At 71.0% G+C, this 115343-nt stretch carries 95 protein-coding genes, 2 tRNA genes and 1 riboswitch (1 of these 98 only partly in view); of the genes, 63 read left to right on the top strand and 34 right to left on the bottom strand.

Features of this window, described 5'->3' with window-relative positions; genetic code table 11:
- Positions 1-768: 768 nt before the first annotated feature.
- From ACFSL2_RS09535 to ACFSL2_RS09525, 3 genes are all read right to left on the bottom strand, one after another.
- On the bottom strand, positions 769-1143 hold the full coding sequence (locus ACFSL2_RS09535; protein ID WP_377197628.1) for a helix-turn-helix domain-containing protein: 375 nt from the start codon (positions 1141-1143) through the stop codon (positions 769-771).
- A gap of 106 nt (positions 1144-1249) precedes the next feature.
- On the bottom strand, positions 1250-2644 hold the full coding sequence (locus ACFSL2_RS09530; RefSeq protein ID WP_377197627.1) for a site-specific integrase: 1395 nt from the start codon (positions 2642-2644) through the stop codon (positions 1250-1252).
- Positions 2645-2835: 191 nt separating this feature from the next.
- Positions 2836-2906 (bottom strand) — tRNA-Gly (locus ACFSL2_RS09525).
- A 213-nt stretch (positions 2907-3119) separates the two neighbouring features.
- Between ACFSL2_RS09525 and ACFSL2_RS09520 the strand changes: the two genes are divergently transcribed.
- A tRNA-Pro gene (locus tag ACFSL2_RS09520) sits at positions 3120-3193 on the top strand.
- Positions 3194-3256: 63 nt separating this feature from the next.
- Here ACFSL2_RS09520 and ACFSL2_RS09515 read toward each other — a convergent pair.
- The 3 genes from ACFSL2_RS09515 to ACFSL2_RS09505 all read right to left on the bottom strand — a co-directional run bounded on the left by ACFSL2_RS09515 (position 3257) and on the right by ACFSL2_RS09505 (position 6160).
- On the bottom strand, positions 3257-4456 hold the full coding sequence (locus ACFSL2_RS09515) for an IS481 family transposase (RefSeq protein WP_377196447.1): 1200 nt from the start codon (positions 4454-4456) through the stop codon (positions 3257-3259).
- Positions 4457-4553: 97 nt separating this feature from the next.
- Positions 4554-5114 carry a zinc-dependent alcohol dehydrogenase gene (locus ACFSL2_RS09510; protein ID WP_377197626.1) on the bottom strand — a complete coding sequence of 187 codons (561 nt, stop codon included), beginning with the start codon at positions 5112-5114 and terminating at the stop codon, positions 4554-4556.
- Entirely contained in the window at positions 5111-6160 is a 1050-nt protein-coding gene (locus ACFSL2_RS09505) for a C-terminal binding protein (RefSeq protein WP_377197625.1), read from the bottom strand. Before ACFSL2_RS09505 ends, ACFSL2_RS09510 begins: the two co-directional genes overlap by 4 nt.
- A gap of 194 nt (positions 6161-6354) precedes the next feature.
- On the opposite strand from ACFSL2_RS09505, the gene ACFSL2_RS09500 reads away from it, so the two are divergent.
- The 7 genes from ACFSL2_RS09500 (at position 6355) to ACFSL2_RS09470 (ending at position 14627) form a co-directional block, all read left to right on the top strand.
- On the top strand, positions 6355-7731 hold the full coding sequence (locus ACFSL2_RS09500; protein WP_377197624.1) for an ABC transporter substrate-binding protein: 1377 nt from the start codon (positions 6355-6357) through the stop codon (positions 7729-7731).
- A complete protein-coding gene (locus tag ACFSL2_RS09495) occupies positions 7728-8690 on the top strand; it encodes a carbohydrate ABC transporter permease (protein ID WP_377197623.1) in 963 nt (320 codons plus the stop codon). The genes ACFSL2_RS09500 and ACFSL2_RS09495 overlap by 4 nt, the downstream gene beginning before the upstream one ends.
- Positions 8691-8757: 67 nt before the next feature.
- Entirely contained in the window at positions 8758-9585 is an 828-nt protein-coding gene (locus ACFSL2_RS09490; protein WP_377197622.1) for a carbohydrate ABC transporter permease, read from the top strand.
- 2 nt (positions 9586-9587) lie between these two features.
- A complete protein-coding gene (locus ACFSL2_RS09485; protein WP_377197621.1) occupies positions 9588-9914 on the top strand; it encodes an L-rhamnose mutarotase in 327 nt (108 codons plus the stop codon).
- Positions 9911-10759 (top strand): amidohydrolase family protein, encoded by an 849-nt coding sequence (locus tag ACFSL2_RS09480; RefSeq protein WP_377197620.1) that lies wholly within the window; start codon positions 9911-9913, stop codon positions 10757-10759. The genes ACFSL2_RS09485 and ACFSL2_RS09480 overlap by 4 nt, the downstream gene beginning before the upstream one ends.
- Positions 10756-11751 (top strand): aldo/keto reductase, encoded by a 996-nt coding sequence (locus ACFSL2_RS09475; RefSeq protein WP_377197619.1) that lies wholly within the window; start codon positions 10756-10758, stop codon positions 11749-11751. Before ACFSL2_RS09480 ends, ACFSL2_RS09475 begins: the two co-directional genes overlap by 4 nt.
- Positions 11752-11957: 206 nt before the next feature.
- Complete coding sequence (locus ACFSL2_RS09470; protein WP_377197618.1) at positions 11958-14627, top strand: right-handed parallel beta-helix repeat-containing protein; 2670 nt, start codon at positions 11958-11960, stop codon at positions 14625-14627.
- A 176-nt stretch (positions 14628-14803) separates the two neighbouring features.
- Here the strand turns inward: ACFSL2_RS09470 and ACFSL2_RS09465 are convergent, their stop codons facing one another.
- Positions 14804-14926: a hypothetical protein gene (locus ACFSL2_RS09465; protein WP_377197617.1), complete on the bottom strand. Its 123-nt coding sequence runs from the start codon at positions 14924-14926 to the stop codon at positions 14804-14806.
- Positions 14927-14935: 9 nt separating this feature from the next.
- Positions 14936-16105, bottom strand: coding sequence for a mandelate racemase/muconate lactonizing enzyme family protein (locus ACFSL2_RS09460; RefSeq protein WP_377197616.1), 1170 nt, complete (start codon positions 16103-16105; stop codon positions 14936-14938).
- Positions 16106-16217: 112 nt separating this feature from the next.
- On the opposite strand from ACFSL2_RS09460, the gene ACFSL2_RS09455 reads away from it, so the two are divergent.
- From ACFSL2_RS09455 to ACFSL2_RS09440, 4 genes are all read left to right on the top strand, one after another.
- Positions 16218-16994 carry a FadR/GntR family transcriptional regulator gene (locus ACFSL2_RS09455; protein ID WP_377197615.1) on the top strand — a complete coding sequence of 259 codons (777 nt, stop codon included), beginning with the start codon at positions 16218-16220 and terminating at the stop codon, positions 16992-16994.
- Between the two features lie 148 nt (positions 16995-17142).
- The gene (locus ACFSL2_RS09450) at positions 17143-19245 is read left to right on the top strand and encodes a right-handed parallel beta-helix repeat-containing protein (protein ID WP_377197614.1); all 2103 of its coding nucleotides are present in this window, start codon (positions 17143-17145) and stop codon (positions 19243-19245) included.
- A 110-nt stretch (positions 19246-19355) separates the two neighbouring features.
- Positions 19356-21470, top strand: coding sequence for a beta-galactosidase (locus tag ACFSL2_RS09445; RefSeq protein WP_377197613.1), 2115 nt, complete (start codon positions 19356-19358; stop codon positions 21468-21470).
- 116 nt (positions 21471-21586) lie between these two features.
- A complete protein-coding gene (locus ACFSL2_RS09440) occupies positions 21587-21862 on the top strand; it encodes a hypothetical protein (protein WP_377197612.1) in 276 nt (91 codons plus the stop codon).
- 1059 nt (positions 21863-22921) lie between these two features.
- Here the strand turns inward: ACFSL2_RS09440 and ACFSL2_RS09435 are convergent.
- The 3 genes from ACFSL2_RS09435 to ACFSL2_RS09425 all read right to left on the bottom strand — a co-directional run bounded on the left by ACFSL2_RS09435 (position 22922) and on the right by ACFSL2_RS09425 (position 25767).
- The gene (locus tag ACFSL2_RS09435) at positions 22922-23095 is read right to left on the bottom strand and encodes a hypothetical protein (protein ID WP_377197611.1); all 174 of its coding nucleotides are present in this window, start codon (positions 23093-23095) and stop codon (positions 22922-22924) included.
- A gap of 355 nt (positions 23096-23450) precedes the next feature.
- The gene (locus ACFSL2_RS09430; RefSeq protein ID WP_377197610.1) at positions 23451-24539 is read right to left on the bottom strand and encodes a Gfo/Idh/MocA family protein; all 1089 of its coding nucleotides are present in this window, start codon (positions 24537-24539) and stop codon (positions 23451-23453) included.
- A 61-nt stretch (positions 24540-24600) separates the two neighbouring features.
- On the bottom strand, positions 24601-25767 hold the full coding sequence (locus ACFSL2_RS09425; RefSeq protein ID WP_377197609.1) for a Gfo/Idh/MocA family protein: 1167 nt from the start codon (positions 25765-25767) through the stop codon (positions 24601-24603).
- A gap of 196 nt (positions 25768-25963) precedes the next feature.
- On the opposite strand from ACFSL2_RS09425, the gene ACFSL2_RS09420 reads away from it, so the two are divergent.
- From ACFSL2_RS09420 to ACFSL2_RS09410, 3 genes are all read left to right on the top strand, one after another.
- A complete protein-coding gene (locus tag ACFSL2_RS09420) occupies positions 25964-27019 on the top strand; it encodes a LacI family DNA-binding transcriptional regulator (protein WP_377197608.1) in 1056 nt (351 codons plus the stop codon).
- Between the two features lie 114 nt (positions 27020-27133).
- Positions 27134-28063, top strand: coding sequence for a sugar phosphate isomerase/epimerase family protein (locus ACFSL2_RS09415; RefSeq protein ID WP_377197607.1), 930 nt, complete (start codon positions 27134-27136; stop codon positions 28061-28063).
- A gap of 109 nt (positions 28064-28172) precedes the next feature.
- Complete coding sequence (locus ACFSL2_RS09410; protein WP_377197606.1) at positions 28173-29132, top strand: 3-hydroxyacyl-CoA dehydrogenase family protein; 960 nt, start codon at positions 28173-28175, stop codon at positions 29130-29132.
- Between the two features lie 67 nt (positions 29133-29199).
- Here the strand turns inward: ACFSL2_RS09410 and ACFSL2_RS09405 are convergent, their stop codons facing one another.
- The gene (locus ACFSL2_RS09405) at positions 29200-30603 is read right to left on the bottom strand and encodes a glycoside hydrolase family 5 protein (protein ID WP_377197605.1); all 1404 of its coding nucleotides are present in this window, start codon (positions 30601-30603) and stop codon (positions 29200-29202) included.
- Positions 30604-30912: 309 nt separating this feature from the next.
- On the opposite strand from ACFSL2_RS09405, the gene ACFSL2_RS09400 reads away from it, so the two are divergent.
- From ACFSL2_RS09400 to ACFSL2_RS09380, 5 genes are all read left to right on the top strand, one after another.
- Positions 30913-31836, top strand: coding sequence for a carbohydrate ABC transporter permease (locus tag ACFSL2_RS09400; RefSeq protein WP_377197604.1), 924 nt, complete (start codon positions 30913-30915; stop codon positions 31834-31836).
- Entirely contained in the window at positions 31829-32731 is a 903-nt protein-coding gene (locus ACFSL2_RS09395; protein WP_377197603.1) for a carbohydrate ABC transporter permease, read from the top strand. Before ACFSL2_RS09400 ends, ACFSL2_RS09395 begins: the two co-directional genes overlap by 8 nt.
- 21 nt (positions 32732-32752) lie before the next feature.
- A complete protein-coding gene (locus tag ACFSL2_RS09390; RefSeq protein ID WP_377197602.1) occupies positions 32753-34042 on the top strand; it encodes an ABC transporter substrate-binding protein in 1290 nt (429 codons plus the stop codon).
- Between the two features lie 168 nt (positions 34043-34210).
- A complete protein-coding gene (locus tag ACFSL2_RS09385) occupies positions 34211-34696 on the top strand; it encodes a hypothetical protein (protein ID WP_377197601.1) in 486 nt (161 codons plus the stop codon).
- Positions 34697-34706: 10 nt separating this feature from the next.
- Positions 34707-35156, top strand: coding sequence for a DUF421 domain-containing protein (locus ACFSL2_RS09380; RefSeq protein WP_377197600.1), 450 nt, complete (start codon positions 34707-34709; stop codon positions 35154-35156).
- A 4-nt stretch (positions 35157-35160) separates the two neighbouring features.
- On the opposite strand, the gene ACFSL2_RS09375 is transcribed toward ACFSL2_RS09380, so the two are convergent.
- Together ACFSL2_RS09375 and ACFSL2_RS09370 are read right to left on the bottom strand one after the other, a co-directional pair.
- Positions 35161-35607, bottom strand: coding sequence for a CHRD domain-containing protein (locus tag ACFSL2_RS09375; protein ID WP_377197599.1), 447 nt, complete (start codon positions 35605-35607; stop codon positions 35161-35163).
- Between the two features lie 149 nt (positions 35608-35756).
- Positions 35757-36227, bottom strand: a complete 471-nt coding sequence (locus ACFSL2_RS09370; RefSeq protein WP_377197598.1) for a DoxX family protein — start codon at positions 36225-36227, stop codon at positions 35757-35759.
- 176 nt (positions 36228-36403) lie between these two features.
- Here ACFSL2_RS09370 and ACFSL2_RS09365 point away from each other — a divergent pair, with 176 nt between their 5' ends.
- From ACFSL2_RS09365 to ACFSL2_RS09350, 4 genes are all read left to right on the top strand, one after another.
- Entirely contained in the window at positions 36404-38848 is a 2445-nt protein-coding gene (locus ACFSL2_RS09365) for a hypothetical protein (RefSeq protein WP_377197597.1), read from the top strand.
- Between the two features lie 150 nt (positions 38849-38998).
- Positions 38999-41158: a hypothetical protein gene (locus tag ACFSL2_RS09360; RefSeq protein ID WP_377197596.1), complete on the top strand. Its 2160-nt coding sequence runs from the start codon at positions 38999-39001 to the stop codon at positions 41156-41158.
- 53 nt (positions 41159-41211) lie between these two features.
- Positions 41212-41412 carry a hypothetical protein gene (locus ACFSL2_RS09355; protein ID WP_377197595.1) on the top strand — a complete coding sequence of 67 codons (201 nt, stop codon included), beginning with the start codon at positions 41212-41214 and terminating at the stop codon, positions 41410-41412.
- 150 nt (positions 41413-41562) lie between these two features.
- Entirely contained in the window at positions 41563-43650 is a 2088-nt protein-coding gene (locus ACFSL2_RS09350) for a hypothetical protein (RefSeq protein ID WP_377197594.1), read from the top strand.
- A 30-nt stretch (positions 43651-43680) separates the two neighbouring features.
- Here the strand turns inward: ACFSL2_RS09350 and ACFSL2_RS09345 are convergent, their stop codons facing one another.
- Positions 43681-44019, bottom strand: a complete 339-nt coding sequence (locus tag ACFSL2_RS09345; RefSeq protein WP_377197593.1) for a DUF192 domain-containing protein — start codon at positions 44017-44019, stop codon at positions 43681-43683.
- A gap of 270 nt (positions 44020-44289) precedes the next feature.
- On the opposite strand from ACFSL2_RS09345, the gene ACFSL2_RS09340 reads away from it, so the two are divergent.
- The 12 genes from ACFSL2_RS09340 to ACFSL2_RS09285 all read left to right on the top strand — a co-directional run bounded on the left by ACFSL2_RS09340 (position 44290) and on the right by ACFSL2_RS09285 (position 55687).
- Positions 44290-45093 (top strand): hypothetical protein, encoded by an 804-nt coding sequence (locus ACFSL2_RS09340; protein ID WP_377197592.1) that lies wholly within the window; start codon positions 44290-44292, stop codon positions 45091-45093.
- Positions 45090-45794 (top strand): Flp pilus assembly protein CpaB, encoded by a 705-nt coding sequence (gene cpaB, locus ACFSL2_RS09335; protein WP_377197591.1) that lies wholly within the window; start codon positions 45090-45092, stop codon positions 45792-45794. The genes ACFSL2_RS09340 and cpaB overlap by 4 nt, the downstream gene beginning before the upstream one ends.
- Positions 45795-45796: 2 nt before the next feature.
- A complete protein-coding gene (locus ACFSL2_RS09330; protein ID WP_377197590.1) occupies positions 45797-47455 on the top strand; it encodes a hypothetical protein in 1659 nt (552 codons plus the stop codon).
- Positions 47456-47458: 3 nt separating this feature from the next.
- Positions 47459-47815, top strand: a complete 357-nt coding sequence (locus ACFSL2_RS09325) for a TadE/TadG family type IV pilus assembly protein (protein WP_377197589.1) — start codon at positions 47459-47461, stop codon at positions 47813-47815.
- Positions 47816-47907: 92 nt separating this feature from the next.
- Positions 47908-49254: a CpaF family protein gene (locus ACFSL2_RS09320; protein ID WP_377197588.1), complete on the top strand. Its 1347-nt coding sequence runs from the start codon at positions 47908-47910 to the stop codon at positions 49252-49254.
- Positions 49254-50177, top strand: a complete 924-nt coding sequence (locus ACFSL2_RS09315; protein ID WP_377197587.1) for a type II secretion system F family protein — start codon at positions 49254-49256, stop codon at positions 50175-50177. The genes ACFSL2_RS09320 and ACFSL2_RS09315 overlap by 1 nt, the downstream gene beginning before the upstream one ends.
- 1 nt (position 50178) lies before the next feature.
- Positions 50179-51060, top strand: coding sequence for a type II secretion system F family protein (locus ACFSL2_RS09310; RefSeq protein ID WP_377197586.1), 882 nt, complete (start codon positions 50179-50181; stop codon positions 51058-51060).
- A complete protein-coding gene (locus ACFSL2_RS09305) occupies positions 51047-52315 on the top strand; it encodes a sensor histidine kinase (protein ID WP_377197585.1) in 1269 nt (422 codons plus the stop codon). Before ACFSL2_RS09310 ends, ACFSL2_RS09305 begins: the two co-directional genes overlap by 14 nt.
- Complete coding sequence (locus ACFSL2_RS09300; RefSeq protein ID WP_377197584.1) at positions 52315-52998, top strand: response regulator transcription factor; 684 nt, start codon at positions 52315-52317, stop codon at positions 52996-52998. The genes ACFSL2_RS09305 and ACFSL2_RS09300 overlap by 1 nt, the downstream gene beginning before the upstream one ends.
- A gap of 66 nt (positions 52999-53064) precedes the next feature.
- Positions 53065-53358 carry a hypothetical protein gene (locus tag ACFSL2_RS09295; RefSeq protein WP_377197583.1) on the top strand — a complete coding sequence of 98 codons (294 nt, stop codon included), beginning with the start codon at positions 53065-53067 and terminating at the stop codon, positions 53356-53358.
- 26 nt (positions 53359-53384) lie between these two features.
- Positions 53385-54932: an OmpA family protein gene (locus tag ACFSL2_RS09290; protein WP_377197582.1), complete on the top strand. Its 1548-nt coding sequence runs from the start codon at positions 53385-53387 to the stop codon at positions 54930-54932.
- Between the two features lie 2 nt (positions 54933-54934).
- Entirely contained in the window at positions 54935-55687 is a 753-nt protein-coding gene (locus tag ACFSL2_RS09285; protein WP_377197581.1) for a pilus assembly protein TadG-related protein, read from the top strand.
- Between the two features lie 76 nt (positions 55688-55763).
- Here the strand turns inward: ACFSL2_RS09285 and ACFSL2_RS09280 are convergent, their stop codons facing one another.
- A complete protein-coding gene (locus tag ACFSL2_RS09280) occupies positions 55764-57311 on the bottom strand; it encodes an RNA polymerase sigma factor (RefSeq protein WP_377197580.1) in 1548 nt (515 codons plus the stop codon).
- Positions 57312-57590: 279 nt separating this feature from the next.
- Entirely contained in the window at positions 57591-58724 is a 1134-nt protein-coding gene (locus ACFSL2_RS09275) for an alpha/beta fold hydrolase (protein ID WP_377197579.1), read from the bottom strand.
- A 90-nt stretch (positions 58725-58814) separates the two neighbouring features.
- On the opposite strand from ACFSL2_RS09275, the gene ACFSL2_RS09270 reads away from it, so the two are divergent.
- Together ACFSL2_RS09270 and ACFSL2_RS09265 are read left to right on the top strand one after the other, a co-directional pair.
- The gene (locus ACFSL2_RS09270; RefSeq protein WP_377197578.1) at positions 58815-59333 is read left to right on the top strand and encodes a MerR family transcriptional regulator; all 519 of its coding nucleotides are present in this window, start codon (positions 58815-58817) and stop codon (positions 59331-59333) included.
- A 1133-nt stretch (positions 59334-60466) separates the two neighbouring features.
- Positions 60467-60961, top strand: coding sequence for a YbaK/EbsC family protein (locus ACFSL2_RS09265; RefSeq protein ID WP_377197577.1), 495 nt, complete (start codon positions 60467-60469; stop codon positions 60959-60961).
- A 129-nt stretch (positions 60962-61090) separates the two neighbouring features.
- On the opposite strand, the gene ACFSL2_RS09260 is transcribed toward ACFSL2_RS09265, so the two are convergent.
- The gene (locus ACFSL2_RS09260) at positions 61091-61984 is read right to left on the bottom strand and encodes an SMP-30/gluconolactonase/LRE family protein (protein ID WP_377197576.1); all 894 of its coding nucleotides are present in this window, start codon (positions 61982-61984) and stop codon (positions 61091-61093) included.
- Positions 61985-62174: 190 nt separating this feature from the next.
- Between ACFSL2_RS09260 and ACFSL2_RS09255 the strand changes: the two genes are divergently transcribed.
- From ACFSL2_RS09255 to ACFSL2_RS09240, 4 genes are read left to right on the top strand one after another with little or no spacing between them, the layout of a single operon-like run.
- Positions 62175-63704, top strand: a complete 1530-nt coding sequence (locus tag ACFSL2_RS09255; RefSeq protein WP_377197575.1) for a GntP family permease — start codon at positions 62175-62177, stop codon at positions 63702-63704.
- A gap of 2 nt (positions 63705-63706) precedes the next feature.
- Complete coding sequence (locus ACFSL2_RS09250; RefSeq protein ID WP_377197574.1) at positions 63707-65020, top strand: four-carbon acid sugar kinase family protein; 1314 nt, start codon at positions 63707-63709, stop codon at positions 65018-65020.
- Positions 65021-65043: 23 nt separating this feature from the next.
- Positions 65044-66093 carry a 4-hydroxythreonine-4-phosphate dehydrogenase PdxA gene (gene pdxA / locus ACFSL2_RS09245; protein WP_377197573.1) on the top strand — a complete coding sequence of 350 codons (1050 nt, stop codon included), beginning with the start codon at positions 65044-65046 and terminating at the stop codon, positions 66091-66093.
- Between the two features lie 23 nt (positions 66094-66116).
- Entirely contained in the window at positions 66117-66902 is a 786-nt protein-coding gene (locus ACFSL2_RS09240) for a DeoR/GlpR family DNA-binding transcription regulator (protein WP_377197572.1), read from the top strand.
- An 89-nt stretch (positions 66903-66991) separates the two neighbouring features.
- Here the strand turns inward: ACFSL2_RS09240 and ACFSL2_RS09235 are convergent, their stop codons facing one another.
- The 4 genes from ACFSL2_RS09235 to ACFSL2_RS09220 all read right to left on the bottom strand — a co-directional run bounded on the left by ACFSL2_RS09235 (position 66992) and on the right by ACFSL2_RS09220 (position 71689).
- Positions 66992-67576 carry a cysteine hydrolase family protein gene (locus ACFSL2_RS09235; protein WP_377197571.1) on the bottom strand — a complete coding sequence of 195 codons (585 nt, stop codon included), beginning with the start codon at positions 67574-67576 and terminating at the stop codon, positions 66992-66994.
- On the bottom strand, positions 67573-68997 hold the full coding sequence (locus ACFSL2_RS09230; protein WP_377197570.1) for a purine-cytosine permease family protein: 1425 nt from the start codon (positions 68995-68997) through the stop codon (positions 67573-67575). The genes ACFSL2_RS09235 and ACFSL2_RS09230 overlap by 4 nt, the downstream gene beginning before the upstream one ends.
- A gap of 230 nt (positions 68998-69227) precedes the next feature.
- On the bottom strand, positions 69228-70031 hold the full coding sequence (locus tag ACFSL2_RS09225; protein WP_377197569.1) for a C40 family peptidase: 804 nt from the start codon (positions 70029-70031) through the stop codon (positions 69228-69230).
- A riboswitch (cyclic di-AMP (ydaO/yuaA leader) is annotated at positions 70031-70185 on the bottom strand. Its footprint overlaps the gene before it by 1 nt.
- A 154-nt stretch (positions 70186-70339) precedes the next feature.
- On the bottom strand, positions 70340-71689 hold the full coding sequence (locus ACFSL2_RS09220; RefSeq protein WP_377197568.1) for an FAD-binding oxidoreductase: 1350 nt from the start codon (positions 71687-71689) through the stop codon (positions 70340-70342).
- A gap of 225 nt (positions 71690-71914) precedes the next feature.
- Between ACFSL2_RS09220 and ACFSL2_RS09215 the strand changes: the two genes are divergently transcribed.
- From ACFSL2_RS09215 to menC, 8 genes are all read left to right on the top strand, one after another.
- On the top strand, positions 71915-73300 hold the full coding sequence (locus ACFSL2_RS09215; protein WP_377197567.1) for a serine hydrolase domain-containing protein: 1386 nt from the start codon (positions 71915-71917) through the stop codon (positions 73298-73300).
- 103 nt (positions 73301-73403) lie between these two features.
- Positions 73404-75020, top strand: coding sequence for an ABC transporter substrate-binding protein (locus tag ACFSL2_RS09210; protein WP_377197566.1), 1617 nt, complete (start codon positions 73404-73406; stop codon positions 75018-75020).
- Positions 75021-75033: 13 nt separating this feature from the next.
- Positions 75034-76071 (top strand): ABC transporter permease, encoded by a 1038-nt coding sequence (locus ACFSL2_RS09205; protein WP_377197565.1) that lies wholly within the window; start codon positions 75034-75036, stop codon positions 76069-76071.
- Positions 76071-78026 (top strand): dipeptide/oligopeptide/nickel ABC transporter permease/ATP-binding protein, encoded by a 1956-nt coding sequence (locus ACFSL2_RS09200; RefSeq protein ID WP_377197564.1) that lies wholly within the window; start codon positions 76071-76073, stop codon positions 78024-78026. Before ACFSL2_RS09205 ends, ACFSL2_RS09200 begins: the two co-directional genes overlap by 1 nt.
- Positions 78023-78862 (top strand): ABC transporter ATP-binding protein, encoded by an 840-nt coding sequence (locus tag ACFSL2_RS09195; protein ID WP_377197563.1) that lies wholly within the window; start codon positions 78023-78025, stop codon positions 78860-78862. The genes ACFSL2_RS09200 and ACFSL2_RS09195 overlap by 4 nt, the downstream gene beginning before the upstream one ends.
- Positions 78859-82398, top strand: a complete 3540-nt coding sequence (locus ACFSL2_RS09190) for a serine hydrolase (RefSeq protein WP_377197562.1) — start codon at positions 78859-78861, stop codon at positions 82396-82398. Before ACFSL2_RS09195 ends, ACFSL2_RS09190 begins: the two co-directional genes overlap by 4 nt.
- Positions 82395-83207 (top strand): GNAT family N-acetyltransferase, encoded by an 813-nt coding sequence (locus tag ACFSL2_RS09185; RefSeq protein WP_377197561.1) that lies wholly within the window; start codon positions 82395-82397, stop codon positions 83205-83207. The genes ACFSL2_RS09190 and ACFSL2_RS09185 overlap by 4 nt, the downstream gene beginning before the upstream one ends.
- A complete protein-coding gene (menC, locus tag ACFSL2_RS09180; RefSeq protein WP_377197560.1) occupies positions 83204-84343 on the top strand; it encodes an o-succinylbenzoate synthase in 1140 nt (379 codons plus the stop codon). The genes ACFSL2_RS09185 and menC overlap by 4 nt, the downstream gene beginning before the upstream one ends.
- A gap of 573 nt (positions 84344-84916) precedes the next feature.
- Here menC and ACFSL2_RS09175 read toward each other — a convergent pair.
- The 3 genes from ACFSL2_RS09175 to ACFSL2_RS09165 are packed head-to-tail and all read right to left on the bottom strand — an operon-like array spanning position 84917 to position 88635.
- Complete coding sequence (locus ACFSL2_RS09175; RefSeq protein ID WP_377197559.1) at positions 84917-86590, bottom strand: helix-turn-helix domain-containing protein; 1674 nt, start codon at positions 86588-86590, stop codon at positions 84917-84919.
- 45 nt (positions 86591-86635) lie between these two features.
- Positions 86636-87580, bottom strand: coding sequence for an ornithine cyclodeaminase family protein (locus tag ACFSL2_RS09170; RefSeq protein WP_377197558.1), 945 nt, complete (start codon positions 87578-87580; stop codon positions 86636-86638).
- Positions 87577-88635, bottom strand: a complete 1059-nt coding sequence (locus ACFSL2_RS09165) for a proline racemase family protein (RefSeq protein WP_377197557.1) — start codon at positions 88633-88635, stop codon at positions 87577-87579. Before ACFSL2_RS09165 ends, ACFSL2_RS09170 begins: the two co-directional genes overlap by 4 nt.
- A 149-nt stretch (positions 88636-88784) precedes the next feature.
- On the opposite strand from ACFSL2_RS09165, the gene ACFSL2_RS09160 reads away from it, so the two are divergent.
- The 4 genes from ACFSL2_RS09160 (at position 88785) to ACFSL2_RS09145 (ending at position 93830) form a co-directional block, all read left to right on the top strand.
- Positions 88785-89546: an SDR family NAD(P)-dependent oxidoreductase gene (locus tag ACFSL2_RS09160; RefSeq protein WP_377197556.1), complete on the top strand. Its 762-nt coding sequence runs from the start codon at positions 88785-88787 to the stop codon at positions 89544-89546.
- Positions 89547-90193: 647 nt separating this feature from the next.
- Positions 90194-91831, top strand: a complete 1638-nt coding sequence (locus tag ACFSL2_RS09155) for a serine hydrolase domain-containing protein (protein ID WP_377197555.1) — start codon at positions 90194-90196, stop codon at positions 91829-91831.
- Between the two features lie 2 nt (positions 91832-91833).
- On the top strand, positions 91834-93180 hold the full coding sequence (locus ACFSL2_RS09150) for a sensor histidine kinase (RefSeq protein ID WP_377197554.1): 1347 nt from the start codon (positions 91834-91836) through the stop codon (positions 93178-93180).
- Positions 93177-93830: a response regulator gene (locus tag ACFSL2_RS09145; RefSeq protein WP_377197553.1), complete on the top strand. Its 654-nt coding sequence runs from the start codon at positions 93177-93179 to the stop codon at positions 93828-93830. Before ACFSL2_RS09150 ends, ACFSL2_RS09145 begins: the two co-directional genes overlap by 4 nt.
- Here ACFSL2_RS09145 and ACFSL2_RS09140 read toward each other — a convergent pair.
- The 3 genes from ACFSL2_RS09140 to ACFSL2_RS09130 all read right to left on the bottom strand — a co-directional run bounded on the left by ACFSL2_RS09140 (position 93803) and on the right by ACFSL2_RS09130 (position 98239).
- A complete protein-coding gene (locus tag ACFSL2_RS09140) occupies positions 93803-95377 on the bottom strand; it encodes a flavin-containing monooxygenase (protein ID WP_377197552.1) in 1575 nt (524 codons plus the stop codon). The two genes, ACFSL2_RS09145 and ACFSL2_RS09140, sit on opposite strands and share 28 nt — an antisense overlap.
- Positions 95374-97809 carry a 7,8-didemethyl-8-hydroxy-5-deazariboflavin synthase CofG gene (gene cofG, locus ACFSL2_RS09135; RefSeq protein ID WP_377197551.1) on the bottom strand — a complete coding sequence of 812 codons (2436 nt, stop codon included), beginning with the start codon at positions 97807-97809 and terminating at the stop codon, positions 95374-95376. Before cofG ends, ACFSL2_RS09140 begins: the two co-directional genes overlap by 4 nt.
- 133 nt (positions 97810-97942) lie before the next feature.
- A complete protein-coding gene (locus ACFSL2_RS09130) occupies positions 97943-98239 on the bottom strand; it encodes an antibiotic biosynthesis monooxygenase family protein (protein WP_377197550.1) in 297 nt (98 codons plus the stop codon).
- A gap of 29 nt (positions 98240-98268) precedes the next feature.
- On the opposite strand from ACFSL2_RS09130, the gene ACFSL2_RS09125 reads away from it, so the two are divergent.
- Positions 98269-98661, top strand: a complete 393-nt coding sequence (locus tag ACFSL2_RS09125) for a MarR family winged helix-turn-helix transcriptional regulator (RefSeq protein ID WP_377197549.1) — start codon at positions 98269-98271, stop codon at positions 98659-98661.
- Positions 98662-98784: 123 nt separating this feature from the next.
- Positions 98785-100053, top strand: coding sequence for a cellulase family glycosylhydrolase (locus ACFSL2_RS09120; RefSeq protein ID WP_377197548.1), 1269 nt, complete (start codon positions 98785-98787; stop codon positions 100051-100053).
- A gap of 439 nt (positions 100054-100492) precedes the next feature.
- Here the strand turns inward: ACFSL2_RS09120 and ACFSL2_RS09115 are convergent, their stop codons facing one another.
- The 5 genes from ACFSL2_RS09115 to ACFSL2_RS09095 form a co-directional block, all read right to left on the bottom strand.
- Positions 100493-100927 carry a hypothetical protein gene (locus tag ACFSL2_RS09115; RefSeq protein ID WP_377197547.1) on the bottom strand — a complete coding sequence of 145 codons (435 nt, stop codon included), beginning with the start codon at positions 100925-100927 and terminating at the stop codon, positions 100493-100495.
- A gap of 92 nt (positions 100928-101019) precedes the next feature.
- The gene (locus tag ACFSL2_RS09110; RefSeq protein ID WP_377197546.1) at positions 101020-101733 is read right to left on the bottom strand and encodes an ABC transporter ATP-binding protein; all 714 of its coding nucleotides are present in this window, start codon (positions 101731-101733) and stop codon (positions 101020-101022) included.
- 1 nt (position 101734) lies between these two features.
- Positions 101735-103399 (bottom strand): branched-chain amino acid ABC transporter ATP-binding protein/permease, encoded by a 1665-nt coding sequence (locus tag ACFSL2_RS09105; protein WP_377197545.1) that lies wholly within the window; start codon positions 103397-103399, stop codon positions 101735-101737.
- Positions 103399-104274: a branched-chain amino acid ABC transporter permease gene (locus ACFSL2_RS09100; RefSeq protein ID WP_377197544.1), complete on the bottom strand. Its 876-nt coding sequence runs from the start codon at positions 104272-104274 to the stop codon at positions 103399-103401. Before ACFSL2_RS09100 ends, ACFSL2_RS09105 begins: the two co-directional genes overlap by 1 nt.
- Before the next feature lie 10 nt (positions 104275-104284).
- Positions 104285-105454 carry an ABC transporter substrate-binding protein gene (locus ACFSL2_RS09095; protein WP_377197543.1) on the bottom strand — a complete coding sequence of 390 codons (1170 nt, stop codon included), beginning with the start codon at positions 105452-105454 and terminating at the stop codon, positions 104285-104287.
- Between the two features lie 211 nt (positions 105455-105665).
- Between ACFSL2_RS09095 and ACFSL2_RS09090 the strand changes: the two genes are divergently transcribed.
- The 7 genes from ACFSL2_RS09090 to clpX all read left to right on the top strand — a co-directional run bounded on the left by ACFSL2_RS09090 (position 105666) and on the right by clpX (position 113494).
- The gene (locus ACFSL2_RS09090; protein WP_377197542.1) at positions 105666-106943 is read left to right on the top strand and encodes an ABC transporter substrate-binding protein; all 1278 of its coding nucleotides are present in this window, start codon (positions 105666-105668) and stop codon (positions 106941-106943) included.
- On the top strand, positions 106940-107860 hold the full coding sequence (locus tag ACFSL2_RS09085; RefSeq protein ID WP_377197541.1) for a carbohydrate ABC transporter permease: 921 nt from the start codon (positions 106940-106942) through the stop codon (positions 107858-107860). The genes ACFSL2_RS09090 and ACFSL2_RS09085 overlap by 4 nt, the downstream gene beginning before the upstream one ends.
- A complete protein-coding gene (locus ACFSL2_RS09080; protein WP_377197540.1) occupies positions 107857-108666 on the top strand; it encodes a carbohydrate ABC transporter permease in 810 nt (269 codons plus the stop codon). The genes ACFSL2_RS09085 and ACFSL2_RS09080 overlap by 4 nt, the downstream gene beginning before the upstream one ends.
- Before the next feature lie 222 nt (positions 108667-108888).
- On the top strand, positions 108889-110289 hold the full coding sequence (tig, locus tag ACFSL2_RS09075; protein ID WP_377197539.1) for a trigger factor: 1401 nt from the start codon (positions 108889-108891) through the stop codon (positions 110287-110289).
- 231 nt (positions 110290-110520) lie between these two features.
- Positions 110521-111156 (top strand): ATP-dependent Clp protease proteolytic subunit, encoded by a 636-nt coding sequence (locus ACFSL2_RS09070; RefSeq protein ID WP_377187652.1) that lies wholly within the window; start codon positions 110521-110523, stop codon positions 111154-111156.
- Between the two features lie 43 nt (positions 111157-111199).
- Complete coding sequence (locus tag ACFSL2_RS09065; RefSeq protein WP_377197538.1) at positions 111200-111919, top strand: ATP-dependent Clp protease proteolytic subunit; 720 nt, start codon at positions 111200-111202, stop codon at positions 111917-111919.
- 285 nt (positions 111920-112204) lie between these two features.
- Positions 112205-113494 carry an ATP-dependent Clp protease ATP-binding subunit ClpX gene (gene clpX / locus ACFSL2_RS09060; protein WP_377197537.1) on the top strand — a complete coding sequence of 430 codons (1290 nt, stop codon included), beginning with the start codon at positions 112205-112207 and terminating at the stop codon, positions 113492-113494.
- 105 nt (positions 113495-113599) lie between these two features.
- Here the strand turns inward: clpX and ACFSL2_RS09055 are convergent, their stop codons facing one another.
- On the bottom strand, positions 113600-115343 hold the 3' portion of the coding sequence (locus ACFSL2_RS09055; protein ID WP_377197536.1) for an AMP-dependent synthetase/ligase. The gene runs 89 nt beyond the window's last position; only the last 1744 of its 1833 coding nucleotides appear in the window; the start codon falls outside the window, past its right edge; the stop codon is at positions 113600-113602.

Genomic DNA, 115343 nt, shown 5'->3' with positions numbered 1-115343 from the left:
CTCAACGCATGGATGTGTGTGTGCATGCAGGTCGCCCGGTAGGGGCCGGCGGGTCGAGTCCGCTGAGCCAACCGCGGGGGCATGCCCATGCGCGAGCGCGCGCCGATTTCTACGTTCCGCCTCCGAGCAATGCTCACGAGTTGGGGGACATGCGTTCGTCCTGTTCACCGCCATGTCCCCCACCCGGGACCTGCCTGGAAAGGCTGCTTGGGGGACGTCAAGTGGTACCTCGACGGGTACAGGTGGCGTGCACAATCGCGAGCATGGGGCACACAGATGCAGGTGCATGTGGGCTAACTCGGACATGCGCGGTGGTGGCAAATTGCCACCACCGCGGGACCTGCGGGTTCGCTCCGACATGCCGCGCGGCCAGAGCTGGGAGGTCACCAGCCTCAGGGCTAATCCGGACAGCTGCGGTGGTGCCAATTTGGCACCACCGGGTGACCTGGGGTTCTACCGAACCACCGATGCGCCACTGGCCCGTCCGGGTCTGGAGAACAAACCGGACAACAATGGTTCTGCCAAATTGGCAGGACCATATGACCTGGGCAGGTGCTCGAAGCCATCGGAGTTACTGGGTCCAGGTGTCGATGTAGGCGTCGGTCACCGGCTACCGCGCCAGGACAACCGCCGCCCGATCCGAGCTCAGGAAAGCGATCCTGCGCCACGCTCTCGACAGATCCCGAGAAACAAACCGGACAAGTGCGGTCCCGCCGATTTGGCGGGACCGTACGACCTGGGCGAACGCCCCGGCGCCCACTGCTGGATCTACCCCGTGCAGGCCTCGATGTAGACCTCCACCGCAGACCGTCGCACCACGACCCGTCGGCCGATCCGAGTTCCGGTTAGCAGCCCACGCCGCACCAGCTCCCCGGCCGTCCACGACGAGACACCGAGATACGCACCGATGTCCTCATACGTCAGGTACGGGTCCTCAGGGTCGCCCGCTTGCTCGGCCCGGTACCGGTCCAGCACCGACCGCCGCACTCGCAGCCGGCCACTGATCCGCGCGCACGGCCCCACGCGTCCGCGGCGCACCAGCTCGCCGAACCACCAGCGAGACACTCCCAGCATCTCGGCGGCCTCGGCCGACGTGAGCAGGGGATCGTCAACAGCAAACGGCAGCACACCCTCGGTATCCATCTCTGACTCCTGTCCGGCAACGGTCATCGACAGGTAGGTGTGCACGAACCTCCAAGCGCCTGCCGTTGCCCGGCCCACAGAAACGGCCGGGCAGCGGCAGGAGCCCTCACCCGCTCAGCCCAGGGAACTCCACGACATTCGACGCTCGCCTCGCGGCCTGGATCTCGGCCATCCGCGCCGCCAGCCGCTCGTCGCCATCGTCGGTGGCGTGCTGGTAGACCATGGCAGCGGCGACCGTCGAGTGCCCAATGCGCCGTTGCAGCTCGGCCAGCGTCGCCCCGGCCTCTGCGGCGCGTGTCGCCGCCAGGTGCCGCAGGTCGTGCCAGCGGAGCTCAAGAGGCGCCCCAGCACGCCTCTTGGCGCGAGAGAACATCGACGAGCGGTTCCCGCCGCGCACCGGCCGCCCAGTGGCCGTCGCGAACACGAGCGCCCGCGGACCGGGCCCGGTGTAGCGCTCAAGGTGCGCGAGGAGCACGCGGGCAGCTTCGGGCGGCAGGTGCACCTTGCGCCGCCCGGCGTCGGACTTGGGTGGTCCGAACGCGACCGGCTTGCCTGGCACGTCCACGAGTGTCTGCCGCACGTTCAGACGCACGCCACCCTGTGGCGTCCGCTCGACGTGCTGGCGTTCGAGCGCGAACAGCTCGCCCGCGCGGAGCCCGGAGTGCGCCGCGACGACCACGGCCGCGCGGTACCGCTCCGACGGCCCGTCGAAGGCCGCCGCGATCGCGTCGACCACAGAGTCGCCGGGGACGACGCGTTCAGCGGGCCGGGTCTGGCCCGCACCGCGGATGCTGCACGGGTTCGCCTCGATGAGCCGGTCACGCACGGCGTCACCGCAGATGGTGCGCAGCAGGGCGTAGGCGTGCGCGGCTTGGGTGCGGCCGGTCACCGTCCCGGCATGCCGGGACTCGACCAACGCGGCAGCGGGCGAACCAGCAGACCGCCACGCATCCCACAGCGACCCCGGCATCCGCCCTGAGTCACCGACCGGTAGGCCCGTCGAACGGGCCCACGCCCGCACGTGCGCCGCGTCGCTCGGCCCGCCGCCGCGTGCCAGCCACGCCGCGGCAGACTCCGCCGTCGCCACCAGCAGCGCCGCGTACCACTCGCTCACCATGGTGTGCGACAGCGATCGCAGCGGGAGTGCGCCGAGATCGAGCTGCCGCGCACCGCCCGGGCTCGGCAGCGGCGTCAGGATCCAGCGCCGTAGCAGTCGCTCGTAGCCGTCGAGGGTGGAGGGCTTCAGGTCGCGGGTGGCGAGCCATCGCCGCGCATACTCGCGCAGCGGCACGTCGCCCGTCTCGGGCTCACGGTAGGTGCCCTGGTAGACGTCGCTGAGCACGCGGGCCAGGGCGGCGTTCGCCGCCTTCTCGGACTCGAACGTGCCGATCGGACGGCGCACGCCGTCGGGCCCGGTGTACCTGGCTTGCCAGCGGTTCGGGCCGCGCTGCCGGATGTTGCCGTAGGCGCGTCGGATGCTGCGGCGGGGACGCTTGGTCATGCTTCGAGGTGTGCGCGCGTTCCCAGAGGGAGCGCCCTGCGGATCGGGTGAAGCGGACATTGTGGCTCCGGCTCCTGGCCCAGTCCCGGGGGACTTAGGGCCATTTAGGGCCAGCCAGCGCCGCTTCCAGCCTTCCAGAATGCATGAAGCCCAGGTCAGAAACACTCTCTGACCTGGGCTTCCGCACTCTGAGCGGGCGACGGGAATCGAACCCGCGTAATTAGTTTGGAAGACTAAGGCTCTACCATTGAGCTACGCCCGCGCGACCGTGCCTTGAAGCACGGTGCGGGCCACACCTTAGCAAACCTTGCGCACCACGCGAGAGTCTCGGCCGTGTGGCGTGCACCGACGTCGGCCGCCTCGGCCACGTCGGGTGGGATGTGCCGGACGTGGCGGTGCAGATCCGTTACGATTTGTTCCACGCGAGCAGGACCCCTCGCGGGGAGTCACGGAGCAGGTCGTGTCCGTGATCCGACGGGCTGTGGCGCAGCTTGGTAGCGCATCTGCTTTGGGAGCAGAGGGTCGCTGGTTCGAATCCAGTCAGCCCGACGCTGTGATGTCGCAGGACATCGGAATGGCCTGAACCTACGAATCGTAGGTTCAGGCCATTCGTCATTTCCGGGTAGGGCCGGGTGGTCGGCCGGTGCCCTGGTAGATCCGGGTCGGGTCGAGTGTGAGGTCGCGGAGGATTTCACCGGTGGCTGCGTTGATGATCCGGATGTCGAGGTCCTGGACCAAGGCCAGGACGTAGGTTCGGGCGTAGGTCTTGCCGATCCCGATCCGGTAGAGCGTGCCGTTGTGGCGCAGGGTGATGGTTCCGGCGGTCGAGACGCGGTCGTGGCGGACGCGGTCGTGGGTATCGGTGGTGCGGTCGGTGTTCGGGGTCGCCTTCGGGCGGGCCTGGTAGGCGGTGGCCGGGGTCTGGCGGTGCGGCAGTGACCGGTGTGGGCGCCGGTGGTTGTACTCGTCGACGAAGGTGTCGATCAGTGTTTGCAGCTCTGTGGTCGTCGTCGGCTGGATCGGCTGGGCGCGGAGCCATTTCTTCATGGTCTGCTGGAAGCGTTCGACCTTGCCCTGGGTGGTGGGGTGGTTCGGGCGGCCGTTCTTCTGGACGATGTTCAGGCGGCGTAGCTCGTGCTGGAGGTGGTTGCGTCCACCGCGGCCGCCGGCGTAGCGGACGGTGTAGACCATGCCGTTGTCGGTCAGCACCGAAGCGGGGTGTCCGTGCTGCTCACAGGCCTTGCGGAACGTGTGCAGCACGACGGGTGCGGTGACGCGCTGGTGAGCGCTGGCGTGCAGCACGTAGCGGGAGTGGTCGTCCAGCCAGGTGATGATCTCGGCGTCGGTGCCGGGAGTGCCGTCGGGTCGGGTGAGCCGGTAGTGGGTGAAGTCGGACTGCCAGGTCTCGTTCGGCTGGTCGGCCTGGAATCGGAGGTAGGAGGACCGGGGGCGTTTCCTGGGTTCGGGGGTGATGGTGCCTTCGCGGGTCAGGATCCGGTGGACGGTGGCCCGGGAGACGGTGGTCTGGTGGTGGTGGGTCAGGTGCCACACGATCGTGTCGGCGCCGGCGTCCAGGCCCTGCTCGGTCAGACGCTTGCGTAGTCGCAGGATCTGTTCCACGACAGCAGGTGGGGTCGCGTTCGGTGTGGTGTGCGGGCGGCGAGACCGGGTCTCGAAGGCGGCGTCACCCTCGGCCGCGTAGCGGGCCATGAGTCGTGAGACCCAGCCCTGCGAGACGCCGTAGCGGCGGGCGGTCTCGGACTGCGACGAACCGGCCAGCACGGCCGTGATCACGAGCTTCCTGATGGACATGACCGGGGTGTACCGGCCGCGGGATGCCGATGTCTTGAGACACGCCTATTCCGATGACCCGAGACACCCCATTCCGATGTCCTGAGATCACACACAGTCAGCCCGACGCGTCTGGCCTGGTGAGCCTCTGGTTCGCCAGGCCAGAACGGACCCGAGATTTGAACTCCCCGACAGAAACCCGACACTTTGGTGTCCTGGAGGCCCACTCTGCGACATGGTCCGCAGAGCGTGACGGTCGCCTCCGATCGTTGCCCGCCGGGACGACGTGCAGTGCCGAGGCCGGCAGCGCCACGTAGTCGGCCAGGGAGCCGGGTGCGTCGATGCCGTACAGCTTGAGGTTGCGGCACACGTGCGTGCTGCCCGAGCGGCACGCCAAGCAGTGCCCGCAGGAGATGAGGGGCTCGGCCACCACCCGGTCACCCACGGCGAGCCCCGTGGTCCCGCCGTCGGCGACCACGCCCACGCTCTCGTGCCCCGGCACGATCCCTGCCTGCGCGCGCGGGTGGGTGCTGTGCAGGATCGACAGGTCCGTGCCGCAGATGCCCGTGTACTCGACCTCGACCAGCGCCCACCCGACGGGCACCTCAGGTACGGGGATCTGTTCGACCGTGATCGCGTCGGGTCTCTGCCACACCGCTGCCTGCATCGACGTCGTCATCGGGCCTCCTCCGTCACCACGTTCCGGGGCACCCGCCCGGCGATCGCCTCCACCGCGTTCTCGACGGTGCGGCGCTTGAGCTCGGTGTAGGACTCCTCCGTGTACCAGGCCAGGTGGGGCGTGAGCGTCACGTTCTCGAGCCGGGTCAGCGGATGCCCCACCGGTACGGGCTCCTCCTCGTGGACGTCGATCCCGGCCGCCCGCAGGCGGCCGTCGCCCAGTGCGGCGACGAGGGCGTCGGTGTCGACGACGCCGCCGCGGCTGGTGTTGACCAGGACCGCCGTGGGCTTCATCAGAGCCAGCTCCCGGCCCCCGACCAGGTGGTGGGTCGCCGCCGTCAACGGGGTGTGCAGCGACACGACGTCGGCCCGGCGCAGCACCTCGTCGAGGGGTGCCACGGGCACACCGTGCAGCTCGCTGTCGGCGTCGGGCGCGAGCACGTCGAACCCGAGCACCTCGTATCCCAGCCCGCGTGCCTTGAGCGCCGTCGCGTGTCCGATGCGACCCACGCCGACGACGCCGAACACCGATCCGCGGACCTGGCCTACCGGCCGCACCGCCTGAAGGTCGAACCGCCCCGCCCGGACACCGCGGTCCAGCCGGGCGACGCCCCGCGATGCGGTCAGCGCCAGCGTGATCGCGTGGTCGGAGACGGCCTCCGTGCCGTAGTCGGGCACGTTGCACACCGTGACGCCCCGCGCGGCGGCCGCGGCGACATCGACCGAGTCGACTCCCACCCCGTACCGGGAGACCACCTGGAGCCCAGGCAGGGCGTCCAGCACCGCAGCGCTGATCTCGGCGTACTGCACCACTAGGCCGGCGGCGCCGGCAGCCGCGGTGACGAGCTCCTCCGTCGTGCGCGCCTGCGCCAGCCGCAGCTCCACGCCGGCCTGCCGTGCGACGGCGATCTCCGCGTCGAAGGTGTCGTGGTCGCAGTCGGTGATCAGCACCACCGGCGCGCCCGGTGCCCCCGGCGCGAGCACCTCCACGCCTGTCGGCGTCTGCGGCAGCGCACTCGTGCGCGACACGGAGCCGGCTCGAGGCATGGGGTGATCCGCGTGCTCGACGCGGGGATGTTCAGTTCTGGGCACTGGTGCCTCCTGGGCGGTCGGGTGGCGCAGCGGTGCGCTACTTCCGAAGGGTAACGGGACTTGGAGCAAACGTCACATGTATGATCTACTGCAGCGAGGCGCCGCCAGTGCGGTGCTGAGTGTTTCTCCGAGGAAGAAGGAACAGAGCCATGACTACACCGCACACTCGCGAGCGGTTGACGAGGATCCCCACGAGGTCGGTCGCGCTGGTCACGGTGCTCGGCGCATCGATGCTCGCGCTGGCGGCCTGCACGCCGGGTGCTTCGACGGCCGAGGAGCCGGACTCGCAGTACGGGTTCCCGATCGTCGAGCAGAAGGCCGACGCTCCCATCACCGTCTGGGTCGACGCCTCCCGGCAGCCGGCCGCGGACGCTTTCAAGGCGGCCTATCCCGAGATCCCGATCACGGTGGAGACGTACGACGGCGGGGCTGACGGCTCGGGCTCGTTCCAGACCAAGGTCCAGGCCTTCGACCAGGCCGGGAGTGGTTGGCCCGACGTCGTGTTCTCGACGCAGAACAACGACGCGGCCTGGGCCAGTCAGGGGGACGAGCCCTTTGCTGCGCCGCTCAACAAGGGCTACTTCGAGCAGTCGTTCCTGGACGGGTTCACCGAGGGAGCTCTCACGCCGCTCACCGTGGACGACACGGTCTACGGCCTGCGCAACGACCTCGCACCGACCGTGACGTGGTACGACCAGCGCCTCATGGACGAGTTCGGCTACACGGTTCCCACGACGTGGGAGGAGTACCAGGAGTTGGGTGAGAGGGTCGCGGCCGAGCACCCCGGGTACATCATCGGTGGTGTTGGTGACGCGTTCGCCGAGGAGATCTACTTCTGGGGCGCCAAGGCTCCGGTGAACACCGTGGTGGACGCCAACACCCTCAGCTCCGACACGTCCGACCCGTACGCGCAGGACATGGCGGCGATCATCGACGACCTGCTCGATGCGGGCGTCCTCGCGCAGGAGAACGTCTTCAGCCCGGAGTTCGTGCAGAAGTACACCGGCAAGGTCCTGATGCTTCCCGGACCCGTCTGGTACTCGGGCGCGCTCTTCAGCAACCCGGACTCTCTCAATGCCAAGCCGGGCACGATCGCCGCGGGGCTGCCTCTCGCGTGGGAGGGCGAAGACGCGGTTGCCGGCAACGTCGGCGGCGGGACGTGGTTCATCTCGCAGCACTCCGCGAACCTGGAGGCCGCCAAGACGTTCCTCGAGTTCGTCACGAGCGACGAGCGCTACCAGGTGGACCTGGCGGCCGGGCTGCCGGCGTACGAGGCTGCGGCCGACAAGTGGCTCGCCAAGCAGGACGAGGCCGGCTTCTTCACCGGCGACTTCGCGGAGAACGTCTCGACCGCGTCGTCCCAGATCTGGGACGGCTGGGGTTACCCGCGATTCAGCCAGGAGGCGGTCTGGGCCAAGACGGTCACGCCGAAGCTGGCCGCCGGGGAGAGCCTCGTCGACCTCCTGCCGGAGTGGGAGACCGCCATCGAGAACGAGGCCCAGGTGAACGGGTACGCGATCAAGTGACCACGTCATCAGCCCAGCAATCGCTGACCGAGGCTGCCGCCGGCTCCTCTCGCGGGGAGCGGCGACGGCGCCCGACGAGCAAGCGGAGGACCGTCACCGGACGGTGGTCGCGGGTCAGCTACGTCTTCGTCTCCGGCTACACCCTGCTCGCTCTCGCGTTCGGAGTGCTGCCCACGCTGTACGCCGTGTTCATCGCGTTCCTGGACGGGGACGGGCGGTTCGCCGGGATCGCGAACTTCACGCGGGTGCTCGGCGACTTCAGATTCTGGCCCGCGGCCCTCCACGTGGGCGCTTTCCTGCTGGTCTGGCTGGTCGCCCTGCTGGTGCTCGTCACGGTCCTGGCGCTGCTGGTCCACGGCATCGGGCGGCGCTGGCTGAGCTCGAGCATCCGCTTCGTCTACTACATTCCGGGGGCGCTGGCCGGAGCGTCGTCGGTGGTGCTGTGGTTGTTCGTGCTCAACCCCTCCGTGAGCCCGGTAGCGGCCGTGCTGCGTGCCTTCGGGTTCGAGACGTTCGTCCAGACGGTCTCGCCGGCCAACTTGCCGGTTGTTTTCGCCATCATCGCGTTCTGGACAGGGGCCGGGGGCTGGATCGTCGTCATGTACGGCGCGCTCAACAGCATCCCGAACGAGGTGCTGGAGGCCGCGCGCATGGACGGAGCAGGTGTGGTGCGCACCGCATTGCATATCCAGCTGCCGATGTTGCGCAAGTGGATCTCGTACATGGCCGTCATGTCCCTGGCGACTGGTGCGCAGCTGTTCGTGGAGCCGCGGGTGCTCTCCCAGGCCAGCCACGCGGTGGTGCCTGCGGACTGGTCGCTGAATCAGCTCGCCTACCTGTACGCGTTCAAGCAGCAAGATCTCAACGGCTCGTCAGCCATCGCCGTCATCCTGCTCGTGGTGTCGCTCGGCTTGAGCACGTTCTTCGTCATCCGAGGAGGCCTCTTTGAGCGCGATTAGCACGAGCACGCGACCCCGCCACGATCTCAGTCCGAGAGACTGGCTCGGACGCGCGTTCGCCGTCGTCGTGACGGTCTTCTTCGTTCTCTTCTTCGTCGTGCCCATGGTGTGGCTGCTGATCGCCTCCGGGAAGTCGCCGTACGACCTGATCACCACAGGGCCATTCGCACCGGGAACCCTCGGGGACCTTGCCGCCAACTGGAATGCGCTGGTCCACTTTCAGGACGGCATCATCTTCCGCTGGCTCGGGAACTCCGCGTACTACTCGCTGTCCGCCCTTGTGATCACCCTGGTGACCACGATCCCGGCCGGCTACGCCCTCGCCCTCGGCGACTTCCGTGGACGGAAGGTGCTCCTGACGACGACCCTGGTCGTGATGCTGATCCCGAACACCGCGCTGGTGCTCCCGGTCTTCCTCGAGCTCTCCGCCGTCAGCCTGATCGGGACTCCTCTCGCCGCGATCCTGCCGTTCTCGTTCTTTCCGTTCGGGGTGTACCTGACGTACATCTACTTCTCCACGAGCGTCCCGCGCGACCTGCTCGACGCCGCGCGGATCGACGGCTGCGGGGAGGTCGCCGTGTTTCGCAGGATCGCGATGCCGCTGGCGCTCCCGGTGATCGCGCTGGTGGGGTTCTTCAGCTTCGTGGCCAACTGGAACAACTTCTTCCTGCCGTTCCTGACCGTGCCCGGACCGGCGGCACCCATACAGGTGGGCCTCACCGAGATGCTCAGCAACGTGCCGGCCTTCAACCCGACGTCTGTCGGGGTGACCACGATCGAGCTGCCGACGCTGGCGCTCGCGACCCTGGTCTCGGTCACCCCGGTGCTGGTGATCTTCCTGTTCTCCCAGCGGTTCCTCGTCGCAGGCCTGACGGCCGGCGGGACAAAGGAGTAGACGTGCAACGCTTCGCATTCGTGGTGGACATGGTGCCCGAGCGGCGAGAGGAGTACCTGCGGCTGCACGCCGCGGTCTGGCCGCAGGTCGAAGCGGCCCTGTCCGCCCACCACATCACCAACTACTCGATCTTCCAGATCGAGGACACCCTGTTCGGCTACTACGAGTACACGGGCGACGACCACGAGGCCGATATCGCACAGGTCGACGCCGACCCGGTGATGAAGGAGTGGCTCGCCCACACCGACCCGTGCCAGGTGCCCTTCGGGCGCGAGGCACGGCCCGACGACAGGTGGCGGCGGCTCGAGGAGGTCTGGCACCTCGCATGAGGCAGACCCTGGACGCCCACCTGCACGTGTGGGAGCGCGCGAAGCACCCGCAGCCCTGGATCGACCCCGAGACGATGGCGGGCATCGACAAGGACTTCCCCCCGGCGTCGGCGGTGGACGAGCTGGGCCGTAACGGTGTCGGTGGCTGCATCGTGGTCCAAGCCGTCAACGAGATCGAGGAGACGGCCGACCTCCTTGCCGACGCCCGTGAGCTGGACGCCGTGGCCGGCGTGGTCGGCTGGGTCGACCTCACCGGTGACGTGCCTGCGCAGGTCGCCACGCTGCGGGCGGGGCCCGGGGGCGACAAGCTCGTCGGGATCCGGCACGTCACGTTCGTCGAGGACGACCACCGCTGGCTCTCCCGCGACGACGTCGGGCGCGGACTCGACGCCCTGGGGGAGCTCGGGCTCACGTTCGACATCCTCGTGGGCCACCGTCAGCTGGTGCAGGCCGCCGACGTCGTGCGCGACCATCCCCGGACGGCGTTCGTCCTGGACCACCTGGGGAAGGTGCCCCTGCGGAGCACGGAGCTCATCGACTGGGCCCGAGACCTCGCCCTGGTCGCGGAGCTGCCGAACGTCGCTGCCAAGCTCTCGGGACTGGTGACGGAGGACGAGCCAGGCCGATGGACCGCCGCACGACTGCGCCCGGTCATCGACCACGCGCTGCGCGCGTTCGGTCCCGGCCGCCTGCTGTTCGGCTCGGACTGGCCGCTCGCGGAGCTCGAAGGGGGCTACGAGCCGTGGCTGCAGGCCTACCTCGAGCTCACCGACCACCTCTCGGCGACCGACAAAGCGGCCATCGACGGGCAGAACACCGCCCGGATCTACGGGCTCTCGCGATGACACCCCTGCCATCACGCCCGATCGGGGCCACGGGACTGCGGCTGACCGAGCTCGGGTTCGGGGCCGCGACGCTCGGCAACCTCGGCCGCGCCATGACGGACGAGGACGCGACGGCGACGGTCGACCGCGCGTGGGAACGGGGCATCCGGTACTTCGACACGGCGCCGCACTACGGTCTCGGGCTGTCGGAACGCCGGCTGGGAGCCGCGCTGAAGAGCCGTCCCCGTGCGGAGTTCGTCGTCTCGACGAAGGTAGGGCGGCGACTCGAGCCGAACCCCAGCCCGACCCCCCTGGACGACGACGGCTTCCTCGTCCCCGGCGACGTGCACCGCGTGTGGGACTTCAGCCGCGACGGCGTGCGGCGGTCGATCGACGCCTCGCTGGAGCGTCTCGGGCTGGACCACGTCGACATCGTCTACGCCCACGACCCGGACCAGCACGCGCCGGAGTCGGGCCGCCAGGCCCTCGAGGCCCTCGCCGGTCTGCGCGCGGAGGGAGTCGTGCGCGCGATCGGCGTGGGGACCAACGCTCCGCACAAGGTGCCGGGACTGTTCACGCCCGGGCTCGCCGACGTCGTGATGGTGGCGGGGCGGTACACGCTCCTCGAGCAGGGCGGGCTGCAGTCGGCGCTCGAGCCCGCTCGAGCCGGGGGCATCGCCGTGGTTGTCGCCGGCGTGTTCAACTCGGGTCTGCTCAGCAGGCCCTGGCCCCCCGACGACGCCAGGTACGAGTACGGGCCGGCGCCGGCAGACATGCTCGCGCGCGCGCGCCGGCTCGCCGAGGTGTGCGAACGGCACGGGACGACGTTGCCCGCCGCCGCCGTCGAGCTGCCGCTGCTGCACCCCGCCGTCGCGGCGGTGGCGCTCGGTGCGCGCGACGCCGCACAGCTCGACGCAAACCTCGACAGGCACGACAACGGTGTGCCGGCCGAGCTCTGGTCGGAGCTGATGGAGTCGGGCCTGCTGGACCCCGGAGCTGTAGTACTTCGCTGATGAGGCGTTGCCCCAGGCGCCAGTCCGGGCCGGCTGACACCGGTGTCGGGACAGGGGCTCGGGTGCTCGCCGCCATGTCCCCGTGCCCGCACCCTGACCGGCCGGGGCGTCACCGTGTGCAGCCACGACGGCCGGGCTCACTATTGTTATAACGTCATACGTATGGTTGGATCCGAAGGCTGATGTTCACTCATGAGGAGCGACAGATGACAACGACGTCACGACCAACTTCCCGGGCTGGCCGGCCCCGCAGCACAGCACGGACGCTGTCCGCGCTCGCTGCGGCCGCAGCCCTCGGTGCGACCGCCCTGGCCCCAGTGGCCAGCGCGGCGCCCCAGCCCACCGATCGGATGGTCTACGTGGTCCCGGACGAAGGGGCGCGAGGGGCGGCGTGCATCCAGCAGCGTCCGTGTTCCATCGAGCGGGCCCAGGAGCTCGTCCGGCGTGAGGCGGCGCAGGGGCAACGGGACATCACGGTCGAGCTCGCGGGCGGGACCTACCGGCTTGACGCCCCGCTGGAGCTGCGGGCCGCGGACGGCGGGCGGAACGGTCACACCGTGACCTGGGCCGCCGCGCCCGGCGAGCAACCGGTGCTCTCGGGTGCAACGGAGGTCGATGGCTGGTCGGTCCACGACGAGGAATCCGGCGTGTATGTCGCGGAGGTACCCGCGGGGATCGATTCCCGTCAGCTGTACGTCGAGGGGGTTGTCGCTCCCCGGGCCACGCTGTCGCTGGAGAACTCCGACGTCGCGGTCACGCCAGAGGGTCTGAGGATCGTCAATCCGGAGCTCGAGTACCTCGGCGACCTCCAGGACGCCGAACGGATGGAGTTCGAGTCCCTCGGCGACTTCACGAACCGTTACTCGCCGGTAGCGGGCGTCGACGGCGACCTCATCACGATGGACCAGCCCGCCTGGGACAACAACACCTGGGGCTGGGACACCTTCCAGAACTCGTTCCTCGCCGCCCCGACGTACTTCCTGCAGAACTCCCTCTCCTTCGTCGACGAGGTCGGCGAGTGGTACCTCGACCCCGGGGCTGGACGCCTCTTCTACAAGCCTGGGGAGGGGGTCGACCCCGATGAGCTGGACATCGAGCTGCCGCGGCTGGAGACACTGGTGAGCATCGGGGGAACCTATGACGCACCCGTTAGCGGGCTCGAGCTCCGCGGCCTCGAGCTGACCGGCACTTCATGGCTCGGGCCGTCCACGTACGGGTACGCGAACCAGCAGAACGGAACCTTTATCGCCGAGGACTACGAGTTCCGACCCGACGACGCCTTCGCCAGCTGCTCTCGCGGCTGTGAGGCTTTCGAGCGCGCTCGGTTCGACGCCTGGTACCAGGAGCCGGCCGCGGTCCAGGTCTCCGCCGCCGCGCACGTGTCCCTCGTCGAGAACCGCTTCGTCAACCTTGGCTCGACGGCACTGGGCATCGGCAACGACGACAACGCCCACCTGACGGGTGTCGGCCTCGGAGCCAGCGACATCACCGTGGCCGGCAACGTCTTCAACGAGATCGCGGGTCATGGCATCGCCGTCGGCGGCGTGCGCGCCGACGCCCACCACCCGGGCGACCCGGCCATGACCAACCGCGACATCGTCCTCGAGAACAACACGGTCAACCGTGTCGCTGTCGACTACAAGGACAACTCGGGCATCCTCAGCACTTACGTGACGAACATCGACATCATCCATAACGAGGTTGCGAACGTCGCTTACAACGGCATCGACACGGGCTTCGGCTGGGGCGCCAACGACCCCGGCGGGTCCGACGAGTACGAGCGTCGCGGCTACTACAACTGGCACCCGCGCTACGACACCCCGACGACGCTGCGAGACAACACCATCTCGGGCAACCTCATCCGCAACACCAAGGCGCGCTTCGCGGACGGAGGCAACCTGTACAACCTGTCGGCGAGCCCGGGAACCGTGGTCTCCGAGAACTACCTGACGAGGGTCTCGGGCGTGGGCCTGTACCTCGACGAAGGAACCCGTTACACAACGTACGAGCGCAACGTCCTCGACGGCACGAGTCCCTGGGTCTTCACCAACGCGTACAGCGACGGGAACGGCACGAACGACAACCTGCTGCGCAACAACTGGTTGAACTCCGGCGGCGCGCAGATCCCGAACGCCGAGGCGCGCAACAACCGGCTCGTGGACAACATCCGAGTGGACGGAACGAACTGGCCCGCGGAGGCCCGTGCGGTCATCTGCGCGGCCGGGGTGGCTCCGGAGTACCGGACCGCGCTCAATGCGAACCTCTTCGGCCTCGATGGATGCACCGTCGACGCCCCGGTGCGCGACGGGCTCCTCGTGACCGCGGAGCAGGTCGCCCGGTCATACACCGGGCAGCTGGGCGACAGCTTGGGCGTAGCGGCGGCCGGCGCCGACGTGTGGGGAGGCGGCGACCAGCGGGACGACGAGTACGCCAGCGTCTACCGCCCCGCCGCCCTGACCGACGGAGCGAGTGTCACGGCGCGCGTCGACTCCCTCAACGACACCGACGTGTGGGCCAAGAGCGGCGTGATGGTCCGCGACGATCTCACCGCGAGCGGGGCGTCCACCGGGTACGCCGTGCTCGCCGTCGCCGGGCGCAATGGCGTGGTCCTGCAGTGGGACGGCAACGGGGACGGCTACCTCGAGCGGGCGCAGGCAGCAGCGGAGGTCGACACCTTCCGCCCGGTATGGGTGCGTCTGTCTCGTTCCGGCGACCAGCTGTCGGGTTCGTACTCCTACGATGGCGTGAACTTCGTCCCGGTCGGGGCGCCGATCACGCTGCCAGCAGCGGCGCCGCAGGACGCGGGCGTCTTTTCCAGCTCGCACGATCGCGGCAGGGCGGCGGTGAACGTCTTCAGCGACCTCAGCGTCGGCTGACAAAGAGCCGCGTCTGCAGCACGCACGGAGAGAGCCCCTGGACCGGTCGGTCTGGGGGCTCTCTCCGTGGTCTCGGCGCCTCCCTGGCCGACGACGAGACCTAACGCCTCCTGAGTCGACTCGCCGCGGCCACTACCTGACCCGGCGGAGACCTTAGAGCGCCAGGTGGGTGCTCGCTATTCGTCGAGGGCGATGTAATGCACCTCGGGCTCGGTGCGGGCCTCGTAGAGCTTGGGGTACGCGGCGGCGATCGCGCCGGGTGCGGCGTCGGGATGGCGGCGGGGATGGCGAAGGCCCACTTGTCGGGCTCAGCGGCCCTCGGACGACAGCCGGCCGAGCGCGTCCTCCGCGACCAGGCGCAGGCCGGCACGTGCGGGGCGGACGTGCGGCCCGGCCGCCCGGGACCATCCCGCACGGCCATGCGCCTCGGTGATGGCATGCTCGTCGATCGAGAGACCGTTGCCCGGCAGGTCGCCGAGGACGACGCCGCCGTCGGCCACCTCGTGGTCGGTGTGCAGGCCCACGGGGTCGGTCAGGCTCTGCACCTCGAGCGCTAGATGGTTGGGGACGGCAGCGGCTGCGTGCCACACCGGGCTGGCGAGCGAGCCGACGGGGCTGACGGGCAGGTCGTGCGCGTGGGCCACGGCGGCGGCGCGGAGGAAGTGCGTTACGCCCCACATGCTGCCCACCTGCACGATGTCGACCGCGCCGGCGTCCAGCAGGGGCCGCAGCTGCTCGAGGCCCGTCAGGTTCTCACCGGTCGCGACAGCCGCGCGGACCGAGCGCGTCAGTATCGCCATCCCTTCGGCGTCCCAGCGGCGCAGCGGCTCCTCGACCCACGTGAGGTCGAACTCGCGCTCCAGCTCGCTGATGTGACGGACGGCCTGCTTGCGGTTCCACGACTCGTTCGCGTCGAGCATCAGCGCCGGTCGCGGCGTGTTCTGCCGGAAGAGGTCCCGGACCAGGCGGAGCCGCGTGGCGTCCCGGTCGAGGTCGAGACCGCCCTTGATCTTCACGCTGGTGAAGCCCCGGTCGACCCAGCCCTGGAGCAGCGCCCCGAGGTCCTCGTCCGGCACGGCGACCTCGAGGGCTGAGGCGTAGGCGGGGACGAAGCGGTCGGCGGCACCGAGCGTGCGCCAGAGCGGTTCCTCGGCCATCTTGGCCTTGAGGTCCCACAGCGCCATGTCGAACGCCCCGACGCCGCCGAAGGTGGCGCCCGCGTGCCCGCTCTTGAACACGTGCGCCAGCATGCGGTCGTGGAGGCTGGAGGTCGCCCGCGGGTCCTGGCCCTCGAGAGCGGGGAAGAGGCGGTCCAGGTCCGCGTGCGAGCCCACGCCGACGCCCTCCAGCCCGTCGTCGGTCTCGATCACTACCAGGGGGACGTCAGTGATGCCATCGTCGATGAAGCCGTTGACGTCTCCCACCGGGCGCCCCCAGTCCTGCACGGTCGTGAGCGTGCGGAAGCCAGTGATCTTCATAGTTGCCTTCCTTAGGCGCGGGCCCGTCACCGGGTAGCGGCGCCGCCCTGACGCCCGCAAACAGCATACATCACACGTCTGCTGATCCGGGTCCCTTCGCTATAGTTCACGCATGACGGAACGCGATGGCGCTGACGACCAGATGACCGGAGCGCTCTCGCTGCCCCTGCGCGCGCCGGCCAAGCGGCTGGGAGTTGTGGTGGTCGAGGCGCTCGTGGACCTGATCGTGTCCGGCGAGCTGGAGCCCGGGGACACCCTCCCGCCTGAGCTGCCGCTCGGCCAGCAGTTCGGCGTCAGTCGGACCGTCCTGCGCGAGTCGGTCAAGAAGCTCGAGGAAAAAGGCCTCGTGACCGTGGGCCAGGGCCGTGGCACGGTCGTCCAGCCCACCAGGTCCTGGAACATGCTCGACCGCGTGGTGCTCGAGGCGCTGATCGCCCACGATCGCTCGTTGGGAGTCCTTGACGAGATTACGGTGGTCAGGGCGCAGCTGGAGTCGGCGATGGCGCGGGAGACGGCGACCTCGCGCTCTCCCGCCGAGCTCGATGCGCTGCGGGGTGTCCTCGAGGAGATGCGGACGTCCCTCGACGACGTCCCGCGCTTCCTGGCGGCCGACGTCGCCTTCCACGAGACCGTGATGGCGATGTCGCACAACCGCCTGGCGGAGAGCATCGCGCGATCGCTGTTCGAGCGGGCACGGGAGAGCAGCCGGTACTCCATCGACGTGCCCGCCACCTTCCACGAGCAGACCCTCCAGGAGCACGAACAGGTTTTTGCCGCCATTGCGGCAGGGTCGGCCGACGAGGCGGCTTCGACCATGCTCGGGCACATCGTGGACGCCTGGACGCGTCGGAGGCCGGCCGACCATCGAGGGACCAAGGGCGCCAAGTAGGCCCCAAGCAGGCCCCCAAGTAGGCCGCTGCGTCACCACTGCACCACCGCAGACTTCCGCTGCGGCGACCCTTGCGCATACGTCATACGTATGTTTACGTTGGCCCGGGGCGGAGCAGCCCTGCTCAACATCACGGAAGCGAACAGCCATGACATTGATGTCACGCACGCGCGAAGTCTCTGTTCGAAGGAAGGGTCGGTGGCGAGCGGCTGCCGGATCTGCCAGCGCGGCAGCCCTGCTCCTGAGCGGTCTGGGCACATCGGTCGCCCAGGCGGCACCACCGGAGAAGGACCAGGTCTACTACGCGTCACCCGACGGTCGCGACCACGGGCAGTGCCAGGAGCAGCACCCGTGCTCGCTGGAGCACGCGCAGGGCGTCGTGCGGCACACGGCAGCCAAGGGGAAGGGCGATGTCACCGTCGTGCTCGCCGACGGCACCTACCGCATCGACCGCCCGCTCGAGTTCCGTGCGCAGGACGGTGGCAGGGACGGGCACACCGTGCGCTGGACGGCTGCTGAGGGCGCGCACCCGGAGATCACGGGCTCGACCCAGCTCACGGGCTGGCAGCAGTACGACGAGGCCGCGAACATCTACGTCGCGGACACGCCGGCCGGTTTCGAGACCCGGCAGCTCTACGTCGACGGCGTCGCCGCGCCGCGGGCCGCGACCAGCCTGGAGCTGAGCGACCTGACGCTCACCCCCACGGGGATGACGATCAACAACCCTGCGCTCGCCTATTTGGCGGACCTTCCGGACCAGGACCGGATCGAATTCGAGTCGCTGGGAGATTTCACGGATCGCTACTCGCCGGTGGAGAGCATCGAGGGCGATACGATCACGATGACCCAGCCCGCCTGGGACAACAACACGTGGGGCTGGGACACGGTGCAGAACTCGCTGCTCGCCGATTCGACGTGGTTCCTGGTGAACTCACTCAGCTTCCTGGATGAGGCGGAGGAGTGGTACGTCGACCCCGACGCAGGAAAGCTCTACTACAAGCCCGCGGACGGCGTGAACCCACAGGACCTCGACATCGAGCTCCCTCGGGTGGAGACCCTCGTCAGCATCGGCGGCACCTACGACGCCCCCGTCTCCCACCTGGAGTTCAGCGGTCTCACCTTTTCCGGGACTTCCTGGCTCGGCCCCTCTTCGGCCGAGGGGTACGTCAGTCAGCAGATTGGTGGCTACATCAAGGGCGAATACGACTATCGACCCGCCGATGCGTTTGAGAACTGCAGCCGTGGCTGTGACCCGTACGAGCGGACGCGCGACAGCTGGCACCAGATCCCCTCCGGAGTGCAGGTGTCCGCCGCCGACAACATCACGTTCGCCGAGAACACCTTCCGCAACCTCGGAACGGCGGCCCTGGGCATCGGCAATGACGACAACGCGATGCTCACCGGAACCGGGCTTGGCGCGAGCAACATCGACGTGACCGGCAACGTGTTCACCGAGATCGGTGCGCACGCATTGATGGTGGGCGGGATTCGGGCGGACGCCCATCACCCCAGCGACCCCAGGATGACGAACCACGATATCCGCATCGCGAACAACACCATCAGCGACATCGCCGTGGAGTACCAGGACACCACCGGCATTCTCAGCACCTACGTGACCAGGGCGCAGATCGTGAACAACGAGCTCAGCGACCTCGCCTACGCGATCGATACCGGTTACGGATGGGGAATCAACGACGCAGGCGGCTCTCAGGAGTACCTCCGCCGCGGGTACTACCAGTACAACCCGCTCTATGAGACGCCGACGACGCTGAAGGACAACTTGATCGCGGGCAACCTTGTGCACGACATCCAAGGCGACTTTGCTGATTCTGGAAACATCTACAACCTCTCGGCAAGCCCGGGGACGGTAATCGAGAACAACTACTTGTATAACGTCCACGGTGTCGGCCTTTACTTGGACGAAGGCAGCCGCGGCATCCTCGCCCGGAACAATGTCCTGAGTGGCGTGAACCCATGGGTGTTCACCAACGCGTACAGCGCCGGCAACGGCACGAACGACAACACGCTGCAGGAGAACTGGCACACCGGCGGGGCCCAGATGCCGAACGCCGAAGAGCGCAACAACCGACTGATCGACAACGTGCTGGTCAGCGGGGACAACTGGCCCAGCGCTGCGTGGGAGGTCATGTGCGCGGCAGGCGTTGCCCCCGAGTACCGCACGGAACTCAACGTGAACTTCGGTGGTCTCGACCCGCGGTGCCAGACCGTCGCCGCGACCGAGACCCCGTAGCGCAGCTGCCGGCACGGCCGGCACTGCCGGCGAGGCGCCCCCGCGTCGTTCCTGGCGCGGGGGCGTCGTCGCCCGTCCTACCTACCCCTCCAGATGAGGACCTCGTTGCCTTGACAGACATTGACGACCGCGTGCTCTTCGGTGCCGCGTACTACCACGAGTACCAGCCCTCTCCCCGGCTCGACCAGGACCTCGACCTCATGCAGGAAGCCGGGTTCACCGTGATCCGGGTGGGCGAGTCCACGTGGGCCACCTGGGAGCCCGAGGACGGAGTGTTCGACCTCGACTGGCTGCAGCCGGTCCTGGACGGCGCGCACTCGCGAGGGATCGCCGTCGTGCTGGGTACGCCCACTTATGCCGTACCCCCGTGGCTGACGCGCAAGTATCCCGAGATCGCCGGAGAGCGCCGCACCGGAGAGCGCATCGGTTGGGGAGCCCGTCAGGAGATGGACCTGACGCACGCCGCCTACCGCTTCCACGCCGAGCGCGTGATCCGCGCAGTCGTCGGGCGCCACCACGACCATCCCGCGGTGGTCGGGTTCCAGGTGGACAACGAACCCGGTCTCGAGCTGCTGCACAACGAGGGTGTGTTCCAGGCCTTCGTCGACGACCTGCGCCGCACCTACGGCGACGTCGAGACCCTGAACCGGGAGTGGGGACTCGTCTACTGGTCGCATCGGCTCACCACGTGGGCGGATCTCTGGCGACCGGACAACAACGCCCAACCGCAGTACGACCTCGCCTGGCGGAAGTTCCAGGCCCGGATGGTCACCGAGTTCATCGGCTGGCAGGCCGGGATCGTTCGGGAGATCGCAGGCGCCGAGAAGTTCGTGACCACCTGCATCGCCTACGACAGGCCAGGAGCGCAGGACCCGGAGCTGACGGCAGCGCTGGATGTGACCGCGGGCAATCCGTACTACGCGATGCAGGACGGTCTCGCTCTCCCCGCCGCAGAACAGCTCCCGCTGGGCTGGACCACGAGCGGAACCTGGGCGATATTCCACAGCGCAGACCGGATGTACTCCTCGAAGCAGGCGCGGTTCCTCGTCACCGAGACGAATGCCGGGGCCATCGGCGGCCCGGCAATGAACGCGCCCGCGTTCGACGGCCAGTGGCGACAGGCCGCCTGGGCAATGATCGTCCGGGGCGCCCGAATGATCGAGTACTGGCACTGGCACACACTGCACTTCGGTACCGAGACGTACTGGATCGGAATTCTCCCGCACGACCAGCGGCCCGGGCGGGTCTACGAGCAGCTGGCCGCCCTGGGCGCGGAGATCAAGTCCGCCGAGGATCACCTGAGCGGACTCGTCCCGGACGCCACCGTGGGGCTGCTGTGGTCCAACGAGTCGATGTGGGGCCTCGCAGGTCAGCCGGCGCTCGCCCGCGACGACGGCTCCGCGGACCCCGGCAGCTACCAGCGGATAGTGCACGCCTTCTACCGGGGAGCGTTCGACGCCGGTTCGCCGGTGCGCATCGTCCACGACGTCCAGCTGGTCGAACAGGGCGACGGCACGCGCCTCCGCGAACCGGCCGAGGTCGCCGCCGAGCTGCCCGTCCTGCTGGCGCCGGCGCTCTACGTGGCCAGTGACGCGCTGCTCGACTGGTTGCGCGACTACGCAGAGGCGGGCGGACACCTGGTGCTCGGACCGCGCACCGGATATGCGGACACCGAGGCGCGAGCGCGCGCGGAGGTCAAGCCGGCGCGGCTCGCCGCCACCGCCGGCGTCAGCTACCAGGAATTCAGCAACCTGGCGACACCGGTCCGTGTGACGGGCTCCGACGGCGCACTGGAGCTGCCCGACGCGGCCGCGGGCGCGGCATGGGTCGACTACCTGCAGGTCTCGGACGACTCGGTCCAGATCCTTGCCCGATATCAGCACCCCGCGTTCGGCCCGTACCCGGCGATCACCACCGCTGAGGCAGGGCTGGGGCGCGTCACCGCCGTCGGCACCGTGCCCAACGCCGAGCTGTCGGCCGCGCTGGTGTCCTGGGCGCTGCCGGCCGACAGGGACGCCTGGAGCTCTCTGACGACCGGTTCGGTCACGGCGACCTCAGCGACGACGGCCGCAGGTCGTCGGCTGCGGGTCCTGCACAACTGGTCGTGGGAGGCCTGCTCGGTGCGGTTGCCGGCCGACGTCACGGATCTGCTCTCCGCCGAGCCACTAGAGGCCGACGCGCTGGTCGAACTGGGGCCGTGGGACGTCCGCGTCCTTCTGGAGTAGGAGGGCGAGAGCGCAGCAGCGAGCCGAACCCGAAAACGATGAAGCGGCTCCGAACCCAGCTTCCGGGACCGCTCTATGCCTAGCCAGCGCCCCATCGCTGAAGTACCGTCCGCTCGATGAAGAAGCGCATCCGTGTGGCACTTGTGACGGTCGGCATCTACGTGGCCATCGGCCTCGTCTTCTCGATCGAGGCGCAGCCCCAGCAGATGTGGACGTGCCGCGATCCTTCCGCACCACACGGCATCACGACCTATGGTGACGCCAGTGACGTACCCAGCGACGACTGCTTGCCAACAGTTAGTACCGCGGAGCGTTTGGAGATAACAGCCTTCGCCACAGCAGCCTGGCTGCCTCTGGTTGTGCTCAAGGGGCTGTCGAACGCCAGCCGGTAGCTAGGCGGGAGCATGAGCCACCGGATACGCGTTGTCGCCGAAAGAGGCCGAAGTGAGGCTCGACGCAGAGCGTGCCTCTGGCGGGCACCCGGGAATCAAGAGGATCGAAGGGACCGCGGTGTCCCTGATCTGGGAGCATGAGTGGGACACAAGCCCGCACCGCCAGGGAGCCTATCCGGGAGCCGATGCGTCGACCCGGGCCTCTGGCGTATTGCTTACGTGTGGCACTGATGATCCGACAGCGGTGAGTGTTGAATAAGGATACGAGGGCGACTACGTGCATGGTGTTGTAGCTATCCTGATTGCATGCGCGTTTACGGCACTCCTGGCATGCGTCGGGGCCTATGTCGTTCGACTCATGCGCAATGTCGACGATCTTGCCCTGAGGCTGGGTGTCATGCCGACTCCGGCTACGATGCTTGCGCTTAGGGGGTAATGGCGGTTGGGCTGGCCATCGTTTCGCTAATTGTCGTGACGATATGGGTTGCGGTTTTTTCGGGCGGCTTCATTGGGTAATACAGTTGCGCATCGCTTTATGCTGCATATCGTGCTGGGGCAGGATCGAGACGAACGACGGTCGCAGCTCACGCACTGTCCACGCGTCCGGGTCGGTCCCGGCACCAGTCGCAGCGCGTGCCGGAGGGTCGCGAAGCACGTAGTGCGCATCCTGACAGGTGAAAGCAGCGCGCCCCTGGGCTAGCGCCTGGAGTGATACCTCATTCTTGAGTCGCCCTTAGAAGTCCGCGATACCTCATGGAAACTGCCACTGCAAACTCGGCCCCGTAGACCAACAAGCTCGCTGACATTCCGGCCATCGCACCGAGGGTCAGAGATGATGTCACCCATCAACGCGACGAGCCCGGCCATGTTCGTGGCAGTCGCAACAATGGCGGTCGCGATACAAAGCGCGAACATTCCAACAGTTTGAATGAATCGCTTTGCGGCGTTGGCCCGTGCGATGAACAGCGCTTCCCTTTCTCCTTCACCAGCGATCATGACCGGAGCGTAGCCGGTCGGGTCGCTCGCGTGACACCAGTGATGACGTGATGGCAACTGCCGTCACTCGCCGCCGCGCGGGAGCGCGCCCGCCTTGATTCGAGTAACGCTGTCCAGCCAGTCATCCCAGGCCGCAGCATCAGTCGGGCCGCCATCGGCCTCGATTGCGGTGTCGCCGAGAAGAGTGATCAGGTCGTCGCCTGCACGCTCGGCGTAGTGCCAGAGAAAGTCGGACATGGCCAGAAACGCCTCGCGCGGAGAGAGCGAATCCGAGCTGGTGTCGTTGCTGTCTGGGACTGACAATGGCGCCTCCATTGGTGGTCTCGGCGTGCTCTGAGCCCAGGTTCTGAGGTCCACGGCCAGATGCCGTGTGCTCGGACATGGTCTCCGGCGGGCACCGTGGGAATCAAGGATCGGACGACCAGGGGCCCCGAGCCAGGGACCCCACATCCGGACCCGGAAGGGTGCCCCGAGCCGGCACGGGCCGCCGGCTCACGGCGGATCGAGCCGCGTCCCGGGGCACCTTTCCACCTTCAGCGCACCACGATGGAACCGACCGCGAACCGTCCACGATCCACGGCCCGCCGGGCGCTCACCGAACCGGTCGAGGCACCAGGTCGACGGCTTGGAGCTGGGCGCGCACGGCGAGCTCGGCCGCCTTGAACGCGTGCTCCTGGGTCATCGCGTTCTCGGTCCGTTCGAGGCAGTCGAGCACGAGCCGGCCGAAGTAGGGGTAGCCGACCTTGCCGTGCACGTCGAAGTGCGTCTCCTCGTCGCCGTTGGCCAGGTACAGGTGGCCGGTGCCGTCCTGCGTGCCCAGGTTCATGTACTTGCGCTGCTCGATGAAGCCCTCGGTGCCGAGGATGAACGTCCGGCCGTCGCCCCACATCTGGAGACCGTCCGGGGTGAACCAGTCGCAGCGGAAGTAGCCGCTGGCGCCGTTGTCCATGGTGAGCATCGCGTCACCGAAGTCGTCCAGACCGGGATGGTCCGGGTTGGCGTAGTTGGCGATCTGGCTGCGGACCACCGTCGCGTCGCTCGCCCCGGTGTAGTGCAGGATCTGCTCGATCTGGTGGCTGCCGATGTCGCACAGGATGCCGCCGTACTTCTCCTTCTCGAAGAACCAGTCCGGGCGGTTCCCGGCCGACAGGCGGTGCGGGCCGGTGCCCATCACCTGGACGACCTTGCCGATCGCGCCGGCCTCGATGAGCTGGGACGCGAACACGGCGGTCTCGACGTGGATGCGCTCGGAGTAGTAGACGGCGTACTTGCGCCCCGTGCGGGCGACGGCCTCCCGGGCGGCGGCGAGCTGCTCGAGCGTCGTCAGGGGCGCCTTGTCGGTGAAGTAGTCCTTGCCGGCGTCCATGACGCGCAGGCCGAGGGCCGCCCGTTCGGACGTCACCGCGGCGCCGGCGACCAGGCGGACGTCGTCGTCGTCCAGAACCTCCGCCTCGGTGCGCGCGACGCGGGCCTGGGGAAACTTCTCCACGAACTGCGCCACCTTGGCGGGGTCCGGGTCGTAGACCGACGCGAGGGTCGCGCCCGCGCCGATCAGGCCGTTGCACATGCCGTAGATGTGGCCGTGGTCCAGGCCGATCACCGCGAAGGTGAACTCACCGGGACCCACTACCGGTGCGGGGATCGAGTCGGGGGAGTAGCTGCCGCCGAATGCTGTGCTCATCGGTGCTCTTTCGTCGGGGTGTCGGGTGGCTGAGTGTTGCGTGCTGGTCGTCCGGGACCGTTCAGGCGGCCGGGCGGGGCTCGCCCCCGACGGAGATCGTGCCCTCGAGGTCGTCGACCGAACGGCTCTTGGCGAAGTAGCGGGGGGCGTTGGCGAGCACGCCCTCACCTGTGTAGTAGGGGCTGCCGGCCGGGATCGGCAGGTCGACCGTCCGGCGTTCGATGGCCGCCTGGTAGATCGCGGTCACCACCTCGACGGTGCGCCGGCCGTCCTCGCCGCTGATGGCCGGTGCGCGGCCGGTCTCCAGTGCGCCGAGCAGGTCGTCGATCTGCCCGGCGTGCCCGAGGTGGGGCAGCGGCTGGTGTGCGGCCCCGACGGCTTCGATCCGCTCGGCGAGCTCGGTGTTGCCCTCCGCCGTCGGAAAGCCGTTCGGCTGCGTGGTCTCGGCGTGCACGGACCAGGGCTGCGACACCGAGGCGTTCCGGCCCTGGACGACGATCTCCTGCTCCTGGCCGTGATGGACCACCGAGCTGGTCAGCTGCGCGATGGCGCGGTCGTACTGGAGGAGGGCCACCGACAGGTCCTCGACCTCGGCGTTGTCGTGCCACGCGTTGGTCATGCTCGCGGTGACCGCCTCCGGCGCACCCAGCATCCAGAGCACGAGGTCGATGTGGTGGATCGCGTGGTTGAGGGTCGGCCCGCCGCCCTCCGACTGCCAGGTACCGCGCCACGACAGGTCGTAGTACGGCAGGCCGCGCCACCAGGCGGAGTCCGTCCTGAAGTGCGCGACGGGTCCGAGGAGGCCCGAGTCCAGCGCGTCCTTGAGGGTGACGATGTCGTCGCGGAACCGGTTCTGCGCGATCACGGACAGCCGCTTGCCGCTCTCCCGCTCCGCGGCGAGCATGGCGTCGCACTCCGCGAGCGACGGCGCCATGGGCTTCTCGACGACGACGTTCATCCCCGCGTGCAGCAGGTCGACCGCGATCTGGGCGTGGGTCGACGGCGGTGTGCAGACGGTCACGAGGTCGATGTCGTCCCGGCCGAGGAGCGCTTCGTGGGACGAGACGACGACGGCGTCGTCGAGCCCGTGCTCCTGCTTCTTCGCCTCGGCCTTGGCCGGCACCGTGTCGCAGAGCGCCACGATGCGGCAGCGCTCCGGGAACTGGAGGTAGCCCAGCAGATGTGAGTTCGAGATGTTCCCGGTGCCCACCAGGGCGACGTTCAGCATACTTGCTCCTCGGATCGGATCAGCGAAAAGTTTCGGCACAGTTCTGAAACCGCGTTGTAGGCTAGCCGCATGCTCTGCGCGGTGTAAAGAGGGATAGGATCGCGGGGCGCCCCTCGTCGACGACGCGGCAGCGGGCCGTAGATGCTTGTGATTTTCGGGGATTCGCGATAGAAACTGTCGGAACGAGGAGGCTGCCTTGACGAAGAAGACCGGGACGGCGCGCCCCAATCTCTCCGCCGTGGCCGCCCATGCGGGTGTCTCGACGGCCACCGCGTCCAAGGTCGTCAACGGCCGGCCGGACGTCGCCGAGGGAACGCGCGAACGGGTCGAGACCGCGATCACCGAGCTCGGCTACCGGGGGCCGTCGCGCGCGAGCGCCGCGCGCACGGTCGAGCTCATGGTCGACGTCCTCAACACCACCTACGCGACGCAGATCCTGCGCGGCGTCGTGCTCGCGGCGGAGGAGCTGAGCATCGACGTGGTGGTCGGGCGCGTGCGGCACAGGTCGTCGCGCGGGGTGATGGAGTCGAGCGCCGCCTGGGCGCAGCGCATCGCCGCCGCCGAGCACATCGGCGCCATCGTGCTGACCTCGGGCCTAGGGCCGGACGTGTACGGGAGCCTCGCGCGTGCGCGCATCCCGATCGTGGTCATCGACCCGCTCGACTTCGCCCAGGCGGGCGTGGTGTCGGTCGGTTCGACGAACTGGCTCGGCGGGCGGAGCGCCGCAGAGCATCTCGTCGGGCTCGGGCACCAGCACATCGGGGTCATCGCCGGCCCTGCCGAGTCCATCAGTGCGGTGGCCCGCCTCGACGGGTTCCTGAGCTACTGCCGGCAGAAGGGGGTGGAGGTCGAGCCGGACCTCGTCCGCCCCATCCGCTTCGACCACGACCAGGCCGTACAGGTCGCGGAGGAGTGGTTCCGCCGGCCCGACCCGCCGACGGCGATCTTCGCGGGTAGCGACGCACAGGCGATGGGCGTGCTCGAGGCGGCCCGCCGAACCGGACTCCTGGTGCCGGAGGACGTCAGTCTCGTGGCGTACGACGACACCCCGATCGCCTCCTGGGCGAACCCGCCGCTGACCGCCGTCCGGCAGCCGCTCGAGGAGATCGGCCGGCGGGCGCTCCTGACGGTCCAGCAGCTGCACGTCGGGAACCCGGTCGACTCGCACCACATCGAGATCGCCACCACGCTCGTCGTCCGGGACTCCACGGCACCGCCCCGGACCGACCTGGTCAGAATGACGCGGTCCTAGACCGCGCCGGGCAGGGGATGCGGCGACGCCACCCCCGCTCGGCGGCAGAAAACGTTCTACGAGATCGAACGCCAACCGAGATGCCACCCGGCATCCCAGATCGACGGAGATCACATGCACACAGCCGACAGCTGGCCCATCGCGGCCAACATGCTCTCGTTCGGGTCGACGACGGCGGACGGCACGCCCAACGTCGACGCGCCCGCCGAGTCGTGGCGCTCCCAGCTGCAACAGGTCGCCGACCTCGGTTTCACGGAGGTGGACCCGACCGACGCCTGGCTGTCGATCGGTGAGCTGAGCGACGCGCGCTTCGCCGAGCTGCGCACGGTGCTGCGGGAGGCCGGGCTGTCCGTGCCGTCCGTGTCGACCACCCGCCGGAGCGTCATCGATGCGCGGCACGGCGACGACTACCTGCGGTTCGGCCACACGATCATCGACCGGGCGCCGGAGCTCGGCGCGGAGGTCGTGAACTTCGGCTTCATGCAGGCGCTGACGCCCGCCCAGGAGCGGGCGCTGTGGTTCTGGCTCGCCGAGGGGCACCACGACGACCTCTCCGACGCCGCGATGTACGACCTCGCGGTGCGCCGCATCCGGGAGCTCGCCGACCACGCCGGGGAACTCGGTGTGCAGGTCAGCCTGGAGATGTACGAGGACACGTACATCGGCACGCCCGACCTCGCGGTCCGGTTCCTGCAGGACGTCGACCGCGAGAACGTGGGCCTCAACCCGGACCTGGGCAACCTGGTGCGGCTGCACCGCCCGATCGAGGACATCCCGACGATGTTCGAGAAGGTCCTGCCGCTGACGAACTTCTGGCACATCAAGAACTACACGCGCGACGAGGACCCGGCGACGGGCTCGTACGCCACGCACCCCACGCCGCTCGTCCAGGGGGTCGTGAACTACCGCGCCGTGATCCGCCGGGCCCTGGACCTGGGGTTCGAGGGCGTGTTCGTGTGCGAGCACTACGGGTCGGACAGCCTGGGCGTCGCCGCCATCAACCGCGACTACATCCGGGGTGTGCTGCGCGGCGCCGGCCGCTGAATCGCTTCCGGCCAGGGGCCGGGGTCGTGGACAGCGACCCGGCGCACAGCGGCGCCCCGCGGCTGATCTGCCCGCTCAACCATCCAGCACACCTGTCAGAGAGGACATCATGGTCACGACCATCAGCTCCGTCGCCGTCGTGGGGACCGGATACATGGGCGGCGGCATCGCGCAGTCGCTCGCGCTCGCCGGCCTGCCGGTGACGATCGCCGACGTCTCCGTCGAGGCGACGGAAGCCGCCTACACGCGGCTGCTCGCCGAAGCACAGCAGTTCGAGGACGAGGGGCTCTACGATGCCGGCGCCACCGAGACCATCCGGGCCAACCTGAGGACGGCCGGATCGATCGAGGAGGCCGTCGCCGACGCCGACTTCGTCGAGGAGGCGGTGTTCGAGTCGATCGAGGTCAAGCACGAGGTTCTCGGCCGTATCTCGGCGGCGGCGCGCGCGGACGCCGTCATCGGGAGCAACACCTCCACGATCCCGGCTCGCGTGCTGGTCACGGCGGTGACGAACCCCGAGCGGTTCCTCACCGTGCACTTCTCCAACCCGGCCCCGTTCATCCCGGGGGTCGAGCTCGTCCTGAGCGAGCAGACCGACCCGGAGGTCGTACCGGTCGTGCGGGAGCTGCTGGCCCGGGCCGACCGGCAGGGTGCGCTCGTCGCCGACGTGCCGGGGTTCGTCCTCAACCGCCTGCAGTACGTGCTGCTGAAGGAGGCGATGTCGATCGCGGAGGAGGGCATCGCGTCGCCGGAGGACATCGACACCGTCGTGCGCACGACGTTCGGCTTCCGGCTGGGCTTCTTCGGCCCGTTCGCCATCGCGGACCAGGCCGGGCTCGACGTGTACGCCGGCGGGTTCCGGACGTTCGAGGAGAACTTCGGCGAGCGCCTCGCGACGCCGGACCTCATCAAGGAGGCCGTCGACGGCGACCGCAAGGGCGTGAAGAACGGCAAGGGCCTGACCCGGGACTACACGCCGGAGCAGGTCAAGGCCCTGGTGGACTACCGCAACAAGGCGTACAGCGAGATGGGGCGGCTGCTGCGGGCGATGGGCCCGGCGCCGGCATAGCCCGTGTCAGATGCTCAGGTCACCCGCGTGACCTGAGCATCCGACACGTCCGGCGCCGGCGCCGGCGTCAGTCCGTGACGCCGAGGTGCCCGCGCAGGAGCGTCGAGAGCTGCGTGCGCTCCGTGGAGCGGTCGAACCGGAAGTCATGGGCGAGCTCTGCGGCCTCCGCCGCGTCCACGCCCTCGAAGCGCGCCGCCCACGCCTGTGTGAGCGGCTCGGCGAGCAGGACGTTGCGCACGACCGTGGCCGTGTGCCGCGCCGCGCCCCAGGGGTACGGGTCGTAGTCGGGGAACTCGGTGGCCAGCAGCTTCTCGATCGGCTCGAGGAGGTGGCGCACCTCGGCGTCGGACCCGCCCCACGAGTCGGCCCCGAGGCGCTTCTTGTGCTCGAGCACCGGCGCGATGCGCTGCAGGTAGGCGGACTCGGGCCGAACATGCACAAGACCCTGCAGGCCCACGTCCTTGTACGTCCACAGCGCCCAGCTCGCGCCGTGCTCGGCGTAGATGTCCAGCTGGTCGGCCAGGATCTGGTACCGCCACGAGTGGTCCCCCTGGTCGGGCGGGTAGACCGGGCCGAACTCGCCGACCCAGATCGGCGTGCCCGTCTCGCGCATGTACTCGGTGCGGCGAAGGAACGTCTCTTCCAGCACTCCACGGTCGAAGTGCTTGCCGCGCGTGACGCCGGGGTAGCGGCCGTCGGCCGCGATGCCGGGCAGCGCGTAGTCGTGCGCCGTGTAGACGGCGTTCGGCAACGGCTCAGGGGTGGCCGAGAACACCGAGAAGTCGGTCGAGTAGGTGTTGCCGTCGAGGAAGAGCACGTGGCGTGCGTCGACCGCGCGCACCGCCTTCTCCAGCCGCTCGTAGAAGTGCAGGAGGCGCACGCCGTCCTCGTCCGCGGGCTCGTTGACCGGGTTGTACCCGGCCACGGCGGGCTCGTCCTTGTACCGGTCGGCAAGCGCCTCCCACAGGTGCACGGCGCGGTCCTGGAAGTGGCGGTGGGTCCAGAAGGCCGGCTGGTGCGCGGGGTTGTCCGAGTGCCAGTGATGGTTCTGGGACCCGGGCAGCGCGTGCAGGTCGATGATGGAGTAGACGCCGGCGTCGGCCAGCAGGCGGATCACGCGGTCGAGGCGGGCGAAACCCTGCTCCTTGAGCTCGAACGGGCGGTCGTCGTCCTCGAAGTGCTTGTAGCTGATCGGTATCCGGACCGAGTTCAGGCCGAGGGACGCCACGTGCGCCGCGTCGGCGGCGTCGAAGAAGTCCGTGTAGAACGCCTCGAAGTACGCGTCGTACGCCTCGCGGCCGATCACCGCGAGCAGCTCACGCCTCATCCGTGACTCGATGAACGGGAAGCCGGAGATGAAGTTCTCCATGTTCATCCAGCCGCCCAGTCCCACGCCTGCCAGCACCACGGTGCGGCCGGACTCGTCCACCAGCCGGTCACCGTCGACCTTCAGCCAGGGCAAATTCGTCATGTCGTGCTCCTCGAGCTCGTTCCCGTAGCGGTCCAAACCCTGACGCTATCGGATCAACGACTACTTTCGTAAGATCCAGTTGCCTGAATATTTCGATAACGTTATCGACCCGCCAGGGCACAGGCAAAACCAGTCCACTGCCTGCTATCTGGTCGAAGTCCTTCCTCGGACAACGATTCGACGCGGCCCTTGACCGCGTTGTCGTGCTGATGCACACTTCCTGGCAGGGCAGTCAGAACGGAAAAGTTTCGATCCTCGACGGTGTGGATTCCAGCCTGGACGGCACCGTTGCCATGACAGGAGATCGGTATGACCGCAACCAGTGTGGAGCGCAGGGCCGCGCCCGTGCGCAAGACCCCATTGCGCAGGGACGGCCGGGCCGCAGCAGGCTTCCTCGCTCCGTGGTTCGTCGGCCTCGCGGTCATCACCGCCGGGCCGCTGGCGGCCTCGCTGTACCTCTCGTTCACCGACTTCGACCTCCTCTCGCCCGCCCGGTGGATCGGCCTCGAGAACTACGTCCAGATGTTCCAGGACCCGCGCTGGCTCAAGTCGCTGGGGGTCACCGCGACGTTCGTGGCCGTGTCGGTGCCGCTCCAGCTCGCGTTCGCGCTGGCGCTGGCGATGTTCCTCGACAAGGGCCTGCGCGGCCTGTCCTTCTACCGGTCGCTCTACTACCTGCCGTCCTTGCTCGGCGGCAGCGTGGCCATCGCGATCCTGTGGCGGCAGGTGTTCGGCAAGGAGGGGCTGATCAACCAGCTGCTCGGCCTGGTCGGTATCGAGGGGCCCGGCTGGATCGCACACCCGGACACCGCGCTGATGACGATCATCGCGCTCGGCGTCTGGACCTTCGGGTCGCCGATGGTGATCTTCCTGGCCGGCCTGCGGCAGATCCCGGAGATGTACTACGAGGCCGCCTCGATCGACGGTGCGTCGCGGTGGCGGCAGTTCCGCAACATCACGTTCCCGCTGCTGACGCCGATCGTCTTCTTCAACCTCGTGCTGCAGATCATCAACGCGTTCCAGTCGTTCACGCAGGCGTTCGTCGTCTCCGGCGGCACCGGCGGCCCGTCCGACTCGACGCTCTTCTACACGCTGTACCTGTACCTGCGCGGTTTCGGTTCGCTCGACATGGGATACGCGTCCGCGATGGCGTGGGTGCTGCTGCTCGTCGTCGGTGGATTCACCGCGCTCAACTTCGCCGCCTCGAGATATTGGGTCTTCTACGATGACTGACGTTCTTGTGCGCACCGACGCCGCCGCGTCCCCGCCGTCCGACGCCCGCGCCGTCACCCCACGTCGCCGTGGGCCGTGGCGCGGCTGGTGGAAGCACCTGCTCCTGATCGGCTTCGGGCTCACCATGCTGTACCCGTTGCTCTGGATGATCGCGAGCTCCATCAAGCCCGACGAGCTGATCTTCCGTGAACCGGGGCTCGTCCCCACCGCCATCGACCTGGGCAACTTCGCCGAAGGTTGGAACGCGCTCTCGCAGCCGTTCAGCCACTACCTGATCAACTCGGCGATCGTCGTCCTCGGCTCGGTGGTCGGCAACCTGATCTCGTGCTCGATGGCGGCCTATGCGTTCGCGCGGCTCGAGTTCCGGGGGAAGTCGCTGTGGTTCGGCATCATGCTGCTCTCGATCATGCTGCCGATCCATGTGGTGATCGTGCCGCAGTACGTGCTCTTCGCCCGGCTCGAGTGGATCGACACGTTCCTGCCGCTGATCGTGCCGAAGCTGCTGGCCACCGACGCGTTCTTCGTCTTCCTGATGGTCCAGTTCTTCCGGGGCATCCCCAGGGAGCTGGACGAGGCGGCGCGGCTGGACGGCTGCGGGCACGTGCGGATCTTCACCCGGATCATGCTGCCGCTGGCGACGCCCGCCCTCGCCACCACGGCGATCTTCACGTTCATCTGGACGTGGAACGACTTCTTCTCCCAGCTGGTCTTCCTGACGTCGCCGGAGAACTACACGGTGCCCCTCGCGCTGCGCAGCTTCGTCGACGCCACCGGTGACAGCTCGTGGGGCTCGCTCTTCGCCATGTCCCTCGTCTCCCTCGTGCCCATCTTCCTCGTGTTCCTGTTCGGCCAGAAGTACCTGGTCAAGGGCATCGCGACGACCGGCATCAAGTAATCACTGTTGCAAAGGAGCATCATGAACACAGCACGAATCTCGCGACGCCCCCTGTGGCGGCTCGCCGCAGGAGCGGTGTCCCTCGCCGTCCTGGTCGGGGCCACCGGCTGCGCCGGCGGGAGCGGGGACGACGGCACGGCGACCATCCGGTTCTCCTGGTGGGGCTCCGAGGAGCGCACCGCGCGGATGCAGGAGGCCATCGACCTGTTCGAGGCGGAGAACCCAGACATCCAGGTCGAGGGCGACTTCGTGGACTGGTCTGGTTACTGGGACAAGCTCGCCACGTCGGTGGCCGGCGGCAACACCCCCGACGTGCTCATGCAGGAGGACCGCTACCTCGGCGACTACGCCAACCGTGGCGTGCTCGCCGACCTGGGTGAGTACGAGATCGCCACCGACGACATGGACGCCACGCTGCTCGGCAGCGGCGAGATCGACGGCACGCAGTACGGCGTGCCGACGGGTTCGAACGTCTACACGGTCCTCGCCAACCCGGCGATGTTCGAGGCCGCCGGCGTCGAGATGCCGGACGACACGACCTGGACGTGGGACGACTACGAGGAGATCGCCAACGCGATCTCCGACGGCTCGGAGGACGGCATCTACGGCACGTCCGACTACTCCTACAACGAGACGGCGTTCTCGGTCTACGTGCGTCAGCACGGTCAGTCGCTGCTGGACGAGAACGGCGAGCTCGGGTACGACGACGAGCTGCTCGTCGAGTGGTTCGAGCGGTCGCTGCGGCTGCAGGAGGAGGGCGGCCAGCCGCCGGCCGACGAGGCGCTCAACCTGGACCTGCTCGACTCGCCGATCGCGAAGAACGTCGCCGCGATGACGATCACCTGGTCCGCGCAGCTCGGGCCGGTCTCGACCGCGGCGGGCCAGGAGCTGGTCCCGCTCCGGATGCCCGGCGAGTCGGAGTTCGAGCGGACCGGCATGTTCTTCAAGCCGGGCATGTACCTGGCACAGGCAGCGGATACCGAGCACCCGGAAGCGGCAGCGAAGTTCATCGACTTCTTCGTCAACAGCCCGGAGGTCGGCGAGATCTTCCTGACGGAGCTGGGACTGCCGAGCAGTGCCCCGGTCCGTGACGCTGTCACCGCGAACCTTCCGGAGAGCGAGCAGGTCGCAGCCGACTACGTGGTCGACCTGGCGGACGAGATCGAGGACGCCCCTGCCCCGCTGCCGAACGGTGCCGGTGACCTCGCCGACATCATGAACCGGATCAACAGCGACGTCCTGTTCGAACGGCAGACGCCGGAAGAGGCGGCTGCGCAGTTCCGGTCCGAGGCCGAGGCCGCGATCGGCTGAGGAACTCGTCGATCGACAGCGGGGCTGTGGTGCTAGCGGGGCTGTGGTGCTCTGCGCGCCACGGCCCCGCTGTCGTACGGCGGCGGGCCGGCCCGGCCACGTGCGAACGAAGCGGTGAGGGGTGACGCTGGTGGTTGAGCACGGCGACAGGCGGACCGAGGGGGGCCGGTGGTTCTGGACATCGAGCAGGACGAGGGTTTCCAACGCCGCGAGTGGAGGTTGCAGCGCAGCGGCACGGCCCTTCTGGTGCTCGTCGTCGTGGCGGCCCTGGCCGGACTCCTGGGCACGGGGCCGGTGAGCTGGACCGAGCGCGAGAGCGCCGACGGGATCGCGACGGTGGCCTTCGACAGCATCACGCACCACGAGGCCGACGACAGCATCACCCTCACGTTCGGGCCCGAGGCGGTCTCGGGCGGCACCGTCACCGTGGACCTCACCGGGACCTGGCCCGGCGGCGTCGACGTCCAGGGCGTCTCGCCCGAGCCCGCGGAGCAGCGGGCCGTGCCGGGCGGGATCGCACTGGAGTTCGCGGTGGAGGACGCCGATCGCGTCGAGGTGACCATGGGCTTCCGCGCCCAGGAGTACGGCCCGCTGCACGGTGAGGTCACCGTTGCCGGCCGGTCCGTGTCGTTCTCTCAGTTCGTCCTGCCCTGAGGAGGCCTCGATGGATGCAGTCCTGCGCGCCGTGGCGATGTACGCGGTCCTGCTGCTCATCTTCCGCCTGACCGGCAGGCGGTCGATGGCCCAGGTCACCACGTTCGACTTCATCATCCTGCTCATCGTCGGCGAGGCGACCCAGCAGGCGCTCCTCGGCGAGGACTTCTCCGTCACGCAAGCCGCCCTCGTCATCGCCACGCTCATCCTGCTCGAGCGGCTGTTCGACTACGTCTCGTGGCGCCTGCCCCGGTTCAAGCGGGTCACCGAGGGCCTCCCCGTGATCGTCGTGGAGAACGGCCGACCGCTCACGGACGTCATGGCCAAGGAGCAGATCACGATCGACGACGTGCTCAGTGCGGGGCGGGCGTCCCAGGGCCTGGAGCGGTTGGACCAGATCAAGTGGGCCGTCCTGGAGACGTCCGGGGGCATCAGCATCGTGCCGAAAGCCGGCGGATGACGCCTCAGTGCGTGAGCTGTCCCCGGATCTCGCCCCCGGGGAACGTCGGCGTGTGCACGTTGACGTAGTAGTCGCGCGGGGAGTCCTCGATCGCGGCCAGCAGCGCCGCGTCGGCGGTCACGCAGGCGGCGTGGCTGAAGTCCGTACCCTCGCCGACGCCGAGCGGCACGACGACGGGGCCGGCCACCTTCCGGTCACCGACGTGGATGTGCGCCGCCGTCGCCTCGACCGACAGGTTCCGGGCGTTGAGCGTGAAGCACAGCATGTCGCCGTCGATGGTGTAGGTGAACGACCCGCTCGCACCGGTGTTGGAGCCCGTGGTCTCCTGGCCGACGTTGAGCGGGACGGAGTTCGGCGCCGCCGTCGCGGGTGGTCCCACCGCGAGCGCGAGCCCGAGGCCGAGGGCCGCTGCGGCGGCCGGCCGGACGATGGTGAAGGGGTTCCTGGACATGGCCGATCTCCTTTGGTGATCCGGCGGGTGTGGTCCGGTTCGTGTGGTCCGGCACGCGATCCTCATCGATCGTGGCTCATCTCGACCATACGTCCGTGCCGGGAGCCGCACCAGGGCCGGCCGTGCGTTCCCTGGTGCGGGCCAGAAGTTCACCCGGCGCCTGCTGATCCGCGGGGTGACGGCGGTCGCGGCGGTGCGGTGGGGGAGAAGAGCTGCTTCACGAGGGACGGGTCGGCGAGGTAGGCCACGAGCGCGGCGAGCACCATGTGCAGCGGCGCCGAGACCGAGTGGCCGAGCGGGTCCTGGTTGATCAGGTGGGTCAGGCTGCCGCCGGCGGTGATGGTGAACAGCATGGCGGCACCGAGGAACCGCCGGCGGGGGTTCAGCAGCAGGGCGGCGCCGACGAGCTCGCCGGTCGCCACGACGAACCGGAACCAGAACGGGTATCCCCAGCCGTCGAACTTCACCGCGTAGGACGGGCCGAAGAAGGTCTCGCCCCAGTAGAACTTGGTGAGCGCTCCCAGGGTGAAGGAGAGCACCATCCAGGCGAGCAGGGCGCCGTAGGCGATGCGGCGCCAGGACCGCCGTGGCGTCGTGGTGGTCGTCGGGGGCGTGGTCATGTCGGGCTCCTTGGGTAGACAGGCCCTTGACGCGTGGGCGCCCGGGGTTGTGACCGGCCCAGCGCGTATGGGCCCGGGGCGCCCGGGGCGTCTGGGCCCCAAGACCCAGTGGTCCTGGGCGGGAGTTGGGTCCTGGGGCCGTCGTGACCTGCGCGTTCGCTCCCTACCTTGAGTTAATGAGCCGTGACGTCGAGGTGAATGCTCGGGGTCGCGCGATGGCGCGCGGCCAGGCTGCTGGGGTCGACCGTGAGGCGGGGCAGGCGCTGCCGGAGTACGTCGGGGTGATCGGGTTGCTCCTGCTGGTCGTCGCGATCGTGTTCGCGGCGGCGACGCCCGTCGCCGCGGACGTCAGCGAGCAGCTGATCTGCGCCGTGTCGCCGATCGTGAAGGAGGACGGAGCCGACGACTGCGGGGATGCGTCCGGAGGCGGTGGGGAGTCGACGCGTGATGGCTACAACCCGCCGTCGGGCGAGTGCGAGGAGGACGTGTCCTTCGAGTACGTCGACCGGGACGACTCGCCGGGGCAGACGTCCGTGGTGCAGATCGACTGCGTCTGGTACCCGAACTCGCTGGGCTGCCTCCTCAAGCATGCTCCGGGGGACTACCTGGACCGCATCTCCGAAGACACGGTGTATCTCGAGGAGGACGTCGAGGACTTCGCAGACTGTGTGCGCGACACCACCGGTGGTCCGCAGGACGACCCGAACGACCTGAGCTGCGGGAACGCGGCGCCGACGAGCGGGGAGATCGACGAGGACGCGCCGCCGAAGGTCCAGGTGGGCTGCCGGGTCTGGCCGGTGCCGAAGGGCTGCGAGGCGGAGTGGGAGGCGTACAAGGATGCGCCGGCGGGCAAGGAGCGGGCCGGTAGGTCGGGAGAGCTGTCGAGCTGCATCGCCACGAGGTACGACTCGATGGAGTTCTTCTGCGTGACGCGGGCGACCGGCCACGTCGAGAGCACCGAGATCCAGTTCCTGTTCTTCCGGTGGGGTGACAGCAACGGCACGCTGATCGAGAAGCTCGGTGACGGCCGCATACGCATCCACATCCTCACCGGCGTCGAGCTGGGCGCCGGTGTCAGTGGGGACCAGGTGGGCGGATCACCGATCACCTTCGATGTCGCCGGCATCACCGGGTACGGCACGGACAAGACCTACGAGTTCACGGACATGCAGAAGGCCCAGGACTGGATCGACTGGTACAAGGAGTACGACTCGGTGAACAACAAGCCGATCAGCTGCTCGGGCGCCCGGATCCAGTGGACCGGTAGTTGCGGCAGGAACCCCCACCTCGAGCGGGCCGAGGAGCTGCGGGGAGAGGAGCCGGACCACCACGAGCTGGCCGAGGCGGACAGTGACATCAAGAAGGTGAAGCTCAAGGGCGGCTTGCACCTCACGGGCGAGCTGGGCCCGATCGAGTATGGCGGCAGCGCCGATGCCAGCTATGTGGGCGAGGTCCAGATCGAGGACCGGCGCTGGTCGGACGGGAGCCGGACTGCGACCTATTCGTCGTCCGACATCGGCGGGTTCATGATCGGGGCGTCACTTGGTGCCCGGAAGCCGTTCAGCAAGGACGAGAAGGGCAAGCCGACGAGCTCTGCCGGCGGTGCCGGGTCGGGTGAGCTGCTGGCGAAGGAGTGGAAGGGCACCACCAGCACCACCGTCGCGTGGGGCACGAAGGGGGAGCTCGCCAAGGTCATCATCTCCATGGACGACCAGGTGATGGAGACCCTTGCCAAAGCAGGGGTCGACCTCGACGTGGCGCTCCCGTACGGCTTCGCCGTCGGTGGCGGGTACTCCACCTCCAAGGAGGAAGGGACCATCTCGAAGCGGGAACTGATCCTGGACTTCAACCAGTACCCGGAGCTGCGCAAGACGCTGGGCCCGACGATCGACAAGATGTTCCCCCGGGACGCCGACGGCGACCTGATCAAGGACGACGTCGAGATCGGCGCCGAGGGCGGGGCGCTGTACGAGGCGGTGGAGAAGCACGCCAACGTGCGGAGCCTCACGTACGACGCGACCAGGGCGACCGAGAGCGGTACCGGCGGCCTGACCTGGCAGGGTCTCGACCTGTTCAAGGTGACGTTCACCTCTGTCGACGAGACGCAGACGCTCAAGGAGTCGTCGTTCGAGATCATCGACGTCAACGGGAACAAGCAGACGATGACGCCGGCACCCAAGTGCAAGGACAAGGACTTCGTCCAGCCGCCCGCCTACTACAGCGACGACTTCTCCGACCCGTCGACGAGCCGCGGTAGCCAGCAGCACGACATCGGAGCGGAGTACGTCGACAACAAGACGCCGAAGTTCACCGAGGGCACCTACCCGGGGACGGACTACGACGGCGAACCAAACTGGGACAAGCTGACCAGCTCGCTGGTCGAAGAATACTCCGAGGACTTTCCCGACAAGAACATCATCGTGGTCAAGCACTTCGACAAATTCTCGTTCAGCAACCTCTTCGGCTTCGTGCACCTGGCCACCGTGGGTGAGAAGGACGTGATCGCGCTCAACTCCGGGAAGGTGCACAACAAGGGGGACGGTGGCTGGGACAACTGGGGCTTCACCGGAAACTACGACTACGACCCGGACAGGATGACGGTTGTCTTCAAGCAGCGGTGACGGCACGGGTGAAAGTCGTGCAGATCGTGGGCCCGTGGCCCCATGCGTTAGGGCCGCAGGCCTATGACCTGCGAAAACATCCTGATCGTGTATCCCGGCGGGACGGTTTCCGGACAGTTCGAGTTCACCGTCCGCTCCTAGTTTTTTGGAATGACCAGACGCGATCGTGAGGCCGGGCAGGCGCTGCCGGAGTACGTCGGGGTGACCGGGCTGCTCTTGCTGGTGGTCGCGATCGTGTTCGTGGCGGCGACGCCGGTGGCTGCTGATGTGAGTGAGCAGCTGCTGTGCGCGGTCGATCCGATCGTGAAGGAGGAGGGTGCCGACGACTGCGCGGATTCCGGCGGTGGTTCGGGGGAGCCGGGCGGTGGGGAGTCGCCGGGGGACGGGTTCAGCCGGCCGTCGGGTGACTGCCAGGAGGATGTGACGGTCGAGCTCGTGGGTTATGACGACCCTGACGTCCTGGCTTCCTTGGTGCAGATCGATTGTGTCTGGTACCCGAACGTGGCGGCTTGCATGATGTTGTTCGTGCCCGGCAGCTTCCCGGATCAGTACGTCGGGGAGGGGGTGTACCTCGAGGAGGAGGTCCGGAACTTCGTCGCGTGTGTGCTCGGTGGCAAGGGGGATCCCAAGGATGACCCGAACGACACGAGCTGTGCGACGGCGACGCCGACCAGTGGTGAGATCGATGAGGATGCGCCGCCGAAGGTGCAGGTGGGGTGTCGGGTCTGGCCGGTGCCCAAGGGCTGTGAGGAGGAGTGGGCGGCGTACAAGGATGCTCCGGTGGGCAAGGAGCGTGCTGCGCGGTCGGGGGCTTTGGCCAACTGCATCTCCGACGTGTACGACTCGATCGAGTTCTACTGCATCGTGCAGGCCACCGCCCACGTGGACAGCACCCAGATGCAGTTCCTGTTCTTCCGCTGGGGGGAGAGCAACGGCACGCTGATCGAGAAGCTCGGTGACGGGCGCATCCGCATCCACATCCTTACCGGCGTCGAGCTGGGCGCGGGACTCAGTGGCAGCGAGGTGGGCGGTTCACCGGTCAGCTTCGACGTCGCGGGCATCACGGGTTATGGCACGGACAAGACCTATGAGTTCACGGACATGCAGAAGGCCCAGGACTGGATCGACTGGTACAAGCAGTACGACGCAGTGAACAACAAGTCGGCCAGCTGCTCGGGTGCGGCGATCCAATGGAGGGGCTACTGCGACAACCCCAATATCGACCGTGCCGAGGAGCTGCGCGACGAGGAGCCCCCGCACCACGAGCTGGCCGAGGCGAACAGCGAGATCAAGAAGGTCACGCTCAAGGGCGGTCTGAAGGGAGGGCGCAGCAAGGGTTTCATCAGTCTCAAGGGCAGTTTCGAGGGCGGCTACGAGGGCGAGGTCCAGGTCGAGGACCGGCGCTGGTCGGACGGGAGCCGGTCGGCTTCCTACACGTCGTCCAACATCGCTGGGTTCCTCGTCGGGGCGGAGCTCAGCGGCAACCAGCCCTTCACGAAGAACAAGAACGGCAAGGACAGCAGCTCGGGCAAGGTCAAGGGCAAGGCCCAGGGCGGCAAGGAGTGGACAGGCACCACCAGCACGTCGGTGTTCTGGAACCCGGACGGCGAGCTGTCCCGGCTTGTCATCGCGATGGACGACCAGGTGATGGAGACGCTCTACAAGGCGGGCGTCGAGCTCGACGTGGTGCTGCCGTACGGCTTCAAGCTCAGGGGCGGGTACACCACCGACGAGCAGGAGGGAACCATCTCCAAGACAGAGATGATCATCGACTTCAACCAGTACCCCGAGCTGCGGAAGACGCTGGGCCCGACGATCGACAAGATCTTCCCCCGGGACGACGACGGCGACCTGATCAAGGGCGACGTCGAGCTCTATGGGAGCAACGCCGGCAACGGCGGCGCGGTGCTGTACGAGGCGGCCAAGGACTACGCCAACGTGCGTCGACTCACCTATGACGCGAACAAGGTCACCAAGACCGGTAGCGGTGGTCTCACGTGGCAGGGCCTTGACCTGTTCAAGGCGACCTTCACGGAGGTGGACGAGGAGCGGACGCTCAAGGAGTCGAAGTTCGACGTGACCGACGTGGACGGCAACAAGCAGACGATGTCGCCGGCGCCGAAGTGCAAGGACGAGGACTTCGTCGAGCCGCCCGCGTACTACAGCGACGACTTCTCCGACCCGTCGACGAGCAGCGGCGGCCAGCGGCACGACATCGGAGCGGAGTACGTCGACAACAAGACGCCGAAGTTCACCGAGGGCACCTACCCGGGACGGACTACGACGGCGAACCAAACTGGGACAAGCTGACCAGCTCGCTGGTCGAAGAATACTCCGAGGACTTTCCCGACAAGAACATCATCGTGGTCAAGCACTTCGACAAATTCTCGTTCAGCAACCTCTTCGGCTTCGTGCACCTGGCCACCGTGGGTGAGAAGGACGTGATCGCGCTCAACTCCGGGAAGGTGCACAACAAGGGGGACGGTGGCTGGGACAACTGGGGCTTCACCGGAAACTACGACTACGACCCGGACAGGATGACGGTTGTCTTCAAGCAGCGGTGACGGCACGGGTGAAAGTCGTGCAGATCGTGGGCCCGTGGCCCCATGCGTTAGGGCCGCAGGCCTATGACCTGCGAAAACATCCTGATCGTGTATTCCGGCGGGACGGTTTCCGGACAGTTCGAGTTCACCGTCCGCTCCTAGTTTTCAGGAATGGCCAGACGCGATCGTGAGGCCGGGCAGGCGCTGCCGGAGTACGTCGGGGTGACCGGGCTGGTGCTGCTGGTGGTCGCGATCGTCTTCGCGGCGGCGACGCCGGTGGCTGCGGACGTGAGCGAGCAGCTGCTCTGTGCGGTGTCGCCGATCGTCAAGGAGGACGGCGCCGACGACTGCGCGGACTCCGGGGGTCCGGGAGAGCCGGGCGGCGAGGGGTCGCCTGGAGACGGGTACAGCCCGCCGTCGGGGGACTGCGAGGACGACGTCACGTTCGAGTTCGTGGACAAGCCGGAGTCGCAGTGGGACACCGCCGTCGTGCAGATCGACTGCGTCTGGTACCCGGGGCCGACGATCTGCTTCTCGGCGAACATGCCCGAGGGGCACCTGGACCGCGACCGCGGGGACCGGGTCTACCTGGCGGAGGAGATCCAGGACTTCGTGGACTGCGTGCTCGACGGCCGGGGTGGTCCGCAGGAGAACCCGAACGACGAGAGCTGCGCCAACGCGATGCCCACCAGCGGGGAGATCGACGCGGACGCGCCGCCGAAGGTGCAGGTGGGGTGCCGTGAGCTGCCGGTGCCCAAGGGCTGCGAGGCGGAGTGGGCCGCGTACCAGGGCGCGCCGGAGGGGCAGGAGCGCGCCGCGCGGTCCGGCGAGCTGAGCAACTGCATCTCGGAGAAGTACGCGTCCATGGAGCCGCCGTGCGTCGTCGAGGCCACGGGGCACGTCGACAGCACGAACATCCAGTTCCTGTTCCTCCGCTGGGGCGAGACCAACGGCACGCTCATCGAGAAGCTGGGCGACGGGCGCATCCGCATCCACATCCTCAAGGGTGTCGAGGTCGGCGCAGGCTTCAGCGGCAGCGACGTGGGTGGCACGCCCATCGCCTTCGACATCGCGGGCATCACCGGCTACGCCGAGGACTACACGTACGAGTTCACCGACATGCAGAAGGCCCAGGACTGGATCGACTGGTACAAGAAATACAGCATGTCCGCGGAGATCGTGGCCGGCGGTGGCGGCCGCAACTGCCCGCCGATGCTGTCCTACTGCCCGCCGCCGCCCGCCCATATGCCCGACGTGGGCGACGTGATGCAGCTGCAGGACGAGGAGCCCGAGCACCACCTGGTCGCGACGTCCACGAGCGACATCAAGAAGGTCAAGCTCAAGGGTGGTCTGAAGTGGGGGCCCAAGACCGGCGCCGTCGAGCTGAAGGGCAGCGTCGAGGCCGGCTACGAGGGTGAGATCCAGGTCGAGGACCGGCAGTGGTCGGACGGCAGCGTGATGGCCACCTACACGTCGTCCGACATCGGCGGATTCCTCATCGGGGCCGAGCTCAGTGGCAAGCAGCCCTTCACGAAGGACAAGAAGGGCAAGGAAGACAGCTCGGGCAAGGGAAAGGGCAAGGGGCAGCTCGGTGCCGAGTGGAAGGGCACCACCAGCACGTCCGTGCTCTGGAACCCGGACGGCGAGCTGTCCCGGCTCATCATCGCCATGGACGACCAGGTGATGAAGACGCTCTACAAGGCGGGCATCGATCTCGATGTGGTGCTGCCCTACGGCTTCAAGGCCACCGGTGGGTACAGCAAGCAGGAGGAGGAGGGGACCCTCTCCAAGACCGAGCTGATCATCGACTTCAACCAGTACCCGGAACTGCGCGAGAAGCTCGGCCCGAAGATCGACGAGATCTTCCCCCGCAACGACGACGGCACGCTGCGGAAGGGCGACGTCGAGATCCAGGGGCAGGACTCCGAGGGCGGCGAGCTGTACGCGGCGGCCGAGGAGCACGCCAACGTGCGCCGGCTGACGTACGACATGGACCGGGTCACCGAGGGCGGCGGGTACGGCCTCAAGTGGCAGGGTCTGGACCTGTTCAAGGTCGACTTCACGTCGGTCGACGAGAACCGGGCCCTGAACGAGTCGTCGTTCGAGGTGATCGACGTCGACGGCAACAAGCAGACGACCTCGCCCGCGCCGCAGTGCCGCGCCAAGGACTTCGAGGCGCCCGACGGCTACTACACGAGCGAGTTCTCCGCCCCGCCGACCCCCACGTTCAGCGGCGGATCGAGCTTCGACAACCCATGAGCGCCGCCACCCCATGAACCGCCACCCTGGCTACGCCGCGCCGAGGGCGACCTGGCTGTCCGCCCGCAGCCCCCAGCGCTCGAAGCTCCCGACCGGGGCCTCGAGCACTTGGGTCACGCCCCGGCGTGGTCGTGTCACCGCCCAGGGGCTCAGGACCTGCGCGTGCGCGACGCGCAGGTCCGCGGTGAGGAGCGCGACGTCGAGGGGGACCCGCATCCAGGCGCCGTGCACCGACGAGCAGGGTGTCAGGAGCAGGGCCTCGGGCAGGACGCGGCGGAACAGCAGCCCTCGCGCCCTGGTCAGGGCCGTGTCGGCGACGACGACCTCGGCGACGGTCCGACCGTCCACCACGAGCTGGTTCTGGGTCACGTGCGTTCCTCTCGACTGCGTGGGCAGGTCCGGTCGACAGCTTGCTCAGATGAGCGGTATTGAACGAAAAGTCGCTCAAAAGATAGCCGATACCGCCTATTGTGTATACGTTCAGTTGCGGGATCGCTACAGTCCATGGTGCGACCATGGCCTAATGCATGCCTTTGTGGTGATGTCGTGGAGGGGTCGGGTGAAAATCATGGAGGTAATTCTCAGGGTGTGTCCGGTCACCGACCGGGCTCGGGAACTCAGCGAGGGGGCACTGTGCAGGTGATCGCGATCGGGGGGCCGGAGGGGGTGCATCCGGCCGTGCGCCGGGTGGAGCCCACGCTGCCGGCTGTCGCTGAGACCGTCGCCGGTCTCCTCGCCGACGACGTCGTCCTCGCCACCCGTGACGAGACGGCCCGGAAAGTTGCCCGGTCGGCCCGGCTGGTCCTCGGGGCGGAACGGGTAGGGCTGCTGCACGTCGATGCACCCGTCACGGCATGGGCAGTCATGCTTGCGGGGCTCTCGGCCCAGGGACTCACCGCGTCGTCCGCCCGTGCGGTCGCCGACGAGGTGCTCGCCCGTACCACCACGAGGGCCGTCCTCTCGAGCGTCTCCTCGCTGCAGCACCCCACGCCGACGTTCCGTCAGCACGCGGGCAGCTACCTCCCGCGCACGGCTTTCGTGGTCGACCCCCGCCGCGGCACGGTCGCCCGGTTCCGCGGTCGGCTCGGGGTGCCGGACGGCGGCGACGTGCTCGTCGTGGCGCGTTCGGCGAAGCCTGTCGTACGTGACGAGGACGGGGACCTGCTGCACCGGACGCCCGACACCGAGCTGGTCGTCGCGAAGGCCGGCTGGTCGGCGTCGCGCTGGTTCGAGGCCTCGACCATCGACGGCGCGCTGGGCGCGGCCGTCGCGAATGCCCTGTCCCGCTCGTACCTCTGGGGCGCGTGCGACGCCTGCGGGCGAGCCGTGGCGAGGGCCTGCATCTTCTGCGACATCACAGAGCGCCGCGCACCTACCGCGCGGCCCGATCGCGGCGAGCCCTCTCGCGCGAGCCTGCACGACACCGAGGGAGTGGTCAGTTGAACCCGCGTCAGCGCCGAGGAGTCTTCTATCTCGTCGTCACCTCCATCCTTGCGGTCGCCGTGTTCGTCGGCGTCCTCTACTACGTCCGCACCGTGAGCTCCCAGGTGGGGCCCCTGGCCACGGTGCTGCAGCTCAACCGGTCGGTGGACGCCCTCGAACCCATCGACGAGTCCATGCTGGAGCAGGTCGAGGTGCCGGAGCGCTGGATCCCCGAGACCGCGGTGCGTGACGCGGCGGACGCCGACGGGCTGGTCGCCGCCACCGCGTACGAGGAGGGCTCCATGCTCCAGGGCGGCATGCTGATCGAGCGGCCCGGCGTGCAGCCGGGGTTCCGCGAGGTGGCGATCCTCGTGGACGCCGAGACCGGCGTGGCCGGCAAGGTGGAGCCGGGCGACCATGTGGACATCATCGCGACCATGGGCGGCAGCGGCGGCGCGCGGCCCGTGTCCCGGGTGTGGGTCTCGAACGTGCTGGTGCTCGAGGTGGGCCTGCCGCAGTCCGTGGAGGACGCCGACGGCCTGTCCACCGGCAGCGGCCTGCCCGTGACCTTCGCGCTGAGCACCGAGGACGCCCTGACGCTCGCGTACGTCGAGTCCTTCTCCGTGAAGATGCGCCTCGCCCTGCGCGGCGCGGGCGACGAGGACATGCTCCCGGCGGAGCAGCGCGTCTATGACGGTGCCGCGCCGCTGGGTGAGGAGTGACCATGGTGACCAAGGTGCTGCTCGCGACACCGTCGCACGAGGTCAGGGACCACCTGGGCCACGTGTTCGCGGAGTCGGACGGGTTCGAGCTGGCTGCCGCGGTGTCCGACGGCGCCGGCGTGCTGACGGCGCTCGACCGGCAGCCGGACGTCGAGATCGTGGTGGTCGACGAGGCCGCCGACGACGGCCGGGGGCACGCCGTGGCCCGCAGCGTCGGGCTCGCCACGCCTCTGACGGGCATCGTGATGGTCGTGGACGCTCACGGCCCGGCCGAGATGAGCCGGGCGATGGCCGCCGCGATGGAGGTGGGCGCGCGGTCGGTGATCGCGCGCAACGCCGGCCTCGAGGAGGTGCTGACCCGGCTCGAGGCCGTGGCGTCGTGGTCGACCATGGCCAGGGCGTCGATCGCCGCGGAGCGGAACGGCGGCCGGGCGGGCCAGGTCGTGGCGATCGCCGGGGCGAAGGGCGGCGTCGGCACGTCCGTGCTGGCCCTGCTGCTCGCCCGTGCGGGGCGTTCAGGCGACACCACCCTCGTCGACCTCGACCTCGGGGCCGGCGACCTGACCGCCTACACGGGGGTGCGCACCCGACGCTCGATCGTGGACCTCGCTGCCGTCGAGGGCGACGTCACCGGGCGCATGCTCCGCGAGACGACGTACGAGGTGCAGGGCGGGCTGCGGATCCTCCCCGCCCCGAGCGAGGGCGAACGGGGCGAGGACATGACGTCTGTGGCGACCCGGTCGATCGTGAGCGCACTGCGCTTCGAGTCCGGCCTCGCGGTGATCGACGTGGGCACCCACCTGGACGAGCCACGCGCCACGGCTCTCGAGTTCGCCGACCGGGTGCTGCTGGTCACCACGCCGGACCTCCCGGCGCTGCGGGCCGCTCGGCGCAGCCTCGCGCAGTGGGACCGGCTGGCGATCCGGCGGCCCGCCGCGGTGGAGCTGGTGCTCAACCGGCGCACCCCGCGGGACGAGGTGACCCCGGCGCTCGTGGAGCGGATCGTGGAACGCCCCGTCGCGTTCACCGTGCCCGACGGCGGCACAGCGTTCTCCGGTGCGGTCAACACCGCGACGCTGCTGGAGACGCCGACGCCCGTGCACACCGCGGTCGCCAAGGCCGGCGCCGCGGCGATCCGGCGGGAGGAGGCCCCGGCGCAGGAGGGCGCCTCCGACGGCCCCACGGAGGTGGAGGCCCTGGTCACCGAATCGGCTCGCCGGCCTGGCCGGGACAAGGCCGCCGCCCGCCGGCGTGCGGGGGCGGAGCGTGCCGACCGCGCGGGCGCGGACCCGGAGGCCGGCCAGTCCACGGTCGAGCTGCCGGTGGTGATCCTGGTGGCGCTCATGGTGATCCTGCTGTGCGTGCAGGGCATCGGTTGGGCCTCAGGCCTGCTGGCCGCGCAGGCCGCCGCGCAGGAGGGCGCGCGGACCGTCGGCGTGCTCGGCTACTACGACGCAGACGGTGACCCGCGCGAGGAGGTCGTCGAACAGGTCAGGGACGACGTACGCGACCGGCTGCCGGACGCGCTGCGCGAGGCCGTTGCCGACTCCGACATCGAGGTGCTGCCCGACACGGTCAGCGTCGACGTGACGGTCTCGACGATCCTGCCCGGTGTGGACCTGTCGGCGTCGTCCTCGGCCACCGTCTTCCGGGAGGGCTGACCGATGGCCGCGAAGACGCGCCGCGAACGCGGCCAGGCGACGGTCGAGCTCATCGGCCTGGTGATCGCCATGCTGCTGGTGGCACTCCTGGCGATCCAGGGGATCACCGTGGCTCAGACGGCGTCGATCGCGCAGGAGGCGGCGCGCAACGGCGCGCGCGCCCTCAGCCTTGGCCAGAGCTGGGAGGCCGTCGTGGAGCGGGCGGTCCCCGACGGGCTCGACCTCCGGGACCGGGGGGCCGAGGTCGCCGACGGGACCGCCCGGGTCTGGGTGGAGGTCTCCGCGCCGCTCGGCGTGGCGGGCATGGAGATCATCGACGTCTCCCTGACCCGAACCGCTGCGTTCCCGGTGGAGGGCTGACGACGTGTGCAGCGGACGGCGTGGGGCGAGGAACGAGGCATGCGCCGGTAACGGAACACGAGGAAGCCGACGCATGAGACGGGAGGACCGACATGGCGCTACGTGACCGGCTGGCCGCCGACGAACGGCACGACGAGGACAACGACCTCGCGAAGGTGTACCGCGAGCGGCTCCTCGAGGAGATCGACGTCGACGAGCTGGCCCGGCTCTCGTCAGCGCAGCGGCGGGTGCGGCTCGAGAGGGTTCTGTCCCGCCTCCTGTCGGTCGACGGGCCGGTGCTGTCGGCGCGCGAGCGCAGCGCCCTGGTCCAGCGGATCACCGACGAGGCGCTCGGGCTGGGTGTGCTGGAGCCGCTGCTGGCGGACGAGTCCATCACCGAGATCATGGTGAACGGACCGCAGGACGTGTTCGTGGAGCGGTACGGCAAGGTGGAGCGGGTACCCGCCCGGTTCGCGTCGGAGGAGCAGCTGTACCAGACGATCGACCGCATCGTGTCGCAGGTGAACCGGCGCGTGGACGAGTCGTCGCCGATGGTGGACGCGCGGCTGCCCAGCGGTGAGCGCGTGAACGTGATCATCCCGCCGCTGGCGCTGGACGGGCCCACCCTGACGATCCGCCGGTTCCCGACGCCGTTCCGGATGGGCGAGCTCGTGGACCGGGGCACCCTGGACCTGACCACGGCGAGCCTGCTGGGCACGTGCGTGCGAGCGCGGCTGAACATCGTCGTCTCGGGCGGTACGGGTTCAGGCAAGACAACGTTCCTGAATGCCCTGTCCGGCCTGATCCCGGACCACGAGCGCATCGTCACCATCGAGGACGCCGCCGAGCTGTCCCTCCAGCAGGGGCACGTGGTGCGGCTCGAGTCCCGGCCGGCGAACGTCGAGGGGCGCGGCGAGGTGGCGATCCGCGACCTGGTGCGCAACGCACTGCGGATGCGGCCGGACCGGATCATCGTGGGTGAGGTCCGCGGCGGAGAGACCCTGGACATGCTGCAGGCGATGAACACGGGGCACGACGGCTCGGTGGCCACCGTGCACGCGAACACCGCCAGGGACGCGCTGGGCCGTCTGGAGACGCTCGCGTCGATGAGCGAGCTCGACCTCCCGGCCGCGACCCTGCGGGATCAGATCAACTCGGCGATCGACCTGGTAGTACACCTGGAACGGGCCCAGGACGGGTCCCGCCGCGTCACAGAGGTGCAGGCGGTCACCTCGCAGCGGCGCGAGGAGTACACGCTCACGCCGCTGATGCGATTCGTCGCCGACCCGATCGGCCCCGACCGCTTGGTGGTCGGCACCTTCGTGCCCGCCGCTGCGCCTCCGGAGCTGGTCGAACGGCTGCAGCGGGCCGGCGAGACCATACCGGCGCCGCCACGTGCGGCGTTGGTGGTGCCTCCCGCGGCGATCGAGCCGGTCGAGACCGATGGCGGTGGTGCCTGATGACGTTCCTGTCCATTGCCCTGGGGCTGGTGGCAACGCTGGTGATGGCGTCAGCGACCGTGGCGACGCTCGTGAGCAATGCCGAGACCGAGCGGCGCATGGTGGAGACCGCCGACCTCGACCAGCTGTCCGGTGTCCCCCTCTTCGCCCGGCTGGACGTGCGGCTGGTCCGGGCCCGGTGGGGACAGCGGCTGGTGGCGCTCCTGGCCGGGGCAGGCCTGCCGACCTGGTCACCGTCCCTGTTCCTCACGGCAGCGGGGGCCGCGGCGCTGGTGGTGGGCCTGATCGTCCTGCCGTTGTTCGGCTGGGCCACGGCAGCGCTCGCGGTGGCAGTGGTGGTGGTGGGTGTCCGGCGCTGGCTGGACCGGCGGCGCAAGCAGCGCGTGGACCGGTTCGTGGCGCAGCTGCCGGAGCTTGCGCGGTTGCTGGCGAACGGCGCGTCAGCCGGGCTGGCGGTGCGCCGGTCGCTCGAGCTCGCGGCGGCGGAGATGACCGAGCCCGCGGCGTCCGAGGTGGAACAGGTCGGCGCCGAGATGGCGGTCGGCCGGTCCATGCAGGACGCCCTCGCCGGGCTGAGCGAGCGGCTGCCGTCCCGCGAGCTCTCGGTGCTGGTGCAGACGCTGACGATCCAGGGCCGTTCGGGCGGCGAGCTGGTGACCGCCCTGTCGGGGATCGGGCAGACGCTGGAGGAGCGTCGCCGGCTACGCCGCGAGGTGGTGACCGCCACGATGGGGGCGCAGTTCTCCGGGTACACGGTGATCGTCATGGCGTTCGGTGCGGTGGCGCTCATGAACGCCTTCAGCCCTGGGGTGGTGGACCAGATGCTCACCAATCTGGCCGGCCAGGTGGTGCTGCTGGTAGCGACCGGCCTGTTCGTCGTCGGCTACGTGCTGGTCCGCCGGCTCGCACGGGTGGAGGTGTGACGTGCCGGAGCTCCTGATCGCGACGGCCGCCGCGCTGCTGGTAGTGCTCGCGATGGTCGCGGGCCGACTCCTGACCACCACCGGGCTGGAGGACATCGAGGCCGAGTACGCACCGGAGGTGGCGCCGCGGCTGCGCGGGTTCGCCGCGGTGCTGGACGTGATCGGCGCGCCGGTGCTGCCCGTCGCCGTACGGCTGCACGGGCGGCAGCGGCTGCAGCAGCTCGACACCTCGATCCGTCGGGCCGGCCGTCCGGAAGGCGTCACGCTGACGATGTTCGTGCGCCGCGAGGCAGCGCTCGTGGTGCTGGGGCTCCTGTTCGGTCTCGCGTTCACGCTCCAGGGGCTGTGGTTCATCGGCGTGCCGCTCGCGCTGGCGCTGAGCGCCTGGATGCGGCTGTGGCTGTTCGGGGAGGCGAACAACCGGCGGCAGCAGATCGACACCGAGCTGCCCGACTTCCTGGACGTGCTGAGCGTGACCGTGACCGCCGGACTGGGCTTCCGGCAGGCCCTGGAGCGGGTGTGCGAGTTCCACGGCGGCGCCCTGGCCGCCGAGATGCGCACCGCGCTGCAGGAGATGAACGTGGGCGTGTCCCGGAGGCAGACCTTCGTTGCCTTGCGCGAACGCAACCGGTCGGCCGCCGTCGGCACGTTCGTGACCGCGCTGCTGCAGGCCGAGGAGCTGGGCGTGCCGCTGGCCGACGCGCTCACGAGCATCGCGTCCGACGTGCGACGCGAGCACGCGGAGAACATCCGCCAGCAGGCGGCACGCGCTGCGCCCATGGTGTCGCTGGCCGTGACGGCGACGATCCTGCCCGGCGCGCTCATCCTGATCGTTTCGGCGGTACTGATCGCGAACGCGGGGGTGCTCGGTGAATTTCTCTGAGCGCCTGAGCCCGGCGCAGGCCATGGACGCGGCGACCCAGCGGGCCATCGGCCCCGCGGTGCGGCTGCTGTGCCAGGTGCGGCTGGCGGTCCTGGTGTTCGCCATGGTGCTGGCACTGCTCGACGGCATGGGATGGCTCGGGGTGTTCCTCGTGGTGCTCGCGGCGCCCTTCTCGTTCGTGCCCGCGCTGAACTGGGACACCCGGGGCCGGGTGTACGCACGCAACGGGATACTGCTGGCCGGCGACACCGCCGTCGCGGTCGTCGCGCTGCTACCGCTGGCCGGGTCCCCGCTGATGGCGGTCTATGCGGCGGCGACCGCGGCCCTGTGGGGGCTCTTCGCCGGGCTGCGGCTCTCCCTGATCATGGCAGCACCCCTGTGCCTGTACCAGGTCACCGCCTACCAGGACGGCTGGCGCGGCTTGATCACCGGTGTCGCCGGCGCAGCGCTGACCGTGGTCATGACCTGGACCGGGACCCACCTGGGCCGGCGGCTGCGCCGACAGTCGCTCCTGTCGGCGAAGCTCGCGGCGGCACGCGAGGAGCAGGCGGCCCTGGCGGAACGGCTGCGCCTGGCCCGCGACCTGCACGACACGGTGGCGGGCGACCTCGCCGGGCTCGCCCTGACCGCCCGCGGGCTTGCCGACCGGCTCGACCGGGAAGGCGTGCGCCCGGGCACCGTCGAGGTGGCGCGCGGGCTCAGCGGCGCCGTCGCGACGGCGCACCAGCACACCCGGCGCGCGCTCGGCGAGCTGCGCGACGAACGCGACGGTACGGCCGGCCCCGTGGCCGAGGTCGCCCGGCGCTGGACGGACCGGACCGGGGTACCCGCCGCGGTGGTCGTCGGGCCCGGCGTGGACGAGGTCGGTGCCGGCCGCGCACAGCACGCCCGCGCGGTCGTGACCGAGCTGCTCGAGAACGTGCGCAAGCATGCGGCCGCCTCCCGCGTGGAGATCACCCTGACCGTGACGGACGGCACGCTGGAGGTGCTCGTGTCGGACGACGGCGTAGGCCTCACCAGCGGGACGCCGCCCGGCCGCCGGTACGGGATGCGCGGCGTCCGGGAACGGGCGCAGCTGTGCCGCGGCGACGCCACGTGGCACCCCGGGCCGGATGGCGGGACCGCCGTCCGGGTGGTGCTGGCGGCGGAACCACCCGGCGCAGCGGGCGCCGGACCGGGCGGCACGATCGCCGTCGGGCCGGGTCGAGCGGGCCGGGCACCTACCGGACGCCCTTGGACAGCGGAGGTGGCTTGATGCGGATACTCGCCGTGGACGACAACCCGATCATCCGGATGGGCCTACGGACCCTCCTGGACGGAACCGAGGGCGTGACCTCCGTGGTCGACACCGGCGACCCCGACGAGGCGGTGGCCCTGGTGCGCGGCGGCCACGTCGACGTCGTGCTCCTGGACGTCCGGATGCCGCGGGTGAGCGGGCTGGAGCTGCTGCCGCAGCTCTCCGGCGCGACGGTGGTGATGCTGACCCACACCGACGACCCGTCGACCGTGTCCGAGGCGCTCGCCGCCGGCGCGGCGGGCTACGTGGTGCACGGAGCGCTGGAGCCCGGGGCGATGGTGGACGCCATCCGGCTGTGCCGGAACGGGAGCCAGGTGGTCTCCGGCGTCTCGGCCGGCCTGACCGCCCCCGGCACGTCACCGGCCGTGCGCGGCCTGCTGTCGCGGCGCGAGGCCGAGGTGATGGACCTGGTCGCGGACGGGCTGTCGAACGGCGAGGTCGCGGCGCTCCTGTTCATCTCCGAGAAGACGGTGAAGAACCACGTGAACAGTCTCTTCGCCAAGCTCGGCGTCACCACCCGGAGCCAGGCGATCGTGCGCTGGCTGCAGTCCGGCACCGACGCCGGTAGTGCCATGGGCCCAGACAGAACGGGCCCCCACGTAGGGCCGGGCACCCTGGGCGCCCGGACCGTCGCTCCATAGATTTGCTGGTGTGGCCGCAGCCCAGAGCCACGGCCGACTACCGGACTTCAACGTGTGGAGGACCCCATGAACAAGTTGACCGAGAAGACAGTCGCCGCCACGGTGGCCCTGCAGGGTTACGTGGCGCGCGCGGTGGACCGCGCGCACGACGACGAGCGCGGCCAGGGCACCGTGGAGTACGTCGGAGCCGTCCTGCTGGTCGTGGCGATCGTCGGCATCGTCATCGCCGCGAGCACGAAGGTCGGCGAATCGATCGTCAATCAGCTCACCGAGGCAGTCACCGACATCGGCGGTGCCGGCGGCGGCGAGGGTGGCGGCGGCGGCGAGGGCGGCGGTGGCGGCGACGGCGCCGACGACTAGGCCTGAGAACAACGACGGGGGTACTGATGCGCCGGATGATGCTCACCGCGCTCGCGGTCGGCCTGGTAGGAGTCCTGCCCGGTTGCGGGCTGGTCGACCCAGGGCCGAGCGGGCCGACCGAGCCCCCGTCCGGCGCACCGGTACCCACGGCCTCGCCGGGAGACACCACGTCTCCCGGCGAGGCTGTCGCCGTCGACCGGGAGTGGCACGACGCGTTGATGCATCTCGAGGTACGTCCCGTCGAGGTGGACGGCGACCTGGCGGTCCTGCGATACGACTTCACCGCTACCCCGGTCGACCCCGAGCGGCCGCTGCTCTCGTCCACCATCCTGCTCGCGTTCGGCGGGCTCGGTAACTCCGTCACCGACGGCCGTGGCGTGCGGCTCTTCGATACCACGGCCGGAGTGGTCCATCCCGTGGCACTGACGCCCGACGGCTCCCCGGCGACGGCGATCGAACCGCTGGACGACGAGGTCGACGACGACGCCGCCGTGCGCGGTGCGGCGACCGCGGTGTTCGCCGCCCCGGAGAACGAGTCGGTGGACGTCCTGTTCCCCGGGTTCGGCACCGTGCACGTTCCCGTGGTCCCGGCAGGCGAGGGCTTCGATGACGCCGTCGACCAGGTGGGCGGCGCCGGCGAGGCGTGGACCACGAAGCTGCGGGCCTACGCGCACGCCTATGACGCCGAGTCCACGACGTCGGCCGAGGACGGCGACGTCACGGTCACGCTGTCCTCCGACGTCCTCTTCGCCTCCGACGACCACACGCTGTCCCCGGCCGCCCGCCGGGTCGTGGACCGCGCCGCAGCCTCCGTCACCGAGCAGGCGGACGACGGCGACGTGCACGTCGTCGGGCACACCGACGATGTCGACACCGACGCCTACAACCAGAACCTCTCCGAACGCCGGGCACGCTCCGTCGCGGAACGCCTGGGTGCCCAGCTCAGCGGCGACTACGCCGTGACCGAGGAGGGCCGCGGCGAGAGCGAGCCGGTCGTCGACGGCATGAGCCCGGAGGCTCGCGCCGCCAACCGGCGCGTCGAGATCCACTTCCAGGGGCGCCTGGTCGTGGAGAGCGACACCGCGAGCGACGTGCCGACCACGGACGCGCCGACGGCGAAGAACGCCCCCGTGACCTTCGCGACGAACAGCGGCGAGTACACCGTCGAGGTCCGGTCGGTGGAGCGCAGGCCAGGGGCGCTCGTCGGCACCCTCGCCGCCGAGCGCGTCGAGGGCGAGTCGGTCGACCCCGCCTGGTTCCTGCCCGCCAACGTGCACGTCGTGGGCGACCGCATGTTCGGCGCCTTGGCCGAGGCCGCTGGGCCCCACAACCTGTCCCTGCTCGGCGCCCAGGAACGGGTGCTGCCCTTCGACTACGTCGTGGAGGAACGGACCGGCGGATTCCTGCTGCGCCGGCTGCTCGGCGACGAGGACATCACCCCGCTCGACCTCGGGGAGCTGGCGCTGGTCACCGTCGTCTGGCCGGACACCGGCCAGGACACCGTGACCGTGGACGGCCCCGACCGCTTCCGGATCACCGACGTGCCGGTGACCGATCCGCCGGCAGGAGACTGACCGTGGCACGCACGACGTCGGACGACCGCGAACGCGGGTCCATGCACGTGATGACGATCCCCGTCGCCGTCGGCCTGCTGAGCGCGGCGGTGCTGGTGATCGTGATGGTGGGCTCGGCGACGAACGACCGCCGCGAGGTGGGCACGGCCGCCGACGCCGCCGCGCTCGCCGCGGCCCAGGAGTGGGACCAGCACCTGGGCCTCCTGCACGGACTGCGCCTCGGGGTGTCCGAGCCCGCGGCGTTCTGGGGCCTCGCCGAGGAGGCGCTGGTCGGCCCGGAGCTCAAGGAGGAGATGACCGAGGCGGCCCAGGTGTTCGCCGAGCGCAACGGGGCGGAGCTGACCTCCATCGAGGTCGACCCCGACAGACTCCAGGTAACCGTCGAGGTGGAGCACGACGAGCTGGTGCCGGGCACCGACGTCCGCTCCAAGGCGTCGGCCACCGCGGGCATCACGCTGCGCGGTGGGCTGTGCGTGGCCACCGACGGCCTGGGGTGGCTGATCGACGGGCTGTGCGCGACCGAGCCCGATCCTGTTGACCCGGGTGTGAGGGACGGTTCGGTGGGCGAGGGGTCGGCAGACGAGGGGTCGGACGGCGGCGGCTCGGGGGACGAAGGTTCTGGCGGTGGTGATGGTGATGGCGGTGATGGTGGCGGCGACGGTGACGGCGACGGTGACGGCGACGTCGAGGAAGAACCGGCGTGGACACCGCCGGAGGTCGATGGCTACTCCAGCGCCGTGGTGCTGGTGGGCTGATCCCGCGGGTTGGGCGTGCTCGCCCGGGCCTGGAGCCGGGCCTGGGCCTGGAGCCGGGCGTGCCGGCGGCCGGGGACTAGGCCGAGGTGCCGGACCGGCCGCGCCGGCGCCGGCGTTTCAGCGCCACGCCACTGAGCAGCGCCCCCGGAACGCCCGCGATGCCCGGCACGGAGAACCAGCTCGTGGCCTGCTTGCCGGAGTCCGGCCCGCGTCCGTTCTCGCTGCCCTTCCCGTTGCTGTTGCCGGGACCCTTGCCGTTGTTGCTGCCCGGACCCTGACCGTTGTCCTTCGTGGGGCCGCGACCGTTGGCGTTGTCCGGGTTGCCGGGCGGGCCGCCAGGGCTGGGCGGCGGCGGTGTCGCGGCGGGCGGTGGTTCTGGTTCCGGTTCGGGCTCGGGCTCGGGCTCGGGCTCAGGTTCCGGTTCGGGTTCCGGTTCGGGAGCGGGCGCTGCCGGTTCCGGGGCGGGGGCCTGCGGCGCCGGGCGTTCGGCGACCGGTGCCGGCGCGGGGGCGCTGCGGGGTGCGGGTGCCGCCTCCGGTTCGGGCTCCGGCTCGGGTGCGGGCGCCGGCACCTCACGCTCCGGCGGTGCCTCGGGTTCCGGGGCCGGAGCGGCGTCTTCCTTGGGCGTGGTCGCTGGGCGCGGCCGGGGGTCGGGGGGCGGGATCGACGGCGGCTTGTCCTGCTGCTTCGGCTCCGGCCGGTCCGGCGCAGCGGGCGGCTCGGCAGCGGGCCCGAGGTCGTGGATGGCCTGGGCGGGGGCTTCGTCGTTCTGGTTGGCGATCAGGGCGGCCGCGCCGCCGCCGATCGCGAGGGCGGCCAGCACGCCGGCGGCGACGACGGTCTCCTTCGGGCCGAACGACCGTGGCCGGGTCCCCGCAGCACCCACGCCAGCGAGGCCGGCACCGGCCGCACCGGTGACCAGCCCGCCGGCCACGAGATGCTGACCGAGGTCACGCAGCATCCAGGACACTTCCCGCACATCGATGAACGCCCGGGTACATTCCCCGCACCCGTCCATGTGGACCTCCAGACGCCGCTGCCGCCGCGGCAGGAGGCGTCCCTTGAGGTAGTCGTGCATCGCGGCGCGGGTGGTGCGGCACTCGGGCTCGTTGACGCCCTGGGCGTGCGCGGCGGCGAACGCGCCGGCCAGGCGTTCCTCGGCGCGGCGCAGCCGCATCGTGACGGCGTGCGGGCGGACACCCAGGTCGCCCGCGATATCGGTCACGGCCTTGTCGTGCACGTGCCGTTCCAGCAGGATCTGCCGGTCGTCGTCGCCCAGGTCGGACAGCGCGGAGCGCAGCATGCTGACGTCGGCCTGACGTTCCGCGTCCAGCTCGGCACCGGCGACCGGGGGCGTCAGGCCGTCCAGGGTGTCGTCCTCGACCGGGCGGGTGCGTCCGGCCTCGCGGGTCATGCTGATCGCCTCGTTGACCGCGGCGCGTCGCCAGTACGGGGCGGGGTCCTCGATCGTGCCGCCGGTGGACACGATCCGGACCATCTTCTCCAGCGCGCGGCTGGCGGCCTCCTCGGCATCGATCCCGGGCACCCGAGCAGCGACCGAACGCACGACATTAGGACGATGCACGACCCAGTCGTCGACTCGCAGGCCACCGGTGGCGGTCACGCGACCCTCCCGTTCTACGCAGAGCTGTTCGCTCGTGAAAATGCCGGAGTGCGCAGTTCGAGGGGAGCCGCGCTGGTGGGGGATACGGGCCGAATATGGCTATTCGGAGTCTCTGCAAGATATGCCCGGAATGGCCCGAGTATTGCGGAGTTCCGCCCGATCCCAACGGCCCTAGCATACGGAATGCGCGCTCGGCACTCCCCGGAGCGGAGATTGGAGAGCGTCCGCGGCCCGTGGTAGTCCGTCGTGAGTGTTCCGGCCTACCCGACGTCTGCCGCGTCATTCCTCGAGGAATTGCAGCAGCTCAGCGGTGACGAATTCAGGATTCTCCTCGACGAGCCAGTGGCCGGCGTCCGGCACGTCCGCCGCCCGCACGATGTTGGTCAGGCGCCCGGCCGTGGTGGCCCGGACCGGGTCGAGCTGCCCCTGTGCGGTCAGGAGCAGCGTGGGCGTGTCCACCGGGTCGGCTGCCGTGGTGTCGCGGACGTCCTGGTCGAGCGAGCGGTAGAGCTCGAAGCCGCCCGTGAGGACCTCGGGACGGCCGTAGGTTCGCGCGTACTCGTCGATCTCGGCCTCGGTGAACGGGGAGCGGTCCGACGTGCCGCCGAACGCCGCTCCCTCGAACGCGACCTGCGGGTAGAACATCGCCAGGTACTCGCGGACGTCGTCGTCGACGAGGTTCTCGGGAACCTCCGGCTGGGAGTGGAAGGCGATGTGCCAGCTCATCGTGCGGTAGGTGGCGGCGTCCAGGGCGGGGCCGGGCAGCGGTAGGTCGAGATACCCGAGGCCCGCGGTGTCGGCCGGGAACTGGGCGGCGTACTGGTACGCCACCGCGGCACCCAGGTCGTGCCCGACCACGTGGGCGTCGCGCACCCCGAGCCGGTCCGCGACGAGGGTGTGCACGTACCGCGCGAGGGTGGCCTTGTCGTACCCGGTAGGCGTGCCGGTGCTGTCACCCAGCCCCGGCAGGTCGACGGCGTAGACGGTGTGCCGCTCGGCGAGCTCCGGCATGATCGACCACCAGCCGAACCACGTCTGCGGCCAGCCGTGGAGCAGGACCACGGGGGTGCCGCTCCCGCCGGTCACGTAGTGCATCCGCACGCCGTCCACCGAGGCGAACTCGTGCCGGAACGTCTCTTCGAACGCGGGGTCGTCCCGGGTGGCGGCGGCGTGGGTGGTGGCCTCGGCGGTGGCCTCGGCGGCCGGCGGGGTGTCGGACTGTGCGGCGGCGGCCGGCGGGGCGTCCGGCTGCCGGCCGTCAGATGTCTGCGAGCCGCAGGCAGCGAGCCCGGTCACGAGCAGGGCGAGCGTGGTGGTCAGGGCCGCCGTCCGGCGTCGTGGACCGAGCGACGCGAGCGCTCTGCCGGTTCTCCGTCCCTTACCGGCGAAGGCGCCGGTGACCAGGGCTGTCATGCCGGAAAGAGCAGTGTGCACAGAGGGCCTCCGAGTGTCGTCGCCCGCAGTGACTTGCGGGCGACGCCCAGCCTGTGACTTCATGTCAACATGAAGTCAACCCCCGCGTCCGGAGAACGGCAGATCTGGACCGTCGGCGACCTCGCCGCGCGGTTCGGTCTGGAGACCCATGTGCTGCGCCACTGGGAGGACATGGGTCTGCTGAGCCCTGCCCGCGACGGGGCCGGCCGCCGCCGGTACGACGCCGACGACGCCTTCCGGGTTGCGACGATCATGCGCAGCAAGGCCGCAGGTATGAGCCTGGAGCAGATCCGGGTGCTGCTCGACGGCGGCGCCTACGACCGGCACGTGATCCTCGAGGCGCACATCGCGGAGCTGGAGCAGCGCATGGCCGAGATGGAGCTGTCCCGCGAGATGGCGCGCCACGCTCTCGAATGCCGCGCCCACGACATCACCGCGTGCCCGAACTTCCGGTCACACGTCCAGGACATCGTCGACGGGAAGATCGGTCAGGGTTCGACCTTGGCGGAAGCGCTACGCGGCGGCTCCCGGCACCTTGCGCGCGTGCCGGTCGCAGGGCCGCCGGTCGAGGGTGCGACCACGGGCTAGGTGTACTGACCTGGCGGTGTCCGGGGAGATTGTTCCTGGCTGCTCTGGCTGCCCCGGTTGGGGACGGGTGCTCCGGCTGCTCCGGCTGCTCCGGCTGCTCGGGGTGCTCGGGGTGCTCGGGGTGCTCCGGCTGCTCCGGCTGGGGACGGCTGGGGACGGCTGCTCCGGCTGGGGCCGGGTGCGCCGGGGTCGATTCCGGTATCGGTCGGTATCAGTCGGTGGGGGCTGGTTCGGGCGAGGTCGGCCCGGCGCCAGAGCTGGTAAGTGTGGCGTCGGATCGCCAGTAATGAGTCCGCCGCACCCGGTGCTCACGCTGAGCCGGAGGTGGGGAGGCCGCCGCGGTCGCCTGATGCCCCCGAACCGCAACTTGTGCGTCCGCGTGCGACCGGGGACGCCGAACCGCAACATCCGTGTCGCCCCCGGGACGCCGAACCGCAACGTCCGTGTCCGCCCTCCGCCTCTCGGGCGCCGAACCGCAACATCCGTGTCCGAGCGCCGCCTCTGAGGCGCCGAACCGCATGGTACGAGTCGCTGACGGCGCCGAGCCGCAAGGAACATGTGCACCACGCTCTGTATTGACTCGTAACCTTCGGCTCGCGCTCATCTGGACGCGTAGGTTGCGGTTCGGCGCCGCTGGGTTGGTGTCTGGACGCGTAGGTTGCGGTTCGGCGCCGCTGGGTTGGTGTCTGGACGTGTGGGTTGCGGTTCGGCGCCGCTGGGTTGGTGTCTGGACGCGTAGGTTGCGGTTCGGCGCCGCTGGGTTGGTGTCTGGACGTGTGGGTTGCGGTTCGGCGCCGCTGGGTTGGTGTCTGGACGTGTGGGTTGCGGTTCGGCGCCGCTGGGTTGGTGTCTGGACGTGTGGGTTGCGGTTCGGCGCCGCTGGGTTGGTGTCTGGACGCGTAGGTTGCGGTTCGGCGCCGCTGGGTTCGTGCCGGGACGTGTGGGTCGCGGTTCGATGCTGCGGGGTTGGTGTCTGGACGTGTGGGTTGCGGTTCGGCGCTGCTGGGTTGGCGCCTGGACGCGTAGGTTGCGGTTCGGCGGCACCCGGTTCCCGGAGTGTGCGGACCCGCGTCCCAGCCCGCACGGCGCGAATCGCCCTGACGCGGGAGTGTGCGACTGCCTAGGATCACCGCATGTCGAACCAGGTTCCCTCCGTGACCCACCCCGCCGTCGAGAAGGTCGCCGCCGCGCTCGCCGCGGCCGGCGCCACCGGCCAGGTCCGCTGGCTGGACGACGCCGCGACCACCGCGGCGCTGGCCGCCGAGCACCTCGGCATCGATGTGGGCCAGATCGCGAACTCGCTCGTCTTCCTGTTCGACGGCGTGCCCACCCTCGTGCTGACCTCCGGCGCGCACCGCGTGGACACGGCGTGGCTGGGGGAGCGGGTGGGCGTCACGATCACCCGCGCATCGAAGGAACAGGTCAAGGAGGCGACAGGTCAGGTCATCGGCGGCGTCGCCCCGGTGGGGCACCCGGCGCCCGTGCCGACCTACGTCGACACGGCGCTCGCCACCTACACCGAGGTGTGGGCGGCGGCGGGCCACGCCAGGACGGTCTTCTCGACGACGTTCGACGAGCTGGTCCGCATCACCGGCGGGACGCCGACGGCGGTGGAGCCGGCGGTCTGATCATCGGCCGGCAACTCGGGGGGCCCACGTCGGCAGGGTGTGTTGCTGCGAGTGGACGTTGTCTACGCGCAGCAACACACCCCGCGGAGTACCTGTTTCCCCGAGGGCCCGCGCAGCCGGCGACGCGTCCTAGCGAAGCCCGGCCACGGTGAGGCGGATCGACAGCAGCAGGTTCGTCGCCGTCACGTACAGCACGTTTCGCTTGGGCCCACCGAACGTCAGGTTCGAGCACACCTCGGGCAGCAGCAGCTTGCCGAGCAGCGTGCCGTCCGGGTCGAAGCAGTGCAGGCCGTCGTGGGCGGCCACCCAGAGCCTGCCGCCGTCGTCGACCCGGACGCCGTCGTAGCCGCCGGCGTCGGACGTGCCGAGCACCTCGCCGCCGGAGAGTGACAGGTCGGGTCCGACGTCGAAGCGGCGCAGGTGCTGGTGGCGGGTGTCGACGATGTAGAGCGTCTGCTCGTCGGCGGAGAAGGCGAGGCCGTTGGGGCGCTCGAAGTCGTCCGCGACCCGGGTGACCGAACCGTCCAGGTCGCGGCGGTAGACGTGGCAGCCGTCGATCTCCGGCGTGGCACGGTGCCCCTCGTAGTCGTTGAGGATCCCGTAGGGCGGATCGGTGAACCACACCGTCCCGTCGCTGCGTTCGACGACGTCGTTGGGGCTGTTGAACCGCTTGCCCTGCCACCGGTCGGCGAGCACGGTCACGGATCCGTCCGGCTCGGTGCGCGTGACCGCGCGCGTGCCCTGTTCGCACTGGATCATGCGGCCCGCCCGGTCGACGGTGCGGCCGTTGGAGTAGCCGCCCGGGCTGCGCCAGACGCCGATCCGGCCGGTCGCCTCGTCCAGCGCCAGCACCCGGTCGTCGGGGATGTCGCTGAACAGCAGGGTGCGCCAGGCGGGCGAGTAGGCGGGTCCCTCGAGCCAGCTGCCCTCGTCGAAGAGCACCTTGACGTGCTCGTCCCCGTTGACCGCCGCGAAGCGCTCGTCGTGCCGCTCCCACTGGGCGCGGATCCTGGTGATGCTCATGGTCAGACTCCCTGGAGCTCGGGTTCGCCGTCCCCCGCGGACGCGACATGGACATCATGCCTGCTGCAGTGTTGCGTTATCTGTGCAACTGAGATGCTTGATTCGCGCAGCAAGCGGGAGCATACTCGCGTTGTTCGATCACATCGCGGCGTCAACGACGACGCCGTCCTCGGTCCAAGGAAGGACTGTCGTGGATCTCCAACTCTTGCTCGCGCTCCTGCTCGGCATCGCCACGATCATCGTGGTGGTGCTGCGTACTCGCCTGGACGCGTTCGTCGCACTCATCCTTGCCTCCGTCGTCACGGGGGCCGTCGCCGGGCAGCCGCTGCTCGACACGATCAGCTCGATCACCACCGGATTCGGCAACACGCTCGCCTCGATCGGCCTGGTCATCGGCCTCGGCGTCGGGATCGGCAAGATCCTCGAGGTCTCGGGCGCCGCCGACAGCCTGGCCCGCGCGTTCCTCCGAGCCTTCGGCAAGGGGCGCGAGGAGTGGGCGATGGGCAGCGTCGGGGCCCTCGTTTCCATCCCCGTGTTCTGCGACTCGGGCTACGTCATCATGAACCCGCTCGCCCGTTCCATCGCCCGGGTCAAGCGGGGCGGCTACGTCGCCCTCGCGCTCGCACTCGGCTGCGGCATGACGCTCACCCACCACATGGTCCCGCCGACGCCGGGGCCGCTCGCCGTCTCGGGTCTGCTCGGCGCCGACCTGGGCCTGGTGATCCTCACCGGCCTGATCTTCACCGTGATCCTGCTGCCCGTCGTGATCCTGTACGCACGCTGGGTCGGGCCGCAGCTCGAGGACCGCCTGGTGCCCGCCGTCCGGGAGGCCGTCTACGGCCGCACGACGGTCCTCACCGGCGACGGTCCTGGCGCAGCAGGCCCGCCGGCCACCGGCAGCACCGGTGCGGGCATCGACGCCACCGCTGCGAGCACCGACCCCGGGCCCGGGGATCCGACCGGTCCGGCCGGGCTCGAGGACCGCCCGAACGCCCTCGGCGAGCCGCCGGCCGGGCAGCCGCCCCACCAGGTCGGTGCGTTCGTCGGTTCGCTGCCGCTCCTGATCCCGCTGCTGCTCATCGTCGCGAACACCGTCACGGCGGCCATCGACCGCAACCAGCAGGGTGTGCTGAGCGGCGACTACGAGGTGTCGTCGTGGACCGTCCCGTTCGCGTTCGTCGGCAACCCCGTGATCGCCCTGGTCATCGGCATCCTGCTCGCCGTCTACGTGCTGCTGCCGCGCTGGACGCCGCGCACACGGGTGCACACGTGGCTCTCGGAGGCGGCCGCGTCGGCGGGGCTCATCCTGCTCATCACCGGTGCGGGCGGCGGCTTCGGCCTGGTGCTGCGCGACTCCGGCGTGGGCGACGCCCTGGCGGAGGCCATCGCGTCCCTGAGCCTGCCGGTCTTCCTCGTCCCGTTCCTCATCGCCACGCTGGTGCGCGTCGCACAGGGGTCGGGCACGGTCGCCATGGTCACGGCCGCGTCGGTCACCGCGCCGCTGCTGGAGCCCCTCGGGATCGACCCGCTGCTCGCCGCGATGGCCTGCACCGCCGGTTCCATGGTGTTCAGCTACTTCAACGACTCCTACTTCTGGGTCGTCACCCGCTTCACCGGTCTGGAGGGTACGGCCGCCCTGAAGGGCTGGTCGGGCATCACCACCGCCGTCTGGCTGGGCTCGATCCCGCTGCTGGCCATCCTGAGCCTGGTCGTCGGCTGAGGATGGCGGACATCCTCGTCGTCGCCGACGACCTGACCGGCGCCAACGCCGCCGCGGCCGGTTTCGCCCGCGCCGGGCGGCGGGCCGTGACGGTCAGCCGGTCCGAGCACTGGGAGGCCGTCGCCGAGTTCCACAGCCGGTTCGACGTGCTCGTCGCGACGACGGACACCCGGCACGCACCCCCGCGCGAGGCGGCCGACGTCGCCGCCCGGGTGGTGCGAGCCGGGTGGCCGGTACGGCTGGTCAGCTCACGCATCGACACCACCCTGCGGGGCAACGTCGGCCCGGCCACCGACGCCGTGCTCGCGACCACCCGTGAATTGTCCGGCCGCCGCGTCGTCGGCCTCTGCCTGCCCGCGCACCCGGCGGCCGGCCGGCACACCGTCGAGGGCAACCAGCTCCTCGACGGCGTGCGGCTGGAGGAGACGGAGCTCGCGCGCGACGTCCGCTCGCCGGTGCGCTCGTCGTCCGTCGCCGACGCCCTGCGGCGCGGTACCGGCCTGACGACGGCGCTGGTCCCGCTGTCCGTGGTGACCGGCACCGAGGAACGGCTCGAGGCGGCGGTACGCGCCGCCGCGGACGCCGACGTCGTGATCGGGGACGCCCTCACCACCGATCACCTGGACCGGGTGGCGCGGGCCGCCGCCGCGGTGGCCGCCACCGACCCCGACCTCCTGTGGGTCGGTGTCGACCCCGGACCCGGATCGCTCGCGCTCGCCCGGGCCCTGCTGCCCGTCGGGGCGGTCGCCGGCGCACCCCTGCTGGCCGTCTCCGGTTCGGCCACCGACCTGACCCGGACGCAGCTGCAGCGCCTGGTCACCGAACGGAACGTCGTCGTGGTGCGCCCCGAGGGCGGCCCGGTGCCGGACGTCGACGCCACGGCACGCCACCTCGTCGAAGCGCTGGCGGACGCGGGGACAGGCACGACAGTGCTGCTCGCCACGGCGCTCGCCGACCACGACGTGGTGCGGCTCAGCCCCGCCGAGTCGGCCGCGCTGGCCACCGCGCTCGGCCGGATCGCACGCCGTGCGCTCGAGTCACGCGCCGTCAACGGGCTCTACACGACCGGGGGCGACATCACCGCTGCGGTGCTCGCCGCCCTCGGCGGCCGCGGCATCGCGGTCGAGGACGAGGTGGTCCCGCTGGCCGTGGCCGGTGAGGTGGTCGGCGGACCGTGGGACGGGCTGCCGATCGCCACCAAGGGCGGGCTCGTCGGCGGCCCGGAGGCCGCCGTGCGCTGTCTCGACCACCTCGCCCGGGCCGCCGCCCAGCGGGCACGCTGGGTACGGACCGCCGTGCCCCAGAGCAAGATCTGATGAACACGCTAGGAGAGAACGCCATGACACGACCCGTGCTCGCACTCACCGTCGGCGACCCCGTCGGCATCGGCCCCGAGATCACGCTCGCCACGCTGGCCGAGCACGCCGGCGACCCGGCGCACCACGGCATCGCCGTCGGCGACCTGGCCGTGCTCGACCGGGCACGTACCGCGCTGGGTCTCGACGTCGAGCTGCGGGCCGTGAGCTCGTGGGACACGGAGCCGGCGGGTGCCGGCGTCGTCGACGTCTTCGACATCGGGGTGCTCGGCACCGACGTGCCCGCCTGGGGACAGGTGGACGCCCGCGCCGGCCGTGCCGCCGTGGTCGCCATCGAGGCGGCGACCCGGGCCGCGCTGGACGGCGCGATCAGCGGCGTGGTCACCGGACCCATCAACAAGGAGGCCATCTGGGCGGCGGGCAGCGAGCACCTCGGGCACACCGAGATGCTCGGCGCCCTCACCGGCGTCACCGAGCAGGACACCATGTTCGTGGTGCGCAACACGCACCAGCCCGACCACCACCTGCGCATCTTCTTCGCCACCCGGCACCTGTCGCTGCGCAAGGCGCTCGACAAGATCACGCGTGAGACGCAGCTCGGCTCGATCCGGCGGGCCGCACAGGCGCTCGAGATCTTCGGTGTGCCCGCGCCACGGCTCGCCGTGGCCGCGATCAACCCGCACGGCGGGGAGAACGGCGCTTTCGGCGACGAGGAGATCGTCCACCTCGCGCCCGCCGTGACCGACGCGCAGGCGCTCGGGCTGGACGTGGCCGGCCCCATCCCCGCCGACTCGGTGTTCCACCACGGCCTCACCGGCCGGTACGACGGCGTCCTGTCGCAGTACCACGACCAGGGGCACATCGCGGCCAAGACGTTCGACTTCGACGGGACCATCTCCGTCACGGTCGGCCTGCCCATCCTGCGCACGTCGGTGGACCACGGCACCGCCTTCGACATCGCGGGCCAGGGCCTCGCCGACGCGGGCACCATGCGCTCCGCCTACCTCGCCGCCGTCGAGTACGCGCCGTTCGTCGACGGCATCCGCGCCGCGTACCGGCCGGCCGACGCGTGAGCGTGCCCGCAGGTTCCGAGTCGATGCGCCAGAGCACCCGCGACCGCCACGACGAGCTGCTGTCGCTCATCCGCAGCGGCACCACCCGGGTGGAGGACCTGGCGGAGGCGCTCGCGATCTCCGAGTCGACGGTGCGCCGCGACCTCGCCCGGCTGGGCGCCGAGGGCCTCGTCACCCGCACCTACGGTGGCGCGACCTCGGAGTCGAGCTTCCACGAGCGGGCGCTGGCCGAGCGGATGCGGGTCCAGCTGCCCGCCAAGGTGGCGATCGGCCGGCGGGCGGCCGAGCTCGTGCCCGACGAGGGAACGATCTTCGTCGACGCGGGCTCGACGACGGGTCAGCTCGCGGAGAACCTGCGCGGACGGGACGGGCTGACCGTGCTGACCCGGGGGCTCGAGGTCGCTCTGCTGCTCGCGGGCTCGCCGGGTCTCGACGTCGTGGTGGTCGGCGGCAGCGTGACCACCAAGAGCCACGGTCTGGTCGGGCCGCTGACCACGGGGGCCCTCGAACGGTTCATGGTCGACGTCGCGTTCCTCGGCGTCGACGCCGTCGACCCGCTGGACGGCGTGGGGGAGGCCACCGCGCTGGAGGCGCAGGTCAAGGAGGTCGCCGCCCGGCGGGCCCGCCGGACCGTCGTGCTGGCCGACTCCACCAAGCTCGACCGGGGCGCGGTGCCCGCGTGGGCGCCGCTGCCGGCCGGCTGGACCCTCGTCACGGACGGACGGGACGAGGAGGTGCTGCGGCGGTACCGGGGCGCGGGGGTCGTGGTGGAGACGGTCGAGGCCGAACCGCAACTTACCGAGCACTGAGCCGGACCACCATGCGGTTGCTGCCAGAACAACGGCGTTCCTGGCAGCAACCGCATGGTCGTCGCGGGCCGGCCGGCCGGTCGACCCCGTCAGTCGGCGGCGAGGAGCGCGGCGACCGTCGTGACCTCGATCAGCGGCGCGTACAGCCGCATGACGTCCAGCGCCCGCTCGTGGTCCTCCGGTGTCGACCCGGCGCAGGCGTCCGCGACGACCAGCACCCGGCGGCCCGCGTCGGCGGCGGCGAGCGCCGTCGAGATGACGCAGCAGTCCGTGGCGACGCCGGTCAGCACGAGCTCGCCGGCGGAGCGGGTGGCGGCGTCCAGCTCGGGTCCCCACTTGCCGAACGTGGTGCGGGTGACCACGGGCGCCCCGGCGGCGGCGACGTCGGCCAGGTCGGTGATCTCGTACAGCGGGTCGTCGGCGGGCACGAGCGCGAACGGCCACTGGTCGAAGTAGGCGCGCCAGGCGCCGTCGGGCGCGGTGGGGGCGACGTACCGCGTGAGGACCGTGCGGTCCGCGAAGGCGGGGAGCAGGCGGCGGGTCCCCGCGAGGGCGGTGGGGTAGTCGGGGGAGGCCCACGGGCTGGGCGGGCGGGCGAAGACGTCCTGCATGTCGATCACGACCAGCGCAGCGTCCGGCCCGGGCGGCACCACGACGGCGTCGGGCACCGTCATCGCTCCTCCTGGCGGCGTACGACGCGGGCGCTGAGCAGGAGCGTGCCGGCAAAGCCGATGGCCAGGGCGACCAGCACGCCGAGGTTGGCCCATCCCCAGTTCCCGTCGACCCCGCCGAGCGGACCCAGCAGGTAGCCCTGCCACGCCAGCCACGGCGCGTAGGTGTTGGTCACCAGGCCCCAGCCGACGGCGGTGCCGGCCAGCACCAGGAAGACGGCGGGCCAGTTCACCGACCCGTACCGGCCGGCGGCGTCGTAGAGGTCGGCGTCGGCGTAGTCGCGGCGCCGCAGCAGGATGTCGGCGAGCAGCACGCCGCACCAGGCGGCGACCGGTACCCCGAGCGTGATGAGGAAGCCCTGGAAGGGGCCGATGAACGAGTCGGCGACGAACACGACGTAGACGGCGCCGACGATCATGAGCCCGCCGTCGATCGCGGCCGCCACCCAGCGCGGTGCGGGCAGCCCGAGAGAGAGCAGCGCGAGTCCGGAGGAGTAGATGTCGAGCGCCGCGCCGCCGATCAGGCCGGCCAGGGCCACCACGACGAACGGGATGAGGAACCAGGTGGGCAGGAGCGTGGAGAGGGCCCCGATCGGGTCGGCGCCGATCGCCTCGTTCAGGTCGGGGTCCGAGCCGGCGAGCAGCAGGCCGAACACGAGCAGCACCACGGGGGCGAGCGACGCGCCGAGGGTGGTCCAGCCGACGATGCGGGGGCCGGAGGCGGAGCGGGGCAGGTAGCGGGAGTAGTCGGCGGCCATGTTGACCCAGCCCAGGCCGAACCCGGTCATCATGAACACGAGCCCGCCGATGACCTGTGGTGCGCCGCCGGCGGGGATCGCGGCGACGGTCGCCCAGTCGACGTGGTCGGCCACCAGGATGATGTAGACGACGGTGAGCACGGCCGTGAGCACGGTGATGATCACCTGCAGCCGCATCACGAGGTCGAACCCGAAGACGCCCGCTGCCACCACGATGCCCGCCACGACCACGAGGGCGACGACCTTGGTGACGGTCCCGCCGCCCCAGCCGAGGGCACCGAGCACCGTCGACGTCGCGAGGGTCGCCAGCGCCACCAGCACCGTCTCCCAGCCCACGGTGAGGATCCAGGACAGCAGGGAGGGGAGCTTGTTGCCGCGCACGCCGAACGCCGCCCGGGACAGCACCATGGTGGGCGCCGAGCCGCGTTTTCCGGCCAGCGAGATGAAGCCGCAGAAGAGGAACGACGCCACGATGCCGACGATGCCGATGACCACCGCCTGCCAGAACGAGACCCCGAACCCGAGCAGGTAGGAGCCGTAGCCCAGCCCGAGCACGGACACGTTGGCCGCGAACCAGGGCCAGAACAGGCTGCGCGGTGACCCGCGGCGCTCGGACTCGTCGATGGTGTTCAGGGCGTTGGTCTCGACCGCCGTGGGGACGCTCATGGCGGTGATCATGCCATCCGGCCCGGGGTACGCACGAGGGCCCGCACCGTGCCGGTGCGGGCCCTCGTGGTCTTGCTGGTCGAGCGGGGCGTCCGGCTCAGCCTCAGTTCATGTCGGCTGAGCCTGCGCTGCGCCTCCGGCTCAGCCTCTGTTGATTTCGGCTGAGCCTGCGGCTCCGCTCCGGGCGCGTGCCTCGTTCCTCGGCCCGCACCCTGCGCTGCGCCTCCGGCTCAGCCGACGCGGATGAAGGTCGGGCTGTCCTGCCAGATCTGCGACTCGTGCACCGTCTGGCCGGGCACCGGCGCCTCGATCTGCATGTCGCCGCCCGCGTAGATGGCGATGTGGCCGGGGCTCCAGATGAGGTCGCCCGGCTGCGCCTCGGCAGCCGAGACCACGGTGCCCGCGTAGCGCTGCTCCGAGGAGGTGCGCGGCAGGTCGATGCCGACCTGTGCGAACACGTAGGAGGTGAAGCCGGAGCAGTCGAACCCGGCCGGGGTGTTGCCGGCCCAGACGTACGGCACGCCGATGTACTGCCGGGCGATGGAGACGACGTCGGTGGCGGCGGCCGGTACGGCCTCCTCGACGACCTTCTCCACGGGCTCGGGGGCAGGCTCCTCGACGGGCTCGGCCTCCTCGACGACCTCCTCGACGACCGGCTCGGGCTCCGGTACGGGCTCCGGCTCGGGGGCCGGCGTCACCTTGATGGTGCCGGTCTCGAGCGTGAACTTGCTGTCGGCGGCCACCTGCACGGCCGGTGCCGTGGTCACGGCCTCCGCGGCCGCGGCCTGGGTGACCGAGGTCTGCGAGGTCTGCGTCAGCGCGTCGACGTCGACCGTCGCCGTGCTGTGGTCGGCCACCGGTGCGGCGTCGGCGGGGACGCTGAGCAGGGTGACGACCAGGCCGGAGCCGGCGGCGACGACGGCGCCCCGACGTGCGGCACCGGAGATGCCCCGCGCCGCGGCACGGGTCAGGGGGGTCAGCGGGGTGATGGGTTTCCGAGCAGCACGATGGCGCCCAGGCGTGCGAGTAGTCACGTGGTTCTCCTGACGCCTACGAGGTGAGCTGTCGGATTCGGATCGGAGAATGACCCGGCCGCGGTACTACCTGTGCGGCTTCACCCCAAGGACACCGATGGTGCCCACTTACGTGGTTCCCCCGTCCCTGTCATCCGGTCAGTGCAGATCCCGCGGCGGTGACAGGGCTCGGCGTCCGCCTCGAGTGGTCGCGGCCTTCCCGCGAACCGGAGCGACGGTAACCCCGATCGGCCCCAAAGTCACAATCGCATTACGGCTGTCGAGACGGTCAGTGTTCGCCTTGACCGGATTGTCCGACATGAGATACGTCACTCGGCTATCTCCGGCCGCACGTTGTGATTGGCCGCAAACAGGTTGTTCGGGTCGTACTGCCGCTTGACCGCCGCGAGCCGCGCGGAGGTCCGGGCGGGGTAGACGGCGGCCACGTCCTCGTCGGTCGTCGACCCGAGAAAGTTCGCGTACGCGCCGCTGAGGTGCGGCGCGAGCTTGTCCCAGAGGGCGTCCAGGCCCGGACGTGCGGCCTCGACGACGGGCTCCGGGCCGCCGACGATGGTGGCGACCAGCAGCTCCGCCCGGCGGTGCGCGTAGGCGGTGGCGTCGTCGGCGACCCGCGAGACGGCGCCGCCCAGGCTCCGGACGGCGATCGACGGCGATCCGGGTGACGTCCCCACCTCGGCAAGGATCTGCAGGGCCTCCGGCGCCGACTCCCGGTCGACGAACCCGTCGTGGCCGACCAGCCGGAGACCCGGCGGCAGCTCGCCGCCGTCGACCAGGACGTCGGCATAGGCGCGCGGCGCGACGTCGTCCTCCAGGACCGTGCCGAGCCGGCGGAGCGGGTCGACCGCCCGTGCCGCGAGGTCCGCGTCGTTGCCGTCGAACGCGACGTGGAGCTCGACCGGCGCCGCGTGGCCGCCGGCGAACGGGTTGGCCAGGTTCACGAGGGAGGTCAGCTCCTCGGGCGCCGTGCGCAGGTGGCCGGCCCAGCCCTGGAGCACGGCAGCGGCCTCCGCCGCCGGGAAGGTGATCTTGCCGAAGAAGATCTCCGTGGTCGGGTGGGCCACGAGCTCGAAGGCGGTCACGATCCCGAGATTGCCGCCACCCCCGCGGACCGCCCAGAACAGCTCCGGGTGCTCCTGCGCGCTCGCGGTCACCACCGACCCGTCGGCGGTGACCAGCTCCACGGCGACCAGGTTGTCCAGCGTCAGGCCGTGCTTGCGCACCATCCAGCCGATGCCGCCGCTCAGGGTCAGACCGCCCACGCCGACGCTCCTGGTATCGCCCGAGGAGATCGCGAGGCCGTACGGGTCCAGCACGTCGGCCACCCGGCCCCAGGTCGCGCCGCCGCCGATGCGCACGAGGCGGCGGTCCTCGTCGACGAGCTCGACGTCGGCGAGCGCGCCGAGGTCGATCACGGTGCCGCCGTCGTTGGTGCCGAAGCCGGGGAAGCTGTGGCCCCCGCCGCGTACGGCGAGCGGGACGCCGGCGCCGGCCGCGAACCGGACGGCCGCCTGCACGTCGCCGACGGTCCTGGGGCGCAGCACGGCGGCCGGGCTGCCGGCGACGAGCCTGGTCCGGCTCGCCGCCTCGTACCCGGCGCCGCCCGGCACGATGATGTCGCCGGCGAAGTCACGGCGAAGGGTCTCCAGCTCTGGGGTCATGACGTACCTCCTGCAGGGGACTGGTGCGCGAGGCACCGGACCCACAAGAGACGCCGGGGACCGGGTGAGTGTGACAGCGGGCCGGGTGACCCGCACCACACCTGCGTCGCCGACCACCGATCCCGGTCTGGCGACGACGCGGTTCGTCGGCCCGCACAACTGGCCCCTCGCCTCCTTGTCCGGCCGGACGAACACTGCGCGCGGGGCTTTCCCTAGCCTGACGCCATGACATCTCCCGACTCGCTCTCGACCTGGCTTGACGATCACTTTGCCGAGCTCGTCGGGCGCCACCAGGTGCCGGGCGCGAGCGTCGCGGTGCTGGTCGACGGCAAGATCGTCGACGCGGCGTCGGGCGTGCTCAGCACGGCGACCGGGGTCGAGGCGACCACCGACTCCGTGTTCCAGATCGGTTCCGTCACCAAGCTCTGGACCACGTCCCTGCTGATGCGGGCGGTGGACGACGGCACGCTCGACCTCGACGTCCCGCTGCGCACGTACCTCCCGGAGTTCCGGGTGGCGGACGAAGGGGCAAGCGCCAGCATCACGACCCGCCAGCTGTTGTGCCACACGGCCGGGTTCGAGGGCGACGTCTTCACGGACACGGGCCGCGGTGACGACGCGATCGAGAAGTACCTGGCGGAGCTGCACGGCCTGCCGCAGCTTTTCGCGCCCGGCGCGATGTTCTCCTACAACAACGTGGGCTTCGCGCTGCTGGGACGCCTGGTCGAGGTGCTGCACGGGATGTCGTACGACCGGGCCCTGACCGGGCTCCTGGCGGAGCCGCTGGGCCTGACCCACGTGGCGCCGAGCCCGTACGAGGCGATCCTGCACCGGGCGGCGGTGGGGCACGTCCAGGACCCGGATGGCGGCTGGACGGCGGCGCCGGTCTGGGCGCTGGCCCGGTCCAACGTCGCGGCGGGGTCGATGCTCGCGATGCGTTCGCGCGACCTGGTCGCGTTCGCGGGCATGCACCTGGCCGGTGGCCTGGCCCCGGACGGCACGCGGGTGCTGAGCGAGCAGAGCGTGGCCGCCATGCAGACGCAGCAGGTGCCGGTGCCGGACATCGGCGCGATGGGCGACGCGTGGGGCCTGGGGTGGACCATCTCCCGGGCCGCCGGCGGCACCGTCGTCTCGCACGACGGCGGGACGATCGGGCAGGCGGCGTTCCTGCGGGTGGTGCCCGGCGCGAACGTCGCGGTGGCGCTGCTGACCAACGGCGGGGACGTCTTCGGGCTCTACCGGGACGTGGTGCAGTACCTCACGAGCGAGCTCGCCGGCGTCACCCTCGCGGACCGCCCCGTCCCGCCGGCCGAGCCGGGCGCCGTGGACGACAGCCGGTGCGCCGGCACGTACTCCGACACCATCTACGACCTGGTGGTCAGCCGGGACGCCGCCGGCCGTGTCTGGCTCGACCGCACCCCCAAGGACGTGCTCGCCGAGATCGGCGAGCAGCCGTTCCGCACGGAGCTGGTGCGGTACGCCGACGACGCCCTGATCGCCGTCGACGCCGTGAACGGGGTGCACACCGTCTACGCCTTCCTGGGCGACGACGGCACCGGCCGGGCCGCGTTCATCCACTACGGCCGCGCGGTCGCGCGGGCGGTGGGCTGACCCGGGCACCGAGCTGACCCGGCACCGAGCCGACCCCGGCACCGAGCTGATCCGGCACCGACGGCACCGACGCCGCAGGGCCGACCCGACGAGAGGGACCCCCGTGAACCTGCTGACCGCCCCGCCCGGACGGGCCGTGCGCCCCGTGGCGCTGCTGCTCGCGCTCACCCTGACCTCCACCGCCCTCGCCGCCTGCTCCGGGGGCGGCGACGACACCGCGTCCGACGGCGGCTACGCCACCGCGGGGACGTTCACGCTCGCCCTGGCGACCGACCCGGGCAACCTGGACCCGCACGCGTCCGCCACCAGCTCCGTGATCGGCATGAGCCGGCTCGCGTACGACACGATTGTCGCCGTGGACCCCGAGTCCACGGAGGTGGTGCCGTCGCTGGCCACCGAGTGGTCGGTGGACGGCAGCACCGCGACGTTCACCCTGCGGGACGACGTCACCTGCGCCGACGGTTCCGGGTTCACGGCCGAGACGGCGGCGGCGAACATCGAGCACGTGGCTGACCCGGCCAACGAGAGCCCGTACCTGGGCGCGTTCCTCCCCGCGGGCGTCACGGCGTCGGCCGACGGCGACACGCTCACCCTCGAGCTCGCCGGACCCGCACCGTTCCTGCTGGAGGGCCTCGCGGGCCTGGCCATGGTCTGCGACTCCGGCCTCGCGGACCGCGACACGCTCGCCGCGGGCACGGCGGGCACCGGACCGTTCGTGCTCGACGAGGCAGCGCCCGACGACCACTACACGTACTCGGTCCGCGACGACTACGCGTGGGGCCCGGACGGCGCCGCCACGACGGAACCGGGCACGCCGGCCACGGTGAACGTGCGGATCATCGCCAACGAGACGACGTCGGCCAACCTGCTGCTCTCGGGCGAGGTCAACGCGGTGCAGGTGATCGGCCCGGACACCGAGCGGATCGAGGCGGCCGGCCTCTACTCGACCGAGTCCGCGGGGCTGCTCGGGGAGCAGTGGTACAACCACGCGGAGGGCCACGTCACGGCCGACCCGGCCGTGCGCGCCGCCCTGGCCCAGGCACTCGACCTGGCGGAACTGCGGCAGGTGCTCACCTCGGGCAAGGGCAGCCCCCCGACCACGCTCGCCACCGTGAGCCCGGCCGCGTGCACCGGCGACTCGATCACCGGTGCCCTGCCCGAGCACGACCCGGTGGCGGCGGCCGCCACCCTCGACGACGCCGGCTGGACCCTGGGCGACGACGGCGTGCGGGCCAAGGACGGAAAGCCGCTGACCATCGCCTTCCTGCACGACACCGCACTCGGCGCGGGCGGCGCGTCCGCCGCCGAGCTGGCCACGGCGGCGTGGACCGACCTGGGCGTCGACGTCGAGGCGACGGGCAAGAACACCACCGAGCTGTCCGAGATCCTGTTCGGCACCGGCGCGTGGGACGTGGCCTGGGAGCCCATCAACGTCAGCAACCCGGACCAGCTCGTCGGCTTCCTGTCCGGGCCGGCCGTCGCGGACGGCGGCAACAACTTCGCCGCCATCGACAACGCGGACTACACGGCCGCCGTCGGCGAGGCGACGACCATGCAGGGGGCGGAAGGCTGCGACACCTGGCTCACGGGGGAGACCGCGCTGGTCGAGGCGACCGACGTCACGCCGTTCGCCAACAGCCTCGTCAAGATCTACGGCAACGGCGCGGAGTTCCTCAGCACCGGGTCCATCGTGCCCACCAGCATCCGCGTCCTGAGCTGACGGCGAGCCGCCGATGACAACCCGGCCCCCGGCCGACACCCGGCCCGCCCAGCCCGACCAGCGCGCCGGGCTCGCCCGGCCCGGCACGCTGGTCGGGCTCGCCCACCACCGCTGGACACGCTTCGCCGTACGCCGGTCGGGGCGGCTGCTGATGTCCCTGTGGGTGCTCGTCACCGCCGCCTTCCTGATGATCCACCTGGTGCCCGGCGATCCCGTGCGCGCCTCCCTCGGCCCCACCGCGTCGGCGGAGCTGGTGGCGGCGCGGCGCGAGTCGCTCGGCCTGGACCAGCCGCTGTGGGCGCAGTACGTCACCTACCTGCGCGACCTGCTGACCGGTGACCTCGGCACCTCCTTCGGCTCTCAGCTGCCCGTCGCGGACACCATCGCGCAGCGCCTGCCCGCCACGGCGACCCTCGCCCTGCTCGCCTTCCTGACCGCCGTGCTGGTCGCCGTCCCGGTCGGGGTGGCCGTCGCCGTGGCCACCCGGCGCGGCCGGGCGCCGCGCACGGAGCTCGGCTTCGCGAGCACCAGCGTGTTCCTCGCGACCATCCCCGACTTCCTGCTCGCCGTCGCCCTCGTGTGGGTCTTCGGCGTCACCCTGGGCTGGCTGCCCATCGCCGGGCAGGACGGAGCGGCCTCGTTCGTGCTGCCCGTGCTGGCCCTCGCCGTGGGACCCGCCGCGGTCCTGGCCCGCATCGTGCGCGTCGAGATGCTCGCGGTGCTCGAGACCGACTACGTCCGCACCGCACGCGCCAAGCGACTGCCCCCGGCGGCGGTCCACCTGGGCCACGCGCTGCCGAACGCCGTCACCGCGAGCCTCACGCTGGGCGGTCTGCTCCTCGGCCAGCTCGTGGCCGGCACCGTCCTGGTCGAGAGCGTCTTCGCCTGGCCAGGACTGGGCAGCACCATCGTCGAGTCCATCCTCGCCAAGGACTATCCACTGGTCCAGGGCACGGTGCTGGTCTACGGCATCGGCGTACTGATCGTGAACACCCTGGTCGACGTGGCGCTCGCCGTCCTCGACCCCCGCTCGACCATCGGGGAGAGCTGATGCCCGCCCAGCTGCCCACGCCTGCCCGGCGCCCGGCGTCCTCCCGCCTCCCGGCCACCCTGCGCACCCCGCTCGGCGTGACCGGCACCGGCCTGCTCGCGCTCGTCCTCGCGACTGCCGTGCTGGCGCCGCTCCTGTGGGGCGACGCCGCCGAGGCCGTCGACACCGCCGCCATGCTCCAGGGGCCGTCCGCCGACCACTGGACCGGAACCGACAACCTGGGCCGCGACCTGCTGTTCCGCACGCTGGTGGCCACCCGCCTGTCGGTGGTGCTCGCGCTCGCGGCCACGGCGCTCGCCGTCTCCGTCGGTCTGCTCCTCGGCACGTCCTCCCTGCTGCTCGGGCCGCGCGCGGGCCGCCTCCTCACCGCCGGGGTGAACATCGCCGTCGCCTTCCCCGGCCTGCTGCTCGCCCTCTTCTTCGCCGTGATCTTCGGCGTCGGGCAGGTCGGGTCCGTGCTCGCCATCGGGTTCGCCGGCGCGCCGGCCTTCGCGCGCCTGTGCCAGACCCTCGTCGCCGGGGTCGCGACGCGTGACTACGTCGCCGCCGCGCGGCTCGCGGGCGTCGGGCGGCTCCGGATCCTGCTGCGGCACGTGCTGCCCAACGTCGGCGGGCCGCTCGTGGTCAACGCGACCATCGGCGCCGGCGGTGCCCTCCTCTCGTTCGCCGGCCTCTCCTTCCTCGGGCTCGGGGTCCAGGCCCCCGCCTACGACTGGGGCCGGCTCATGCAGGACGGCCTCGACCGCATCTACCTCGACCCGCTCGCCGCGCTCCTGCCCGGGATCGCCGTCGTCGTCGCGGGTCTCGCGTTCAACCTCACCGGCGAGGCCGTGGCGCGCACGTTCAGCATCGACTCCATCAGCGGCGTCTCCCTCCTGGCCGGCGGCGCCCTGCGCACCCGGCGGCGGCCCGACGCCGGGCGCGCGGCTGGGCAGGACGCCACGCCGTCCGCCGCCGTCCTGCCCGAGGCCGCACCCGACGTCGTGCTCGACGTCGCCGACCTGGTCGTCACCGTGCCGACCCCGGACGGCCGGGCGCGGCCGGTGCGCGGCGTGACGCTCCAGGTGGCGCGGGGCGAGGCGGTCGGCGTGGTGGGGGAGTCCGGGTCGGGCAAGACGCTCACGGCACTCGCCGTCGCCCAGCTCCTCGAGCCGCCGACGACCGTGACGGCGCGGCGCTTGTCGTTCCAGGGCAGGGACCTGCTGGCCGGCGACCACCGCACCCTCCTGGGCACCGAGCTGGCGATGGTCTTCCAGGACCCCATGTCGTCGTTCAACCCGGTGCGCCGCATGGGCGGCCAGCTCGCCGAGGGCGCACGCCACCACCTCGGACTCGGCAGGCGGCAGGCGCGGGACCGCGCCGTCGACCGGCTGCGCTCCGTGCGGATCGGTGACCCCGAGCGGCGGGCCGGCCAGTACCCGCACGAGTTCTCCGGCGGGATGCGCCAGCGGGCCATGATCGGGCTGGGGCTGATGGGCGACCCCGCGCTGATCATCGCGGACGAGCCCACCACGGCCCTGGACGTCACCGTGCAGCGCCAGGTGCTCGACCTGCTGGCCGAGGTGCGCGAGCGCGACGCCGTCGCGCTGCTGCTGATCAGCCACGACGTGTCGGTGGTGGCCGACGTCTGCGACCGCGTCCTGGTGATGTACGCGGGGCGGGTGGTCGAGGACCTGCCGGCCGGGGAGCTGGCGACGAACGCCCGCCATCCCTACACCCGGGCACTCGTCGCCGCCGTGCCCCACCTGGAGACGGACCTGGACCGGCCGCTCGCCGTGATCCCCGGGCGGCCCGTGGACCCCGCCGACCTGCCCGCCGGATGCCCGTTCGCGCCCCGCTGCCCCTTTGCCGACGCCCGCTGCCGCGCCGAGGACCCCGAGCTGGTCGACGGCGTGGCCTGCTGGCACCCGGGCGAGGACCGGCCGGCCGCGGTCCCCCAGGAGGCGACCGCATGAGCGAGCTGCGCTTCGACGACGTGACGGTCCGCTACGGCACCGGCCGCCGGGCCATGACGGCCGTGGACGGGGTGCGCCTGGTGGTGCCGTCCGGCGAGATCGTCGGGCTCGTCGGCGAGTCCGGCTCGGGCAAGTCGACGCTCGCGCGCGCCGCCGTCGGCCTGGTCCCCGTGCAGGGCGGCCAGGTGCTGCTCGACGGCGAGCTGCTGGCCGGGCGCCGTCGGACCACCGGCCCGAGCCCGGTGCAGCTGGTCTTCCAGGACCCGGCCTCCTCCCTGGACCCCCGCATGACCGTGGGCGAGAGCATCGCGGAGGCGGTCCCTCGCGCGCGCGGCACGGCCCGGCGGCCCGAGGCGGTCCGAGCCGAGGTCGAGCGGCTGCTCGCGCTGGTGCATCTGGACCCCGACCACGCCGGGGCCCGTCCCGGGCAGCTCTCCGGCGGTCAGCGGCAGCGGGTGGCGATCGCCCGCGCCCTGGCAGCGCGACCGCGCGTCGTCATCGCCGACGAGATCACCTCCGCCCTCGACGTCTCCATCCAGGGGGCGGTGCTCAACCTGGTCCGCGAGCTCCAGCGCGACCTCGGCCTGTCCCTCCTCTTCGTCTCCCACGACCTCGCCGTCGTGCGGTACGTCGCCACCCAGGTGGCGGTGCTGCACCGCGGCCGCATCGTCGAGCAGGGCAGCACCGCCCAGGTGCTCAGCGACCCGCGGCACGACTACACGCGCAGCCTGCTGGCGGCCGTGCCCCACCCGCTGACCGGCGCCCTGACCGGCCCGGCCGGCCCCCTGGCCGCAAGCGCCACCGACCCCACCCGGACCACAAGGAGAACGACGTGACCCGTCACCTCACCCTCGAGGACCTGCCCTCCATCGCCGTCCCGTCCCAGCCGGCGCTCGCGCCGGGCGGTGCGCTCGCGTACGTGGTGCGCACCCTGGACACGGAGGCGGACACCGCCGTGCACGACCTCTGGCTCGTGGACGCGGGCGGCGCCGCGCCCCGCCGGCTCACCCGTGGCCGCGCCGACACGTCACCCGCCTGGTCGCCCGACGGCGGGACGCTGGCCTTCCTGCGGGCGGGTACCGACCCCGACGGTCCGGGCCAGCTGTGGACGCTGCCCGCGGCGGGCGGCGAGGCCACCGCCGTCACCGACCTGCCGCTCGGCGCGGGAGCGCCCGTGTGGAGCCCGGACGGCACGCGGATCGCGTTCGTGGCGCCGGTCGACCCGGCGGGGTCGGACCCGACCCGCCCGCTGGTCGCGGACGGGCTCGGCTACGCCGTCGACGGCGCCGGGCTGCTGCCGACCCTGCGGATGCAGGCGCACGTGGTGGAGGTCTCGGCGGTCTCGGCCGGTCCGGCTCCGGTCCGGCAGGTCACGTCCGGCGCCGTCCACGTGGGCGCCGTCGGCTGGCACCCGGACGGCGTGACCCTCGCGTTCACGGCGCGCCCCGCCGGAGCATCAGACCTGGACGCGGCCACCGCCGTGCACGCGATCGACGTCACCGATCCCCAGGCGGTGGCCGTCCTGGTCGCGCTCGCCGACGGCCTGGCCGGCAGCGTCTCGTTCACCCCGGACGGCAAGCACCTCCTGGTGGTGGGCCACCCGGGCGAGCCGCGCGGCCACGCGGGCCTCCTGCGGGTGCCCCTGGGCGACGACGGCCGGGCCGCCGGTGCGCCCGTCGACCTGGCGGCTCCGCTCGACCGCAACGTGATGGCGGGCGCGCCCGCCTACCCGGGCGCCGCACCGGTGGTGGTGGGCGACGACGTGCTGTTCTGCGTGCGCGACCACGGCTGCACCCACCTGTACTCGGTGCCGCTCACGGGCGGCGCGGCCCCGCGGCTCGTGCTGGGCGGCGCGGGCCAGGTGGTCTCCGGGCTCTCCGTCGCCGACGGCACGGCCGCGGTCGTGCTCACCACGCCCGACTCGTTCGGTGAGGTGGTGACCGTCGCGCTGGGGGAGGGCGGCGGTGACCGGGCGACCACCGTGACGAGCCTCGGGACCTCGCTCGGCGCCGCCGTCGGGTACGTGCGTGAGGAACGCTGGTTCGAGATCTCGGACGGCACCCGGGTGCAGGCGTGGCTCTGCCACGCCGCGCAGGACGGCGACGAGGCCGAGCCGGGCCCCCGCCCGCTGTACGTGGACATCCACGGCGGCCCGCACAACGCCTGGAACGGCGCGGCCGACGAGATGCACCTGTACCACCACGACCTGGTGGCCCGCGGCTGGGGCGTGCTGCTCGTCAACCCGCGGGGCAGCGACGGCTACGGCGCCGCGTTCTACGACGCCGTGTTCGGCGGCTGGGGCACCGCGGACGCCAAGGACTTCCTCGAGCCGGTCGACGCCCTGGTGGCCGAGGGGTTCGCCGACCCGCACCGGCTCGCCGTCGGCGGCTACAGCTACGGCGGGTTCATGACCTGTTACCTCACCGCCCACGACGACCGGTTCGCCGCGGCGGTGGCGGGCGGTGTGGTCGCCGACCTGTCCAGCATGGGCGGCACGTCGGACGAGGCGCACCTCATGAGCGAGCACGAGCTGGGGGCATACCCCTGGGGCGCCGACGCCGCCCGCCTGGCCGAGATGTCGCCGTTCACGCGCGTGGACCAGGTGTCCACCCCGACCCTCGTGCTGCACGGCGGCGACGACCTGCGCTGCCCGGTGGGCCAGGCACAGCAGTGGCACACCGCCCTGCGCGAGCGCGGGGTGCCCACGCAGCTCGTGCTCTACCCGGGCGCCAGCCACATCTTCCCGCTCGCGGGCCGCCCGTCGCACCGCCTGGACTTCGGCCGCCGGATCGTCGCCTGGCTCGACCAGCACGTGCTCGACGGCGACCGCGCACGCCCGGCGATCGACGTCGCGCACTGGGAACGGCGCCTGGCCGCGCTCGCCGAGAAGCACGGCGTGCCGGGCGCGCAGCTCGGGATCCTCCGCGTGGGCGTGGGCGGGCGCCCGGACGAGCTGGTCCGCGCGGCGACCGGAGTGCTGAACGTGGCCACGGGGCAGCCCGCACGCACGGACTCGGTCTTCCAGATCGGGTCCATCAGCAAGGTGTGGACCGCGACGGTGGTGATGCTCCTGGTGGACGAGGGAGCGTTCACCCTGGACACCCCCGTGGCCGCGATCCTGCCGGGCTTCGAGCTGTCGAACCCGGAGGTGGCGGCCCAGGTGACGGTGCGGCACCTGCTCACGCACACCAGCGGCATCGACGGCGACATCTTCACGGACACCGGCCGCGGCGACGACGCCATCGAGAAGTACGTGGCGCTCCTGGCCGACGCCCCGCAGAACCACCCGCTCGGTGCCACCTGGTCCTACTGCAACTCCGGGTTCTCGGTGCTGGGCCGGATCATCGAGCAGGTCACCGGCACGACGTGGGACGCGGCGATGCGCGAGAAGCTGTTCGGCCCGCTCGGGCTGCCGCGCACCGTCACGCTGCCGGAGGAGGCGCTGCTGCACGGCGCCGCCGTGGGGCACGTGGAGGTGGGCGGTACGCAGCACGTCGCACCCGTGTGGGGCCTGCCGCGGCCGATGGGTCCGGCGGGGCTCATCACGGCGCCGGTCGCCGACGTCCTGGCGTTCGCGCGCCTGCACCTGACCGGCGGCGTGACGGCGGACGGCACCCGCCTGCTGTCCGCGCAGAGCACGGTGGACATGGCGGAGCTGCACGCCGACCTGCCCGACAAGTACTCGCTCGGGGACTCCTGGGGCCTGGGCTGGATCCGGTTCGGCTGGGACGATCGCCGGCTGATCGGGCACGACGGCAACACGATCGGGCAGGCGGCCTTCCTGCGGCTGCTGCCGGACGACGGGCTCGCCGTCACGCTGCTCACCAACGGTGGCAACACGCGCGACCTGTACGAGGAGCTCTACCGGGAGATCTTCGCCGCGCTGGCGGACGTCGAGATGCCGCGACCGCTCGCGCCGCCCGCGGTACCCGTCACCACGGACATCACGCCGTACCTCGGCACCTACCGCCGGGAGTCGGTGCGCATGGACGTGCTCGACGGCGACACCGGTCCGCGGCTGCGCACCGAGCTGCTCGGACCGCTGGCCGAGCTGCAGGAGGAGCCGGTCGAGGAGTACCCGCTGGTGGCGGTCTCGGACGGGCTCTACGTGGTGCGTCCGGAGGGGATGCAGACCTGGGCACCGGTCACGTTCTACTCCCTGCCGACCGGCGAGGAGTACGTCCACTTCGGCGTCCGGGCCACGCCCAAGGTGGCCGTGGCGGAGCCGGTCCCGGAGGCGGCTGCGCCCGCAGCCGTCGCGGAGGTCGAGCCGGATGCGGGGCCCGACTCTGTGCCGGGTGCTGTGCCGGGCGCTGCGCCGGGCGCTGTGCCGGAGGTCGAGCCGGCGGCCGTGCCGGGGGCCGCGCGGTGAGCGACCCGTTCACCGTGCAGGCGACCGAGGACGCCGAGGCGGCGGCCCGGGCGGCGGACGTCACGGTCCGTGAGGTGTCGGACCTGCCCGGGCTGGCCGCCGTCGGCGACCTGTTCACGACGATCTGGGGCAAGCCGTCGGTCTCGACGGAGCTGCTGCGGGCGTTCAGCAAGACCCAGAGCTATGTGGGCGGTGCGTTCCGCGACGGCGTGCTGGTCGGCGCGTGTGTGGCGTTCCACGCGGCGCCGGCGCAGCGCTCCCTGCACAGCCACATCGCCGGGGTGACACCGGGGACCGGTGGCCGGGGCGTCGGCTTCGCGCTCAAGGTGCACCAGCGCGCGTGGGCGCTCGCCCTGGGCGTGGACGAGATCGCCTGGACGTACGACCCGCTCGTGGCACGCAACGCGCACTTCAACATCAACAAGCTCGCGGGCCGGCCCGCCGAGTACCTGCCCAACTTCTACGGGCCCATGTCCGACGCCATCAACGGCGACGAGGACACCGACCGGGTGCTGGTCCGGTGGGACCTGCGGTCGCCGGCGGTCGCCGCGGCGTGCCGGTCCGGTCGGCCCGGTCGGTCCGGTCGGTCCGGTGCGCCGGACGCCGTCGTGCCGGTGCCCCTCGACATCGAACGGCTGCGCGCCGCGGACCCGGCAGCCGCCCACGAGTGGCGGCTGCGTGTCCGCGAGAGCCTGGGACCGTACCTGGCCGGCGGGTCCGCCGTCGGCTACGACCGAGCGCACGGCTACCTGATCCACACCCCGGCCCGAACCGTGCCGCACACCCCGACCGAAGGAGACCGCCCGTGAAGCTGCAGGGAATCGAGCTGCGCAGGATCACCATGCCGCTCGTGGCACCGTTCCGCACGTCGTTCGGCACGGAGCACGAGCGCGACATCCTCCTGCTGCGCGCCGTGACCGACGGTGCAGACGGCTGGGGCGAGTGCGTCGCGATGGCCGCACCGCGGTACTCCTCGGAGTACGTGGACGGCGCCGCCGACGTGCTGCGCCGGTTCCTGCTGCCGGCCCTGGCCCGGCACCAGGAGTCCGCCCGCGGGCCGGGCGGCACGGTGGGCATCACCGCGTCCGACGTCGGACATGCGCTCGCGCCGATCAAGGGGCACCGCATGGCCAAGGCAGCACTGGAGATGGCGGTGCTCGACGCCGAGCTGCGCACCCTGGGCCGGTCGTTCGCGAGCGAGCTGGGCGCCGTCGCCGAGCGGGTGCCCAGCGGCGTGTCCGTGGGCATCCACGACACGGTCCCCGCGCTGCTCGACGCCGTCGACGGCTACCTCACCGAGGGGTACGTGCGGATCAAGCTGAAGATCGAGCCCGGCTGGGACATCGAGCCCGTCCGGGCCGTGCGGGAGCGGTTCGGCGACGACGTGCTGCTGCAGGTCGACGCCAACACTGCCTACACCCTGGGCGACGCCCGCCACCTCGCGCGGCTGGACCCGTTCGACCTGCTGCTGATCGAGCAGCCGCTCGAGGAGGAGGACGTGCTGGGCCACGCCGAGCTCGCCCGACGCATCACGACACCGGTGTGCCTGGACGAGTCGATCGTCTCGGCGCAGACCGCCGCCGCCGCGATCACGCTGGGCGCCTGCTCCATCATCAACATCAAGCCCGGCCGCGTCGGCGGGTACCTGGAGGCCCGGCGCATCCACGATCTCGCCGTCGCGCACGGCATCGCCGTCTGGTGCGGCGGCATGCTGGAGACCGGGCTCGGCCGGGCGGCCAACGCGGCGCTCGCGGCCCTGCCGGGGTTCACGCTGCCGGGCGACATCTCGGGGTCCGGCCGGTTCTACCGCACCGACATCACCGAGCCGTTCGTGCTCGACGACGGCCACATCGCCGTGCCGGCAGGCCCGGGCCTCGGCGTGACGCCGCTCCCCGAGCTGCTCGACGAGCGCACCACCGCGACGGAATGGCTGCCGCTGGGATAGTCGCGATGGACGGCGGGCGGGGTCGGCCCGCGGTTCGGGGCGGGCGGTCCGGGGCGGGCCGTTGCGGTCAGGGGCCGGCGGTCCGAGTGCCGAACCGCAAGTTGCGTGTCTGGGTTGGTGTGCCTGGGGTGCCGAATCGCAACTTGCGTGTCTGGGCTGCTGTCGTCGGGCGCCGAACCGCAAGCTGCGTGTCTGGGTTGGCATGGCGGCATGCCGAACCGCAGGCTACGGGTCCAAGCGGTCGCCGAACCGCGAGTTACGGGTCCAGGCGGACGCCGAGCCGAACGTTATTAGTCAATGACGGGCTCGATGGACTAACAACTTTCCGTTCGAGGTCGTCGACGACGTGCAGCGTGCGGTTCGGCGGGGGGACTGCTGGCGGTGGACGTGCAGCGTGCGGTTCGGCGCCGCGGTCTGCCAGCGGTGGACGTGCAGCGTGCGGTTCGGCGGGGGGACTGCTGGCGGTGGACGTGCAGCGTGCGGTTCGGCGCCGGAGATCTCAGTGGGTGACCCGGACGACTCCAGCACCGCCACTCAGCACCGCCATCCAGCACCGTCACCCAGCGCCGGGGATCAGCATCCGGAGCCGTCGCCGGGCGCCATCACCCGGAGCTGGAGCATCGCACCGAACCGGGCCTCCGGATCGTCGAGGTCGATCCCACCGACCTGGGCCACCCGGCGCAACCGGTAGCGGAACGTGTTGGGGTGCACGAACTCCGCCGCGGCCGCCGCCGTGACGTCCCCGAAGGCGTCCAGCCAGGCCCGCAAGGTCGCGACCAGCCCGGCGCCGTGCTCGGCGTCGTAGTCGACGAGCCTGGCCAGCGGCCCCGCGATCGTGTCCCCGCGGGCCGCGACGACATCGCGTAGCTCCAGGACCAGCGACGCCGCCTGGACGTCGGCGAACCGAGCCACCCGGGCGACCCGGGCCACCTGGGGCGCGTCGGTCTCCCGCGGGGCACCCGAGCGCAGCACCCGCAGCACCCGGTCGACCACCTCCCGGGATCGAGCCACACCGCCGGCGCTCGGTGCGACGGGCCCCACGGCTGCCACGGCGGCGGTCCGCCGGCCCACCTTCTCGACGAACGCCCGCGCTATACGTTCGGCCCGTTCCTCACCGTCGGAGCCGGACGGCAGCAGCCCGTAGGCGACGTCGCCGATCAGTGCCACCGCGGACGCCGGGTGCGCGGACTGCAGGTGCAGCGCGAACGCGTCGGACAGTCGCTCGCGCTCGCTCGCCTCGACGACGTCACCGGCGACGGAACGCTCGCCGTCGTCGGGCCGGGCCGTGACCCCGAGCACGACCACCGCCTGGCTGCCCAGCCCGAGCCGTTCGAGCGCCTCGCGGGCACCGGAACCGCCCTCCAGCGCGGTGCTCAGCAGATCGGTGCGGATCCGCCGCCGCACGTCGGAACCCGCGCGCACCCGCAGGAGGTGCAGCGCCGTCAGCTTCGCGGCGTCGCGGAGCGAGGCGATGCGCCGGTCGTCGAGCGGGGCCTCCATGGCGGCCCAGATGGACCCGAGCACCTCGTCGCCCGCGCGCACCGCGATCGCCACACGGGGCATCGTCAGGCCCGCGTACCCGATGGGCAGCGGGTCCACCCGGACGGGGTCCGAGCTGCGGTACAGGTCGCGGAACACGCCCCGCTCGGTGAGCATCCGCGCGTAGCGCTCGGGCACCCGCCGGCCCAGGACGGTCTCGACCCGCGAGTCGTCGGCCTCGTCCTGGCGCACCGAGAACGCGAGCACGCGCGAGCTGCGGTCCTCGATGGTCACCGGCGCGTCCAGCAGCGCCGCGACGGCGTTCGCCACGGCGAACAGGTCGCCCGACGGCAGCCCGCCCAGGGACTCGGCGTCGTCCACGCCCACGTCGCCCTCGGCCAGGACGGTCCGCAGCAGGGCCGCGAGCTGGGCCCACGTCGCACCGCGGCTCAGGCCCAGCAGCGCGACGCCGCTCGCGTCGGCGGCGTCCAGCACGGCGTCCACCGCCGGGACCGGCTCCCGCACGACCAGTCCGGTCGCACCGTGCTCGCCCAGCCGGCGCAGCAGCGCCACGACGTCGTCCGGAGCGGCCAGGCCCACGCCGAGGACGAGCGCGTGCGGCGGGTACGCCGCCTCGTCGAGCGGGTCGTGGATCACCAGCCCGCCCACCTCGCGCTCGGCGTCGGGTCCGTCGCGCACGACGTCGAGCAGGGTGGCTCCCAGGTCGTCGAGCACCCTGCCGAGGCTCGCGCGTGGCCGCCGGCTCATGTCCGGAGGATAGGCGCTCGAGGGCTCCGCGGTGGGCGCAACCGATCAGCGCGCACGCGCCAGCACCGCCTCGGCCACCACCAGGTCCTCCCACGACATGCCGGTCGTCTTGAGAACCAGCGGTCGCGCGGGGTCGGGCCGGACGGCACCGGTGACGACGTCGCGCAGCGGGACCAGGTCCTGCTCGCGGAGCGCGCCGTCGGCGATCGCCAGGACCACGTCGCCCGCCTCCCGCAGCGCGGCACCGCGGTCCTCGACCACGACCGTCGCCCGGGCACAGAGCTCCGCGGGCAGCTCCCGGGCATCCGGCTCGTGCGAACCCACCGCCACGACCACCGCCGTGTCGGCGATCAGGCGGGCGTCGAACAGCGGCTCCCTCGCCGACGTCGCGCAGACGACGACGTCGGCGGCCCGCAACGCGTCGTCCGCCGCCGGGGTGCCGAGCCGCACCACCGCGGCGCCGCCGATCGCCGCGGCCCGGGCCGGGTCGCGCACGAGCTGGGCGACGGAGGCGATCTCCCGGCGACCTGCCAGGGCGCCGGCGAGCGTGGCGACGTGGCCGTGCGCCTGCGGTCCGGAGCCGAGCACGGCGACACGCAGCGGGGCCGAACCCGCCAGGAGCCGGCCCAGCACCCCGGCCACGGACACTGCCGGTGTGCGCAGCGTCGTCAGCGCCGTGCCGTCCAGCACGGCGACCACGCCGAGCGTCGCCGCGTCGAGCAGCAGGTACGAGCCCTGGATGCGGGGCAGGCCCCGCGCGGGGTTGGCGGGCGCCACCGTGGCGACCTTGATGCCGACGTGCGTCAGGCCGCCTCCGCCGTCCGACGGCATGAGCAGGAACTGGCCGGCCGCCAACGGCACGGCCTGGCGGGGCAGGTCGACGGCGGGGTCGAGCCCCCGCTCCAGCGCCGCTGTGATGGCGGCGACCGCGTCGGCGGGCGGGCAGGCGGCCGCGACGGTCGCGGCGTCCAGGACGAGGGGCGCGCTCATCGCAGCACGAACCCGGGAACGAGCGGGTCGGCGCCGTCCACCACGAACCGGTGCTCACCCGTGCGGTACGCCATCCCGGTGACCATGGGGAGCACGGCGGGCCGGCCACCGGCCACGGTGGTGCCGACGACCGTGCCCGTGAACGTCGAACCGACGATCGACTCGTGCAGCAGCGTCGCGCCGTCCACGGCGACCCGCCCGTCGTCGGCCAGCACGGCGAGCCGGGCGCACGTCCCGGAGCCGCAGGGGGAACGGTCGACCTGCCCGTCGGCGAACACCGTGACGTTGCGCTGGCGCACCACGGCGCCGGCATCGCCGGGCGCTTCCGGTCCACCGGCTCCAGCGTCCGCGTCGCCGAGCTCCTCGTACAGGATGGTCCCGTACACGCCGCTCAGGCGCGGGTCCGTCGGGTGGACGGCGTGCCCGTCCGCGTCCAGCGCACGCTTGATCTCGCGCCCCACCCCGATGAGGTCCGCGTAGCTCGCCGGGTCCACCGACAGGCCGAGGCTCGGCCCGTCCACGCTCGCGTAGATCGCACCGCCGTACGCCAGCGTGACGGAGGCGACGCCGCGCGATGTGGGTACCGCCAGGTCGCGGGCGAGCACGTAGCCGGGCACGTTCACGAAGTCCACGCCGACGGTGCGGCCCCCGGCCCGGTGCACCCGCGCGGCGACCCGGCCCGAGGGGACGTCGACCACCACGTCGACCGCGCCGTCGTCGGGCGCCGGGACCAGGCCGCTGTCCACGGCCCAGGCGCCCAGCGCGATCGTGCCGTGGCCACAGGCCGTCGAGAACCCGTCCTTGTGCCAGAACAGCACGCCGAGGTGGGCGCCGTCGTCGTCCGGGGGCACGATGAACCCGCCGTACATGTCCGCGTGCCCGCGGGGCTCGGAGCAGAGGATCCGGCGCAGCTCCTGTGCGGCCGGGCTCGTCAGGGCGCGGGTCCGCCGGTCGGCGACCGAGTCGCCCGGCAGCGGCACGGGCGGCTCCGCCACGATGCGGAACGGCTCGCCCGCCGTGTGGTAGTCGGTGGTGGCGATGGTCTGGGTGGTCACGCCGCCATCCTGGGGTACGGGGTCGCTGTCGTCCATGTGCCGGGCCGGGCGCCACCGCGCTGCCGCCCGGCGGGTGACCGGCCTCGTTGCGGGTTAGAACTGGGGGGGACGGCAGGCGCCGTCGCACCGGAGCGTGAGGAGTGAGCAGCATGCCGACGGAGAACAGGTTCCAGGGCAAGGTAGCGATCGTCACGGGCGGAGGCAGCGGGATCGGGGCGGAGATCTCCCGGCAGCTCGCCGCCGAGGGCGCCTCCGTCGTGGTCACCGACATCAAGCTGGACGGCGCACGACAGGTGGTCGACGAGATCACGGGCGCAGGCGGCACGGCGCTGCCCTTCGAGCAGGACACCACGGACGCCGACCAGTCGCGTGCCGCGGTCGACTTCGCCGTCGGGGAGTACGGCGCGCTGCACCTCGCGGTGAACAACGCCGGCATCGGTGCGCCGCCGGCCAAGATCGGCGACTACGAGATCGACGCCTGGGACCGCGTCCGTGCGGTCGACCTCGACGGCGTCTTCTACGGCCTGCGCTACCAGCTGCCCGCCATGGTGGCAGCGGGTGGCGGTGCCATCGTGAACATGGCCTCCGTGCTGGGCGCGGTGGGTATCGCGGAGAACGCGGCCTACGTGACCAGCAAGCACGCGCTGGTCGGGCTCACCAAGGTGGCCGCGCTCGAGTACACGGAGCAGGGCGTGCGGACCAACGCCGTGGGCCCGGGCTTCATCGACACCCCGCTCGTGCGGTCGTCGCTGAGCGAGGAGGCGCTGGCCGCGCTCGAGAACGAGCACGCCGCCAAGCGGCTCGGCACGGACAAGGAGGTCGCGGCGCTGACGCTCTTCCTCCTCAGCGACGAGGCGTCCTTCATCTCCGGCAGCTATCACCTGGTCGACGGCGGCTACTCGGCCCACTGAGTGATGACCATGCACCTGCTGCCAGAAACCGGCCCCGGCTGGCAGCAGGTGCATGGTCGTCCCGCGGGGCGGAGACGCCTCCGCCAAAGGTCGTAGGTGAAGTGCGTGCTCGCGGGCGATGTGGCGGGGCGGGCCTCCCGACAGGCTGGGGTCGTCCGGAGGAAAGCCCCCGGACCAGCCCGAACACCTGCCGAGCGCGAGGAGCGCGACGATGTACTCGTCCCACGACCACACACCCACCGAACGGCCGGAGCGCCGCTCTCCGAGCCGCCGGAAGCAGCGCGGCCGGGGCCTCGCAGGGCTCGCGACGCTCGGCCTGCTCGCCCTGACCGCCGCGGTCGGGGCCCCGAGCGCCGCCGCCGCCGGGTCGGGCGCCGCCGCCGGGTCGGGCGCCGACGGTCCGACACCGCCCCCAGCCATCCATGCACCGGCGGGCGAGCACACCCTCGAGCAGCTGGACGTCGACGCCTGGCTCGACGGCATGCTGCCCGCCGCCCTGGAGAGCGCCGGCATCGCGGGCGCCGTCGTCACCGTCGTCGACGACGGCACGGTGGTCACGACCCGCGGCTACGGACACGCCGACACCGGTGCGGGCGGCGAGCCCGTGCCGGTCGACGCCGAGCAGACCCTGTTTTCGGCCCGGCTCCGTGTCCAAGCTGTTCACCGCGACGGCCGCGATGCAGCTCGTCGAGAGCGGCGACGTCGACCTCGACACCGACATCGGCGAGTACCTCGACTTCGAGGTCCCGCGGGCGTTCGACGGACCGATCACGCTCCGCCACCTGCTGACCCACACCGCCGGCTTCGAGGAGCGGATCGGGGGCCTGATCGGCTCCGGCGACGTGTCGCCGGTGCTCCGCGACGAGCTGGCGCAGGACCCGCCCGAGCAGATCTACGAGCCGGGCACCGTCCCCGCCTACTCGAACTACGGCAACTCCCTGGTCGGCTACATCGTCGAGCACGTCAGCGGTGTGCCGTTCGAGGAGTACGTCGAGCGCAACATCCTCACGCCCGCCGGCATGACGTCGTCGACGTTCGAGCAGCCGCTGCCCGACGCGCTGCGCGAGCGGATGTCCCAGGGCTACGCCACGTCGGCCGACGCCCCCGGACCGTTCGAGATCGTCGGCACGCCCCCCGCCGGTGCGCTGACCGCGTCGGCGCCCGACATGGCGCGCTTCATGCTGGCCCAGCTCGGCGAGCCCGGCACCGGTTCGATCCTGGAGCCCGAGACGCTCGAGCTGATGCACGCCCCGGCGCTCGACGAGGGCTCCCTGGGCAACCTCGCGGCCGCACCCCGGATGGCGCTCGGGTTCTTCGACGAGAGCCGTAACGGGCACCGGATCGTCGGCCACGGCGGCGACACCAACTACTTCCACTCGCACCTGCAGATCTACCCGGAGGAGCGCGCGGGGATCTTCGTCTCGTTCAACAGCACCGGCACCACGGGCTACGCCACGCTCGACCTGCGCAGGGCTGTGCTGGACGGCTTCGCCGACCGCTACTTCCCGGCGGACTCCGCCCCGGCGCCCAGCACCGTCGACCCCGCGACGACCGCGGAGCACGCGGCGCTCGCCGAGGGCAGCTACGTCGCCTCCCGCGGGATGCAGAGCACCTTTCTCGCCGCGCTGGAAGGGTTCAGCGTCACCCAGGTGACCGCACGGGACGACGGCCGGGTGCTGATCACCCCTGGCCCCGGCAGTGCGGCACCCGCGCTGTACGAGGAGGTGGAGCCCTGGGTCTGGCGCGAGGTCGGCGGCCAGCGCACCATCGCCATGCGGGTCGCCGACGGCGCGGTCGAGGCGATCGGGTTCGAGGGCGCCTTCGCCCTGCTGCCGTCCCAGCCCGAGCGGGTGCCGTCCGTGGTGCTCCCGGCGCTCGGCGCGTCCGCGCTGGTCCTCCTCGTGACGGCCGTCGCCTGGCCCGTCGGGGCCATCGTCCGGCGGGTGCGGCACCGGTCGCTCCCCGAGGGGACCGGGCGGCTCTCCCGGATCCTGGCCAAGATCGGCGTGGTCTCCGCGGTGCTGGCGCTGGCCGGCTGGGCCCTGACGGTCATGACCGTGATGGGTCTGGAGGACGTCTCCGAGTTCTCGCTGCGCCAGCTCCAGGTGGTGCAGGGCATCGGGGTGCTCGGTCTGGTCCCGGCAGTGCTGCAGCTCGTGGGCGCCGTCCGGAACCGGCACGGTTGGCGCCGGGTGCTCGGCCTGGTGCTCGTGGTGCTGGCCCTGGCCGGTACTGCCTGGTTCGCGTTCGAGTTCCGCCTGCTCGCGCCGTCGGTATCGTACTGACGGTGCCCACGACGGACGGATCCACCGTGCTCGACGACGTGCCCGTTCCGCCGAGCGCGGGCCGGCTGGACGCGGCCCTCGCCCGGGTCGGTGTGACCGGGCGGCTCGCACAGGACACCGTGCTGGCCGTGCTGGTCATGCTGCTCACGCTCGCGACCCTGGTGGCGCTGTTCGAGCTGGTGCTCCGCGCGGAGGGTTTCACGGTGAGCACGCAGCAGGGTGCGGTGCTCATCGCCGCCGCGAGCCTCCAGGCGGCGCCGCTCGTCCTGCGCCGGGTCCGCCCGGTCCTCTGCCTGGGGCTCGTCGTGGCCTGCCAGGTGGTCATCATCGCGTCGTCGCCGCCCGACCTCTCCGTCGGCGGCGTGCCGCAGATCATCGCCGGCTACACCGTCGGCACCCTGCTGCCCACCCGCCGGGCGCTACTCGTCACGGGTGCCGCGGTGCCGGTCGGAGTGCTCGCGGCGACGGCGACGGCTCTGCTCGCGGGGAACGGCGCGCTGGTGTCGGCCGCCAACCACTTCTTCTCCGGCCTGGTCACGTACGTGGTCAGCGCGCTGGTCGGCGGTGCGGTGGCGACCCGCCGCCGCTACGTCGACCTGCTCCGGCTGCGCGCGGCCGAGCTGGTGCGGACGCAGCAGGCGACCACGCACGCGGCCATCGTCGCGGAGCGGTCCCGGATGGCCCGGGAGCTGCACGACGTCGCGGCCCACCACCTGTCCGGGCTCGTCGTGCAGGCGGCCGCCGTCGAGCGGCAGATCGACAGCGACCCGGCAGCGGCAAAGAAGGGCACCGCATGGATCCGGGGGCAGGGCAAGGAGACGCTCGACAGCCTGCGCCTGATCGTGGGAGTCCTACGGGAGCGCCCGAGCGTGGGCGACGACGCGCACGACGCGCCACCGCCAGGGCTCGCCGCGCTCGACGGACTGGTGCGGACGGCGCGCGCGCTGGGCAGCACGGTCGACCTGGTCCGGGCCGGCCGGCCGCGCGAGCTCGCCCCCATCGCGGACGCCGCGTTCTACCGGGTCGCCCAGGAGTCGCTCTCGAACGCCCGGCAGCACGCCCCTGGTGCGGCGGTGCGGATCACGGTGCGGTTCGGCGAGCGCGCGGTATCGCTCGAGGTGCTCAACGAGCCGGCCGACGGCGGCCCGCCCACCGGCTCGACGCGCCAGGGCATGGGCATGATCGGGATGGGGGAGCGCGCCCAGCTGGTGGGCGCGACGCTCACGACCGGCGCCACCCCGGCCGGCGGATGGCGGGTGCTGCTGACACTGCCGCTGCACCACGAGCCCGCGAGTACCGTGTCGCAGGCGGACGCGGCCGCCGCACTCACCGAAGGGGGACAGGGATGATCAGGGTCATGCTCGTCGACGACCAGGCGGTGGTCCGGGCGGGCTTCCGGTTCCTCCTGGAGCAGGCCGACGACATCGAGGTGGTCGCCGAGGCCTCGAACGGCTCGACGGCGGTCGAGCTCGCCCGCCGGCACGGCCCCGACGTCGTCTGCATGGACGTGCGCATGCCCGGCGGCGACGGCCTGGCCGCGACGCGCGAGATCGTCGCGTTCGGCACGACGGCGCCGGCGGTGCTGGTGGTGACCACGTTCGACCTCGACGAGTACGTCTTCGGCGCCCTGGAGGCCGGGGCCGGCGGGTTCATCCTCAAGGACTGCGAGCCCGAGGAGCTGATCGACGCCGTGCGGCGGCTCGCCGACGGGCACGGCCTCATCGACCAGGCGGTGACGCACCGGGTGATCACCGAGTTCGCGCGTCGCAAGGCTCCGCCGGAGCCGCAGGCCGACGTCGCGGCGCAGCTCACGGCACGCGAGGCCGAGATCGTCCGACAGCTCGCCCGCGGGCTGTCGAACGCGGAGATCGCGCAGGAGCTCGTCGTGGAGACGAGCACCGTGAAGTCCCACCTCGGCCGAGCGATGGCCAAGGTGGGCACCCGCGACCGCCTCCAGACGGTCGTGTGGGCCTACCAGAACGGCCTGGCGCCGGGCTGAGGGGTCTCGATGGATGACCATGCATCTGCTGCCAGGATCGGCACTCGTTCGGCAGCAGCTGCATGGTCATCCGTGACGCCGAACGGGGCCGGGTCGAAACGGGCGAAACGGTCGCGGTACTCCGCCGCCCGGCCGGGCCACAGGAGCGTGAGGCGCCCGGAGCGCTCGTCCACGTACCAGCTGCGGCATCCGCCGCGCAGCCACACGGTCTCGGCAGCGCGCCGGTCGATCTCCCGGGTGTACGCGGCCTCGGCCGCCGCGGACACGTCCAGCGGGCCGTCCGCCCGGTCCAGGTGGTCGAGCGCGCCGAGCACGTAGCCGATCTGGGCCTCGATCACCTCGAGGGCGGAGTGGTGGCCGAGCCCCGCGTTGGGGCCGTCCAGCACGAACAGGTTGGGAAACCCGTGCACCACCGTCGACGCGTGGCTGGTCATGCCGTCGGCCCAGTGCTCGGCGAGCGTCTGCCCGCCACGGCCCGCCACCAGGTGCGCGAAGGGCGGCCGCGTGGTCTCGAACCCCGTGGCGAGCACCAGCACGTCCACCTCGTACCGCGCCCCGGACGCCGCGACCAGCGTGGAGCCCTCGACCGAGACCGGCGCGCTCGGCTCCAGTGTGACGTGGGGCTGCTGCAGGGCCGGGTACCAGTCGTCGCTGAACAGCGCGCGCTTGCAGCCCACCGCGTAGTCGGGTGTGAGCAGCGCGCGCAGCGCCGGGTCCGGTACCTGGGCGCGCAGATGTGCCTCCGCGCGCTCGCGCAGCTCGGCCTCCGCCGCACTGCCCGCCCTCCGCGCGTCGAACAGCCGGTCGGCCTCGGCCGCGAGCGCCGCCCGGTCCGGCCGGGGCTCGCCGGGTGCGTAGGCCCGGTCGCCCCGGGGCAGCACCCACGGTGGGGTGCGCTGCAGCACGACGACGGAGGCCGCCCGGCGGGCCAGCTCGGGCACGAGCTGTACGGCACTGGCGCCGGTGCCGACCACGCCGACCCGCAACCCGGCCGGCAGGTCGCGGTCCCAGCGCGCGGAGTGGAACACCCGCCCGGGGAACGTGCCCAGTCCGGGGAGGTCGGGCACGCGGGGCTCGCTGAGCCGGCCGACCGCCGTCACGAGCACCCGGGCGATCAGGGGGCCGCGGGAGGTCGTCAGGTGCCACGCCGCCTCGTCGTCGTGCCAGCGTGCGCCGGTGAGCGCGGTGCCGAGGCGCAGGTGCGGGGCGAGTCCTTCGCTCCGTGCGACGTCCTGGACGTACCGGTGGATCTCGGCGCCCGGCGCGAACACCCGCGACCAGGCGGGCTGGGGCAGAAAGGAGTAGGAGTACAGGGCGCTCGGGATGTCGCACGCGACACCCGGGTACACGTTGTCGCGCCATGTCCCGCCCACGTCGTCGGCGCGCTCCAGGACCGTGAAGCCGGTGCGCCCGGCGCGCCGGAGCCGCGCGCCGAGCCCGACCCCGGCGAGCCCCGCGCCCACCACCGCCACGTCCACGGCTGTGCCCGGTCCCGGCACCGTCCTGCTGCCGGAGTCCGGGCGTGCGGCCTGGTGCGTTCCCGTCACCCCACCTGCCCGTAGGTGGTCGTGCGCTGCCGGACCGGACGGCCCAGCTCGCCGGCGAGCCGCGACACGTCGGCAACCGTCAGCTCCCGGCCCTGCTCGGGCCCGGCCTCCGGGTCCAGGAGACCGTCGAGCAGCACGCCGCCCAGGTCGTCCGCGCCGCCGGCGAGCACCCGCTGCGCCCCGCGCATCCCCAGCTTGGTCCATGCCGCCTGCACGTGGTCGATCCGCCCGGCCAGCATCAGGCGCGCCACCGCGTGCAGGGCGCGGCTCTCCCGGAGGGTCGCGACGCGGGCGCCGGGAACGGCCACCGGCGACTCCGACGGCACCCACGGCATGGGGATCAGCTCGGTGAACCCGCCGGTCGCGTCCTGCACCCGTGCCAGCGTGCGCAGGTGCCGCACCTGGTCGCGCGCGGACTCGACGTGGCCGTACGCGATGGTCGCGGTGGACCGCAGACCTGCCGTGTGGGCGGCGGTGACGAGCTCGACCCAGCGTTCGGCCGGGATGTCGGTACCGCCCGTGAGCAGGTCCCGGATCTGGTCGTCCAGGATCCGTGCGCCGGTGCCGGGTACGGTGTCGACGCCGGCTTCGCGCAGCGCCGTCAGCCAGTCCGCGAGCGGGAGCCCGGCGCGGGCGGCGCCGTCGGCCAGCTCGGCCGGTCGGAAGGCGTGCAGGTGCAGGCCCGGTGCGCCCTGCTTCACGGCCCGGGCGAGGCCGAGGTAGCCGTCCGGGCCCGAGGCGGTCGGTGGCACGCCCTGCGCGCACACCTCGGTGGCACCCAGCGACACGGCCTCGGCCGCCAGCTCCGCGACCCGGTCGGGTGGCAGGCCCAGCGACGCGTCGAGGTTCCGGTTCACCGCGTACGTCACGGTGTCGCCGACCCGCTCGCGCCGCACCTGGTCCGCGAGGGCGGCGAGCTCTTCGAGATCGGCGCCGTCGGCTCCCAGCAGCTCGACCCACGCGGCGTCGTCGGCCCCTGCCGGATCCGCGGCGGCGTCCGCGATCAACCGCGTCAGCCGCCTTGCCTGCCCGGCCCCGCCGCCGCCTCTGCCTCTGCCCTGGCCGTTGAGTGCTGGGTATGTGCGCGCTTCCGGGCTCGGGGCGCGCAAATACCCAGCACTCAACGAGGTGGAGGCCGGGAACTCGCCCAGCAGGGCGTCGTGGCGGGCCAGGCCGTAGTCGTCGGCCAGGGCGAGGACGCGCGGGCGGAGGCGGTCGTCGAGCCAGTCGGCGCCGTCCCGCGCCTCGCGCAGGTAGTGCGGGTGGGCGGTGAGGCGCTCGCGCAGGGCATAGCCGCCCTCGCCGGTCAGCCGCGCCAGGTCCTCGATCTGCGGCCACGGCCGTTCGGGATTGACGTGGTCAGGGGTGAGCGGGCTGACGCCGCCCCAGTCGTCGATGCCTGCGCGGACCAGGAGCTGGAGCTCGGCGGCGTCGGTCAGGTTGGGCGGCGCCTGCACGCGCATGCCGGGGCCGAGCAGCACCCGGGTCACGGCGACGGCGGCCGCGTACTCCTGGGTCTCCAGGTCCGCGGCGCCCATCATGGCCGTGGCCGACTTGGCGCGGAAGTTCTGCACGATCACCTCCTGCAGGTGACCGTGCCGGGCGTGCGCGTCGCGCAGCGCGAGGATCGAGTCCACGCGTTCGGCGTAGTTCTCGCCGATGCCGAGCAGCACCCCCGTGGTGAACGGGATACGGGACCGTCCGGCGTCCTCGATCACGCGCAGCCGCAGCGCCGGGTCCTTGTCGGGGGAGCCGAAGTGCGCCTCGCCCTTCTCGGTCCACAGCCGGGAGGACGTGGTCTCGAGCATCATGCCCATCGACGGGCCCACCGGCTTGAGCCGCTGCAGCTCGGCCCACGACATGACGCCGGGGTTGAGATGAGGCAGGAGTCCCGTCTCGTCCAGGATGAGCCGGGCCATGTCGCCCACGTAGTCGAGAGTCGACGCGTAGCCGTGGTCGTCGAGCCACTGCCGGGCCACCGGCCAGCGGTTCTCCGGGCGGTCGCCCAGGGTGAGCAGGGCCTCCTTGCAGCCCAGCGCCGCACCCTGGGCGGCGACCTCCAGGACGGCGTCGGCCTCCATGTACGGGGAGATGCCGGCCTTGGCCAGCTTGCCGGGCGACTGCACGAAGATGCAGTAGTGGCACCGGTCCTGGCACAGGTGCGTCAGGGGGACGAACACCTTGCGGGAGTACGTGAGGACGCCGGGCCGGCCCGCCTCCACCAGGCCCGTGTCGCGCAGGGTGCCCGCGACCGCGAGGAGCCGGTCCAGGTCCGCGCCGCGGGCGTGCAGCAGCACCTCGGCGTCGGCGCGGTCGGGGGTGCCGCCGCCGGCGTCCTCCAGCCGGTCGAGGGCCGCCTCCAGGACCGGACGGTCCGGAGGCGGCTGGACGGCGCCACGCGAGGGTGTGCGCAGGGTGAGAGGAACGGTCATGGGCCCACCTCGGGTGCAGGAACCGGATCGGGATGGTCCGGAGGGGACGGGCCGACACTATGTCATTCGCGGAGCAGTCATCCGCGGACCGGCTTCACGGTGTCGTAGCCGTCCGGCGACGAAGCCCTGCAGGTCATTCACCATCGGCCAGTACCCCTTCCTCGGCGCTCACGAGCGCGTCGATCGTCGCGAAGAACGTGGCGATGCCCGGCCGGTTCGCGCCCTTGGCGCGGGACGCGGCGAAGTCCTCGGCCGTGCGCCACTCGACGACGTCGAGCCACTCGTCGTCGGGCAGGCGCACGAGCCGTGCCCCGAGGAACCCGGACCGGTCGGCGTGGAAGTCGGCGAGCATGGCAGGCCGGGCCGCCAGCATCGCGTCGGTGTTCTCGGGAGTGACCCGGAACCGGGTCAGTTCCACGGACGTGCTCATCGTTCCTCCTGGGTCGCCTGCTCTTCGCGGTGCAGGACGAGCTGTTCGCCCGCCTCGCGGAGGAGGGTCACCCGGGCCTGCGGCCCCAGCACGGGGCCGTGCTCGGCTACCTCGACCCCGAGGGCAGCCGCGCCACCGACCTCGCACAGCGCTCGGGCCAGCACAAGCAGGTGGTGGGCAAGGTGGTCGACGAGCTCGAGGCGCTCGGCTACGTCGAGCGTCGGCCGGACCCGCACGACCGCCGGGCCAAGCTCGTCGTGCCCACGGCCCGGGGCCTGGACCAGATGGTCCGGTCGGACGCCGTGGTCGAGGAGCTCGAGCGAAGGCACGCCGAGACGGTGGGTCACGACACGTACGCGGAGTTCCGGCGGGTGCTGCGCGAGGTGACCGAGCTCCAGCGCGGCTGGCGCGAGCAGGGCTGACCCACCGTGTGGGAATCCCCGATATCACCCGACCTCGGCTGTTGCTAGCGTCATGGCGACCAGCAGGCCGGCAGTGCCGCCGCCACCTGCCCCGGCTCAACGAGGAACTGAGGTGGTCCGAACATGGTCTCTCGCCGCGCACCGATCGTCGTCGCCGTCGCCACGGCCGCGATGCTGGCGCTAGGAACGGCCGTCGTTCCCCTGCTGCCGGCCACCGCCGTGGCCAGCACGTGCTCCGCACCGGCATGGGCCGAAGGCACGAGTTACGCCGCAGGACAGCAGGTCACCTACGAGGGAAGCACCTACACCGCGACGATGGCGCACACCGCGCACCCGGGCGCGGGCTGGGACCCGGAGTCGACGCCGGCCCTCTGGACCCACGACGGGACGTGCGACGGCGGGCCGGCTCCCGACCCGGAGCCGGAACCCGAGCCGGAGCCCGAGCCGGAGCCGGAGCCGGGAGCGGGCACGCCGGTCGCGGCCAACGGTCAGCTCAGCGTCTGCGGCGTCCACCTGTGCAACGAGCGTGGTGCACCGATCCAGCTGCGCGGCATGAGCACGCACGGTACCCAGTGGTTCTCCCAGTGCGTCACCGATGCCTCGCTCGACACCCTCGCGTACGACTGGAACGCCGACGCCATGCGTATCTCCACCTACGTTCAGGAGGGCGGCTACGAGACCGACCCGGCGCGGTTCACAGCCCTGGTGAACGACTACATCGACATGCTCACGGCGCGCGGGATGTACGCCATCGTCGACTGGCACATGCTCGACCCGGGCGACCCCAACTACAACCTGGAACGTGCCAAGACGTTCTTCACCGCCGTCGCCGAGCGGAACAGCGGCAAGAACAACATCATCTACGAGGTCGCGAACGAGCCCAACGGGGTGTCGTGGCAGGCCATCAAGAGCTACCACGAGCAGATCGTCCCCGTGATCCGCGCGCAGGACCCGAACGCCGTCGTCCTGCTGGGCACTCGCGCGTGGTCCTCGCTCGGAGAGTCGGAGGGGTCGAACGAGTCCGAGGTGGTGAACAACCCGGTCGCCGCCTCGAACGTGATGTACACGTTCCACTTCTACGCCGCGACGCACGACCAGGAGTACCTGGACACGCTCTCCCGGGCCGCGGACCGGATCCCCATGTTCATCACGGAGTTCGGGTCGCAGAACAGCGCGGGTGAGGGCGCCAACGACTTCGCGATGACCCAGCGGTACCTCGACCTGGCGGAGTCGAAGAAGATCAGCTGGGTGAACTGGAACTTCTCGGACGACCACCGGTCCGGCGCGGTCTTCACCGAGGGGACCTGCTCGGGCGGCTCGTTCGGGGTTGACCGGCTCAAGGAGGCGGGGGCGTGGATCCGTGACCGGATCCGGACGCCGGACGACTTCTAGGTGCTTCCAGGCGTGGTCGAGTGCCGGCCGCGGCGCGCGCCGAACCGCAAGTTGTGTGTCCTGGTGGGCGGCTCGAGGTGCCGAGCCGCAAGTTGTGTGTCCTCGCGGGGTGCCAGCCGAAGGTTACGAGTCCATTCGGGGGCCGGTGGACGCGTTGCTTGCGGCTCGGCGCCGTCGGTGACTCGTGACGTGCGGTTCGGCGGCGCTGCGCGGTGTCGAGCCGCAAGTTGTGTGTCTCGGTGGGGCCCGGGAGGGCCGAGCCGCACGTTGTATGTCTTGGTGGGCGGCTCAAGGTGTCGAGCCGCAACCTGTGTGTCCTCGCGGGGTGCCAGCCGAAGGCTACGAGTCCATTCGGGGGTCGATGCACGGGTTGCATGCGGTTCGGCACCGTCGGTGACTCGTGACGTGCGGTTCGGCACCGTCGGTGACTCGGAGGCCGCTACCACAGTCCTCGCTGGACGGTGACGGCAACCACGAACAAGGCGACCGGAACGATCCTGGCGACGACGGTCAGTCGGAACAGCACGCCGCAGAGAACCATCGCGGCTGCTGAGAACAGCAGCGGCCAACAGTCGAGCAGCAACTCCTCGAACACCATCCCGTTGGCCTGACGTTCGTCACTGATCCCGGTCTGGGACATCGCAGAGAAGATCCATGACGTCGACACGGCCGAGATCATCAGCGTCCAGCCGGCAAGCGGCTGCCGTGAGCGGTGCATGCTCGGCGCAGACGCCGTGTCGAGCCGCAGTCCGGGAGCGATCAACTGCGACGTGACGACGACAGCAGATGCGATGACGGGAAATCCGAGGGCACGCGTGTCGGCCAACAGCGGGGCGTGCCCAGCTGAACCGGGCACTTCGGCAAGCAGGGCCACCCCCATACCTCCGGCGAGCACAGTCAGCGGGAGCCCGGTGATCAGCAGGACGAGGTGCCCGACCTCCCTCCAGAACGGGGCTGGCATCCGGTTCAGGCCGTGCCGAGGTAGGCCTGCACCACGTCGTCGTCCGCGAGCAGCTCGGCCGCCGGACCCGACCGGACCACCTCGCCCGTGCGCAGCACGTAGCCGTGGTCGGCCGCGCGCAGCGCACGTCGGGCGTTCTGCTCCACGAGCACCACGGTGGTGCCGGTCGCACGGATCTCCTCCACGACGCTGAACACCTCGTTCACCACGAGCGGCGCCAGGCCCATGGACGGCTCGTCCAGGAGCAGCAGCACCGGCTCCGCGACCAGTGCCCGGGCGATGGCGAGCATCTGCTGCTCACCGCCCGACAGCGTGCCGGCGGGCAGGTCGCGCCGCTCGGACAGCACCCCGAACCGCTGGTACATCTCGTCGATGGTGCGGACTGCACCCCGGCCGCGGTGCCAGCCACCCATCGCGAGGTTCTCGGCCACCGTCAGGGACGCGAGGATCTGCCGGCCCTCGGGCACCTGGACCAGACCCCGCGCCACGAGTTTGTGGGCGGGTGCGCGCGTGATGTCGGCGCCGCGGAACCGCACGCGGCCGCCGTGCGGCCGCACGATGCCGGACACCGCGTTGATGATCGTCGACTTCCCGGCGCCGTTCGCGCCGACAAGGGTCACCAGGGACCCCTCCGCGACACTGAACGACACGTCGCGCACCGCCTCGACGCGGCCGTAGCGGACCGAGAGATTCTCGACCTCGAGCACTGGTTCGGTCATGTCAGGCCTCCGTCCCGAGATAGGCCTCGACCACTTGGGGGTCGGCGGCGACCTCCGACGGTGCGCCGGCCGCGATGACCTCGCCGAAGTTGAGCACCACCACCCGGTCGCAGATCTGCCGCACGAGCCCGACGTTGTGCTCGATCAGTAGCACGGCCAGGCCGTCGTCGGCCAGCGAGCGGATGAGGTGGGCGAGCTCGCCGGCCTCCACCTGGTTCATGCCGGCGGCCGGCTCGTCGAGGATGAGCAGGCTCGGGTCGGCGGCGAGCGCCCGGGCGATCTCGAGCCGTCGCTGGTCGCCGTACGAGAGCGCGCCCGCCCTGGTGGCGGCCACGTCCAGCATGCCGACGCGGCGCAGGCACCGGGCGGCATGGGTGAGCGCAGCCTTTTCGTCGCGTCGCGCCGACGGCAGCCAGAGCAGCCGCCGCACCAGCGTCGGCCGGGTCACGAGGTGCCCGCCCACCAGCACGTTCTCCAGCGCGGAGAGCCGCCCGAAGAGCTTGGAGTGCTGGAACGTGCGGCTCACGCCAGCGGCCGCGACGCGGTGCACGGGGGCGCGTCCCGCGGTCACGCCCAGCACGCTCGCCTCGCCCGACGACGGCGCGACGAGCCCGCTGATCATGTTCACGAGCGTCGTCTTGCCCGCGCCGTTGGGGCCGATCAGGCCGAGCAGCTCGCCGCTGCGGATCTCCAGGTCGACGTCGCGCACCGCGTGCACACCGCCGTAGTCCTTGCCGAGCCCGGTGAGCCGGGCCACGACGTCGCCGCGCGGGGCGTGCTCGCGCGTGCGCAGCTCGGTGTCGTCGGCGTCGTGCGCGTCGAGGTCGGGCACCCGGATCCGCCGCGGGATCCGGCCGGCGAGCCCGCCGGGCAGGAACAGGATGACGACGAGCAGCAGCAGGCCCGCCACGAACGGCCGGATCCAGCCGGCCTCGACACCGAGGGCGCGCTGGATCTCCGGGATCGTCGTGAGGAACGCGCTGCCCACCACGGGCCCGACGAACATCGTGGTGCCGCCCACCATGGCGGTGACGAGGCCGTCGATGGCGGCCGTGAAGCCGAAGTCGGCGGGTGCGACCAGCCGGACGGTGTAGGCCCACAGCACGCCGTAGAGGCCGGCGACGGCACCGGCCGTCGCGAACGCCCCGAGCCGGTGCCTGCCGACGTCGATCCCCATGGCGCCGGCGGCGAGCTCGTCCTCGCGGATGGCCTCCAGCGCCCGGCCGTACCGGGTGGGGCCGGACCGCCAGAACCAGTAGGCGACCAGCGCCAGCACCACCCAGGCGATGGCGGGCGTGACGATCTTGGGCACGGACAGGCCCTGGGCGCCGCCGGTCCATTCGGCGTTGAGCAGGAAGATGCGCACCGCCTCGGCGAACCCGAGCGTGGCGATGGCGAGGAACACGCCCCGTAGGTGCATGGTCGGCAGCCCCAGCACGACGGAGGCCACCATGCCCGCCGTCATGCCGATGGCCAGGGCTGCCAGGAGCGCGGGCAGGTCGCCCACGACGTCGGGGTCCGGGGCCAGGAGCACCGAGGTGTAGGCGGCGACCGACGCGAAGCCGGCCTGGCCCAGGCTGAGCTGCCCCGCGTTCAGCACGGCATAGAACGAGAAGGCGAAGATCGCGCCGAGCGCGATGAACGTGACCGTCGATTCGGTGAGCATCAGACCTGCCGCGCCCGACGTCCGCCGAACAGCCCCTGTGGGCGCAGCAGCAGGATCCCGAACAGCAGGGCGAACGCGATGAGATCGCGCCACGCGGAGCCCAGGTACTGCACCGCGAACACCTCGGCCACCCCGAGGAGGATCCCGCCCACGAGCGCGCCGGGCAGCGAGCCCATACCGCCCACGACGATCACCGCGAGCCCCTTGAGCTCGATCGCCGACCCCATGCCGAGCTGGGCGGAGTTCACGTTCATCGCGAACAGGGCCCCCGCGACGGCGCCCAGGGCCGCCGAGATCGCGAACGTCGTCGCCGTCACGCGGTCCACGTTCACGCCGAGCACGCGCGCCGCCGTCGGGTTCTCCGCCACGGCGCGCATGCCGCGGCCGAGCCGGCTGCGGGACACCAGCAGGGTGAGCCCGACCACGAGCGTCACGCAGATGGCGACGATGACCACCTGCAGCAGCGTGACCTGGGCGCCGAGCACGTCGAACCGCGTGGCCGGGAACGTGTCGACGGGAAAGCGCCGGGTCTCCGCGCCGTAGCGCCACTGGAGCAGCGCGATCAGCATGCCCGCCACCGCGATCGAGGAGATCAGTCCGGCGAAGTGCGCGTCCGCGCGGCCCTTGAGCGGCCGGAACGCCACCCGTTCCACGATCAGCCCGAGGAGCGCGCCCACCACGGCGACCGCGGGCAGGGCGGCCCAGAAGGGCATCCCGCCCACGGTCACCAGCTCGATACCGATGAAGGCCGACGCCGCGAACACCGCCGGATGGGCCAGGTTCAGCCGGTCCAGGATGCCGAACACGAGCGCGAAGCCCACGGCGAAGAGTGCGTAGATCGAGCCGATGAAGAGCCCGTTGAGCAGCTGTTGCATGGAGGTGCGCTCAGTCGAGCACGGCGAAGGTGCCGTCTTCGACGATCTGCACCACTGCCTCGTGCTCCGCGTCCCGCGCCTCGTTGATCGTCAGGTCGCCCAGCACCGTCGGCACCCCGTCGATGGTCCCGAGGCCCTCCTTGATCGCGTCGCGCTCGCCCGAGCACGAGGACCGCACGGCCGTGTCGACCAGCATGAGGCCCGTGAACGCCTGAGCCGCGAACTGGTCGGGCGGCGTCCCGTACTTCTCCTCGAAGTCGTCGAGGAACGCCGTGTTCTCCGGGTTGTCGGACGCCGAGTTCCACGCGGCGCCGACGACGACGCCCTCCGCGGCGTCCCCGGCGTCGGCCATCAGCTGCGGGTTGTTGAAGCCGTTCCCGCCGACGATCGGGACGTCGATGCCGAGCTCGCGGGCCTGGGTGACCAGCGGGATCGCCGCCTCGATGAGGGCGGAGACCACCAGCAGGTCCGCGTCCGCGACCTTCGCCTCGGTGAGCAGGGCGCGGAAGTCGGTGTCCGACACGGAGAACTCGAGCGTCTCGGCCACCTCGATCCCCTCGGCGTCCAGCGCCTCGGCGAACACCTCGTACCCCGCCTCGGTGAAGGCGTCGTCGTTGCTGTACATCACCACGGCGCTCTCGGCCCCGTAGACCTCCTTGGCTTTGGCGACCGTCTGCGGGATCACCTGGGCCTCCGTCAGCGAGTCCCGGAAGATGTAGTCGCCCTGCTCGGTGATGCCGTCCGCCGTGTTCGAGATGGCGAGCACCGGAACGCCCTCCTCCTGCGCGATCGGCTGCGCCTGGAAGCCACCGTTCGAGAGGGTCGGACCGATGATCACGCTCGCGCCGTCGTCGGCCGTCAGCTGCTCGAAGACCGCGATGCCCTGCCGCGGGTCCGTCTGGTCGTCCTCGACCGTCAGCGCGTACTCGACGCCGCCCTGCGCGTTCAGCTGCTCCGCGGCGAGCTCGAGGCCCTTCTGCTGCGACTCGCCGTAGCTGGCGGCCCCGCCCGTCAGGCTCAGCGCCGCGCCCACCGGCACGGGCGACCCGATGGTGCAGTCCTCGCCGGTGCCCTCACCGACGAGGCTGCCGCCGCCGTCGGCGGAACCCCCCGACGTACAGGCGGCGAGCGTGACGGTCACGGCGGTGGCAGCGAGAAACGCGCGAGCACGGTGCGACATGCAGGTCTCCAGGTGGTTTGACGACGTCGTCAATGCTGTGGAAGAGATGGTCGAAACAAGCCGGTAGCGGGGGAAATTCTGGCACGGATGTGCCTCCGATCACACCCATTTGCCTCCGGGACACGACGTCTCGATTCGGTCGCGGTGCTTGACACCCCGACGACGGCGCGGAAACGTCCGGCGCATGAACCGCCGAACCACCCTCGCAGGAGTGACCACAGCCGTCGTGGCGCTGACGCTCGCGGCCTGCGCGCCGTCGTCGGGCAGCCCGGAGCCCGGAGCCGCCGCGGGGGAGGGGTGCGACGGCGAGGCGGTGGCCCTCGACGTGTGGTCCTGGCGCACCGAGGACGTCAAGACGTACGAGCAGATCTTCGACGTCTTCGAGGAGGCCAACCCGTGCATCACGGTGGGCTTCCAGGCCCATCTCAACACCGAGTACGACCAGATCCTGCGTACCGGCCTGACCGGGTCGGACGGGCCGGACATCGCCCAGGTGCGGTCCTACGGCCTGCTCCAGCCGCTCGTCGAGGGCGGCAACCTGGAGCCGCTGGAGGACCTAGTCCCCGCGCTCGGCGACTTCGACGACGCGGTCCTCGACGGCTCTCGCGGACGCGAGGACGGTGCGGTCTACGGCGTGCCGCTGGCCTCCCAGACCATCCAGGTCTACTACAACACGGCGATCTTCGAGGAGCACGGCCTCACGGAGCCGGAGACCTGGGCGGACTTCATCGCGCTCAACGACACGCTCCTGGAGCAGGACGTGACGCCGCTGGCCGTCGGTGCGCGCGACGGGTGGTTCGTCCCCACCGTGCACGACGCCCTGACCGCCGCCCAGTACGGCGGCGCGGACTTCCAACAGGCGCTGCGCGACGGCGACACCGACTTCACCGACCCGGCGTACGCGGACTCGATCCAGACGCTGAAGGACCTGCAGAAGTACATGCCCGACGACGTGACCGGCGTGGCGTACACGGACGCCCAGGTGCTGTTCACCTCCGAGCAGGCCGCGATGTTCGCGGGCGGCTCGTACGAGCAGGCGGTCTTCCAGGAGGCCAACCCGGACCTCGACCTCGGCGTCTTCCAGGTGCCGCCGCCGCCCGGGTCGGCCCTGGACCACCCCGTCACCGCCGGGTACGCGGACGGCAGCTGGGGCCTCTCGGCCACCACCGAGCACCCCGAGCAGGCGCAGACGCTCCTGAACTGGCTGGCCACGCCGGAGTTCGGGCAGCTGGTCGCCGACGAGCTCAAGCAGTTCTCGCCGATCCCCGGCGTCGAGTTCTCGGACCCGCTCCAGCAGGAGATGTGGGACCTGTACCAGGAGAACCCCGCGCCCTACCTGCTGCTCGTGGACTACCGCTACGGCGACCCCGTCGGCACCGACCTCATGGGTGAGGCCGGGCAGAAGTTGTTCCTCGGGGACACCGATGCGAAGGGCGCGGCGAAGATCATCCAGGACGGCCTGTCGGCCTGGTGGACGCCGGGCGAGTGACCCGCCGTCGCACAGCGGCGCTGCCCACGCCTGTCGCACTGCTGTTCCTGCTGCCGGCCGCGGTCCTGTTCGCCGTCTTCGTGCTGTACCCGATGGCGACGGCACTGACGTACTCCCTGTTCTCCTGGCGCGGGACCGCGCAGGAGGCGTTCGTCGGGCTGGACAACTTCGTCGCGCTGCTGACCACCGAGCCGTACCGCACGCAGCTGCCGCGGGCGTTCGCGCACAACGCGCTCCTGTTCGCCGGCGCGATGGTCGTGCAGAACTCGGTGGGTCTGCTGCTGGCGTACGCGCTGCACAAGCGGGACCGCCTGCGCCGCCTGTTCCAGGTGCTGTACACGATGCCCTACCTGGTCTCGCCGCTGGTCGTCGGCTACCTGTGGTCGCTGCTCCTGTCGCCGCTGTTCGGCCCGGTGAACGCGGTGCTGCGCGCGGTGGGCCTCGAGGCGGCGGCCCAGCCCTGGCTGGGCGACCCCGACACCGCCCTGTGGGTGGTGGTGCTGGTGACCGCGTGGCAGTGGGTCGGCTTCCCGCTCCTCATCTACGGCGCCGCGCTCGGGTCGCTGGACCCCACGATGGAGGAGGCCGCGATGCTCGACGGCGCGACCTCGCGCCAGCGGTTCTGGTACGTCACCCTGCCCATGCTGCTGCCCGTGATCGGCACGGTCAGCGTGCTGACGTTCATCTTCTCCATGGAGGCGTTCCCCATCCCGTACGCGCTGGGCGGGTCGAGCGGCAGCCCGGCGGGCGCGACCGACGTCATGTCGCTGCTCTTCTACCGCACGGCGTTCAACTCGGGGGCCTCGAACGCCATCGGCATCTCGTCAGCGGTCGCGATCGTGCTGTTCGTCGTGATCGTCGGGGTGTCGGTGGCGTTCACCCGGTGGTTCCGCCGCGTCGAGCGGGGGCTGACGTGAGACGGGCGGGCGTGCACGTCGTGCTGTGGGGCTACGCCGTCGTCGCGCTGCTGCCCCTGCTGGTCATGGTGTGGAACTCGTTCCGGTCGGACCAGGAGCTGGTGGCGGAGCCGCTCGGGCTGCCGCAGAGCCCGTCGTTCGACGCCTACCGCGAGGCCTGGGTCGAGGCGTCGTTCTCCACGTACTTCCTCAACTCGGTGCTGGTCACCACGGCGTCGGTGGTCCTGTCCACCGCGGTGTCCCTGCTGGCGGCGTACGCGCTGGCGCGGTCCCGCTCGCGCCTCATGGGCGTGATCGAGCAGGTCTTCGTGTCGGGCCTGATGATGCCCGTGTTCCTCATGATCGTGCCGATCTTCTACCTGCTGGACACGATCGGGCTCGCGTCGACCCGCACCGGGCTGATCCTGGTCTACTCGGCGGTGTCGATCCCGTTCTCCGTGTTCGTGCTGGCCACGTTCCTGCGGCAGCTGCCGGTCGAGCTGGAGGACGCCGCCCGCATCGACGGGGCCGGTCCGCTGCGCACCTTCTGGTCGGTCCTGCTGCCGCTCGTGCGGCCGGCGGTCGCCACGGTGGTGGTGTTCCGTTTCGTGCCCATCTGGAACGACTTCTTCTACCCCCTCATCCTGGTGCGCGACCGCGACCTGTACACGCTGCCCGTGGGACTGACCACGTTCTTCGGCGAGTACCAGACGTCGTGGTCCACGCTGTTCGCGGGCCTCGTCATCGCGACGCTGCCGCTCGTGCTCCTCTTCCTGGTCGCGACCCGGCAGATCGTCGCGGGGCTCACCGCAGGGATGGGGCGCTGACGGACGCGCAACGCCCACGGGCGTGGGAGGCTGGGTGTGCGGCACACCACCGGCCCGCATTCGGCACCTGTGGTCGTGGGGCGTACCATTGACGGGTTGCCCGTGCGCCTGGCGCACATCGCTTCTCGCGAGCAGCCGCAACTGAGTTGAAGCATCCCCGCGCCACCCCGGGACGCAGTACGCCGGCGTGCGCGCACCCCCGACATTCTGGAGACCATCGAAGTGAAGAGCGCCGTCGAGACCTTGGAGCCCACCAAGGTCAAGCTGACCGTCGAGGTGGACTACGACGAGCTCAAGCCGAGCATCGATCACGCCTACGAGCACATCGCGGAGCAGGTGAACATCCCCGGGTTCCGCAAGGGAAAGGTGCCCCCGCGCATCATCGACCAGCGGGTCGGCTGGGGCGCCGTGATCGAGCACGCCGTGAACGACGGCCTCTCCGGTTTCTACCGTGACGCGCTCGGCGAGACCGACCTGCGTCCGCTCGCCCAGCCCGAGATCGATGTCACCGACGTCCCGGCCAAGGCCGGCGAGGGCCAGCTGAAGTTCACGGCCGAGGTCGAGGTGCGGCCCGAGATCGAGCTGCCCGACCTGTCCGACGTCGACCTGACCGTCGAGTCCACGGAGGTCACCGACGAGGACGTCACGGAGCGCATGGACGCTCTGCGCGAGCGCTTCGGCACCCTCGTGGGCGTGGACCGCCCGGCCGTCGAGGGCGACTACATCGTCATCGACCTCAAGGCCCTCATCGGTGACGAAGAGGTCGACTCCGTGTCGGGCGTCTCGTACCAGATCGGCTCCGGCAACATGCTCGAGGGCCTGGACGAGGCCCTGACCGGCCTGTCCGCCGGCGAGACCACCACCTTCAAGGCGCCGCTCGCGGGCGGCGACCACGAGGGCAAGGAGGCGGACGTGACCGTCACCGCCACCTCGGTCAAGCAGCGCGACCTGCCCGAGGTGGACGACGACTTCGCCCAGCTCGCCTCCGAGTTCGACACGCTCGACGAGCTCAAGGACGACCTGAAGACCCAGGTCGCCGGCATCAAGACCTCCAACCAGGCCGTCACCGCCCGGGACGCCCTCATGGAGAAGCTCCTGGAGACCGTCGAGGTCCCCGTGCCCACCGGTGTGGTCCAGGCCGAGGTGCACCGCCACCTCGAGTCCGAGAGCCGCCTGGAGGACGACGAGCACCGCGCAGAGGTCACCGAGGACGCCACCAAGGCGATCAAGAACCAGATCCTGCTCGACACCCTCGCCGAGAAGCTCGAGGTGCAGGTGAGCCAGGGCGAGCTCGTCGAGTACCTGGTGAGCGCCTCGCAGCAGTACGGCATGGAGCCGAGCGAGTTCATCCAGACCCTCGAGCAGGGTGGCCAGATCCCCGCGATGGTGGGCGAGGTCGCCCGCTCGAAGGCCCTCGCCGTCGCGCTGCGCCAGATCGAGGTCAAGGACGCCGACGGCAACGTCGTCGACCTGAGCGAGTTCATCGGCTCGGAAGAGGCCGACGACGCCCAGGCCGCGCTCAACGACGCCATGGCGCAGGCCCAGGAGGCCGCCACGGACGCCGAGGTCACCGAGGACGCCGAGGGCTCCGCACCGGAGTCGTCGGAGCCCGCGAAGGCCTGACGTCCCCCCGGCCCGGCAGGGCCGAAGCATGACGCCGGACGGCGGTCCGTGCCCTCGCGCAGAGGGTGCGGACCGCCGTCCGCGTTCCCCCCGACTTCGCTCTGGGCAGCACCGATGCGCTGTAGGCGAAACGGGCTCCGAATCAGGAGTTCCGGTGGGCGGGGGCACGTTAGGGTCGAGCGACACGACGTCGTAGGACGTGGTCCAAAGACGAGAGTCAGAACCGAGGAGATGGACGTGAACGATCTGCTGCGGATGGATGCTGGGCCGGTAGCGCGGACGGAGGGTGCTGGCTTCGGGCTCAACGACTCCATCTACAACCGGCTGCTCAAGGAGCGCATCATCTGGCTGGGGTCGGAGGTGCGCGACGAGAACGCGAACGCGATCAGCGCGCAGATGATGCTTCTCGCGGCCGAGGACCCCGACAAGGACATCTGGCTGTACATCAACTCGCCTGGCGGCTCCATCACGGCCGGCATGGCGATCTACGACACCATGCAGTTCATCAAGCCGGACGTGGCGACCGTCGCGATGGGAATGGCCGCCTCCATGGGACAGTTCCTGCTGTCCTCCGGCACGAAGGGCAAGCGCTACATCACGCCGCACGCCCGCGTGCTGATGCACCAGCCGTCGGGCGGTGTCGGCGGTACCGCCACCGACGTGCGGATCGGCGCGCAGCTCATCATGCACATGAAGAAGGTGCTGGCCGAGCTGACGTCCGAGCAGACCGGGCAGCCGATCGAGAAGATCATCAAGGACAACGACCGCGACAACTGGTTCACGGCCTCCGAGGCGCTGGAGTACGGCTTCGTCGACCACGTCGTGGAGAGTGCCGCGCTGGCCGGCGGCGGCGGCATGGCCAGCTGACCGCCCGGAAACTCATCAAGACCTGATCGACGAGGAGACCATCGTGAGTCCTGAAGCCCAGTTCGTCGCAGCCGCAGAGCGCCTTGCCGGCGCACGCGCCCGTTCGGGCGCGGGGCTGCCTTTCGCTACCGCCGGTGCCATGCCGTCCGCACGCTACGTGCTCCCTCAGTTCGAGGAGCGCACCCCGTACGGCTTCAAGCGCCAGGACCCGTACACCAAGCTGTTCGAGGACCGCATCATCTTCCTGGGTGTCCAGGTCGACGACGCGTCCGCCGACGACGTCATGGCGCAGCTGCTGGTCCTGGAGACCCAGGACCCGGACCGCGACGTGATGATGTACATCAACTCGCCCGGTGGCTCGTTCACGGCCATGACGGCGCTGTACGACACCATGCAGTTCATCAAGCCGCAGATCCAGACCGTGTGCCTGGGGCAGGCGGCGTCGGCCGCCGCGGTCCTGCTCGCCGCCGGTCAGCCCGGCAAGCGCCTCGCGCTGCCGAACTCGCGCGTGCTGATCCACCAGCCCGCGATGGAGGGTGGCGGCTACGCGCAGGCCTCGGACATCGAGATCCACGCGAATGAGCTCATCCGCATGCGGGAGTGGCTCGAGCTGACGCTCTCGACGCACTCCGGCAAGTCGCAGGAGCAGGTGCGTGACGACATCGAGCGCGACAAGATCCTCACCGCGGCCCAGGCCAAGGACTACGGCCTGATCGACGAGGTGCTGGAGTCGCGCAAGCCCGTCGCGGTCGTGACCAACTGACCTCTCCGGTCGGTTCGGTCGAGGCCGCATCCCGACGCCGGGGCACGCCACCAATACCGGTGGACGACGGGCCCCGGCGTCGGGCATGGTGGGACACGCTGCGTAGAAGATGACAAAATTGTCATGAAGTGGTGAAAGTCGGTCGTGCGACCCGCCGGGCCGCCGGGCTGACAACAGGCCACCTGTGGTGTGGAATGGATCTGAGACCGCTCGACGTTGCGGATCTGCTGGGTCAACCGGCCTGTGCGGGACTCCGTGAGGGTGCACAAGGCGAGGAGACAGGTAGTGGTGCGAATCGGTGACGGCGCGGAACTGCTGAAGTGCAACTTCTGCGGCAAGTCGCAGAAGCAGGTAAAGAAGCTGATCGCCGGGCCGGGCGTGTACATCTGTGACGAGTGCATCGAGCTGTGCAACGAGATCATCGAGGAAGAGCTCGGTGAGGCGGCGGAGCTCGGCCTGACGGAGCTGCCTAAGCCGCGCGAGATCTTCGACTTCCTCGAGCAGTACATCATCGGCCAGGATCCCGCCAAGCGCGCCCTGGCCGTCGCCGTCTACAACCACTACAAGCGCATCCAGGCGGGCGAGGCCGGTCGGTCCATCAGCCCGGACGACCAGGACCCCGTCGAGATCGCGAAGTCCAACATCCTGCTCATCGGCCCCACGGGCACGGGCAAGACCTACCTGGCGCAGACGCTCGCGAAGATGCTGAACGTCCCGTTCGCCATCGCCGACGCGACCGCCCTCACCGAGGCCGGCTACGTGGGCGAGGACGTCGAGAACATCCTGCTCAAGCTCATCCAGGCGGCGGACTACGACGTCAAGAAGGCCGAGACGGGCATCATCTACATCGACGAGGTCGACAAGGTGGCCCGCAAGGCGGAGAACCCGTCGATCACGCGCGACGTGTCCGGCGAGGGCGTGCAGCAGGCGCTCCTGAAGATCATCGAGGGCACCACCGCCTCGGTACCCCCGCAGGGCGGGCGCAAGCACCCGCACCAGGAGTTCATCCAGATCGACACCACGAACGTGCTGTTCATCGTGGCGGGTGCGTTCGCGGGCCTGGACGACATCGTGGCCGCCCGGTCCCGCAAGCGCGGCATCGGGTTCAGTGCCCCCATGGAGTCCATCGCGGGGGACGAGGACCTCTTCGCCGAGGTGCGACCCGAGGACCTGCAGAAGTACGGGCTGATCCCCGAGTTCATCGGCCGGCTGCCCGTCATCGCGTCGGTCTCGCCGCTGGACCGCGACGCGTTGGTCCGGATCCTCACCGAACCGAAGAACGCGCTCGTGAAGCAGTACAAGCGCATGTTCGAGATCGACGGCGTGGAGCTCGAGTTCGACGAGCCCGCCGTCGGCGCCATCGCCGAGCAGGCCCTGCTCCGCGGAACCGGCGCACGCGGGCTGCGGGCCATCCTCGAAGAGGTGCTCCAGCAGGTCATGTTCGACGTGCCGAGCCGCGACGACGTCGAGCGGGTGGTCATCACCCGCGACGTGGTGCTCGACAACGTGAACCCCACGGTGGTGCCGCGCAAGAGCCCGGTGCGTGGCCGTCAGCCGCGCGAGAAGAGCGCGTAGCCGCACGTCCCCGGGCTCTCCTGGGTGGTCGGTAGAAGGTCAGGTGGTCGGTACCCCGGGGTACCGACCACCTGACCTTTTACCGACCGTGGTCGCCCTGGGCGGTCAGGGCGCCGGGGTCACGTGGTCCCTCCGCGACCTGGTGCTGTACATGGCGTCGATGATCTCGGCGAAATCCTCGAGCACCTTCGAGCGCTTCACCTTGATCGACGGCGTGAGATAGCCGTTCGCCTCGGTGAAGTCGATGTCGAGCACCGTGATCTTCCGGATCGACTCCGCCTGGGAGACCGCCTCGTTCGCGTAGGCGACCGCCTTGTCCAGCTCGGCCAGGACTCGCTTGTGCACGCGAGCCTGGTCCACCGACAGCTGGGGCAGCCCGTTCGCCGAGCACCAGCCGGGCAGCATCTCGGCGTCGAGCGTGACGATGGCGCCGATGAACGGGCGCTGGTCGCCGACGGCCACGACCTGGCTGACGATCGGATGGGCCCGCAGGCGGTCCTCGAGCACTGCCGGGGCGACGTTCTTGCCGCCGGCGGTCACGATGATCTCCTTCTTGCGCCCCGTGATGTGCAGGTGGTCGTGCTCATCGAGCTGCCCGAGGTCGCCGGTGCGGAACCAGCCGTCGGAGAACGCCTCGGCGGTCAGCTCCGGCTGGTTGCGGTAGCCACGGAAGATGTGCGGTCCGCGCAGGAGCACCTCGCCGTCGTCGGCGATGCGGATGTCCGTGCCGAAGAATGCCGGTCCCACCGACCCGATCACGATCTGGCCGGGCCGGTTGACGGTGGTCGGGGCGGTGGACTCCGTCAGGCCGTAGCCCTCGAGGATGGTGACGCACGCACCCCGGAAGAAGTGGCCGAGCCGTTCGCCCAGCGGAGCGCCGCCGGAGACTGCCCACCTGAGCTGGCCGCCCATGGTGGCCTTGAGCTTGCTGAAGACGAGCTTGTCGGCGATGGCGTGCCGCGCCTTGAGCGCGCCGCCGGGACCGTCGGGCAGGTCCATGGCCCGCGAGTAGTCCTCGGCGACCCTGGCCGACCAGTTGAAGATCTTGGCCTTGATGCCCGACGACGCCTTCTGCTCCGCGCTGTTGTAGACCTTCTCGAACACGCGCGGCACGGCCAGGAGATAGGTGGGGCGGAACGAGCCCAGGTCGCCGACGAGGTTCTTGATGTCGGGGGCGTGGCCCAGCACGGCGTTGCCGGCGATCGTCGCGACCTCGACGAAGCGCGCGAACACGTGCGCGAGCGGCAGGAACAGGAGCGTGCGGGCGTTCTCCGCCTGCAGCAGCTCGGGGATGCCGACGGCGGCGTTCATGGTCAGGTGCGCGAAGTTGCCGTGCGTGAGCTCGACACCCTTGGGGCGGCCGGTGGAGCCCGAGGTGTAGATGATGGTCGCCAGGTCGTCGCGTCGTACGGCGTCCCGACGTTCGGCGACGATGCCCGCGGAGAGGTTGGTGCCTGCCTTGCGCAGGTCGAGCACGGCCCCGTCGTCGATCAGGAGGATGTCCTCGAGCCGGGGCAGGCTGGTGCGCACGCCGGCCACCGTGTCGGCGTGCGCGCGGGACTCGACGACGACGAGGCTCACGTCGGCGTCCGACAGGATCCACTGGACCTGTTCGGGCGACGAGGTCTCGTAGACCGGCACGGCCACGGCACCGGCGGCCCAGATGGCGAAGTCGAGCAGCGTCCACTCGTACCGGGTGCGCGACATGATCGCGACCCGGTCGCCGGCCTCGATGCCGCGGGCCGCGAGACCACGCGCGACGGCGAGGACCTCGTCCTCGAACTGGCGCGCCGACACCGCGGTCCACGGGCCGTCCGGGGCGGCACGCCGCTCGATGAGTGCCTCGTCC

This window comes from Promicromonospora aerolata (assembly GCF_042682255.1).
Lineage (GTDB): Bacteria > Actinomycetota > Actinomycetes > Actinomycetales > Cellulomonadaceae > Promicromonospora > Promicromonospora aerolata.
The sequence above is the reverse complement of the archived record's forward strand: the minus strand, read 5'-3'. Positions and strand labels throughout refer to the sequence as shown.

Coding starts and splice junctions, on each gene's coding strand:
- ACFSL2_RS09535 (WP_377197628.1), bottom strand. CDS start 1,143: ATGGATACCGAGGGTGTGCTGCCGTTTGCTGTTGACGATCCCCTGCTC.
- ACFSL2_RS09530 (WP_377197627.1), bottom strand. CDS start 2,644: ATGACCAAGCGTCCCCGCCGCAGCATCCGACGCGCCTACGGCAACATC.
- ACFSL2_RS09515 (WP_377196447.1), bottom strand. CDS start 4,456: ATGTCCATCAGGAAGCTCGTGATCACGGCCGTGCTGGCCGGTTCGTCG.
- ACFSL2_RS09510 (WP_377197626.1), bottom strand. CDS start 5,114: ATGACGACGTCGATGCAGGCAGCGGTGTGGCAGAGACCCGACGCGATC.
- ACFSL2_RS09505 (WP_377197625.1), bottom strand. CDS start 6,160: ATGCCTCGAGCCGGCTCCGTGTCGCGCACGAGTGCGCTGCCGCAGACG.
- ACFSL2_RS09500 (WP_377197624.1), top strand. CDS start 6,355: ATGACTACACCGCACACTCGCGAGCGGTTGACGAGGATCCCCACGAGG.
- ACFSL2_RS09480 (WP_377197620.1), top strand. CDS start 9,911: ATGAGGCAGACCCTGGACGCCCACCTGCACGTGTGGGAGCGCGCGAAG.
- ACFSL2_RS09475 (WP_377197619.1), top strand. CDS start 10,756: ATGACACCCCTGCCATCACGCCCGATCGGGGCCACGGGACTGCGGCTG.
- ACFSL2_RS09470 (WP_377197618.1), top strand. CDS start 11,958: ATGACAACGACGTCACGACCAACTTCCCGGGCTGGCCGGCCCCGCAGC.
- ACFSL2_RS09460 (WP_377197616.1), bottom strand. CDS start 16,105: ATGAAGATCACTGGCTTCCGCACGCTCACGACCGTGCAGGACTGGGGG.
- ACFSL2_RS09455 (WP_377197615.1), top strand. CDS start 16,218: ATGACGGAACGCGATGGCGCTGACGACCAGATGACCGGAGCGCTCTCG.
- ACFSL2_RS09450 (WP_377197614.1), top strand. CDS start 17,143: ATGACATTGATGTCACGCACGCGCGAAGTCTCTGTTCGAAGGAAGGGT.
- ACFSL2_RS09440 (WP_377197612.1), top strand. CDS start 21,587: ATGAAGAAGCGCATCCGTGTGGCACTTGTGACGGTCGGCATCTACGTG.
- ACFSL2_RS09435 (WP_377197611.1), bottom strand. CDS start 23,095: ATGTCCGACTTTCTCTGGCACTACGCCGAGCGTGCAGGCGACGACCTG.
- ACFSL2_RS09430 (WP_377197610.1), bottom strand. CDS start 24,539: ATGAGCACAGCATTCGGCGGCAGCTACTCCCCCGACTCGATCCCCGCA.
- ACFSL2_RS09425 (WP_377197609.1), bottom strand. CDS start 25,767: ATGCTGAACGTCGCCCTGGTGGGCACCGGGAACATCTCGAACTCACAT.
- ACFSL2_RS09415 (WP_377197607.1), top strand. CDS start 27,134: ATGCACACAGCCGACAGCTGGCCCATCGCGGCCAACATGCTCTCGTTC.
- ACFSL2_RS09410 (WP_377197606.1), top strand. CDS start 28,173: ATGGTCACGACCATCAGCTCCGTCGCCGTCGTGGGGACCGGATACATG.
- ACFSL2_RS09405 (WP_377197605.1), bottom strand. CDS start 30,603: ATGACGAATTTGCCCTGGCTGAAGGTCGACGGTGACCGGCTGGTGGAC.
- ACFSL2_RS09400 (WP_377197604.1), top strand. CDS start 30,913: ATGACCGCAACCAGTGTGGAGCGCAGGGCCGCGCCCGTGCGCAAGACC.
- ACFSL2_RS09395 (WP_377197603.1), top strand. CDS start 31,829: ATGACTGACGTTCTTGTGCGCACCGACGCCGCCGCGTCCCCGCCGTCC.
- ACFSL2_RS09390 (WP_377197602.1), top strand. CDS start 32,753: ATGAACACAGCACGAATCTCGCGACGCCCCCTGTGGCGGCTCGCCGCA.
- ACFSL2_RS09380 (WP_377197600.1), top strand. CDS start 34,707: ATGGATGCAGTCCTGCGCGCCGTGGCGATGTACGCGGTCCTGCTGCTC.
- ACFSL2_RS09375 (WP_377197599.1), bottom strand. CDS start 35,607: ATGTCCAGGAACCCCTTCACCATCGTCCGGCCGGCCGCCGCAGCGGCC.
- ACFSL2_RS09370 (WP_377197598.1), bottom strand. CDS start 36,227: ATGACCACGCCCCCGACGACCACCACGACGCCACGGCGGTCCTGGCGC.
- ACFSL2_RS09365 (WP_377197597.1), top strand. CDS start 36,404: ATGAGCCGTGACGTCGAGGTGAATGCTCGGGGTCGCGCGATGGCGCGC.
- ACFSL2_RS09360 (WP_377197596.1), top strand. CDS start 38,999: ATGACCAGACGCGATCGTGAGGCCGGGCAGGCGCTGCCGGAGTACGTC.
- ACFSL2_RS09350 (WP_377197594.1), top strand. CDS start 41,563: ATGGCCAGACGCGATCGTGAGGCCGGGCAGGCGCTGCCGGAGTACGTC.
- ACFSL2_RS09330 (WP_377197590.1), top strand. CDS start 45,797: ATGGTGACCAAGGTGCTGCTCGCGACACCGTCGCACGAGGTCAGGGAC.
- ACFSL2_RS09325 (WP_377197589.1), top strand. CDS start 47,459: ATGGCCGCGAAGACGCGCCGCGAACGCGGCCAGGCGACGGTCGAGCTC.
- ACFSL2_RS09320 (WP_377197588.1), top strand. CDS start 47,908: ATGGCGCTACGTGACCGGCTGGCCGCCGACGAACGGCACGACGAGGAC.
- ACFSL2_RS09315 (WP_377197587.1), top strand. CDS start 49,254: ATGACGTTCCTGTCCATTGCCCTGGGGCTGGTGGCAACGCTGGTGATG.
- ACFSL2_RS09300 (WP_377197584.1), top strand. CDS start 52,315: ATGCGGATACTCGCCGTGGACGACAACCCGATCATCCGGATGGGCCTA.
- ACFSL2_RS09295 (WP_377197583.1), top strand. CDS start 53,065: ATGAACAAGTTGACCGAGAAGACAGTCGCCGCCACGGTGGCCCTGCAG.
- ACFSL2_RS09290 (WP_377197582.1), top strand. CDS start 53,385: ATGCGCCGGATGATGCTCACCGCGCTCGCGGTCGGCCTGGTAGGAGTC.
- ACFSL2_RS09275 (WP_377197579.1), bottom strand. CDS start 58,724: ATGACAGCCCTGGTCACCGGCGCCTTCGCCGGTAAGGGACGGAGAACC.
- ACFSL2_RS09270 (WP_377197578.1), top strand. CDS start 58,815: ATGAAGTCAACCCCCGCGTCCGGAGAACGGCAGATCTGGACCGTCGGC.
- ACFSL2_RS09265 (WP_377197577.1), top strand. CDS start 60,467: ATGTCGAACCAGGTTCCCTCCGTGACCCACCCCGCCGTCGAGAAGGTC.
- ACFSL2_RS09260 (WP_377197576.1), bottom strand. CDS start 61,984: ATGAGCATCACCAGGATCCGCGCCCAGTGGGAGCGGCACGACGAGCGC.
- ACFSL2_RS09250 (WP_377197574.1), top strand. CDS start 63,707: ATGGCGGACATCCTCGTCGTCGCCGACGACCTGACCGGCGCCAACGCC.
- pdxA (WP_377197573.1), top strand. CDS start 65,044: ATGACACGACCCGTGCTCGCACTCACCGTCGGCGACCCCGTCGGCATC.
- ACFSL2_RS09240 (WP_377197572.1), top strand. CDS start 66,117: ATGCGCCAGAGCACCCGCGACCGCCACGACGAGCTGCTGTCGCTCATC.
- ACFSL2_RS09235 (WP_377197571.1), bottom strand. CDS start 67,576: ATGACGGTGCCCGACGCCGTCGTGGTGCCGCCCGGGCCGGACGCTGCG.
- ACFSL2_RS09230 (WP_377197570.1), bottom strand. CDS start 68,997: ATGAGCGTCCCCACGGCGGTCGAGACCAACGCCCTGAACACCATCGAC.
- ACFSL2_RS09220 (WP_377197568.1), bottom strand. CDS start 71,689: ATGACCCCAGAGCTGGAGACCCTTCGCCGTGACTTCGCCGGCGACATC.
- ACFSL2_RS09215 (WP_377197567.1), top strand. CDS start 71,915: ATGACATCTCCCGACTCGCTCTCGACCTGGCTTGACGATCACTTTGCC.
- ACFSL2_RS09205 (WP_377197565.1), top strand. CDS start 75,034: ATGACAACCCGGCCCCCGGCCGACACCCGGCCCGCCCAGCCCGACCAG.
- ACFSL2_RS09200 (WP_377197564.1), top strand. CDS start 76,071: ATGCCCGCCCAGCTGCCCACGCCTGCCCGGCGCCCGGCGTCCTCCCGC.
- ACFSL2_RS09195 (WP_377197563.1), top strand. CDS start 78,023: ATGAGCGAGCTGCGCTTCGACGACGTGACGGTCCGCTACGGCACCGGC.
- ACFSL2_RS09175 (WP_377197559.1), bottom strand. CDS start 86,590: ATGAGCCGGCGGCCACGCGCGAGCCTCGGCAGGGTGCTCGACGACCTG.
- ACFSL2_RS09170 (WP_377197558.1), bottom strand. CDS start 87,580: ATGAGCGCGCCCCTCGTCCTGGACGCCGCGACCGTCGCGGCCGCCTGC.
- ACFSL2_RS09160 (WP_377197556.1), top strand. CDS start 88,785: ATGCCGACGGAGAACAGGTTCCAGGGCAAGGTAGCGATCGTCACGGGC.
- ACFSL2_RS09145 (WP_377197553.1), top strand. CDS start 93,177: ATGATCAGGGTCATGCTCGTCGACGACCAGGCGGTGGTCCGGGCGGGC.
- cofG (WP_377197551.1), bottom strand. CDS start 97,809: ATGACCGTTCCTCTCACCCTGCGCACACCCTCGCGTGGCGCCGTCCAG.
- ACFSL2_RS09130 (WP_377197550.1), bottom strand. CDS start 98,239: ATGAGCACGTCCGTGGAACTGACCCGGTTCCGGGTCACTCCCGAGAAC.
- ACFSL2_RS09120 (WP_377197548.1), top strand. CDS start 98,785: ATGGTCTCTCGCCGCGCACCGATCGTCGTCGCCGTCGCCACGGCCGCG.
- ACFSL2_RS09110 (WP_377197546.1), bottom strand. CDS start 101,733: ATGACCGAACCAGTGCTCGAGGTCGAGAATCTCTCGGTCCGCTACGGC.
- ACFSL2_RS09105 (WP_377197545.1), bottom strand. CDS start 103,399: ATGCTCACCGAATCGACGGTCACGTTCATCGCGCTCGGCGCGATCTTC.
- ACFSL2_RS09100 (WP_377197544.1), bottom strand. CDS start 104,274: ATGCAACAGCTGCTCAACGGGCTCTTCATCGGCTCGATCTACGCACTC.
- ACFSL2_RS09095 (WP_377197543.1), bottom strand. CDS start 105,454: ATGTCGCACCGTGCTCGCGCGTTTCTCGCTGCCACCGCCGTGACCGTC.
- ACFSL2_RS09070 (WP_377187652.1), top strand. CDS start 110,521: ATGGACGTGAACGATCTGCTGCGGATGGATGCTGGGCCGGTAGCGCGG.